We start from the raw sequence: 113,344 nt of genomic DNA on the forward strand, positions 1-113,344 counted from the left end.
AACCGGACCCGGCACCCCGATACCCGCCCCGCCCAAGCCCACCGCAGCGTTCGTCACTCGCGTGGCCCCCGCAACCGCGCCCCCGCCCCGGCCCCCGGCCAGGATGCCGTCATGGGTATACGCATGCTTCACCGCCGGGCGGGTCCCGGACGGACGCAGGCACAGGCGCACGCCGACAAGGCCCCGGCCGGGCGACGATCCCCGGTTCCGGCCCACGCGGCCGCCGCAAGCACCGCCCGCATCCCCTTCGACCTGGCGACACTCCTGCGCCGGACGCGAGGCAGGGTCCGCCTCACCACCCTGCGTCACGCCGCCACAGAACGGGACGCCGCCCAGTGGGCCGAGCTGGCCCTCAGTTACCTCGCTCTCGCCCTCACCCTGCTGCCCCGGTCCCGTCCGATGCCCACCATGACAGTGTTCATCGCGGCCGTGGACGCCGTCAGCGAGCGAGCGGGAGACCGGCCTCTTCCCGGGCGTCGGACGCCGGGGCCGGGCGCCACAGCCTGACCCCCGCGGCGTAGAGCACTATTCCGAGCACCAGGCCGGCGCCCGCGCCGAAGCAGAGAGTCGGGATCAGTTCCCAGGGCTTCGCGGTGGAGCCCCAGTACGCCCACCACTGCGAAACCCGCCGCAGCGCGCCCACCGTCACGCACCCGCCGATCACGGCCACGGCCCACCACCTGTCCCGCACCGACAGCACGGGGACACCGGGTGGCTCGGCCACCCAGGGCGCCCGGCGCAGCGCGTGCGCGCAGAACGCGGCGATCACCACCGCGGCCAGCGCCGAACCGCCGTACTGCAGATACCAGTACAGAGGGGACCCGGCCAGCTCCCGGCCGAGGACCGGGAACAGCCGCATCCCCCATCGGTCGTGATGCGTGAACGCGTCCCACACGACATGGGTCAGGGCCCCCAGAGCGGCGGAGACGTACCACCGTGCGACCAGACCCGTACTCACGCGCGCGCGTGGCACCCCGCAGCGCAGGAGCGTCGCCACGCTGCCCTGTCGCCTTCGGGGCAGCAGGGCCACCAGCGGCTCTCGCAGGAGCAGCCACAGGCCCACCAGTGCCCAGGCGACGAGCACATCGATCGTGAAGACGCCCGGGAAGGAGTGTGTGACGGTGCCGAAGCCCATCGCCCCCGGAACGACATTTGCCGCGTAATAGGTCATGTCGGGCGAGAAGGATCCGGCCACGAGCACGGCCGGAACCAGTCGGCCCCGGCCCGTTCCGTCGGTGCGCACCGCGGGCAGTACCGCCGCCGCATGGCTCAGGGTGAACGGCAACGGGGCTCCTCGCGGCGGCTGTTGGGCGGGCGGCGGCCCGGGTGGTCGGTCCCGTCCAGTATGAGCGACGCGGACCCGCAGCGATCGAACATGGCCAACCGGTGAATACCGGGCACGAACCGGTGTCCGCGAAAAGGAAGTTGTCGTAGGGTCACACGGGTCACCGCGCTGGGGAGCTCGGTCCGACGTGCGAATCAGGAATTGCCGTGCGTCACAGGGGCAACCTCCAGGGTGGCTCGACTGTCTCAACCGGACGAGAGCGACAGACGGACAAGGGCGCTCGGGCGTCCACAGGAGGGGTTCACTTTATGGCGGCGCAATTCGGCAGGAGGCTGCGCAAGGGAGCGGTGACCACCGCCGTGGCCGCGGCCGCGGTCGCGGCACTGTCCGCCTCCCAGGCCCCGGGGGCCACGGTCGACGACAACGGCAGATCGACCGCCGCCGACGCCCAGCCCTCGCCCGACGCGGCCACCGGTGACGGCGGCGCCACCGGCAACTCGCCGTACTACACGGACCTGCCACCGCTGAACACCCCGAGCCCCGCGCCGACCGACGGCACCGCCCCGACCATCTCTCCGGTGGAGTCAGAGGCGGGCATACCCGCGACCGTCCTCGCCGCCTACAAGCAGGCCGCGGCCGAACTCCAGGAGTCCAAGCCCGGCTGCAACCTGCCCTGGCAACTCCTCGCCGCCATCGGGCAGGTCGAGTCGGGCCAGGCCCGCGGCGGCCGCGTCGACGCCGACGGCACCACGACCTCCAAGATCCTCGGCCCGCAGCTCGACGGCAACGGCTTCGAACTCATCCGGGACACCGACAACGGTGCCTACGACGGTGACAGCGCCTACGACTCGGCCGTCGGGCCCATGCAGTTCATCCCGTCCACCTGGGCGTGGGCCGGTCGTGACGGCAACGGCGACGGGGTGAAGGACCCGAACAACATTTACGACGCCGCTCTCGCCACCGGTCACTACCTGTGCCGCAACGGCTGGGACCTGTCGGACAGCGGCGACCTGGACAGCGCGATCCTCAGCTACAACCCCTCGCGGCACTACGTGAACACGGTCCTGTCGTGGCTGGAGTACTACCGCAAGGGCACCTACGAGGTCCCCGACGGCACCGGCACGATCCCGGACAGCCGCAGCGACGGCAGCAACGGCAACGGCAGCAGCGGGGGTTCGTACTCCTCGCCGTCGCCGCCCTCGACGCCGCACCCGTCGAAGCCGGGCAGGCCCGGCTCGCCGAGCCCGACCCCGCCGTCGACCACCCCGCCGTCCACGACCCCGCCCCCGTCGGGGAACCCCACCACTCCGCCCCCGACGACCCCGGTCACTCCCACCCAGTCCGTGGACCACCTGGAGGACTCGGGCACCGCGAAGCTCACCGCCATGGCGGGCGACGCGTTCGCCGGGCAGATCAGCACCAAGGCGGAGAACGCCGCGGGCAAGGGCGTCGCCAAGGTCCGGATCCGCTTCACGATCGTCGGCGACACCGACGCCACCTTCACCGGCGGCGAGAAGGTCGCCACCGCGCTGACGGGCAGCTCCGGTGTGGCCACCGCGCCCGCGCTCCAGGCGGGCGAGACCACCGGCACCTTCACGGTCCGCGCCGCCCTCATCGGCCGTACCGTCACCGGCCCGGACTACACGGCCACCGTCACCCAGCGCGTCGCCGACACCCTCGTGCGCACCGGCGACACCGCCCTGACGTGCGTCCCCGGCGGCCAGTTCGCCGACGCGGTCCAGCTCAAGGCCACCTACAAGGACGCCGTCGCCGACAAGGTCACCGCTACCGCCACCCTGATCAAGTCGGCCGACGACGCGACCGCGAACGACAAGGGCCCCTACTTCAAGGACGCCGACGGCAAGACCGTCCGCACCCTGACGGGCCTCACCACGGACGCGGACGGCCTGCTGAAGCTGCCGCAGCTCTACGCCGACGACACCACCGGCACTTTCGTGCTCCGCATCACCACCGCGGGCGGCGCGACGCTCGACGTGACGCTGACGGTGGCGGCGGTCACGGAGACCTCCGCGAGCCCCTCGCCGAGCGCGAGCGCCAGTTCGTAGGGCGCGAGACCCACACCCCGGAGGGCGTCTTCTCCGCTACGGCGGACAAGGCGCCCTCCGTGCGTGTACGAGCTGTTCTCATCTCGCCCGGGCGTTGCTACGGTGCCGGACCTGACGATGTATCAGTTCCCGCCCGCCGGGAGGCAGACATGCGCGCCCTGATCGCCGCCGTGACCGGCCTCGCCCTCGCGTTCGCGCTGGTCCTCACGATCACCGCGCTGGGCACGCCGGCCGGCGGGACATCCCCCAAGCCGCTGCTGACCACGGTGCCCGCACACCCGTAACCGTCCGCTCGGGAGGCCGAGATGCGCCGCAAGACCAGCCTGGTCCTGCTCGCCCTCGCCGTGTTCTTCGCGGCGCTGTCCCCGCTGCTGCGCTGGTACGCCTTCCCGCGCCTGGCCAAGGTCCCCGCGAACCAGTACCAGGACATGGTCCTGGAGGCCAGGGACGCGACCCTCATCGACTACAACGACGGACTGAAGGCGAAGAAGGTCCCCAAGATCACCATCGTGCAGACCCTCAAGGGCAACGTGGAGGCCTCGGAGAAGATCGAGAAGACGGCCGGGAAGGACATCGTCGTCTGGGACGGCCTGTCCTACGTCGTCGGGCCCGACGGCAAGATGGTCTCCAAGGTCCCCGAGCGCTACATCTTCGACGCCCACACCCAGGATCCCGTCCACGCCACCGGCGAGTCGGTCGACGGCGACCCCGTCAAGCGCGAGGGCATCGAGTTCAAGTGGCCCTTCCTCACCGAGAAACGGGACTACCAGTACTTCGACGCCCAGGCCCGCACCACGGCCCCCATCCACTACAAGGGCACCCAGAACTTCCGCGGCGTCGACGTCTACTACTTCGAGCAGACCATCCCCTGGACCAAGGTGCCCTTCCCGAAAACCATGCCGGTCCAGGGCATCACCCCCCAGTCCCTCGCCAAGACCGGCACCACGCGCTGGTACACCACGGTCCGCAAGTTCTGGGTCGAACCCCTCACCGGCGCCCCCGTCTACGGCGAGGAACTCCACAAGGAGGAACTGCGCGGCGGCACCCTGCTCGGCGGCCGCGACAAGGTGACGGTCTTCGCCGGCGACGTGAAGATGCGCGAGGACTACATCAGGCACACGGTCGACCTGGTCAAGTCGAACCGCACCCTCGTCCTCCTCATGACCTCCTACCTGCCGTGGGGCTTCCTGATCCTGGGCGTCCTGCTGCTGGCGCTCGCGCTGCTGCTCGAAGCCCGCGGCCGCCGCCCGGTCCCCGCCGAGGTCGACGAACCCGAACCGGTCACCGCCTGAGCCGCGCGCTGGTGTACCGGGTCGGCTCGGCGCCCGCCGGATCCTCCGGCCACGGATGCTTCGGATACCGGCCGCGCAGCTCCGCCCGCACGCCCTTGTAGCCGTCCTTCCAGAAGGAGGCGAGGTCGGCGGTGACCGCGGCGGGGCGCCCGGCGGGGGACAGGAGATGGACCAGAAGCGGCACCCCGGCGATCCGGGGCGACTCCTGCAGCCCGAACATCTCCTGCAACTTCACCGCCAGGACGGGCTGTTCGGGCGTGCCGTAGTCGATCCGGATTCTGGACCCGCTCGGTACGGCGATCCGTTCGGGCGCCAGCTCGTCCAGACGCGTGGCCTCGCCGGAGGCCCAGGGCAGGAGCCTTTGCAGTGCCTGGCCGGCGTCGATGCGCGCCAGGTCGGCCCGTCGGCGGGCACGGCTCAGCTCGGGCTCCAGCCATTCGTCCACGCGCGCGTGGAGCGCGTCAGCGGAGACGTCGGGCCACGGGTCGCCGAGGTGATGGCGCAAAAACGCCAGCCGCTGCCGCAGGACGTCCGCGTCGGGTGTCCACCGCAGCAGCCGTAGCCCTTCCTGGCGGAGCCCTTCGAGCAGGGCCTCGCGTACGAGGGCGGGGTCCGCGTCCTTCAGCGGCCGTACCGCGAGCTCGATCGCGCCGAGCCGCTCCACCCGGCGGGCCACGACGTCCCCGTCCGCCCAGTGCACCTCCTGTCGCTCGGAGTACAGGGACGCGGCGGCCGTCCGGGCCGTGTCCTCGTCGATCACGGCGGCGAGCCGCACACGCGCGTGTCCCTTTCCCAGGGGCCGGTCCGCCACGGCCACCGCGATCCAGGGCGAGCCCCGGAGCGGGGAGCCTTCGGAGAGTTCGGCGCGGGTGCCGGAGGCCATGAGGTAGGAGCCCGAGTCGGCCCTGGCGACCCGCTCGGGGAAGGCGAGCGCGGCGACGAGACCCTCGCCGCCGGTGTCCGCCCCGGTGAACCGCGTCGAGGCGGACCGCAGCCGCCGCACCTCCGCCCGCCACCGTCCCGCGTAGGCGCCGCCGCCCCGCCGAGCGGTCCGTACGGCGGCCGCCAGGTCGTCGCCGTACTCCCTGGGCGGCTCCTCCGACAGCAGTGCGACTGCCTCGGCGCCCGCGCCGGAGGTGTCCAGCAGCGCCCGTCCCAGCCGGGGATGCAGGCCCAGGCGGGCCAGCCGCGCCCCCCGCTCGGTCGCCCGGCCGTCCGCGTCCACCGCTCCCACGGCCGTGAGCACGGCCCGCGCGGCCGCCATCGCCCCGCCCGGTGGCGGATCCAGCAGGGCGAGCCCGGACGCGTCCGGATCGCCCCAGCAGGCCACCTGCAGGGCGAACGCCGTCAGGTCGGCGACCTTGATCTCCGGCGACGGGAAACGCGGCAACCGGGCGTCCTCGGCCTCCGCCCAGCACCGGTACACCGCACCCGGCGCCTCCCGCCCGGCCCGTCCCGCCCGCTGCCGCCCGGCAGCCTGCGAGGCCCGCACGGTCGCGAGCGCGCTCAACCCGCGCGCATGGTCGACCCGCGGCTCCCGCGCGAGCCCCGAGTCGACGACCACCCGCACCCCGGGCACGGTCAGGGACGACTCGGCCACGGCGGTCGCCAGCACCACCCGGCGCCGCTCCCCGCCCGCCAGCACCGCGTCCTGTACGGCCGCCGGCGCCCGCCCGTGCACCTGGAGCACCTCCACGTCACCGAGAGCGCCCAGCTGCCCGGCCACGCGCGCGATCTCGCCCACGCCCGGCAGGAAGCACAGCACATCTCCCGCCCGCTCCGAGAGCGCCCGTCGTACCACCGACGCCACATGCGTGAGCAGCGCGGGATCGACCCGCATGCCGTGCGGCGGGCGTACGGGACGCGTCGGGGGCACCCACACGACCTCCACCGGATGCGCGACACCCGCCGCCTCGACCACGGGCGCGTCGCCCAGCAACCGCGCCCACCCCTGTGCGTCGGTCGTCGCGGACGCGGCCACCAGCCGCAGCTCCGGCCGCAGAGCCTGCCGTACGTCCCACAGGAAGGCCGCCGTCGTGTCCGCGTCCAGGTGCCGCTCGTGGCACTCGTCGAGCACCACCACGTCGACACCCGTCAGCTCCTGGTCGCGCTGGAGCCGCTGGAGCAGCACACCCGTCGTGACGACCTCCACGCGCGCGTGCGGCCCGACCACCCGCTCGCCGCGCACGGTGTAGCCGACGCTCGCGCCGACCTTCTCGCCCAGCAGCCACGCCATCCGCCGGGCGGCCGCGCGGGCGGCGATACGGCGGGGTTCGGCGACGACGACCGTCCGCGCGGGTGCGCCGGAGTCCAGCAGGCCCGCGAGGACCAGCGGGACGAGGGTCGTCTTGCCGGTGCCGGGTGGGGCGACGAGGACGGCCGTGCCGTGTCCTTCCAGGGCGTCGTCCAGCGCCGGCAGGGCGCCGCGTACGGGAAGGGAGTCCAGGGCGTCGTAACGGATCACGCCCCCAGTGTCGTACGACCGCCGGAGTGCCTCAGTCGCGCTCGCACACGAAGATCGCGGTCCCGGGGATCAGGTTCCCGCGCAACGGGGACCAGCCGCCCCACTCCGAGGTGTTCCAGACCTGCCACTCCGGCTCCACCAGGTCGACCAGGCGGAAGCCGCCGGCCACCACGTCACGGACCCGGTCGCCGATCGTGCGGTGGTGCTCGACGTAGACCGCGCGGCCCTCCTCGTCCTGTTCGACGTAGGGCGTGCGGTCGAAGTAGGAGGCGGAGACGGACAGGCCCTCGGGGCCGGGCTCGTCCGGGAAGGCCCAGCGGATGGGGTGGGTCACCGAGAAGACGAGGCGGCCGCCCGGGCGCAGGACGCGGCGCACCTCCTTCAGGACCAGTACCGGGTCGGCGACGAAGGGCAGCGCGCCGTACGCCGAGCACGCCAGGTCGAAGGAGCCGTCCGCGAAGGGGAGCGCGCCGGCGTCGGCGCACACCAGGGGGAAGGACGTACCGATGCGCAGGGCGTGCTGGAGCTGGCGGTGGGAGATGTCGAGGGCGACCGGGCGAGCACCCTGCTCGGCCAGCCAGCGCGCGCACTGGGCGGCGCCGGCGCCGATCTCCAGGACGTCCCTGCCCTTGAGGTCCTCGGGCGGGCCCAGCAGCTCGGCCTCCACCTCGTCGAGGCCCTCGGGGCCCCACACGAAACGGTCGTCGCCGAGGAACGTGCCGTGCTCGACCTGGTAGTCGTCGGCGTTGCGGTCCCACCAGCCCCGGTTGGCCCGGACACTCTCGGTGATGTTCGCGTCGCGGCGGGTGGCCTGCGACTTGGCGTCCGGGCCGGACTCCTGCGGGTGTGATGCGGGCTCTTGGATGATCGGCTCCCTCGTATTAGTCTGCGGCTCTTCCGGCCGACCCGTCGTGACGGCCGTCATAAATGGGGCGCCGTCACGCGTGCGTGGCCTCGTGAGACAGGTTTTGTGCCGGGTATGCGGCGATCCGCCCCGGGTGTGCGCCTTCGCGCATTGACCCTGCCTGGCTGCCCCCGTATGCTACAAGTTGCGCTGCGGGCCTGCGCTCCTCAGACGTAGCAGGCTGCGCTCGCATCTGTTGTATGTCCCCTCGGTTTTCGAGGCGCCACCAGTAAGTTTGTGTGGCGCTTCCTTGGCTGTCCGGCTTCTTCAGAGCGAAACAGGCTCCCGGCGTAAGCAGTACCTACGACTCACTGTCCGTACCGGAGCCCTTTCCCACATGACGAGCAGCACCGAGACCACCTCTACCACTCCGCAGGTAGCGGTCAACGACATCGGTAACGAGGAAGCCTTCCTCGCCGCGATCGACGAGACGATCAAGTACTTCAACGACGGCGACATCGTCGACGGCGTCATCGTGAAGGTCGACCGGGACGAGGTCCTGCTCGACATCGGTTACAAGACCGAAGGCGTTATCCCGAGCCGCGAGCTCTCCATCAAGCACGACGTCGACCCCAACGAGGTCGTCGCCGTGGGCGATGAGATCGAGGCCCTTGTTCTCCAGAAGGAGGACAAGGAAGGCCGCCTGATCCTCTCGAAGAAGCGCGCCCAGTACGAGCGTGCCTGGGGCACCATCGAGAAGATCAAGGAAGAAGACGGCATCGTCACCGGTACCGTCATCGAGGTCGTCAAGGGTGGTCTCATCCTCGACATCGGCCTCCGTGGCTTCCTGCCGGCCTCCCTCGTCGAGATGCGCCGCGTTCGCGACCTCCAGCCTTACGTGGGCAAGGAGCTCGAGGCCAAGATCATCGAGCTGGACAAGAACCGCAACAACGTGGTCCTGTCCCGCCGTGCCTGGCTCGAGCAGACCCAGTCCGAGGTTCGCCAGACGTTCCTCACGACCCTGCAGAAGGGCCAGGTCCGCTCCGGCGTCGTCTCCTCGATCGTCAACTTCGGTGCGTTCGTGGACCTCGGTGGCGTCGACGGTCTGGTTCACGTCTCCGAGCTCTCCTGGAAGCACATCGACCACCCCTCCGAGGTTGTCGAGGTCGGCCAGGAAGTCACCGTCGAGGTTCTCGACGTCGACATGGACCGCGAGCGTGTCTCCCTGTCGCTGAAGGCGACCCAGGAAGACCCGTGGCAGCAGTTCGCCCGCACGCACCAGATCGGCCAGGTCGTGCCCGGCAAGGTCACGAAGCTGGTTCCGTTCGGTGCGTTCGTCCGCGTGGACGAGGGCATCGAGGGTCTGGTCCACATCTCCGAGCTGGCCGAGCGCCACGTGGAGATCCCGGAGCAGGTCGTCCAGGTCAACGACGAGATCTTCGTCAAGGTCATCGACATCGACCTCGAGCGCCGTCGCATCAGCCTCTCGCTGAAGCAGGCCAACGAGGCCTTTGGTTCGGACCCGGCGTCGGTCGAGTTCGACCCGACCCTGTACGGCATGGCCGCGTCGTACGACGACCAGGGCAACTACATCTACCCCGAGGGCTTCGACCCCGAGACCAACGACTGGCTCGAGGGCTACGAGTCCCAGCGTGAGGTGTGGGAGAACCAGTACGCCGAGGCGCAGACCCGCTTCGAGCAGCACCAGCAGCAGGTCATCAAGTCCCGCGAGGCCGACGCGGCTGCTGCCGCCGAGGGCGGGGACGCCGCTGGTGCGGCTCCGGCCGCGAGCAGCGGTGGCGGTGGCAGTTCGTACTCCTCCGAGGGTGCGGACACCTCCGGCGCGCTGGCTTCGGACGAGGCGCTCGCCGCGCTCCGCGAGAAGCTGGCGGGTGGACAGAGCTGAACGCCCACTGAGCAGTAGCTCTTGACTGAGGGGCCGTACCTTTCGGGGTACGGTCCCTCAGTGTTTGTCCGACGGCCGGTCATGAAAAGGGCGTAAGAGATGGCCTGATCAAGCGCTCGGGTGGGAATGCCGCTGTTCCAGGGCGCGTTGAAGCGTATGAACACGAGGAGGAGCGGTCACAGTGCTTGATCCGCAGGGTTTGTACGCATGGGAGCCCAAGGGCCTCGCCGTCGTAGACATGGCGCTCGCCCAGGAGTCGGCCGGCTTGGTCATGCTCTACCACTTCGACGGATACATCGACGCGGGCGAGACCGGCGACCAGATCGTCGACCGGCTGCTCGACACGCTGCCGAACCAGGTCGTGGCCCGGTTCGACCACGACCGGCTCGTGGACTACCGCGCCCGCCGTCCGCTGCTCACCTTCAAGCGCGACCGCTGGACGGACTACGAGGAGCCCACGATCGACGTGCGGCTCGTCCAGGACGCCACCGGAGCGCCCTTCCTGCTGCTGTCGGGCCCGGAGCCGGACGTGGAGTGGGAGCGTTTCGCCGCGGCCGTCCAGCAGATCGTGGAACGGCTCGGCGTCCGGCTGTCGGTGAACTTCCACGGCATCCCCATGGGCGTCCCGCACACCCGACCCGTGGGCCTCACCCCGCACGGCAACCGTCACGACCTCGTCCCCGGTCACCGCAGCCCCTTCGAGGAGGCCCAGGTGCCCGGCAGCGCCGAGGCCCTGGTCGAGTACCGGCTCATGGAGGCCGGCCACGACGTCCTGGGCGTCGCGGCACACGTCCCGCACTACATCGCGCGCTCGACCTACCCGGACGCGGCCCTGACCGTCCTGGAGGCCATCACGGCCGCCACCGGCATGGTCCTGCCCGGCATCGCCCACGCCCTGCGCACCGACGCCCACCGCACCCAGACCGAGATCGAGCGCCAGATCCAGGAGGGCGACGAGGACCTCGTGGCCCTCGTCCAGGGACTGGAGCACCAGTACGACGCGGCGGCCGGCGCGGAGACCAGGGGCAACATGCTCGCAGAGCCCGTGGACATTCCGTCGGCGGACGAGATCGGGCTCGAGTTCGAGCGCTTCCTGGCGGAACGCGAAGGCGACAACTGACGCGCGGGGAACGTCTAGGCTTCCGGTCATGCTGAAGGTGGGCCTGACCGGCGGTATCGGCGCCGGCAAGAGCGAGGTGTCGAAGCTGCTCGTGGAGCACGGCGCCGTCCTGATCGACGCGGACCGCATCGCGCGCGAGGTCGTCGCGCCGGGCACGCCCGGCCTCGCCGCGGTCGTGCAGGCCTTCGGCGAGGACGTACTCGCCGAGGACGGCAGCCTCGACCGTCCCAGGCTGGGCTCCATCGTCTTCGCCGACTCGGACCGGCTCGCCGTGCTGAACTCGATCGTGCATCCCCTGGTGGGCGCCCGCTCCCGCGAGCTCGAATCAGCCGCCGCCGAGGACGCCGTCGTCGTCCACGACGTCCCGCTCCTCACGGAGAACGCCCTCGCGCCCCTCTACGACCTCGTCGTCGTCGTCGACGCGAGCCCCGAGACCCAGCTCCACCGGCTCGTCGGGCTGCGCGGCATGACCGAACAGGACGCACGCGCGCGTATGGCCGCCCAGGCGACCCGCGAGAAGCGCCTGGAGATCGCGGACATCGTGATCGACAACGACGTACCCCTGGAAGAGCTGCGCCGACGCGTGCAGGAGGTGTGGGGTGATCTCCTGCGCCGGACTCGCGCCTCCCGGACGTCTCAGGAATAGCGTCCCCCACTGCGGGCGTTGAACCCTTCCAGTGAGGGAAGGACTGTGCCGTGCCCGAGACCAGCGGATCGACCGGACGTACTCCGGAGACGCATGTCATCGACTACCGCGCAGCCGAGCAGTTGCTCTCCGCGCGGGACCCGCGGGGCGCGGTGAAGCTGCTCGACTCCGTCATCGCCGCCCACCCGGAGAACACCGCGGCCCGGCTGCTGCGCGCGCGGGCCTTCTTCGCCGCCGCGCAACTGCGCCCCGCCGAGCTGGAGTTCGCCATCGTCCTGGAGCGCGAGCCGGACAACGCCTTCGCCCACTTCGCGCTCGCCCGCACCTATGAGCGGCAAGGTCGGCCCGACCAGGCCAGGCGGCACTTCCGGCTGGCGGCCGCCCTGGACCCGAAGCCGGAGTTCCTGAAGGCGGCAGGCTTCGACTCCTGACCGGTTGCCGTGACGTGGCGGCTCGGCCGCTGTCCGCAGCGACCAGGGCCCTTCTGGAAGACGGAGCGGCGTTCGGTGCGCGCGACAGGCGTGCGGCGTGCGCGCATGCCGGGCGTCGCGACGCCGCGCAGATCCGTCAGAAGGCCCTAGTGGCGGCGGCTCTCCGGCGGCCGGTACGGCGGGATGTCGGGGCCCGGCTGGTAGTGCGGGCCCTGACGGATGTGCCGGAGGATCATCGTCGTGTCGACGGTGATCACCAGCCAGAGCACTCCGCAGGCGACGGCCCACCCGGGGCGGCCCGCCAGCGCGAACGCGACGGTGCCGAAGACCGCCCAGACCAGCCCCCACACGCTCAGCCAGAACCGCGCCCGCAGTGCACTGCGCGCGGTCGTCGGCTCACTGCCCGTACGCATCGAGATCACCACTCCTCCTTTGCAACGTACTCTTCGGAACGGACGTTGACCAAAGGGCCGAAGAGGGGTCACCGCATGCTTCCGGACGCCGACGAACTCGCCGAGGTGCTGGTGGAACTCGCCGTGCCGCATGAGGACGTCAACGAACTCGTACGGATGGGCCGACGGGTCATGGACGACCCGGAGCTACGGCGATTTCTCGAACACTCCGTCGACGAACTGGTCCGGGACATGGGCAGGGCCGACGACCCGGTCGTCCTGCCCGAGCTCGACTGGCCGGCCGGCGCCCTCCAACGCTGCTTCCCCGTCTACGTGTTCGTGGCGGCGCTGCCCCACACGCGCGCGTACCACCGCTCACGCGGCATCCCGGCCGAGGTGTCCTGGCACACCCTCGCCGACCTCGGCCGGAACATGGCCGTGCACCGCAGGCGGTACGGCAGGGCGGGCGTGCAGTCACCGCGCTGGCTGACCCGGCACTCGCGGGGCGAGCTGTACCAACTGGGCCGACTCCAGTACGAGCGGACGCGGTACGGGCCGTGGAACAACCGGACGTTCGGGGCGGCCGGACTCGACCTCGCTCCCGGCACGCCCTGTCTGAGCCTGCACATTCCGGACTTCCTCGGCCCGCTGTCACCGCAGGCCTGCGATCGCTCGCTGGCCCTGGCCGCCGAGTTCTTCGCCCGGCACTTCCCGGAAGAGCCCTATGGCGCTGCGCTGTGCCATTCCTGGCTGCTCGACCCCCAGTTGAAGGAGTACCTGCCCGCCGACTCCAACATCGTCCGCTTCCAGAAGCGTTTCCGGCTGGCCCCCCAGGACCCGGAGCCGGAGGACAAGGAGCCCGTGCAGTTCGTGTTCGGGGATCCGGAACTGGCGGTCGAGAGCCTGCCGCGGCGGACCGCGCTGGAGCGGGCCGTCGGCGACCACCTGCGGGCCGGGCGGCACTGGTACATCGGGCACGGCTGGTTTCCCTTGTAGCTCGGACGGGTGAACCTGTGCGATGGGGGAACGGCCGTGCGGATACGGGCCGTTGGACGGGCATGGAGCTGAAGATGCGAGCGGGACACCAAGGGACGGGACCGGGGCCGATCACCCCGGACGGATGCGCGGTCCAGCTGTACAAGCGACTGCCCCTGGGAGACGAACCGGAGATCATCGCCGGGGTGGTGCCGGCGGGAGCCAGCATCCTGGAGCTGGGCTGTGGCGTGGGACGCATGACAGGCCCGCTGCTGGAGCGGGGGTTCACGGTGACCGCGGTCGACGAGTCCGCCGAGATGCTCGAGCACGTGCGGGGGGCGCGCACGATATGCGGTCCCGTCGAGGACCTCGACCTGGGCCAGACGTTCGACGTGGTGCTGCTCGCGTCGTTCCTCGTGCACAACGCCGACCTGGACGTGCGGCGCCGGATGCTGCGCGCCTGCGCCCGGCATGTGGCGGCGGGCGGCTGTGTGCTGATCCAGCGGGAGGGCGAGGACTACCACACCCGTGTGCCGCGCGAGCGGATCGACCCCAGCGGGTTGACCGTGCGGATCGTGTCGTCGGAACCGGTGGCGGAGGGCGTCCACTCGGTGCATGTGGAGTACGACTTCCCGGACGCCAGCTGGACCCAGACGTTCAGGGCCCGTCCCCTGACGCGGGAACAGTTCGAGGAGGCGCTGGAGGAGGCGGGGCTGAGAGTGGACCGGTATCTGACGGAGGACCGGATATGGGCGCGGGCAGTGCCGGTGTCGGTGCCGCCGTCGGTGACGGACTGAGGCCCGGCGTCGGCGGGAAAAATTCGGTCGCGTGGCGGCGATGAGTTCGGGTGCGGGCGCGGGTCTACCTCTGTGACAGCAACACGGACCGCTTCCCACAGGAGACCCCGATGTCCGAGACCACCGTCCCCGTCACCCACACCGCCGCTTCCGCCGCTGCCTCCCCGGTCATCGCCGAGTCCCCGACCGCCCGCGGCCGCCGGGCCCGGATCGCCCTGCGCACCCTGCAGGTCGTGCTCGCCCTGTTCTACGTGATCGCCAGCGCGCTCCCCAAGCTGATCGCGCACCCCTCGGCGGCCGAGGGCTTCGACAAGATGGGCTGGGGCAGCGCGGGGATGTACACCATCGGCGTGCTCGAACTGGCCGGCGGGATCGCCCTGTTGATCCCGGTGCTGCAGTCGGTGGCGGCCGTGGCGCTCAGCGGGCTGATGGTCGGCGCGTTCGTCGTCCAGCTGACCTACTTCGACGGGGAGAACGCGGCGACTCCGCTCATCCTGATCGTCCCGCTGGTCCTGATCGCCTGGGTCCGGCGTCGGCACAATGCGGACCTGCTGCGGCTGGTGCGACGAGGGGCATGAGGAGAGCGGACTCCACGGTCACCGCACTGAGGTCGGCGCCCTGTCCTTCGGGGAGGGGGCCGGCCTCAGTGCGGTGACCGTGGCGGGGTGCCGGGTGCCGTCAGGGCGCTCGGTCTTCGTGTTCAGCGGGAGCGCCCGCCTCTGCCTGAGTTCCCGCCCCTGCCCGAACGGTGTGCCTTGTCCGAGGCCCCTGCCGGGTCCGAGCCGCCTGCGCCTTCCGGACCGTCGGATCCGCTCAGGTCGCTCGGGCTGCTCGGGCCGCCCGGGCCGCCCGGTCCGGCGAAGCGGCTCCGGCGGCTGCCTTCCGCGAGGCCGCGCAGGCGTTCCAGCTCGCGGCGATCGCGCTTGGTCGGGCGGCCCGCGCCGCGGTCGCGGATGCCGGCGGGGGCGACGGCCACGCGGGGCGGGGGCGGGGGAGAGTTGTCGACGTAGCACTGGGCGGCCACAGGGGCGCCCACCCGCTTGCGGATCAGGCGCTTGACGATGACGACCCGTTCCCAGCCCTCCTGCCGGACCCGGACCTCGTCGCCGACGCGCAGGGAGTGGGCGGGCTTCACGCGCTCGCCGTTCACGCGCACATGCCCGCCCCGGCAGGCGGTGGCTCCCGCGGAACGGGTCTTGGCCAGGCGTACGGACCAGATCCAGCTGTCGATCCGCACGGCCTCGCCGTTCTGCGGCCCGGCGGCCTCCGCGGCGGCGACGGCGGCGGCGATCTTGGGGTCCGGGTCGACGGCGTTCGCTCCGGGACCGTCGGCCGTCGTGCCGGCCTGGCCCGTCCCACCGGTCTCGTTGTCGTCCGTAGGTTCCACAGCCATGGCTCCGACCTTAGTACCCGGGGCCGTGTGCGCCGGGTGGGTTTTCCGGGGCGGTGTCCGTCGTACGGCCCGACCAGCACTGCCCCGGCCACCATTGCCCCGGCCACCCCTGCCACCGCCCCGGCGACCTGCCCGTACCGTAGGGCCATGGACGCGCTGGCCGATCTCGACCGTCGGATCTCGGGCTGCCGTGCCTGCCCGCGGTTGGTCGAGTGGCGGGAGGAGGTGGCCCGGACCAAGCGGGCCGCGTTCGCCGACTGGACGTACTGGGGGCGGCCGGTGCCCGGCTTCGGCCCGGCGGACGCGCGGATGCTGATCGTCGGGCTCGCTCCGGCCGCGCACGGCGGGAACCGTACCGGGCGGATGTTCACCGGAGACCGTTCCGGGGACGTGCTGTACCAGGCGCTGTACGACATCGGGCTCGCCTCGCAGCCGACCGCCCTGACCGCGGACGACGGACTGGAGCTGTACGGCGTGCGGGTCACCTCGCCCGTGCACTGCGCCCCGCCCGCCAACAAGCCCACCCCCGGCGAGCGCGACACCTGCCGGCCCTGGCTCGTCCAGGAGCTGAACCTGCTGCGGCCCACGCTCCGTACCGTGGTCGTGCTCGGCGCCTTCGGCTGGCAGGCCGCGCTGCCCGCATTCGCGGAGGCCGGCTGGAGCGTGCCCCGGCCGCGGCCCGTCTTCGGACACGGGGCGCGCCTCCCGCTCGACGGCCTGGAACTCTTCGGCTGCTTCCATGTCAGCCAGCGCAACACCTTCACCGGCAAGCTCACGCCCCAGATGCTGCGGGAGGTGCTGGGCACGGCGGCAAAAGCCGCCGGACTGCGGGGCCGTACCGCCGAAAACGAGGCGACGGGCCTCCCGCACCACGGTTAGGGTCGCCGGATGCCTCTTCACCCGGAGATCGAACCGTACGACCACGGCATGCTCGACGTCGGCGACGGCAACCGCGTGTACTGGGAGACCTGCGGGAATCCGGACGGCAAGCCCGCGGTGGTGCTGCACGGTGGGCCGGGGTCCGGCTGCACGCCGTGGATGCGTCGGCTGTTCGACCCCGCCGCCTACCGGATCGTGCTCCTCGACCAGCGGGGCGCCGGGCGGTCGACGCCGCACGCGAGCGCGTACGACACCGACATGAGCGTCAACACGACCCCGCATCTCATCCGGGACCTGGAACTGCTGCGCCGGCATCTGGGGATCGAGCGGTGGCTGGTGTGGGGCATCTCCTTCGGTTCGGTGCTCGGGCTGCGGTACGCGCAGACGCATCCGGACGCCGTGACGGAGCTGGTGCTGACCGGGGTCGCGACCGGCGCGAACCCCGAAGTGGCCTTGATGACCAGGGGACTTGGGAAGATCTTCCCGGCGGCGTTCGAGCGGTTCGTCGGCGAGCTGCCGGCCGGGGAACGGGCCGGGAACGTGGCCGCCGCGTACAACCGGTTGCTGGAGTCGCCCGACGCCGAGGTGCGTGAGCGCGCGGCACAGGCGTGGACCGACTGGGAGACCGCGATCGAGTCCGCGCCGCCGCGGTCGGTGCCGCGCTACGAGGACCCGGTCTTCCGCCAGGGCTTCGCCCGTACCGTCACCCACTACTGGGGCAACGACCACTTCCTGGGCGAGGGCAACGACGAGGGCGTCGTCCTGCGCGACGCACCCCTCCTCAAGGACATCCCCGGCACCCTCGTCCAGGGCAGCCTCGACTTCGGCAACCTCCTCGGCATCGTCTGGCGGCTCCATCACGCCTGGACCGGCAGCGAGTTGACGGTGATCGACGACGGCGGACACTTCGCGGGGGACCGGGGTGTGGACGCGATGGTGGCGGCGACGGACAGATACGCGCGCGGCTGGACCCGTTAGATCATCTCTGCCGAGTCCCCGAACAGCTGCCGTACCGTCGACTCGTAGTTGGTGCGCACGTGTGCCAGGGCGTGCGCGCGGGCCCGGTCCGGGTCGCCGGAGGCGATCGCCTCGTACAGGTCGCGGTGTTCGACGAGGAGTTGGGGCCACTCCTCGTTGCGCCGGGTCATCCAGCGCAGCCGTCCCGCAACCGGTTCCAGGGCCTCGACCAGCAGGCTGTTGCGGGCCATCGCCACGATGCTGTCGTGCAGGCGGCTGTTGACGTCCGTGATGGTCTCGGCGTCGCCCGCCTCGGTCGCGGTCGCCGCGAGGTCGAGGAGCCGCTCCACCTCGGCGAGATCCTCCGGGGTCGCTCGGGCCGCGGCGAGACCGGCGGCGTACACCTCCAACGCCTCGCGCAGTTCGAAGAGTTCCTTGACGTCGTTCGGGGTCAGGCGCCGTACGACCGTGCGGCGGGGCGTCTCGAAGTGGACGAAGCCCTCGGCGACCAGCGCGCGGATCGCCTCGCGGACCGGTACCCGGGAGACCCCGAAACGGTCGGCGAGCTCCCGCTCGACCAGCCGGTCACCCGGGCGCAGTCCGCCCGCGATGATCTCCTGGCGCAGGGTGACCAGGACGCGTTCGCGGACGGCGCCGAGAGGCTCGATGTTCGTCGTGGAGCTCATGGAGCCATCTTCTCCGACGCCCAAGCCGTCGTCGGCGCCGGAGCTGTTTTACGGAGCCTTAACGAACGCGACATCGGTCGGATCTCTTGACGGGGAGACCATGTGCGCAGTTTGGTATACCAAAACCGGATGCCAGGCGGCCGCCATCCTCCTGTCCCCCGTCCTTGGAGGCCCTGTGTCCCTCGCCGACAGTGTCGAAGCCACCGGCACACCAGCGTTCGTCCCCGATCCCCGGCTCACCAACGAAGACCTGGCGCCCGCCGGCAAGCGGAACTGGAAGGTCTTCGACCTCTTCGCCATGTGGATGTCCGACGTCCACAACCTGGGCAACTACACCTTCGCGGCCGGTCTGCTGGTCCTCGGCATGAACGTGTGGCAGGTCTTCACGTCGCTGCTCGTCGGCTTCGTGATCATCTACATCGGCATGAACTGGATGGGGAAGATCGGCCAGCGCCACGGCGTGCCGTTCCCCGTCGTCAGCCGCATCAGCTTCGGTGTGTGGGGCGCCAACATCCCGGCCCTGATCCGGGCCGTGATCGCCATCATGTGGTACGGCATCCAGACCTACCTCGCCTCCGTCGCGGTCAACGTGATGCTGCTGGCCGCCTGGCCGGGCCTGGAGTCCTGGACGCACAGCTCCTTCCTCGGCCTCGACGCGCTCGGCTGGGTCTCCTTCCTCTCCCTGTGGCTGATCCAGGCGCTGATCATCAGCCAGGGCATGGAGTCGGTCAGGAAGTTCCAGGACTTCTGCGGACCGGCGATCTGGCTCGTCATGATCGCGCTGGCGATCTGGGTGCTGGCCAAGGCCGGCTGGAGCATCTCGCTCACCAGCACACCGCACCCGGTCTCCGTCGGCGAGCAGTGGCGGCAGTGGTTCGGCGCGATCGGACTGATCCTCGCCACGTACGGCACGCTGATGCTCAACTTCTGCGACTTCTCCCGCTTCGCCCCGGACTACAGGACTGTTCGCCGCGGCAACTTCTGGGGCCTGCCCATCAACTCCACGGCCTTCGTGGTCGTCTCCGTGATCGTCACCGCCGGCTCGCTGGAGGTCTGGGGCCAGGCCATCACCGACCCGGCGGAACTCGTCGCCAAGGTCGGCAACACCTGGGTGATGGTGCTGGGCGCGCTCACCTTCGCCGTCGCCACCATGGGCGTCAACATCGTCGCCAACTTCGTCTCACCGGCGTACGACCTCGCCAACGTCTGGCCGCAGAAGATCACCTTCAAGGTCGGCGGCATGATCAGCACGGTCGCGGCCCTGGTCGTGACCCCGTGGAACCTCTTCTCCAACCCCACGGTCGTCAACTACTTCCTCGGCGGCCTCGGCGCCTTCCTCGGCCCGCTGTTCGGCGTGATCATGCTCGACTACTACTGGGTCAAGAAGGGCCGCGTGGACGTCGACGAGCTGTTCAAGGCCGAGCCCGGCTCCCGCTACTACTACCGCAAGGGCGTCAACCCCAAGGCCCTGTGGGCGTTCCTGCCGGCGGCCGCGGTCGCGGGTGTCCTCGCCCTGGTGAAGACGTTCAGCGACGTGGCCCCGTACTCCTGGTTCATCGGGACGGCACTCGCGGCCGGCCTGTACGCGCTGCTGTGCCGGAGCGAGCGAGCCGCTCCTGAGGTCCCCGAGGCTGTGGAGGTCCGATAAACGTGCGGATCGCCGTCACCAACTGCAACACCACGCAGGAGATGACCGAGGAGATCGTACGAGGTGCCCGGGCCGCGGCAGGCCCGGGCACCACCGTGCTCGGGCTCACCCCCGCCTGGGGACCCGAGTCCGCGGAGGGCTGGCTCGACAGCTACCTCTCCGCGGCGGCGGTCATCGACCTGCTGCGCACCTACGAGGGGCCTTCCTACGACGCCGTCGTCATGGCCGGCTTCGGCGAGCACGGACGCGAGGGTGTCCGGGAGTTGGTGGACGTCCCGGTCGTCGACATCACCGAGGCCGCCGCTCATCTGGCCTGTCTGCTCGGCCGGCGTTACGGCGTGGTGACCACGCTGGAGCGGTCCTGCGGGCAGATCGAGGACAGCCTGGAGCTGGCGGGGGTGGGGCGCAACTGCGCCGCCGTCGTCGCCACCGGACTGGGCGTTCTCGACCTGGGCGACGCCGACCGCACGGAGGCCGCCTTCGTGGCAGCGGCCGAGCGGGCACGGGAGGCCGGCGCCGAGGTCCTGGTACTGGGGTGTGCGGGGATGACCGGGCTGCAGCGGACGGTGGGGGAGAAGCTGGGGCTTCCCGTCGTCGACGGGGTGGGGGCGGCGGTGAAGCTGGCGGAGTCGCTGGTGGGGCTGGGGCTGAACACCAGCCGGGCGGGCGGCTATGCGAAGCCGGTGCCGAAGAGGCGGGTGTGGGGACCGCGGTCGCGCTGACCGCGTGCTCAGGGCTGCCAGACGTACCGCACGTCCGGCTCCCGCTCCTCGTTGCCGCTGCCGTCGGTGCGTTCGGCCTCGACGAAGCCGTGCCGCTCGTAGAAGCGGTGGGCCGGCTTGTTGACCTGGAACGTCCACAGGCTCAGCCCCTGCGGGCTGCGTTCCTTGGCGAGCGCGAGGAACCGGTCGCCGATGCCGCGTCCCCGCCAGTCGGGGTCGAGATACAGCTGGGACAGCAGATCGCCGGCGATCACCATGAGTCCCACGACCTGTTGCTCCGCCACAGCCACCCACGTCTCCCGCGACGGCACCACGACATCCCGGATGTAGGCGCGCACCTCGTCGTCGGACCGGGGCCGTATCACCGTCGGCAACGCGGCGGCGAAGGAACGCAGATAGACGTCGGCCGTGGCGGAGGCGTCGGACGCGGTGGCCCGGCGGATGACGACCGTGCTCATCGCGAGGTCTTCTCCGGCACCACGGCCGTCGCCGTGATCTCCACCAACTGGCCGGTGTAACCGAGGCAGGCGACCCCGATCAGCGTCGACGCATGCGGACCGGTGCTCAGGCCGGACGCCTCGACGACCTCCCACACGGTGGACAGCACCGCGGGCTCGCTGCTCACCACGTGCACGTCGGTGGACAACACGTGCTCCAAGTCGCTGCCCACCGCGTGCAGTTGCTCCCGCAGATTCGCGATCACCTGCTTGGCCTGCCGCGCGGGATCCCCTTCACCCACGAGATTCCCCCTGGCGTCCAGCGGAACGGACCCGGCGAGGAACGCGAGCTTCGTGCCGGCCTCGACGACGGAGGCGTGGGAGTAGGTCGGCGGCGGAAAGAGGGCCGGGACGGTGACGCGCTGGATCACGTGGACTCCTGTGGCGAGCGGCGGACGACTTCCGATCATCGGTGCCCGGGGGACGGGACCGCACCTGAATTTCCGGGACCCCACGTCACCGGTCCGGGAGGCCGCACCGGCGCTCGCACTCCTGGGCGAGGTCGGGGTACGCCTGGGAGAGGCCGCGTAGACCCTGCGCCGCAGCAGGTGTTCCGCGGCCGCGCGTCCGGTGCGGCCGGACAGCTCGTCGAGGACGTCGTCGTAGCGGGCCGGCCGATGACGGAGGTGGTCGACCTTCCAGCGGTCGAGGTCCGCGCAGCCGGGCGGGGACTGTGGTGGCCCTTCCCGGCGATCGCGGTACCCGACGGTCGGCGCCGCCAACCGGTCCGGGGCGAGCACCGGCACCTCCCGCCGCCTGAGCGACGCGGCCTCCTTCACGGCGGCGGACCGCCGGGCGGCAACCGCCGAAGCGGCCCTGACTCCTGGCACGGAAAAACGGGTTGGGCCGGCGCAGATCCGGCTCGCCGAGCAACCGGCGGATCATCCCGGTCGTCCGGCCGCGCGCCCGGAGACCGGCAGCGGAGAGGTGCGTGCGGTGTGCCCCCGGGTCCGGATCCTTCTCGTGCGCCGCCATCGCAGGTTCCCCCGTCGTCGTAACACTGAGTGACGACTTCATTGATAACGCGTACCACTGACAATGGGCCCTCGCGCGACACCTTCGTACGCTGTGCCCATGTCCTCCACGCTCTCCGACGACGTCTTCCTCGACACCGCCGCCGACCGCCTCGCCGCGCTCCCCGCCGTCCGGGCCGTGGCCCTCGGTGGGTCCCGCGCCCAGGGAACCGCACGGCCGGACAGCGACTGGGACCTGGCGGTCTATTACCGGGGCGCCTTCGACCCGGCCGATCTCCGCGCCGTCGGCTGGGAGGGCGAGGTGTCCGAGGTCGGCGGCTGGGGCGGCGGCGTGTTCAACGGCGGCGCGTGGCTGACGATCGGCGGCCGCCGGGTGGACGTCCACTACCGGGACCTCGACGTGGTGGAACGCGAACTGACGGAGGCGGAGGCGGGACGGTTCCGGGTGGAGCCGCTGCTGTTCCACCTCGCGGGAATCCCCACCTACCTGATCGTGGCCGAACTCGCGATCAACCGGGTCCTCAGGGGTGACCTGCCACGCCCGGCGGCCTACCCGGCGAAGCTCCGCAGCTCCGCCGCCGCCCGCTGGCGGGACACCGCCCACCTCACGCTCGCCTACACCGAGGCCAACCACGCGCCGGCCGGCCGCCTCACCGAGACCGCCGGCGCGCTTGCCGTGGCCGCCGTCCAGATGGGGCACTCGGTGCTGGCGGCCCGGGGGGAATGGGTGACCAATGAGAAGCGGCTGCTGGAGCGGGCGGGGCTGCGGGACGTCGACCGGATCGTCCAGTCCCTGACCGCATCACCCGGATCGGCCGTCCGCGCGGTCACGGAGGTGCGGGAGCTGTTCGACCGAGCGGGCTGAACGGCCGCAAAGCCCCCGCCGACTCACGGCCCCGGGTTGCGTTCATAAAGAACGTGGCTTTTGCGTGCATCTTCACACGCGGGTAACACAAGTGCCCCGGACCGTCCGGGTACCCGATCTACCGTAGGAACACAGCCCAACGCCCGGTCGCCGTCGCCCGGAGGCACACCCCGGCCTCGCCCCGACGACAGGAGCCCCGTGTCCCGCCCCGCCCTACGGATGCACCTACCGCCCTGGCTCGCGCACGCTCTCCGTGCTCAGCGGGGGCCGATTCCCTGGAGCGCCGTGGTGCGGGGGGCCTTGTCCGCCGGGCCTCTCCTTCTCGCCGCCGTCCTCGTCGAGCAGACCTCCCTCGGTGTCGTCGCCGCCATCGCCGCCATGCTGGCCGGGATCAACGACCGGCCCGGGAGCCGGCGGGTCTCCGTGAAGAGGATCGGAGTGCCCGCGCTCGCCGGTGCGGTCGGCATGGTCGTCGGGACGTACGCGGGGGAGTACGTGGGGGCCGTGCCCCTCACCGTCGTCCTCACCCTCGTCGGGCTGGTCGCCGGCGGTATCAGCGCCGTCGGGCCCGTCGCCTCCGGGGCCGGTACGCAGGTGCTCGTCGCCTCGGCGATCGGGGCGGGCATGCCGTTGCCGGAGGAGGGGTGGCTGCGGGCCCTCGCCTATCTCGGCGGGGCCTGCTGGCTGCTCGGGCTGCGGCTCGTGCTGCCCACCCCCGGTGCCCTCGTCGGGGACTTCCGGTTCGACGGCGAGCGGGAGGCCGTCGCCGAGGTGTACGACGCCGTGGCCGACCTGCTCGCCGCCGCGGGCACCGAGCACGCCATCGCCCGCCGCGTCGCGCTCACCGCCGCTCTCGATCACGCCCAGGACGCGCTCGCCGGGCCCCGGCTGCGGCGGTACGCCAGCTCGTCCGCCGAGCGGCGGCTGCACGCGCAGTACGCGGCCGCGCTGCCGCTCGCCGAGGCCGCCACCGCGCTTGCCTGGGCGGAGGAAGCGGTGCCCGGACGGGCCGCCACGGGGCCCCGGCGGCTCGCCGCCGCCGTACGGGAGAACACGCACACCGGGCCGTTGCCCGCGCCGGGCCGCTCCGGGCCCGCGCTGCGGGCGCTCGACGACGCGTTGCTGCGGGCCGCCGAGGCCTTCGACCGCGGGCGGGGCGGGGATCTGCACACGCGCCGGCTCACCGTGCGGGGCCTGCTGCGGTCCGTCTTCGGGGCCGGCGGGCGGGAGTACGGGCTGCGGGTCGCCCTCTGCTTCGGGGCCAGCGTCGCCGTGGCCCAGGCCCTGCACCACTCCCACTGGTACGGGGAGCACCAGCACTGGTACTGGCTGCCCGCCACCGCCGTCTTCCTCGTCAAGCCCGACCTCGGACCGCTCGTCTCCCGGGTGCTGTGCCGGGCCGCCGGGACCGTCCTGGGCGCACTGGTCTTCGCCGGGTTCGCGCTCGTGCTGCCGCGGCCCGAAGGGCTCATCGCGCTGGTCGCCGTCAGCGGGGCCCTCATCCCCGTGGCCACCCGGCACTTCGCCGCGCAGACCGCCGTCGTCACGGTCCTCGTCCTGGCGCTCGTGATGGTCGGCGGCGAGCCGCAGGCCTCCGTCGGCCGGATCACCGAGACCCTGCTCGCCTGCGCCATCGTGCTGCTCGTGGGGCATCTGCCGATGCCGGGACAGCGGGGCGGGGGAGTACGGTCCCGGCTGGCCGCGGCGGGCGGGGCGGCGCAGGCGTACCTCGCGCACGTTCTGCGGGAGACCGAGCGGCCTGTCCCCCGGGGCGCCGGGTCCGCCGTACGCGACACCCGCACCGAGGACGCGCCGACCGAAGACACCCGCGCCCTGCGCTGGACCCTTCGGCGCGAGGCCTACCGCGCGCTCGCCGAGGCCCGTACCGCCATCGCCCTCGCCGCCGCCGAACTCCCCGCGCTCGCCCGGCATTCCGAGGGCGCCGACGAGATCGTCGCCGTGCTCGAACGGATCGTCGACACGACCACCGCGTGCGCGGTCCACCTCGACGACTCCGGGCGGCTCACCCGCGAACAGGTCCACCGGCTCACCGAACTGCTCGACGAACTCGGCCGGCTCGACGGGGGGCGGGGGCGCGTGGAGATCCGGCTGCCCGAAGTCCCCCTCGCCGGCTAGGAGTTACACCCGTACCCACACCGGGGCGTGGTCCGAGCCGGGCGTCCCCACCCGCTTGCGCGGATCCTCGTCCACCGACGGCAGTACGAGGGTGTCGTCCCGGTGCTCGGGCAGACCCGTCCCCGCCTCCAGGATGCGGCGGGCCAGACGGTGGCTCACCAGGACGTGGTCGATCAGTTCGGCGCGTCCGAAGTTGACCCGGGAGAAGCGCCGTTCCTCGGGTATGCAGGGGGCGATGTCCCACAGCCGGAACGGATCACCCGCGTCGGGCTGGTGGAACGCGCGCGGTCTGTCGAGCTCGGAGCCGGGCGGGCCGAGCAGGATCTGTGTGGTGGCGGCGTTCGCCACGTCGTTCATGTCACCGAGGACGATCACGTCCCGTTCGGTCCCGGCGCCTTCGAGCAGGAAGTCCGCGAGGGCGCGCAGGGTCGTCGCCTCGGCCGCCCGCCGGTAGAGGGCGTACGCTCCGTAGCGGGCCCGTTCGGCCTCGTCCTTCGGCTGGAAGCGGCTCCTGCCCTCGGGGCCCGGATACGACAGCAGCTTCGACTTGAGATGGGCGACCGCGACCTGGAGCAACCCGTCGCCGGCGTCGGTCTCCACGGCGAGGAAGCCGCGGCTGGTCTCCTTCACCTGCACGTCATGCTCGTTCTGCTCGTCGGGGTCGTTGACCTGCACGGGGCGCAGCCCGTCCGCGAACGCATGGGTGTCCCGCCGTATCCGCAGCGGGGTACGGCTGAGGAAGCCGACGCGGATGCCCCGGTGGTCGGCGTGCCGGGACAGCGCGGTGTGCCACTGCCCGCCGATCGCTTTGACGAGGTCGGCGAGTGTCTCCTCCTGCCCGACCTCCTGGACGCCCAGCAGCGCCGGGTCGAGCGCGGTGATCACGGAGGCGAGGGCCTCCACTTTCGCGTCGTACTCGGCCTCGCTCCCGGGGGCGCCGTCGCCGCTGCGCGGCAGCATCAGATTCTCCAGATTCCAGGTGCCGACGAGCATGCCGGACCCCTTCCAAGAGGCGTACGACGGGCGGTGGTGAGGCCAGGGTGCACGCGCCGACGCCGCCGCGACAGGGTGGCGACGGGATGCGCGCTTCACCCACTGCGAGGGCACGACCGCGTCGTACGGTGCCTGTATGACGCCTTCTCCCGCAGGTCTCATCATCTCCCCGTGCACGGTGCTCACGCACGACGATCAAGAGCGGGTCGAGTTCGCGCACGAGGCCGCGATCGTCGTACGGGACGGTGTCATCGCGTCGGTGACCAGCAGTGCGGAGGCCGAGGAACTGCCCGCGGTGGAGCGCATCGACGCGGGGCAGATCGCCCTTCCCGGGCTCGTCAACTGCCACACCCACGCGCCCATGGTCGCCCTGCGCGGGATCGTCGAAGACCTGCCGACCGAGGAGTGGTTCAACGACGTCGTCTGGCCGATCGAGTCCAACCTCACCGAGAAGGATGTGGAGTTGGGGGCCCGGCTGGCCTGCGCGGAGATGATCCGGGGCGGGGTCACCTGCTTCGCCGACCACTACTTCGGGCAGCCCGTGATCGCGCCGGCACCGGGCAGATCCGCACGGGCCCTGCTGAGGACCGCCCCGACCAGCCGTAGGACGTGGACGCCCGCCTGGATGGTCACTCTCGCTGCCGCCCGTGCTCGACGCCGACCAGCCATGGACGCGGCCGGCCACACCCGGATGGTCGGCCGGTCGGACGACCCCATCCCGCGCCGGGCCGAGCGGTCGGGTGCGGGATGGGGTCCATCGCCGGCCGCTCCCCGGCGCGCTCGGCGACCATGGATGACTGACCTCATCGTGCGTGGGGCGTCGGGGAAGCGGTCGTGGGGATGCTCGGTTTCCGCACTCTGTCGCTCGGAAGAAATCTCCCCGACAGCGATGAGTTCCGCTCCTCCCCACGGTCACCATCCCTGACGGACCGTTGCGCAGGAGGGACCCCATGGCGTTTCCGGAGATCGTCTCGCGGGACGAGTGGCGCGCGGCGCGCGAGGAGCTGCTGGTCAGGGAGAAGGCGGCCACGCGTGCGCGGGACGCACTCAATGCCGAGCGGCGCAGACTGCCCATGGTCGAGGTGGAGGAGGAGTACGTCTTCGAGGGCGGCGACGGCAAGGCCACCCTGCTCGACCTGTTCGAGGGACGCGGCCAGCTTGTCGTCTACCACTTCATGTTCGCGCCGGAGTAGGACGCGGGCTGCCGCAGCTGCTCCGCCTTCCTGGACCAGATCGGGCATTTGGCCCATCTCAAGGCACGGGGGACGACGTTCGCGGCCGTGTCGAGAGCGCCGTACACGAAGATCCTGCCGTTCAAGGCGCGGATGGGATGGACCGTGCCCTGGTACTCGTCCTGCGGCAGCGACTTCAACCGCGACTTCGAGGCCACCGTGGACATCGAGGGGGAGCCGGCCGAGCGGCCCGGCATCAGCTGCTTCCTGCGCGACCGCGACCGGGTCTTCCACACCTACTCGACCCATGACCGCGGCCTGGACGGTCTCGGCTCGACCACCAGCTTCCTCGATCTCACCGCGCTGGGACGGCAGGAGGAGTGGGAGGAACCCAAGGGGCGTGCGTCCGCTCTGGGGGCGCCCGCGGGGAGCGCACGCATCCGTTATCACGATGAGTACGAGGACTGACGCATTGAGTAAGCAATGTGACCGTTGAGTAATCAAACTCTCACGCTTCGCGCTGAACTCGTGTCAACTACGTCTCAGTACGGCAACTCACCGAGGCTTTTCGGCCCCGGAAGGCGTTAACTCCTACAAGCGCTCCTACGGGGAGCGCAACGCTTTCTGGAGGTGCAGGGTGGTGAACGGGCGAACAGTGCTCGAACGCTTTCCCGCTGGCGGGCCGCGTGGATCGTGGCCGGCGGAGGAGTTCGCGCAGGCGAGGCGTCTCGAAGGGCTGCCGGCCGAGGTTGTCATGGACCTCGCGACCGACACGTTCCTGGTGATCGTCCGCAGCGGAGAGGCAGCGATCGACGCTGTCGCATGAGGTCAGCCCGCCTCCTCGGCGGGCACCTTTGCCGCGAACTGCTCGGCCTGAAGCGTATACAGCTCCGCGTAGACACCACCGGAGGCCAGGAGCTCGTCGGGCGTGCCCGACTCCACGAGCCGCCCCTGCTCCAGGACGTGCACCAGATCGGCGTGGCGTACGGACGCCAGCCGGTGGGTGATCAGGACGACCGTCTGACCGGTGCCGGCCAGGGCGCGGATCTTGTCGAAGACCTCCAGCTCGGCCCGGGCGTCCAGGGCGGCCGTCGGCTCGTCCACGATCAGGATGCGGCCGCGCCGGTACGCGGCCCGGGCGATCCCGAGCCGCTGCCACTGCCCGCCCGACAGCTCGTGGCCGCCGCTGAAGTTGCGGGCCAGCAGCGTGTCCAGGCCGCGCGGCAGATCGGCCAGCACCTCCCCGGCCCCGGCCTCCACGACCGCGCCGGACACCCGTTCGTCGGTCAGCGGCACCGACGAACGGCCCACCGCCACATTGACGCGGGCGGTGAACGGCCACCGCTTGAAGTCCTGGGCGACCATCGCCACCCGCTCGGCGAGCAGCTGCCGGTCCGCGTGCGCCGCGTCCACGTCGTCCCACAGGACGCGGCCCCGGTCCGGGGTGTACAGCCCCGCGAGCAGCTTCACCAGGGTGGTCTTGCCGGAGCCGTTCTCACCGACCAGTGCGACGATCTTGCCGAGTGGCAGGGTGAGCGTCACGTCGTCGAGCGCGGGGCGGGTCGTGTCACCCGGGTAGCCGAAGGTGACGTTCTCGAAGCGGATCTCGCGCGGATCGTCCGGGAGCGCGGCCCCGCCCGCCGGGATCGCCCACTTGGCCCCCTCCTCGTGGAGCCGCTGGAGGTCGCCCACGAACAGGGCCTCCTCGTGCAGCGTGTTCATCTCGATGACCAGGGTGTTCAGACTCTGTGAGCCGGTGCGCACGGCGATCACCGCCGTTCCGGCCACCGACAGGGCCATCGCACCCCCCAGCAGCAGTCCGCCCAGGGTCGCGTACGTCGCCACCGTCGCCAGGCCCGTCCAGGCCGCCGCGATCAGCCCGGTGCGGGCCGCGAGCCGGGCCAGCCGGGCCTGCTCCGCCTCCGCCGTCTCCGCCATCGCGCGGTAGTGCCTGAGCAGGAACGGGCCGACGCCGTGGACCCGGATCTCCGGCGCCGACTCCGGCTCGATCAGCAGGGCGCCGAGCAGTCGGCCCGCCCGCACGTGCTGCACCCAGGTGTGGAAGGACTCGTACTGGCGGCGCGCGATCGTCAGCGCGCCCCACCCGCTCGGGATCGTCATCGTGACCAGCAGCGGCAGCAGCGCGGGGTGCAGCACGGTCAGCACGCCCGCCGCCGCGATCAGCGAGATCATCCCGTTCACCACACGTGTCGCGAACGAGATCATCCGGCGGGCCGACGTGGCGCCGTACTGCGCGGTGTCCAGCAGCTTGTGAAACGCGTGGTCCTCGATCGCGGCCAGCTCCACGGTGGCCGCCCGCTCCAGATACCGCTCGGTCGCCACCCGCTCGACCTTGGGCTCAAGGCGTCCCGTGGCGTACGTGGACGCCGCCCGCAGCAGCGCCCCCACGAGCAGGACGGCGGCCATCGTCACCAGCGCGGGCACGGCACCCCGCAGCCGGTCCTCCAGCGCACCCGTGCCGATCAGCCGCCCCAGCACACTGTTGACGGCGAGCAGACTCACGGCCTGCGTCAGTCCCCGGCCCACCTCGGCGACCAGCACGATCCGCGCGGCCTGCCGGTCGGCCTGCCAGGCCAGCCGGAGACTCCCCGACAGCAGGGACGGCAACCGCCCCACCATGGCCCGGAACCCCAGCTCCAGAAAGGCGTCGGAGTGCGAGTTCCACCCCGCGTCGTACCGCAACGGCCCTCCGAAGAGCAGCCGCTCCGACTCGGAGACCCCGGGCTGCTCGGTGCCACGCCGTTTCCCCACCGCGGACCTCCCCGATCGTGGACGGGGCAACTATGGCGGGGTGGGCGGTGGGGAGGGAGGGCGCAGAGGAAGGTTTCGCAGCACGCGCGGGCGCACACTTTCGAGCGCCGGGTGCGGTGACCCACTCAGGGGCGCGGGGAACTGCGCGACAAGCCCCCACTCGGCCGTACTCGAAAGGCGACCTAACCGGCAGAACTGACCGGCCGGGACCAGACAGGAGTGGTCCCCGTCAGCCGGCACAACGCCAAGTACAACGGTATCGGCGACGTGTACGGCAGCGTCCCCTCGCCCCGACGCACGAGAGAGGGCACCACCGGGGCGTCCGGAACAACCGCCCCGGTGGCGTACTGGGCAGGCGCGGGCCACTCGAGCGCGTAGTCGGAGTCGGCGGGGACGAGCCACCACCAGTGCGTGGCATCGGCGTACACGCACCCGACCCGCGGCAAGCGGGACGCCAGCTGTTCGCCCAGCAGTACGGGCACTCCCACGGCGTCGCAGCCCAGCGGCACCGTCATTCCTTCCGGCACGGCCAGCTTGTGAGGCGTCCCCGGCGTCCCCGGCGTCCCCGCCGTCCGCAGTCTGCATCCGAGGCGGACCAGCGTGTCCAGGGTCAGCACCTGGCCGCCGGAGCCGCTCCTCACGCCCATCCGCCCGCGCCCCCGGCTCCGTGCTCGCGAGCTTCTCCCTCGGGCACGGCTCTGTGATGCTCCTCGGCCTCGTCCCCCTGGCCCGGCTCCCCGGAGGGAACCGGCTTGGGGCGGGCCCCCCAGCCCAGGTCGTTGCGCGGGCCGGGGTCCTCGCGGGGCATGTCCGCCTTGCGCGGCAGCTCCGCCCAGACCAGCAGACCCGGGCCGTGCTCATGGGCGCCCCACGCGTGACAGAGGGAGTCGACGAGGAGCAGTCCCCTCCCGTGCTCCTCTTCGCCGCGCTGCGGGGACGGATGCGGTTGACCCGGCGCGCAGCCCTCGTCACGTACGGCTATCCGCACCAGGTCGTCGTTGTCGTGCAGCTCGCACACCACACGGCTGCTCGCGGTGTGCACGATGGCGTTGGTCACCAGCTCGGAGACCACCAGGGCGGCCGAGTCACAGGTGTCCTCACAGACCGACCAATGGGTCAGCCGCGCCCTCGTCAGGCGTCTGGCCTGCGCGGGAGAACCCGGATGCGCGGCCAGCTCGAAACGGAACCGGCGCCGGGCGGCGGCCCTGTCGGGCCCCGGTCCCGCGACACCGAGACCCTGGGGGTGGCCTTCGGTAGCGTCTGTTCCTAAGGGCGGGGACGGAATCACGCTTGCCACTATCGCCCCGTCGTGAACACTTGGCAAGTGTCACTCTGAAAAATGCAGAGTGCTGTGTGACGCGGTGAGGGGCCGTGGCACACTGCTCGCAACAGCATGTTGAGCGGCGCCAGTTGGGATCACCGGAGATCCGTACGCAGCGGTATTTCGCACCCGTACAAATCTTCGAATCAGGTCTTCGAATGGCGCCGCTGGGCTGTCAGCATGCTGGTGGCCGTGATGCCCGTACATGACGTCGACGCCCGTACATGACTCAGTGGAGGTGGAGCGTGAGCGAACCGCGGTCCGCGCCGACGGTCGGCCAGGTCGTCCTCGGTCGGCGCCTGCTGGACCTGCGGGAACGCGCCGGGCTCAAGCGCGAGGAGGCCGCCCGCATCCTCCGCGTCGCCCCCGCCACCGTCCGCCGTATGGAGATGGCCGAGGTGGGGCTCAAGATCCCCTACCTCCAGTTGCTGCTGAAGGCCTATGGGGTCTCCGACCAGGAGGCCGAGGACTTCGTCCAGCTCGCCGAGGACGCCAACCGTCCCGGCTGGTGGCAGCGCTTCCACGACGTGCTGCCCGGCTGGTTCTCGATGCACGTCAGCCTGGAGGGAGCGGCCGCGCTCATCCGCGAGTACGAGCCGCACTTCGTGCCCGGTCTGCTCCAGACCGAGGACTACGCGCGTGGCGTCCTGCGCTCGGGCGCCATCGGCCAGACCAGCCCCGAGGACATCGAACGCCATGTGGCCCTGCGCATGGAACGGCAGGGACTGCTCACCCGTCAGAACGCGCCCAGGTTGTGGGTGGTCATGGACGAGACCGTGCTGCGCCGCCCCGTCGGCGGCCCGGAGGTGATGCGTGCGCAGATCGACAAACTGCTCGAGGCAACGAAGCTGCCCAATGTGACGCTCCAGGTCGCCCCGTTCGCCAACGGGCCGCACCCCGGCACGTACGGGCCCTTCGTGCTCTTCCGATTCGCCGTGCCCGAACTTCCGGACATGGTCTACAGCGAGTACCTGACCGGCGCGGTCTATCTGGACGCGCGCGTCGAGGTGGCTACCCACCTCGAGGTCATGGACCGCATGGCGGCACAGGCCGCTACGGCACATCGCACGAAGGAGATCCTCCGGGATCTCCGCAAGGAGCTGTGAATGAACCGCATCAAGCCACGCCTCGCCGTCTACAACGGCATGCCCGCCCGGGAGCTGGGGAGCGAGGGCTGGCACAAGCCGTGGAGCGGCGGCAACGGCGGCAACTGCCTGGAGGCGATGAAGCTCGCCGACGGCCGGATCGCCGTGCGCCAGTCCACCGACCCGGACGGACCGGCGCTGATCTACACCACCGACGAGATGACCGCGTTCATCGAGGGCGCGAAGGCGGGGGTGGCCGACTTCCTGCTCTCCTGACCGCAGTGCTGAATTGCTCGGTAGTCACTTAAAGATTGAGATGGACACCATGAAGCCGCATCCCGCGCGGATGTACGACTCGTAGCTCGGAGGCACACTCACACCCTTGACGGCCCACCCGGCGCCAGTGCCCCGCACAGCGCCTCCAGCGCCGCTCCGTAGGCATGCTCGGAAGGTGTCGCGTACCCCACGACCAGACCGTCGTGTGCCGGCATGTCCGTGTCCGGGTGGCGGAACTCCGCGAGCCCGTCGAGGGCGACCCCTTGGCGGACCGCGGCCTCGACGGCGGACCGTTCGCTGCCCGGCGGCAGCCGCAGCACCGCGTGCAGCCCCGCCGCGACCCCGCTGACCTCGATGTGCGGCGCGCGCTCGGCCAGCGCGGCGACGAGCCGGTCCCGGCGGCTCCGGTAGCGCTGTCGCATCCGCCGTACGTGACGGTCGTAGGACCCGGAGACGATCAGGTCGGCGAGGGCCAGCTGGTCGAGCACGCTTGCCCAGGCCTCGCGCTCGCCCTTGGCCGCGAGTACGTCGCCGACGTACCGCTCGGGCAGCACCATCCACCCCAGCCGCACCGCGGGCGACAGGCTCTTGCTGACCGAGCCGAGCAGGATGACCCCCTCGGGATCGAGGCTCTGCAGGGCGCCGACGGGCTTGCGGTCGTAGCGGAACTCGCCGTCGTAGTCGTCCTCCAGCACCACCGCGCCACGCGCGCGTGCCCAGTCGACCACCGCCGCCCGGCGCTCCGCGTGCAGCGGACCTCCGGTGGGGAACTGGTGGGCCGGCGTGAGCAGGACGGCCCGCTCGCGGGCCAACCGGTCGACCCGTGCACCGTGTTCGTCGAGGGGGAGCGGCACGGTTCGAACGCCCTCGGCCGCGAGCAGCTCCCGGTGGAAGGGCAGTCCGTACGCCTCCACGGCGAGCGGGCCGCGCAGCACCCCGGAGAGCAGCCGCAGGGCGTGGGCGAATCCGGAGCAGATGACGATCCGGTTCGGTTCCGTCCGCACGCCACGCGCGCGTGCGAGGTATGCCGCGAGAGCCGCCCTCAACTCCGGCCGTCCTGCGGGGTCGCCGGGACCGAAGACCTCGTTGGGTGCCCGGTTGAGGGCCCGGCGGTAGGAGGCGAGCCAGGCGGACCGGGGGAAGCCGGAGACGTCGGGGGTGCCTTGCCGGAGGTCGTGGCGGACGGAACGCGAAGCCCGGTGCACGGGCTCCCTCGCGCGTACGGCCGGCTGGAGCGGCCCGGTCCGTTCGGCGACGCGGGTGCCGGAGCCCTGGCGGGCAGTGAGCCAGCCCTCGGCGACGAGTTCGGCGTAGGCGTCGGCCACCGTGTTGCGGGCGACACCGAGATCGGCGGCGAGCGAGCGGTAGGGCGGCAACCGGGTCCCCGGGGCGAGCCGCCCGCTGCGTACGGCGTCGCGCAGCGCCCCGATGAGCGCGGCCCGTCTGCTCCCCGGACCGGAGAGCTCCAGGTGCAGGTCGGAGCCGATCCGCTCCGCGTAATTGACCCATGATTCCGCCACGGAAATGCACCCTACAGCCGGTCTTTCCGCCCCGTAGGTTGAGTGCATGACCACGACGAACACGCACGTGACAGGTACGGCTCGACTGAACCTCGCCAAGGCCGCCCCGAAGGTGTTCCGGGCTCTGGTCGGCTTCGACACGGCGGCCCGTGAGGGCCTCGATCCCGCTCTCGTCGAGCTGATCCAGATCCGCGCCTCCCACCTCAACCACTGCGCGTACTGCCTCCACATGCACACCAACGACGCCCGCAAGGCCGGCGAGACGGAGGACCGCCTCCACATGGTCGCGGTCTGGCGCGAGGCCCGCCATTTCTTCACGGAGAAGGAACAGGCGGCCCTCGCTCTCGCGGAGGCGGTGACGCTGGTGGCCGACGGGGGAGTCCCCGACACGGTCTACGCGCAGGCCGCGGCCGTTTTCGACGAACAGGAACTGGCCCACGTACTGTCCCTGATCCTCACGATCAACACGTGGAACCGGGTGGCCCTGGCGACGGCGAAGGTGGCGGGGGCGGACGAGCGGGGGTGAGTGGGCGGGGGGCCCGGTGGGTGGGGGGCGGCATATGGAGCTTCCCCGCCCGGGATCCTCCCGTGCCGCCCTACACCGTCATCGGCCGGTCGTACGGCCCGATCGGCGCCGGCAGTCGTGAATTCCCCGTCAGGTAACGGTCGACCGCCGCCGCGACCGCCCGCCCCTCCGCGATCGCCCACACGATCAGCGACTGTCCCCGAGCGGCGTCCCCCGCGGCGAACACCCCCGGCACGTTCGTGGCGAACCCCACATCCCGCGCGACCGTCCCCCGAGGCTCCATCGCCAGGCCCAGCTGCTCCACGAGCCCGTCGCCCCGATCCGGCCCGGAGAACCCGAGCGCCAGCAGGACGAGGTCGGCGGGAAGCGTCCGCTCCGAGCCCTGCACCGGGCGCCGCGCCGCGTCCACCTCGACGAGATGCAGCGACCGCACATGCCCGTCCTCGTCCCCGGTGAAGCGCAGCGTGGACGCCGCGAACAACCGCGCGTCCGCATCGGCCGAGGGCGACGTCTCCAGATCACGGGCTTCCTCGTGCGCCGCCGACAAGCGGTAGATCTTCGGGTAGGTGGGCCACGGCTCGACATCCTCGTCCCGCTCGCTCCCCGGTTGGGCGTAGATGTCCAACTGGGTCACGGAGGCGGCCCCTTCACGCACCGCGGTCCCCAGACAGTCGGCTCCCGTGTCACCCCCACCCACGATCACGACATGCTTCCCGGCGGCGGACATGGGGGACACCGCCAGTTCCCCCTCGCACACCCGGTTGGCCAACGGCAGATACTCCATGGCCTGCTGGACCCCGGCCAACTCCCGCCCAGGCACGTCCAGTTCGCGCCACGCCGTGGCCCCCGTGGCGATCACCACCGCGTCGTACCGCGTCCGCAACTCCGCCGCCCCGACATCCCGCCCGACCGCCGTGGACGTACGGAACTTCGTCCCCTCGGCCCGCATCTGCTCGATCCGCCGCTCCAGATGGCGCTTCTCCATCTTGAACTCGGGGATGCCGTACCGCATCAGCCCGCCGATCCGGTCGTCCTTCTCGTAGACGGCGACGGTGTGCCCCGCCCGCGTCAACTGCTGTGCCGCGGCGAGCCCGGTCGGCCCCGACCCGATCACCGCGACGGTCCGCCCCGAGAGCCGGTCAGGCGGTCGCGGTGGTGTGAACCCGAGCTCCCAGGCCCGGTCCGCGACGGCCGCCTCGACGTTCTTGATGGTGACCGCCGGCTGGTTGATGGCGAGCACACACCCCGCCTCGCAGGGCGCCGGACACAACCGCCCCGTGAACTCGGGGAAGTTGTTCGTCGCGTGCAGCCGGTCGGCGGCCTGCCGCCAGTCCTCCCGCGACACCAGGTCGTTCCACTCGGGGATGAGATTCCCCAGCGGACAGGCCTCGTGGCAGAACGGGATCCCGCAGTCCATGCAGCGGTCCGCCTGCTTGGTGATGATGGGCAGCAGCGCCCCGGGGACGTACACCTCGTCCCAGTCCCGGACCCGCTCCTCGACCGGCCGACGGGGCCAGTCCTGGCGCGGGGTGGTCATGAATCCCTTGGGATCGGCCATGGCCGTCTTCCTCGCTCACGCTGGTGACGCTGACGCGTCCGACATGGCCGAGCGTCATCGGGCGGCACTCCTGCGGAACTTCTTTCGGCCACGATACGACTCCTCGGCCACTCGCGCAGAGTGCCTGGTGATCCGCCGGGACAGCCTTTTCACCAGTTTTCCGCGCTCATTTCCCGCGCTCATTTCCCCTGTTCACGTGAGGGCCAGTACGTACGCCAGGGCCGCCGCGCCCGAGGCGAGCGCGCGGACGTGGTTCCACACCGTCCACTCGCGCACGTACGCCGGCCAGTACGCCGTCGCCTCCGGGGTGCCCGGGTCCAGTCTGAGCAGGGCGTCGTTGCGGGGCACGTTCGCCACCGTCGTCAGCCCGAACGTGCCGAACAGATACAGCGCGCTGCCCACCAGGAGCTCCACGGTCCCCTCGTCCGGCCACAGCACGAACGTCACCACCGCGATCACCGCGGACAGCACCGCGGAGCCCGCGAACAAGGCCATGAACGGCGGCCGCACCGCGCTCACGTTGATCGCGTTCATGGCGGCGACGCCCTGCGCGGGCGGCAACGCGGCGAGCGCCCTCATCACGAACGTCGAGAACGCGCAGAACACCCCGGCCACCAGCCCGGTCCCGAGCACCCCGAGCACGACCAGCACGAAGTAAGGCCCATCGATCATCTCAACACCAGCTCCCGCCTCCGGCCCAGCACCACCCGTCCCCACCAGTGAATCCCGCCCCCACCCCTCCGACCATGGCCATTGCGCGCACCCCCATAAGCGACCGTCCATCCTGTGAGGGGGGTGGGTGTCGAGTTTCAGGTCGCCGGGGCGCAGCGGATGGGAGAGGGAGTTTCCGTCGGGCGATGTCGAAAGGGTCGGGGTCGGGAGCGTCAGCCCGCCTCCTCCCGCACCACCGTCCCCAGCCCCCGCCACCTCCTCAGTACCGACTCCACCCGCCCCGAGATCCGCCGCCGCGCCTCGTGCCGTGCGACCCCGTCCATCAGCAACGCGTCATACGGCGTGTCCACATGCCGTACGGACGCCACCACCGCCGACACCACCGCCCCCTCCGACAGGGCCCGCCCCGCCGCACTCCGCCCCACCCGCCCACTGCCTCGCAGGGACGCATGCGAGGCGATGGCCCGCGCCCGCTCCTCCGGACACCCCGGAAACAGCCGCGCTATCTCCGCGGCTAACGCCTCCGCGAACCGCACATCCTCCACGGCCCGCCGCCGCGCGTCCCGTACCCGCTGTCTCCGTCGTGCCTCCGCGTCGGCAAGGCATCGCTCCTCGGCCCGTGCCAGCCCCGCCTCCTCGACGAGGACACCCTGCCGCTCGTAACGCCCCTTGCGCCGGTTGAACCGCACGACGACCGCCGACAGCGCGCTCTCCTCCCGCGACCGACGTGTGAGCGCCGTGTCCCCACGCGGCAGGAACACCAGGTGCCCGAGGTCGGCGCAGTCGAGACACCGCGGCGCCCCGCCCTCCACGACGAGCAGTGGCAACGGCCCGCCTCGGCACTCCGCACAGTGCCGCCTCCGCAACGGCTGGACGACGACAAGTCCGCCACGGTTCGGGGGAGTCGCGAGGCCTGTCATGAGGGGTTCATTCCCCGACCACACCCCTCTCCGCCACCCGCGCGCACCGCGTCCTCGACGTCGGCTGACGCATCATGGCCGTGTGCGACTCGAAGCGATCACCTGGGACCGGCTCGGTGAGCGGCTGGCCGACCGACTCCTCGACCTGAAGCCGGCCGACGGCAGCCCCTGGCCCCGCGTCGCCCTCGACGGTGCCCCGGCAGCCCGCCCGGGCGAACTCGCCCAACGGATCGGTGAGGCCCTGCGGATACGTGGCCGGCCTTCGCTCGTCGTCGGCATGGAGGGCTTCCTGCGCCCCGCCTCCCTCCGCCTGGAATACGGCCACCACGACCTGGAGGCCTACTACGACGGCTGGTTCGACACCGGCGCCCTGTGGCGCGAGGTCTTCGGCCCCCTCGAACCCGGCGGCGACGGCCGAGTCCTGCCCGACCTGTGGGACCCGGTCACCGACCGCGCCACGCGCAGTCCCTACGTCCATCTCCCGCCCGGTGGCGTCCTGTTGCTCCACGGCCCCCTGCTGCTGCGCCACTGGTTCCCCTTCGACCTGACCGTCCACGTCCTCCTCTCCGAGGGCGCCCTCCGTCGCCGTACTCCCGAGCCCGACCACTGGACCCTTCCCGCCTACGAGCGCTACGCCGACGAGACCGACCCGGCCGGCACGGCCGACGTCCTGGTCCGCGCCGACGACCCCCGCCACCCGGCGTGGAACGGCTGACCCGGCCGATCGGGGCACGGTGGCGTCGCTGCCCGGGCCCGGCCGCCGGCACCGCGGGTTCCGGGTGCGGGCCCCCGGTGGCGCGGCGAGAATGTAGGGCGCCGGGACTTGCGGTGCCGTCCGCGCCGCGCCGGCCGTCCGGCACCGGGAGGTACTCCATGACCACCGCCGGAGACATCATGCACCGGGGGGCCCAGTGGATCCCCGCCCACGAGACCCTCGACCGCGCCGCCCAGCTGATGCGTGAACTCGGCGTCGGAGCCCTGCCCATCAGCGACGCGAACGAACGCCTCTGCGGCATCCTCACCGACCGCGACATCGTCATCGGCTGTGTGGCCGTGGGCCGCGACCCGGCCGAGGTCACCGCCGGTGAGATGGCCCAGGGCACGCCCCGCTGGATCGACGCGGGCGCCGACGTCACCGACGTTCTGCACGAGATGCAGGCGCACCGGATCCGCAGGCTCCCCGTCATCGAGAACAAGCGCCTGGTGGGCATGATCAGCGAGTCCGACCTGGCCCGGCACCTGACGGACGAGCAGATCGCCGGCTGGGCCGAGAGCGTCTACGCGCGCTCCTCCACCCCCCACTGACCCTTCCCGCGGACGGGCCCGGTCACAGCCAGCCGTTGCGCCGGAAGCCGCGGTACAGCACACCGCAGGCGACAACTATCACGCCCATGACCAACGGGTAGCCGAACGTCCAGTGCAGCTCGGGCATGTGGTCGAAGTTCATGCCGTACACGCCGCAGACCATCGTCGGCACGGCGATCACCGCGGCCCAGGCCGTGATCTTCCGCATGTCCTCGTTCTGCGCGACCGTCACCTGCGCGAGGTGGGCCTGAAGGATCGAGTTGAGCAGTTCGTCGAAGGCGGCGATCTGCTCCTTGGCGCGCAGCAGATGGTCGGAGACATCGCGGAAGTACGCCTGTATCTCCGGGGCGACGACCTGGATCGGCCGGGTGGAGAGCTCCTCCAGCGGGCGGCTGAGCGGTGCCACTGCCCGCTTCAGCTCCAGGAGTTCACGCTTGAGCTGGTAGATGTGGCCCGGGTCGACCCGCGCGCCGTTGTCCGCGAAGACCGCCGTCTCGACCAGGTCGATGTCCGACTGTATGGAATCGGTGACGTCCAGGTAGTCGTCGACCACATGGTCCGCGATCGCGTGCAGCACCGCGGCCGGCCCCTTGGCGAGCTGTCCCGGGTCGGACTCCAGCTCCTCGCGCAGCGGGCCCAGCGACCCGTGGCTGCCGTGCCGCACCGTGATCACGAAGTCCTCGCCGACGAACACCATGATCTCGCCGGTGTTGACCACCTCGCTCGTCGCCGTGAGTTCTTCGTGCTCGACGTAGCAGACCGTCTTGAACACCGCGAACAGCGTCTCGCCGTAGCGCTCCACCTTCGGGCGCTGATGGGCCTCGACCGCGTCCTCGACGGCCAGCGGGTGCAGGTCGAAGAGGTCCGCGATGCCCTCGAACTCATGGTCCGACGGTTCGTGCAGGCCGAGCCAGACGAAACCGTCGCGGCTGCTGCGCACCCGCTCCACGGTGTCGACCAGATCACCGTCGACCGGGACGCGGGCCCCCTCCTTGTAGGTCACGCAGTTGACGACCGAGGTGCCCAGCGGGGAGCGGGCGTGGTGGCTCAGGTCGACGCGCGGGCGCCGCCGGGCCAGCCGGGCCACCTTGCGCAGGCCGCCGACCCTGCCGAGGCTCGTGACCTTTCGCAGATTCCCTGCCATGGACATCTGGATCTCCTCGCGTGGATCTCCGTGCGACGCGTTTCTGCGTCCTGGCGCGCCAGTTTGCCAGGTCGGCGCAAGCGCCGGGTGAGCCTGTGGACAGGGGAGGTTCCGCTTGGTTCCCGCCTGTGGAAAACCGGTCCGCACCGGCTTCGGTGCCGGTCGCCCGACCGACGGACAGCATCTCTGTCTTCGTATCTGTCTTCGTAGGAATCGCGTCGTCCGCTTCGGACCGCCCGACGACTGGGATCATCGCGCCATGACACGACCCGACGGGTATCTCCTCGACAACCAGCAGGCGGAGGCGAGGGAGCGCTTCGACGCCTTCGCCACCCTCTTCGACCCCACCACCTTCCGGCACATCGAAGGATTCGGCATCGGATCCGGCTGGCGCTGCTGGGAGGTCGGCGCGGGCGGCACGTCCGTGGTGTCCTGGCTTGCGAAGAAGGTCGGCCCGACCGGAAAGGTCGTCGCGACGGACATCGACGCCACGCTTCTCACAGCGGTCGCCCGCCCGCCGGTGGACGTGCTGGTCCACGACGTGAGCGCCGAGGAGCCCCCCGGGGAGGGCTTCGACCTGGTGCACGCCCGGCTCGTCCTGGTCCATGTGCCGGACCGGGAACGGGCCCTGCAGTCGATGATCAACTCCCTCCGTCCCGGCGGCCGGCTCCTGCTGGAGGACGGCGACCCCGCCCTGCAACCTCTGGCCTGCCCCGACGAGTACGGCCCCGAACAGCAACTGGCGAACCGGCTGCGCCAGGGCTTTCGCCGGCTGCTCGCCGACCGCGGTGCCGACCTCTCCTACGGCCGCACCCTCCCGCGCCTGCTCCGCGAGGCCGGTCTGCGTCAGGTCGCCGCCGACGCCTACTTCCCGCTCGCCTCGACGGCCTGCGCCGCCCTCGAGTCCGCCACGATCCGCCAGATCCGCGGCCGGCTGGTCACGGCGGGCCTCGCCACGGACGAGGACATCGACCGCCACCTCGCCAACGTCGCCACCGGCACCATGGACCTGGCCACGGCCCCGCTGATCTCGGCATGGGGGCGCAAGGCGTAGCAGTGGCAGGGGAGCGGAAGCCGGGGCGCCGGTGGCCGGTCGGGAGCCCGGAGAAGCGCCCGCCGTCCACGGCCGCCCCGGGTGTGCGTGACGCGTGTGCGTGACGGCCGGCGATCTCGTCCGGTCGGAGCGCTTGCGACCGTCCAGTCGGAGTGCTTGCGACCGGCCGTCAGTCCGGCACCGGCGGCCTTCCGCCCACCCGCTCGACCGCCAGCGCGCCCGCCCGGCATCCTTCCGTCGCCGCGTCCTCGGGTGCCGCGCCCGCCAGCAGGGCCGTGAGAAACGCGCCGGTGAAGGCGTCACCCGCCCCGGTGGTGTCCCGGGGCGTCGCGGCTACGGCGGGCACGCGGGCGTACACGGTGCCCGAGCGGGCGATCAGGGCTCCCCGCGCCCCCTGCTTGGCCACCACCAGCGGTACGTGGCGGCTCAACTTGGCCGCCGCGTCCGCCACATCGGGCAACCCGGTGAGCAGGCACGCCTCGTCCCGGCTCGGCAGCAGAACGTCCACCCCCTCGACCAGCGAGAGGAAACGATTCACGCCCAGCTCCCGGAGGAAGCCCGCCGACGCCGGGTCGACGCTCACCGGAACACCACGCGCGTGTGCCGACTCCAGGGCCACCGCCACCAGCGCCCGGCTCGGCTCCGAGAACAGGAGATAGCCCGACAGATGCAGCCTCGCCACGCCGTCGAGCAAGGTGTCCGACCAGTCGTCCGGCTCCAGCCGCAGTGACGCGCCGCTGTCGGTGAGGAACGTCCGCTCGCCGGCCTCCCCCGTGTCCACGAGGCAGATCACCGTCCCGGTCGGCGCCTGCGGATCGACGACCAGCTGCGGCCGTACTCCGCAGGCGGCCAGCTCCCGCTCGTGCCACGCGGCCGCGTCCGCGCCCACCCGCCCCAGCAGCCGTACCTCCGCACCGCCCCCTCGGGCGGCCCAGCAGGCCACGTTCGCCCCCGCTCCGCCCGGCACCGTACGGATCGCGGCAGCGGTGTCCGTACCGGCGGCGAGGGGTCCCCGATGCCGGGCGACGACGTCCGTGATGACGTCCCCGACGACCAGGAGGGCACCGCCCCGGACGGCCGCGGCGGCACCGTGCCCGTCCGTCGTCACGCCCCGGCCCGGGCAGCCGCGATCCGGGCCGCCAGCCGCACATTGCCCCGCACCGCCGCCAGGTTGGCGCTCAGGGAGGCGCCGTCGGTGTGCCGCACCAGGTAGCCCAGCAGGAACGGCGTGACCCCCTGGCCGGTGACTCCCGCCTCCTCGCAGGCCTGGAGCGCTTCCGCGAGCACACGCGCGTGCAACCCGGGATCCAGTTGCTCCTCCTCGGGCACGGGATTGGCCACGATCAGCGCGGAGCCGGGCGCGCCCAGCGCCTGCCGCGCCCGCATGACCCCCGCCACCTGCTCGGGGGAGTCCAGCCGCCACTCCACGGGGTGGCCGGAGTCGGACAGATAGAAGCCGGGGAAGCGGTCCGTGCCATACCCGGCGACCGCGACTCCCAGCGTCTCCAGTCGCTGGAGCGTCGCGGGCACGTCCAGGATGGACTTCACGCCCGCGCACACCACGGTGATCGCGGTGCGCGCCAGCAGGCCGAGGTCGGCCGACTCGTCCTGGGTCGTCGTCCACTCCCGGTGCACCCCGCCGAGTCCGCCCGTCGCGAACACCTCCACGCCGGCCAGGGCCGCCAGCTGCGCCGTCGCCGACACGGTGGTCGCCCCGCTCACCCCCGCGGCCACCGCGAGCGGCAGATCCCGGTGGCCCAGCTTGCGGATCCCGTCCTCGTTGGCGACCCGCTCCACCTGCTCCTTGTCCAGGCCGACCCGGGGGCGCCCGTCCAGTACGGCGATCGTCGCCGGTACGGCCCCCTCCTGCCGAACGACGTCCTCCAGCTCCAGCGCCACCTGCAGATTGCGCGGACGCGGCAGCCCGTGCGCGATGATCGTGGACTCCAGGGCCACCACGGGTCGACGCGCGTCGATCGCCTCGCGCACCTCTTCGGACACCACCAGCACCACGGGCCCTGCCTCCTGTCGATCGGTCTTCCCTCATGTCTGGCGGGCGGCGCGTCCGGTCAAACCCTTGCGGGCTGTGGAGGACGACACCAGCCTGGGGTGCATGACGGACAACTCGACACGTCTTGACCATGTCGTCCTCTGGGTGCGCGACCCGGTGGCATCGGCCGACTTCTACGAGAAGACCCTGGGCATGGAGCCCGTGAGGCTCACCGACTTCGCTGCGGGGCGGTGTCCTTCCCCTCCGTACGGCTCACGACGAGACCGTCTTCGACCTCATGCCGCTCACCCTGGCGGACGGCATGAAAATGGTCCCCGGCGCCGCGGAGAGCGCGGGACACCCCGTCAATCATGTCTGCCTGGCCCTGCCCGCCGACGATTTCGAGACTCTCCGCGCCCGCCTCGAGGAACAGTCCGTGCCCGTCTCGGACTTCTCCCACGACTCCTTCGGCGCCCGCGGAATGGCCCGGCGCAGCTTCTACTTCCGCGACCCGGACGGAAACGTGTTCGAGGCACGCCACTACGACTGACCTCGCGCGCGATGCTTCAGACGGCCGTACGCCGTTCAGCGCCCGTGCGGGTCGAGCACGTACTCGCGGCTGGCGCCCTGGTCGAACTCGGCGTCGTAGCCGCGCGGTTCGTCCTCCAGTGGGATGACCGCCGCGTTGACCGCCTTGGTGATGTGCGCAAGGCCGTGCGGGATCGCCATCATCTCTGGTTGTCCGATCGCCGTCCCTTCGGCTCCCAGCCCCCAGATGCCGGTGACTGGGCGCACGGCGGAGCCCGCTACCGCGTGGGCCTTCCGGCCGGGCCGTCGCGCCCGGCCCTTCACCAAGGGCAGCCGGTCACGTCAGAACAGAGGCTCCGGCAGTACGCCCTCCAGCGCGAGCAGCTTCCGCTTGGTCTCCAGACCGCCGCCGAACCCGCCGATGCCGCCGTGGCTCTCGACGACCCGGTGGCAGGGCACGACGACCGGCAGCGGGTTGGAGCCCATGGCCACCCCCACGGCCTGCGCGGCACCCGGCTGGCCGACCCGCCCGGCCAGATCGCCGTACCCGACGACCTGGCCGAACCGCACGCCGGACGCCAGCTCGCGCAGCACCTGCCGGTTGAATCCCGAGATCAGCGACCAGTCCAGGGGCAGCTCGAAGTCGTGCCGCTCGCCCGCGAAGTACGCCTCGACCTGGCGTATCGCCTCGGCCAGCAGCGGAGAGCCGGGCGCCTCGACGGGCTCGGTGCCCAGCCGGGACGCGAGCCGCTCCAGCGCCTTGACGCGGACCGCGTCGGTGGCGTGGAAGACCACGTTGACCAGACCCTCGCCGGTCGCGGCCAGCAGCAGCGGGCCGATGTCCGTGCCGACGACGGTCCACACGATCCGCTGCGCGTCCTGCCCATCGCTGTTCATGCGACCACCGTACGATGCGCCACTGACAACACCCGGCGACCTGCGCGAACAGCCCGCTACTCGCGCAGTGCGTCCCGCACCACGTCCGGCTTGTCGGTGATGATGCCGTCGACGCCGTACCCGGCGACCCTGCGTGCGGCGTCCGCGGTGTCGACGGTCCAGGTGAACACCTCCAGAGGCTTGTCGTGCGGACCGGTGAAGGCATGCACCGCGGCGACATAGGCCCTGGAGACGGAGGTGTACGACGGGTTGATCTGGTCGGCGAAGGCCGCGTACGCGGGCAGGTCCCTCACGGAAGGCGTTCCGAGGAAGCCGGTCTTCACGGCGGGCTCGAGATCGTGGACGGTCCGCAGACTGTCCGCGCTGAAGCTCTGCACGATCAGCCGGCTGCGGTGCTCCCGGTCGAGCCACCCCTCGTTCCCGAGGAGCTTGAGGGTCTCCCGCTCGATGCCCGGGTACAGCTCCGGGTTCTTGAGTTCGAGAAGCAGCTTCTGATGGTGAAGATCGACGCGGCGCACATACTGCTCCAGCGTCGGCACGCGCGCGCCCGCGTAGGCGGCGCCGAACCAGCCGCCCGCGTCCAGGCGCGCGATCTCCGCAGCGGTGAAGTCCTTCACCTTCCAGGGCGCCCGGCCGGGGAAGACCTGTTCCACGTCGGTGGTGCGTCGGAGGTTGTCGTCGTGCAGGACGACGAGTTCGCCGTCCCTGGTCTGCTGGACATCGTTCTCGAGCCAGAGGGCGCCGAGCCGGGCGGCCTTGTCGACGGCGGCCAGGGTGTTCTCGGGGGCGTAGGCGGAGCCGGCCCGGTGGGCGATGACCACCGGTGGCGTGCCGTCCTCGACGGCCCGGACGTCGGTTGCGGGAAGCAGGAGGGCGACGGTCCCCAGGAGCGCGGTGGTCAGGGCGGTCACGGCGCGCGCGTGCATACGTACTCCTCGCGTCGAGCGATCACGTACAGCACAACTGTGACAGCACCGCGTCAACGGCACCGGGGTGCAGAATGGACACATCCTGAATGGGTGTGTTCCAAGTCCGCTCACCGGTGCCGCACAACTGGGGCAAGGGCGTGTTTCTTTGCCGGAAAAGCGTTCGACCATTCCGGTGGCGGTCATACTCTCTGCCTCGACCCTGACCGCTCGCGCGGTGCCGGGGAGGGGCACATTTCAGGGAATTCCAGGACGTAAGAGGGCGGAAGGGCAACCGCGCATGCAAGGCACGGTCGACGGATTCAGCTACGGACTCGTCACACCGCTGGTGGCCTACCTCATGGCCTGCCTCGGCGGTGCCCTCGGCCTGCGCTGCACCACCAGATCCATGCTGGTCAGCCGGTCCTGGCGACCCGGCTGGCTGGCCCTCGGCTCGGCGGCGATCGGCTCCGGCATCTGGACCATGCACTTCGTCGCGATGATGGGGTTCCAGGTCCGGGAGGCGCCGATCCACTACGACAGGGCCATCACCTTCGCGAGCCTGGGCGTCGCCATCGTCATGGTGGGCATCGGGGTCTTCATCGTCGGCTACCGGGGCGCGACCGGAACGCCCCTGATGACCGGCGGTGCCGTCACCGGCCTGGGCATCGCCTCGATGCACTACCTGGGCATGGCCGGCATGCGCCTGAACGGGCAGCTGGAGTACAACACGGTCACCGTCGCGATCTCCGTGGTCATAGCCGTCGTCGCCGCCACCGCCGCCCTGTGGGCCGCCGGCCAGGTCAGAGGGTTCCTGTGGAGCGTGGGCGCGAGCCTGATCATGGGCCTGGCCGTCACGGGCATGCACTACACCGGCATGGCCGCCCTCAGCGTCCATCTGCACGGCACGTCCGCCCCCGTCTCCGGTGACTCGCCCGCCTCCCTGCTCGCGCCGATGATGGTCGGCCCGCTGTCCTTCCTGCTGCTCGCGGGCGTCGTCGTGCTGTTCGATCCGCTGATGGTCATGGGCAAGCCCGTCTGGTCGCCCGCCGAGCACAAGCCCGGCGTCCCGGCCCGCGAACTCGTCGACCACCCGCCCGCCCGGCGCCCCTCGCTCCGCCCCGACCGGGACGTGACCCACCACGACGTCCGCACCCCGCAGAACCGCTGACCGACCATGGCCGCGGGCGCCCGGAACCCCTGATCGGGCCGCGTTGTCAGTGGGGAGTCGTACGGTGGACACCATGCGGCCCGTTTCCCACATCGAACGTACGGTGGCGCCTTTCGAGGTCGTCAGCTCCTACCAGCCCAGCGGCGACCAGCCGGCGGCGATCGCCGAGCTGGCCAAGCGCATCGAGGCAGGTGAGAAGGACGTCGTCCTGCTCGGCGCGACCGGCACCGGAAAGTCCGCCACCACCGCCTGGATGATCGAGAAGCTCCAGCGGCCCACCCTGGTGATGGCCCCGAACAAGACGCTGGCCGCCCAGCTGGCGAACGAGTTCCGCGAGCTCCTGCCGAACAACGCCGTCGAGTACTTCGTCTCGTACTACGACTACTACCAGCCCGAGGCCTACGTCCCGCAGTCGGACACCTACATCGAGAAGGACTCCTCGATCAACGAGGAGGTCGAGCGCCTGCGCCACTCGGCGACCAACTCGCTGCTCACCCGCCGCGACGTCATCGTGGTCGCCTCGGTCTCCTGCATCTACGGCCTCGGTACCCCGCAGGAGTACGTGGACCGCATGGTGGCGCTCAAGGTCGGCGACGAGATCGACCGCGACCAGCTGCTGCGCCGCTTCGTCGACATCCAGTACACGCGCAACGACCTGGCCTTCACCCGGGGCACCTTCCGGGTCCGCGGCGACACCATCGAGATCTTCCCGGTCTACGAGGAACTCGCCGTCCGCATCGAGATGTTCGGCGACGAGATCGAGGCACTGTCCACGCTCCACCCGCTCACCGGCGAGATCATCAGCGACGACGACCATCTGTACGTCTTCCCTGCCTCGCACTACGTCGCGGGACCCGAGCGCATGGAGCGGGCCGTCAACGACATCGAGAAGGAGCTCGGGGAGCGCCTGTCCGAGCTCGAGAAGCAGGGCAAGCTCCTGGAGGCCCAGCGCCTGAGGATGCGCACGACGTACGACCTGGAGATGCTCCGCCAGATCGGCTCCTGCTCGGGCGTCGAGAACTACTCGATGCACTTCGACGGCCGCTCGCCCGGTTCCCCGCCGCACACCCTGATCGACTACTTCCCGGACGACTTCCTCCTCGTCATCGACGAGTCGCACGTGACCGTGCCCCAGATCGGCGCGATGTACGAGGGCGACGCCTCCCGCAAGCGCACCCTCGTCGACCACGGCTTCCGCCTCCCGTCGGCCCTGGACAACCGCCCCCTGAAGTGGGAGGAGTTCACGGAGCGCATCGGCCAGACCGTCTACCTGTCGGCGACCCCCGGCAAGTACGAGCTCTCGCGCGGGGACGGCGTCGTCGAGCAGATCATCCGCCCCACCGGCCTGATCGACCCCGAGGTCGTCGTCAAGCCCACCGAGGGCCAGATCGACGACCTGGTGCACGAGATCCGCACCCGCACCGAGAAGGACGAGCGTGTCCTGGTCACCACGCTCACCAAGAAGATGGCCGAGGACCTCACCGACTACTTCCTGGAGCTCGGCATCCAGGTCCGCTATCTGCACAGTGACGTCGACACCCTGCGCCGCGTGGAGCTGCTGCGCGAGCTGCGCTCCGGGGAGTTCGACGTCCTGGTCGGCATCAACCTCCTGAGGGAGGGCCTCGACCTGCCCGAGGTGTCCCTGGTGGCCATCCTCGACGCCGACAAGGAGGGCTTCCTGCGCTCCGGCACCTCCCTGATCCAGACCATCGGCCGCGCCGCGCGCAACGTCTCCGGTCAGGTCCACATGTACGCCGACAAGATCACCCCGGCGATGGAGAAGGCCATCGACGAGACCAACCGCCGCCGGGAGAAGCAGGTCGCGTACAACAAGGAGCGGGGCATCGACCCCCAGCCGCTGCGCAAGAAGATCAACGACATCGTCGCGCAGATCGCCCGCGAGGACGTGGACACCGAGCAGCTGCTCGGTTCCGGCTACCGCAAGGGCAAGGACGGCAAGGCGGCCAAGGCGCCCGTGCCCGCCCTCGGTGGCAAGGCGGCCGGTACCAAGGCCGCCAAGGGCAAGGGCAAGGAGACCGTCCCGACCGACCGTCCCGCGGCCGAACTCGCCGGGCAGATCGAGGAGATGACGGCACGCATGCGTGCCGCCGCCGCCGACCTCCAGTTCGAGATCGCGGCCCGGCTGCGCGACGAGGTCTCCGAGATGAAGAAGGAGCTCCGCCAGATGAAGGAGGCGGGCCTGGCCTGACCGCATCGCGCTGTGTTGCAAGACCGACACAAAGTGCGCTTCAGGGTGCGTCACCGTCAGCGGCCCTGCGTAGGGTTCTGGACAACCGCGGGGGCCGCGGCAACAGGGGACAGCAGCGAGAGGGGTTCGGCGCGTGACCGTCAACATGACCAAGGGTCAGGCCATCAGTCTGCAGAAGAGCGACGGAGGCAGCCTGACCGCGGTGCGCATGGGCCTCGGCTGGCAGGCGGCTCCCCGGCGCGGCCTGTTCGGCTCGCGCACGCGGGAGATCGACCTCGACGCCTCCGCTGTCCTGTTCGCGGACAAGCAGCCCGTCGACGTCGTCTTCTTCCGCCACCTGGTGAGCGACGACGGCTCGGTCAAGCACACCGGTGACAACCTCGTCGGCGGCGTCGGGCAGGGCGGGGACGACGAGGCGATCCTCGTCGACCTGGCCCGCGTCCCGGTCCACGTCGACCAGATCGTCTTCACCGTGAACTCCTTCACGGGCCAGACCTTCCAGGAGGTCCAGGACGCCTTCTGCCGCCTGGTCGACGAGACCAACGGCCAGGAGCTGGCCCGCTACACCCTCGCCGGCGGCGGCGCCTACACCGCCCAGATCATGGCGAAGGTGCACCGGACGGGCGCGGGCTGGACGATGACGGCCCTCGGCACCCCGGCCAACGGCCGGACCTTCCAGGACCTGATGCCGGCGATCCTGCCGCACCTGTAGCCGGCCCGCCGAGCGGCACCGACCGACACCACGTCACAGGGGGAGAAGGCGATGACGGCCGAGCTGGTGCGGGGGCAGAACCATCCGCTCTCCCAGGCCCGACTCGAGATCCGGATCGCGGCCGGTACGCCGGTCGTGGCCGGGGCCACGCTCGGCGACGAGCACGGCACAGTGCACGGCGTGGAGTGGGTCGTCCATCCGGGCGCGCCCACTCTGCCGGGTCTGGAGGTCTCCCGGCAGGCGGCCGCCGACCACCGCCTCGCGGTCGATCTGGGCGCGGTGCCCGAGTCCGTCCACCGGGTCCATGTGCTGCTCGCGCTGCCCGCGGCGGGCGGCCCCGTGCGCTTCGGCGCCGTCGCCGCCCCCTTCGTCGCGGTCACGGGCCTGGACGGCACCGAACTCGCCGGCTACACCATCACCGGACTGGACGCCGAGTCCGCGGTCGTCGCGCTGGAGCTCTACCGCCGCCAGGGCGCCTGGAAGGTGCGCGCCGTGGGGCAGGGCTATGCGGGCGGCCTCTCCGAACTCCTCGCCGACCAGGGCCTGTCCCAGGCCCGGCAGCTCGCCCAGGACATCCACGAGGCGGTGGCCCGGGGCCTGTCCCGCGCGGTGCCGATGCCACCGCCGCTCACGGCGGACGGCGACCGCCCCCGGCAGACGGCCACGCCGACGCCGGGCCCGGACCAGGGCTCGCCCGCGGCCCAGGGCGCCCCCGGTGCCGTACCGCAGCAGCAGCCGCCGTCGCCGTACGGCACCCAGTCACCCGGCACCCCACCGCAGCCGATGTCCCCGCAGGGCGGCCCGGCCGCCGGCACACCGCAGCCCGCCTCTCCCTACGGCACGCAGGGCACCCCCGTGACCGGCGCCTCGCAGCCCGGGTATGTCCAGGGACCCGCGGACACCACCGCCCAGCCGCCCACCGTGGGCGGTCCCATCGACTACAGCCACCCCCGACGGCAGAACACCGCCCCGCCGCCCCCTCCGCCTGCCGCGCCCCCCGCCCAGCCGGGGCAGCCCTCGCGGCCCGTCGCCGGGGACGCGACCGGCTGGTCCATGGAGGAGCGGCTCTACAACCAGGTGTGGGGCATGTTCGAGGACCTGGCCCGCTCCACGGCCGCGTACCGCAGTGCCGTCGACTTCGCCGACTCCCGCATGGAGAAGGAGCTGGACGCCGCCCTCGCCGACCCGCGCAACCGGATCGGCGGACAGGGCGAGGCCGCACGTGAGGCCGCCCGCGCCAAGTACACCCAGCTCGTCGAACTGGCCCGCGCGGCCTACGACCGCGATCTCGGCCAGCTCACGGCCGAGTCCGAGGTCGTCGAACCCGCCCTGCCGCCGGCGTACGCCCGCTGGGACAACCCCGTCTGGCACGGCTACCGGGTGCCGTTCGAGGTGCCCATGGCCGTGCGCCTGGGCGACCTGCATCTGCCCGAGTGCGCCGAGCTGCGCATCCCGATGCTGGTCCGACTGCCGCTGGAACGCGGTCTGTGGATCGACAGCGGAGCCGCCGGATCGCTCGACGGCTCGTTCCTCGACGCCCACGAACTGCACCGCCTCGCCATGGACACGGCCGTGGCGCTCGCGGCCCGGCTCCTCGCCGTCCATCCCGCCGGGGACTACACCCTGCACGTCATCGACCCGGCCGGCTCGGGGGCGCAGGCGCTCGCCCCGCTGGTGGGGACCGGCGTGCTCGCGGCCCCGCCCGCCGTCGGCGCCGCGGGCGTGGCGGACGTCCTGGCCCGTCTCACCGAGCGCGTCGACCTCGTGCAGATGGCGGTGCGCGGCGGCGCGGCCGATTCCCTCCCGCCCGGCCTCGACACCTCCGAACAGCTCCTGATCGTCAACGACTTCCCGCACGGCTTCGACGACCGGGCCGTCACCCAGCTGCGTTACCTCGCGGACGAGGGGCCGTCCGTCGGCGTCCACCTGATGATGGTCGCGGACCGTGAGGAGGCCTCCGCCTACGGCCCCCTCCTCGACCCTCTGTGGCGCTCGCTCATGCGGCTGACTCCCGTGCCCGACGACCACCTCGCCGACCCGTGGGTCGGGCATGCCTGGACCTACGAGCCCGCGCTCCTCCCACCCGGCAGCCAGGTGCTCCAGCAGGTCCTGAACCAGGTCGCCCAGGCGCGCACCAAGTGCACGTAAAGGACGCCCATCAGGGATTTTGACCTTTCTTTTGCCAATCGCTTTACCTTTCCTTGGTGGTTGGGTACGGTTGATGGCACGGAGGGGAGTACTCCCTGTCGACTGCGGCGTACCCGTCAATACGGATCAGGCCTGATCCCGGGGCGCCGGCCCACCGTGGGTGGAAGAGACCTCCGGCAGCGCGACGACGCTGGTTACTTGCCGTTACGTATTGCCGGAGGAACTGTGGACGTTTCCATGACCCTGTGGGTCCTGACGATCGTGGGCCTCGCCGCCCTCATCGCGGTCGATTTCTTCATCGGCCGCAAGCCGCACGACGTGTCCCTCAAGGAAGCGGGCATCTGGACGGTTGTCTGGATCGCCCTGGCCGGCCTCTTCGGGCTCGGTCTGCTCGTCTTCGGCGGGGGCCAGGCCGGCGGAGAGTTCTTCGCGGGCTTCATCACCGAGAAGTCCCTGAGCGTGGACAACCTCTTCGTCTTCGTCCTGATCATGGCGAAGTTCGCGGTGCCCTCGCAGTACCAGCAGCGGGTGCTTCTCGTCGGGGTCCTCATAGCCCTGGTGCTGCGCGCGATCTTCATCGCCGCCGGCGCTGCGATCATCGCCAGCTTCGCCTGGGTGTTCTACATCTTCGGTGCCTTCCTCATCTGGACCGCCTGGAAGCTCATCCAGGAGGCCCGGGCGGACGAGGAGGAAGAGGAGTTCGAGGAGAACAAGCTGCTCAAGGCCGTCGAGCGCAGGTTCGGTGTGGCGGACCGCTATCACGGCACCAAGCTGTGGATCGTGGAGAACGGCAAGCGGGTCATGACCCCGATGCTGGTCGTGATGCTTGCCATCGGCTCTACCGACGTGCTCTTCGCGCTCGACTCGATCCCCGCGATCTTCGGCCTGACCCAGGACCCGTACATCGTCTTCACCGCCAACGCCTTCGCCCTGATGGGTCTGCGCCAGCTGTACTTCCTCATCGGCGGCCTGCTGAAGAAGCTGGTCCACCTCAGCTACGGCCTGTCGATCATCCTGGGCTTCATCGGCGTCAAGCTGGTGCTGCACGCCCTGCACGAGTCGGGGGTCCATGTCCCCGAGATCAGCATCCCGGTCTCGCTCGGGGTGATCTGCTCGGTCCTGATCGTCACCACGATCACCAGTCTGATGGCCACCAGGAAGCAGGCGGCGGCCGAGGCGGCGCAGGCGGAGGACGAAGGCGCTCCGAAGGACAGCATCGAGGCCTGACCACGGCCGACATAGGAAATATCACCACCGGGAGCGATGTGCGGCGAATTGCCGGGTACCGCTCCCGGTGCTTGTTTGGTTCCAGTGCGCGTCCCCCGGCTCGGGGGCGCCGTGGCCGGCTGGAGACACCCATGACGTTCGTGCAGATCATCGGCTTCGAGACCGAGCGCCTGGAGGAGATGCGGCAGGTGCTGCAGGAGGCGGGGCAGCGCAGCGCCGGCCGGACGGGCGGCCCGACCCACAGCATGCTCCTGAAGGACCGGGACAAGCCCAACCACTATCTGGCGGTGCTCGAGTTCGACTCGTACGACGAGGCCATGCGCAACAGCGAGGACCCGGAGACGACCAAACTCGCGGAGCAGGTGGGAGCGCTGAGCATCGGCGAGCGCGTCTACACCAACTGCGACGTCCTGGAGTCGGGTGAAATCAAGTAGCCCCGGCGCGGTGCGGTGCCGGGCGGCCTCTGCGACGATCGCAGCATGATCGCTCGGCTCAGGTCGCTCACCGCGAGCTGGACGTCCGTCGTGCCGGTGCTCGCGGTCGTCCTGCTGGCGTTCACCTGGGGCCGCGATCTGCCCGCAGCGGTCGTCGCGCTCGTGACCCTGGTGCTCGCCGGGGCCGTGCTGGCCGCCGTGCACCACGCCGAGGTGGTCGCCCACCGGGTCGGCGAACCGTTCGGCTCGCTCGTCCTAGCCGTCGCCGTCACGATCATCGAGGTGGCCCTGATCGTCACCCTGATGGCGGACGGCGGTGACAAGAGTTCGACCCTGGCCAGGGACACGGTCTTCGCGGCCGTGATGATCACCTGCAACGGCATCGTCGGTATCAGCCTCCTCGTGGCCTCACTGCGCCACGGCACCGCGGTCTTCAACCCCGAGGGCACCGGAGCCGCCCTCGCCACGGTCGCGACCCTGGCCACGCTGAGCCTGGTGCTGCCGACGTTCACGACGAGCAAGCCCGGCCCGGAGTTCTCCACCACCCAGCTGACCTTCGCCGCGCTGTCCTCGCTGATCCTGTACGGCCTGTTCGTGGCGACCCAGACCGTCCGGCACCGCGACTACTTCCTCCCGATCACCCGCCAGGGCGAGGTGATCACCTCCGAGGACCACGCCGACGCGCCCACCGCCCGCGCCGCACTCATCAGTCTGGGCCTGCTGGGCCTAGCCCTGATCGGGGTGGTCGGTCTGGCCAAGGGCGTCTCGCCGACCATCGAGTCCGGGGTGGCCAGGGCAGGTCTCCCGCATGCCGCCGTCGGCGTGATCATCGCTCTGCTGGTACTACTCCCCGAAACCATCGCCGCCCTGCGCTCCGCGCGCCGCGACCGCGTGCAGACCAGCCTCAACCTCGCCCTCGGCTCCGCCATGGCCAGCATCGGCCTGACCATCCCCGCGGTCGCCCTCGCGTCCGTCTGGCTCTCCGGCCCGCTCGTCCTCGGCCTCGGCTCCACCCACATGGTGCTGCTGGCCCTGACGGTGGTGGTGAGCTCCCTGACGGTGGTTCCGGGGCGGGCCACACCGCTCCAGGGCGGCGTCCACCTGGTCATTTTCGCGGCCTACCTCGAACTGGCGGTCAACCCGTAGCGGGTCGGTCCGGAGCAGGCTCGGCCTGATCAGTACGTGACGGTGATGCGCCGGGCGGGACCGTCGACGCGCACGAGACCGCCGTAGGGGATGACGAGTTGGGGATCGGTGTGGCCGTAGTCCACATCGAAGACGACGGTGGTGTGCGGGGCATAGCTGCGCATGGCCCTCAGTACGGCCTCGCGCTGGTCGGCGGCGTAACGCTCCGCCTCCTCCGGGCTGTTGGGGCGCTCGAAGGACCACGTCTTGGGGCGGCCCCACAGCAGTGCGGAGAACCGCTGGAGGAGCCCGCGCTCGCCCATGTTGCGCAGGGTGCGGAAGACCTCGACGTCGCTCGGCATCTCCTCCGAGGTCTCCAGGAGCAGCACTCCGCCGTCGTACCGACTCAGGTCACGCGCGATCTCGCGGTCGGCCATCAGCAGCCAGCCCAGGATCTCCAGGCAACCGCCCCAGGCCCGGCCCTCCACCACCCGGTCGGGGTTCACCCAGGTCCAGCCGTTGCCAGGACGGGTCTCCGGTTCGGAGCCGAAGGTGGCGGGGTCCGCCCAGTCACGGTCGACGTCCCGCCAGTGGGCGGCGGGAGTCAGTTCGTACGCGCCCGAAGTGAACAGGGCCGCACGCAGGGAGTCGGCGGTCAGCGCGCTCATGGCGACCGGCCGTCCGAGCGCGGTCATCACGGTCGCGCCGTGGTAGCCGACGATGCCGGTGTTGTACAGATAGGCGAGCAGGTTGGTGTTGTCGCTCATCCCGAAGAACGGCTTCGGGTTCGCCCGGATCAACTCCCGGTCCAGGTACGGCAGTACGGTGATCTGGTCGTCACCGCCGATGGACGCCATGACCGCCTTGACGCTCGGGTCGGCGAACGCGGCATGGATGTCGGCGGCACGCTCCTGGGGCGTCGAGCCCATCCTGCGGGTCGACGGATACTCGACCGGCTCCAACCCGTACTCCTTGCGCAGCCGCTCGAGCCCGAGCTCGTAGGGGCGCGGGAAGAGCCCCGGCAGGCCTGCGCCGGGGGAGATGACGGCTATCCGGTCGCCGGGTACGGGCTTGGGCGGGTACGAGATCGTCGTCATGCCCGGAGGCTACGGGCCGCACCGCGCGCGGCGCACCGTGATAAACCGGGTCCGAGCAGCCCGCTGTCACCGACCGGAGGAACCGTGCCCCGCACCCTGGCCAACGCCCCGATCATGGTCCTCAACGGCCCCAACCTGAACCTGCTGGGCCAGCGGCAGCCGGAGATCTACGGCAAGGACACCCTCGCCGACGTCGAGGCCCTGTGCGCCAAGGCGGCGGCCGCGCACGGCGGCACCGTGGACTTCCGGCAGTCCAACCACGAAGGCGAACTGGTCGACTGGATCCACGAGGCGCGGCTGAACCACTGCGGGATCGTCATCAACCCCGGCGCCTACTCGCACACGTCGGTCGCGATCCTGGACGCGCTCAACACCTGTGACGGGCTGCCGGTGCTGGAGGTGCACATCTCCAACATCCACCGGCGCGAGTCCTTCCGGCACCACTCCTACGTCTCGCTGCGGGCGGACGGGGTCATCGCAGGATGCGGGGTGCAGGGATACGTGTTCGGCGTGGAGCGGGTCGCGGCACTGGTGGGACCGGCACGGGCCGAGGCGTAGGGGGCTGTAAGACCCGCTCGCAATGACGAGCACCCCTTACAACCGCCCCGCCTCCACGATCCGCCGCAGGAAGCGCTGGGTGCGCTCCTGCTGCGGGTCGCCGAAGATCTGCGCGGCGGTCCCGCGCTCCAACACCACACCCGAGCCCAGAAAACACACCTGGTCGGCGACCTCGCGCGCGAAGCCCATCTCGTGCGTGGCCAGCATCATGGTCATCCCGTCGCCCTTCAGGTCGCGCACGACGTTCAGGACCTCGCCCACCAACTCCGGGTCGAGGGCCGCGGTGATCTCGTCGAGCAGCAACAGACGCGGACGTACGGCGAGGGCGCGCACGATCGCCACCCGCTGCTGCTGACCACCGCTGAGCCGGTCCGGGTACTCGCCGGCCCTGCCGGCCAGCCCGAGCCGCTCCAGGAGCTCACGGGCGTGCTCCTCGGCCTCCGCGCGGGCCACCCCGTGCACCCGGCGCGGGGCCAGCGTGATGTTCTCCAGCACCGTCATGTGCGGAAAGAGGTTGTACGCCTGGAAGACCACGCCGATACGGCGCCGCACCGCGTCCTGGTCGGCGCGCGGATCGGTGATCTCCTCGCCGTCCAGCCAGATGGCGCCGTCGTCGATCTCCTCCAGGAGGTTGGCGCAGCGCAGCAGGGTCGACTTGCCGGAGCCGGAGGCACCGATCAGCGCGGTCACCGTGTGCGGGGCGACCTCCAGGTCGACGTCCCGCAGCACGACCGTGTCGCCGAAGGTCTTGCGGACGGACTCCATCCGCAGCACCGGTGCGTCGCTCATGTGGTACCTCCCTGGGCCCGCTGACGGTCCATCCGTGCCGTCACCCAGTCCGTGAAGCGGGTCATCGGGATGGTCAGCGCCACGAACACCAGGCCCGCGACGATGTACGGCGTGTAGTTGAGGCTCCGGCCGACGATGATGTCGGCGGCCCGTACGGCGTCGATCGCGCCCCCGATCGACACGAGACCGGTGTCCTTCTGGAGGGACACCAGGTCGTTCAGCAGGGGCGGCACCTGGCGGCGCACCGCCTGTGGCAGCACCACGTACCGCAGGGCCTGCCGGTTGGAGAGCCCGAGCGAACGGGCCGCGGCGCGCTGCGAGGGGTGCACCGACTCGATGCCGGCGCGGAACACCTCGGCCACGTACGCCGAATACGTCAACGTGAGGGCCGTACCGCCCAGCAGCACCGGGTCGACCGTGACCCCCTGGAGCCGCAGCGCCGGGACCCCCAGGACGACGATCATGAGGTTGATGATGAGCGGAAGCCCGCGGAAGAAGTCCGTGTAGGCGGCGGCCAGGAAGCGCAGCGGGAAGAAGACCGGGCCGCGCAGTGTGCGCGCGATGGCGATCAGCATGCCGAGCACCAGCACGGCGACACCGCAGATCAGCAGCAGCCGGACGTTCAGCCACAGCCCTTCGAGGACCTTGGGGAACGCCTCGCGCGCGTACTGCCCGCTGAAGAACGTCTCCTTGGTGCGCGGCCAGCCCGGCGCGTTGACGACGACCAGGTAGAGGACGACGGCGGTGACCAGCGTCGAGACCGCGGCGATCGCCGTCGCGCGGCGGGCGCGGGTGCGCTTGAGACGCTCCCGCTCGATCCGCCGCTGCGACGGCGCGTAGGAGCCACCGGCGGCGCCTTCCTGGCCGGCCTCGTCCTTCGTGAGCGTCACTTGAGCACCGGTGCGTCGACGGCGTCCGACAGCCACTCCTGCTCCAGCTCGGCGAGCGTGCCGTTCTTGCGCAGGGCGTCCACGGCGCCGGTCACGCAGGAGGTGAGGGCACTGCCCTTGTCGAGCACGAGGCCGAACTGCTCCGGCGTGCCGCCCTGGTTCTCGAACTGCCCGACGATCGTGCCGTCCGTCACCTCGGCCGCAGTGATGTAGAAGGCGGTCGGAAGGTCGACGACGATGGCGTCCACCTGCTTGTTCTCCAGCGCGGACTTGGCCTGGTCGTTCTTGGCGTACGCGGCGGCCTGCTGCGTCGGCTGCACCACGTCCTCGATGTAGTCGAGGCTCGTGGTGCCGACCTGGGCGCCCAGCTTGAGGCCCTTCAGGTCCGCGATGCTCGTCGCCTTGGCGGCCTTGGTGCCCTTGAGCGCGATGACGGCCTGGCGCACGTCGTAATAGCCGGAGGAGAAGTCCACGGCCTTCCTGCGCTCGGCGCTGATCGACACCTGGTTGATGTCGAAGTCGAAGGTCTTCTCCCCGGGCGCGAAGGCCTTGTTGAAGGGGACGCTCTGCCAGACGACGGCGCTCTTGTCGTAGCCGAGCTGCTTCGCCACCGCGTACGCGACCGCCGACTCGAAGCCCTTGCCGTTCGCGGGCTTGTCGTCCTTGAACCATGGCTCGTACGCCGGCTCGTCGGTCGCGATCGTCAGCTTGCCGGAGGTCTGGGTGGCCAGCTTGCCCGGGGCGCAGGTGGTTCCGGTCGACCCCGAGGCCTGGGCGGTCGCGTCGTCGTCAGGCTGCGGAGCACAGCCGACGGCGGTGGCGAGCAGGGCAATGGATGCCGCGGCGACGGCGCTGCGCAGTGCGCGGGGGGCAGGGTGCATGGCGGGAGAGTGACAGTCCACTGTCCCGTTTGTCGAGGTCACGACGGCAATAGTCCGCATATTGGGAACGGGTGTTGCATTTTTGTGAACTGTTTCCAGACAGGGTGCCGGGCCGCCGGTCGAGGGCGGGGATGAAAGACCGGCGGCCCATACCGCGCAGGAGCCGTCATCCTGTGCGGGGCTGCTTCCAGTTGACTGCGCAACCATGTGCGCCGGGAGCGCGTGTGTGACACCGGCGTGTGTGAAGAGTTCACACGGGGCGCGTGCGAAGGGGCATGCGCGGGGCGCATGTCCAGGAGTTCACCACCCCCGTGCGCGCCACTCCGGCAACTGCGGCCGCTCCGCCCCCAGCGTGGTGTCGTTCCCGTGTCCCGGGTACACCCAGGTCTCGTCCGGCAGCACGTCGAAGAGCTTCGTCTCGACGTCGTGGATCAGGCTGGCGAACGCCTCGGGATCCTTGCGGGTGTTGCCCACGCCTCCCGGGAACAGGCAGTCCCCGGTGAACACATGGGGATGTCCGTGCGGGTCGTCGTAGACGAGGGCGATCGAGCCTGGCGTGTGGCCGACCAGGTGGCGCGCGGTCAACTCGACGTGCCCCACGCGGATGACGTCGCCGTCGTCGACCAGCACGTCGGTGGGGACGGGGATGCCGTCGGCGTCGTCCCGGCCCGCGTACGTACGCGCGTGGGTGGCCGCGACGACCGCCGCGAGCGCCTGCCAGTGGTCGCCGTGCTGGTGGGTGGTGACGACGGACGCGATGCCGTCGTCACCGATCGTGCCCAGCAGGGTGTCCGCGTCGTTGGCGGCGTCGATCAGCAGTTGCTCGTCGGTGGCCCGGCAGCGCAGCAGATAGGCGTTGTTGTCCATCGGGCCGACCGCGATCTTGGTGATCATCAGGTCCTTGAGCTCGTGCACGTCGGCGGGCCCGCCGACCGTCACCTGTCCGCTGTACGTCATGGCGGCAGCCTATAGCGGGGGCAGCGAGGGGAGGGTGCCGCCGTGAACGGTCAGTGCCGAGCCGTCGCGGCGGCCGGCGAGCCAGCCGAGCAGGTCGGCCTGGCGGCCGGTGACGACGAGCGCGGGATCACCGGCGCCGCCCGTCGGGATCCTGCGGCCGTCGTCCTCCTGGATGAAGAGCGCGGGTACCTCGGGATGACCCCGGAACCGCTCCGTCAGGAAGTTGATCTCGCGTTGCGTGAACTCCTCCGAGAGGTCCTCCAGCTCGTACCCGATCCCGAGGTCCACGTGATGCAGCTCCACCTCGACCCACCGCCGGAACGGCACCCGCGACGCCGAGTCGGTGACCCCGTTGCGCAGCTCCACCGTCCGCGACCAGTCCGCAGGTGCTGCCGCGACCTCGTCGAAGCGGGCGGCGCTCGCGCGGAGGTCGGTGAGCTGGGCGTCGAGGAGGCGCGGGGCGTCGCGCTCGATGTCGGCGTCGCGCGCTTCCGCGGAGGGGTACATGGGCTGCCCGCGCAGAACGTTCACCAGGGCGTCGGCATTGCGGGAGAGGTGCGCGAGGACATGGCCGCGGCTCCAGCCCGGCAGCCGTGACGACTGCGTCACGGCCGCGTTGTCCATGGTGGCGGCTGCGGTCAGCAGCCGGTCGGTCGCACCACGTACAGACTCCAGGTCATGAGCGTGATCAATCATGCTGCTGACCCTAGCTCCGCCACACCTTTGGGTGAAGGTGGTGAAGCTGTGCCGTAAATCGAATGCACGTGCTATATGGTCGGATGCGGCGTCGGGCATGCTGGAAGGCCGGGGATTGTTATGCAACCGGGAATCCGACCGGCGTTGTCAGTGGCTCCCCCTAGTCTGAAGAAGCACGGGGGCCCCGCCCCTGTCACTTCTCTCAAAGAAAGGTGCGGACCGGCGTGGCCGACCGTCTCATCGTCCGTGGCGCGCGCGAGCACAACCTGAAGAACGTCTCGCTCGATCTGCCTCGCGACTCGCTCATCGTCTTCACGGGCCTGTCCGGGTCGGGCAAGTCCTCCCTGGCCTTCGACACCATCTTCGCCGAGGGCCAGCGGCGCTACGTGGAGTCGCTCTCCTCGTACGCCCGCCAGTTCCTCGGGCAGATGGACAAGCCCGACGTCGACTTCATCGAGGGCCTCTCGCCCGCGGTCTCCATCGACCAGAAGTCGACCTCGCGCAATCCGCGCTCGACGGTCGGCACCATCACCGAGGTCTACGACTACCTACGTCTGCTCTTCGCGCGCATCGGCAAGCCGCACTGCCCCGAGTGCGGCCGCCCGATCTCGCGCCAGTCGCCGCAGGCCATCGTGGACCGGGTCCTGGAGCTGCCGGAGGGCAGCCGCTTCCAGGTGCTCTCGCCGCTGGTGCGGGAGCGCAAGGGAGAGTTCGTCGACCTCTTCGCCGATCTCCAGACCAAGGGTTACAGCCGCGCGCGGGTGGACGGCGAGACCGTCCAGCTCTCCAACCCGCCCACGCTGAAGAAGCAGGAGAAGCACACCATCGAGGTGGTCATCGACCGCCTCACGGTGAAGGAGTCCGCCAAGCGCCGTCTCACCGACTCGGTGGAGACCGCCCTCGGGCTGTCCGGCGGCATGGTCGTGCTCGACTTCGTCGACCTCCCCGAGGACGACCCCGAGCGCGAGCGCATGTTCTCGGAGCACCTGTACTGCACGTACGACGACCTGTCCTTCGAGGAGCTGGAGCCCCGTTCCTTCTCCTTCAACTCGCCCTTCGGCGCCTGCCCCGACTGCTCCGGCATCGGCACGCGCATGGAAGTCGACCCCGAGCTGATCATCCCTGACGAGGACAAGTCCCTCGACGAGGGCGCCATCCACCCCTGGTCGCACGGGCACACCAAGGACTACTTCGGCCGTCTGATCGGCGCCCTCGCGGACGCGCTGGGCTTCCGGACGGACATCCCCTTCGCCGGGCTGCCCCAGCGCGCCAAGAAGGCCCTGCTCCACGGTCACAAGACGCAGATCGAGGTCCGCTACCGCAACCGGTACGGCCGCGAGCGGGTCTACACGACCCCCTTCGAAGGGGCCGTCCCCTTCGTCAAGCGCCGGCACAGCGAGTCCGAGAGCGACGCCAGCCGCGAGCGCTTCGAGGGCTACATGCGCGAGGTGCCCTGTCCCACCTGTGAGGGCACGCGTCTGAAGCCGCTCGTCCTCGCGGTCACCGTCATGGGCAAGTCGATCGCCGAGGTCTCCGGCATGTCCATCAGCGACTGCGCGGACTTCCTGGGTGAGCTGAAGCTCAGCGCCCGTGACAAGAAGATCGCCGAGCGGGTGCTGAAGGAGGTCAACGAGCGGCTGAAGTTCCTGGTCGACGTCGGCCTGGACTACCTCTCGCTGAACCGCGCGGCCGGCACCCTCTCCGGCGGCGAGGCCCAGCGCATCCGCCTGGCCACCCAGATCGGCTCAGGACTCGTCGGCGTCCTGTACGTCCTCGACGAGCCGTCCATCGGTCTGCACCAGCGCGACAACCACCGCCTCATCGAGACCCTGGTCCGGCTGCGCGACATGGGCAACACCCTCATCGTCGTCGAGCACGACGAGGACACCATCAAGGTCGCCGACTGGATCGTCGACATCGGCCCCGGCGCGGGCGAGCACGGCGGCAAGGTCGTGCACAGCGGCTCCCTGAAGGAGCTGCTCGCCAACGCCGAGTCGGAGACGGGGCAGTACCTGTCGGGCAAGAAGGCCATCCCGCTGCCGCACATCCGGCGGCCCCTGGACCCGTCCCGGCAGCTCACCGTGCACGGGGCCCGCGAGAACAACCTGCAGGACATCGACGTGTCCTTCCCGCTGGGCGTGTTCACCGCGGTCACCGGCGTCTCGGGCTCCGGAAAGTCGACCCTGGTCAACGACATCCTGTACACGCACCTGGCGCGCGAGCTCAACGGCGCGAGGAGCGTCCCGGGCCGGCACACGCGCGTGGACGGCGACGACCTCGTCGACAAGGTCGTGCACGTGGACCAGTCGCCCATCGGCCGCACCCCGCGATCGAACCCGGCGACGTACACCGGCGTCTTCGACCACGTCCGCAAGCTGTTCGCCGAGACCACCGAGGCGAAGGTCCGCGGCTACATGCCCGGCCGCTTCTCCTTCAACGTCAAGGGCGGCCGCTGCGAGAACTGCGCGGGCGACGGCACCATCAAGATCGAGATGAACTTCCTCCCGGACGTCTACGTCCCGTGCGAGGTCTGCCACGGTGCCCGGTACAACCGGGAGACCCTGGAGGTCCACTACAAGGGCAAGTCCATCGCCGACGTCCTGAACATGCCGATCGAGGAGGCCACGGAGTTCTTCGAGGCCGTCCCCGCGATCGCCCGCCACCTCAACACCCTCAAGGACGTCGGCCTCGGCTACGTCCGGCTCGGCCAGGCCGCGACCACCCTGTCCGGTGGCGAGGCCCAGCGCGTGAAGCTCGCCAGCGAGCTCCAGAAGCGGTCCACCGGCCGTACCGTCTACGTCCTGGACGAGCCGACCACAGGTCTGCACTTCGAGGACATCAGCAAGCTGCTGAAGGTCCTGTCCGGCCTGGTCGACAAGGGCAACACCGTCATCGTCATCGAGCACAACCTCGATGTGATCAAGACAGCCGACTGGGTCGTCGACATGGGCCCCGAGGGCGGCGCGGGCGGCGGTCTCGTCGTCGCCGAGGGCACGCCGGAGGAGGTCGCCGGAGTCCCGGCCAGCCACACCGGCAAATTCCTCAGGGAGATCCTCGGCGCCGACCGGATCAGCGACGGGACCTCGGTGAAGGCCCCGCGCAAGGCACCGGCCAGGAAGACGGCCGCGGCGAAGAAGACGGTCGCCGCCAAGTCCACAGCGAAGAAGACGGCGACGGCCAGGACGACGGCGACCAAGAAGGCCGCCGAAGCCACCAAGAAGGCCACGCCGGCCAAGAAGACGACCCGGGCCCGCAAGGCCTGAGCCGCCCGGGCGGCGAGCCCGAGCACATCTGGAACACACAGGAGCGGTGCCCCGCAGGAACTCCCCGCGAGGCACCGCTCGCTCCGTCATCAGCCCTGGGTCAACGCACGGCCCCGCCCACGGGACCGATACCCCTCTCGGGCCCTACAACTCGCCCAGCTCGGACGCGTACGGCGGCTGCGCCCCGGCTCGTGAGCAGGTGATCGCCGCCGCGCGTGCCGCGAACCGCAGCAGCCGGGCCCAGTCCTCGACCCCCAGGCCGGCGACCGCCTCCGGGGACAGTGCGTCGAGGCCGGCCAGGCCGTGCAGCAGGGCGGCGTTCACCGTGTCGCCCGCGCCGATCGTGTCCACGACGTCGACCTTCTCGCCCGGCACCGGCAGCACCGCCCCGTCCCGGGTGAACACGGTCAGCCCCTCCCCGCCCTGGGTGACGACGACGGCCGAGGGCCCCGCGGCCAGCCACTCGCGCGGGGTGCCGCCCAGCCACCGCGCGTCCTCCTCGGAGAGCTTGAGCAGCGACACCGACGGCAGCCAGCTCTTGAACCGGGCCCGGTAGGCGTCCGCGTCGGGGATCAGCCCGTCCCGGATGTTCGGGTCGAGCGCGGTGAACACACCCTGCGCGGCCGCGGTCCGCAGCAGCTCCTCGTAGGCGCTCGCCCCCGGCTCCAGGACGAGCGAGCAGGTGCCGAAGGACACCGCGCGTGTACCGGCGGGAAGTTCGGCGGGGGCGGCGAACAGACGGTCGGCGGTGCCGTCGACGTAGAACGAGTAGGCGGCCGAGCCGTTGGTGTCGACCGTGGCGACGGCGAGCGTGGTCGGCTCCGTACCGCGCTGCACGGCGGACACGTCCACCCCCGCCTCCCGGAGCCCGTCGAGCAGGGCCTCGCCGAAGGCGTCGTACGAGATGCGCGAACAGAAGGCGGTGGGGGAGCCGAGCCGGCCGAGGGCCACGGCGGTGTTGTAGGGGCCACCGCCGAGCGCCGGCTTGAGACCTGCCAGGGCACCCGTGCCCTGCGGGACCAGATCGATGAGGGCCTCACCAGCGACGACGATCACGAAACCGTTCCTTTCTGAGAATGCGAGGGCTGCGAGGGCCGCGCCCGCTGTCCGGAGTCGGAGCAGCCGCACGACGTGCGATGCACGAACGTGCAGTCGAGGCGCACGGTCCGGGCAGGCCGGTCCGGCCTGTCGAGCCGTTCCAGCAGCACACGGACCGCCTGCGCGCCGATCTCCCTGCTGGGCTGGGCGATGGCGGTGAGCCGGGGCGAGAACAGGTCCGCCCAGGCGAAGTCGTCGAAGCAGCACAGGGCCAGGTCGTCCGGCACCGAAAGGCCGTGTTCGCGCAGGGCGCGCAGGGTGCCGATGGTCATCGCGTTGTTGGCGGTGACGAGGGCGGTGGGCGGCGAAGCCAGGGCGAGCAGGGCGCCGGTGGCCCGTTCGGCTCCGGCCGCCTCGGAGTCGCCGTGGACGATCAGGTGATCGTCGTGGGGGAGGCGGGCGGCGGTCAGGCCCTGCCGGTATCCGGCGATGCGCTCGGCGGTGGTGCTCAGGCCGGGCAGGCCGGCCACCAGGCCGATGCGCCGGTGACCGAGTCCGGCGAGGTGGGTGACCAGCCCGGCCGTCGGCTCGCTGTTCTCGGCGCAGACCTGGTCGAAGCGCTGCGGGCCGCTCCCGCCCACATCGTCGATCACCCGGTCCAGGAACACCGTCGGGACCTGGTGGCGCCCGAGGTAGGACACGAGCTCGCGCGGGTCGGCGGAGGGCGCGACGATCATGCCGTCCACGCGCCGTTCGTGGAGCAGCTGGGCGACCTTGCGCTCGTGCACGGGGTCGTCGTGCGGATCGGCGATGAGCAGGCTGTACCCGTGTTCCAGCGCGCCCGCCTCGACGCCCTGGAGGATCTCCGTGAAGTACGGATTGCTGATCGCCGACACCGCGAGCCCGATGGAGCGGGTCCGGGAGGTCACCAGGGACCGGGCGAGGGTGTTGGGGGTGTAGCCGAGCTCGTCGACGGCGTCCAGCACGGCCTGGCGGGTGTGGGGCAGGACCGGCCGGGTGCCGTTGAGGACGTGCGAGACGGTCGCCACGGAGACTCCGGCGGTGCGTGCCACGTCGGCCATGGTCGGCATCGGGTTCCCCTCCCGGAACGGCGCCCTTGTGGGCACCGGAACAGTGGCCCACGGCCGGGAAGGTATCCCATTCAGCGGTGCACGTAAACGCTTGCGCAAACGTTTACGTCATGTCACCGGTCCGACGGCACCGCCCCCTGCTCCCAGTCCCACCCGATCCCCACGGCCCCCGACCGCACCCGTGGCTCGATCAGGTGGACCGAGTGGTGGCGGCCGGTGAGGGACAGTTCCTGGCGGCCGCTTCGGGGCGCGGCGGGGGAGTGCTGGGCGAAGCGGTGGCAGCGCACCGGCAGGGCGTTCTCGTCGAACCGGACCTGGAGCGCGTACTGCCCGCCGGGCGAGCCGAAGCCGCGCGTGTACTCGCGGGACACCCCGGCCGTGCCGTCCTCGACGCCGTAGCGGAACAGGAAGGTGTCCCCGGCCCGCAGCCGGGCGTCGAGAAGCAGCTCGGCCACGAGCACCCCGGTGTCGTGGTGCGAACGCACGCGTCCCGTACGGCAGTTCTCCAGGGCGTGCACGGTCATGCGCTTCGGCACGCACCCCGGGTCGCCGTGGTGGACGGCGATGAAACGGTCGACGCCCTCGCGGTGGGCGCGCACGATGTGGTGCGACTCGCGGCTGCGCAGCTCGCGGCGCGCCCCGATGCCTATGCGTTCGTGATGGCCGAGGGTGTGCAGCCCGCCGTCGGGCGGCGCGTCCAGTTCGCCCAGCAGTTGTCCGAGAATGTCCGAGGCCGCGAGGAGGGAGCGGTAGGAGCGGGTCGCGGGCCGCTCGGCGGCCGACCGGTCGTCGTCCTCGGCGAGCAGCCGGATCAGCGACTCCTCCGGCAGCTGAAGGATCTCCTCCAGCGCCCGTACGGCCCGCAGCGACTCGGGACGCTGCGGGCGCCGGGCGCCCTGCTGCCAGTAACTGAGGCTGGTGACACCGACCTTGACCCCGTAGCGCGACAGATGGTGCTGGACACGCTGGAGCGGCAGCCCCCGCGCGGCGATCGCCGCGCGCAGCGCGACATGGAAGGGGCCGCCGCGCAGGGCCGAGTCCAGTTCCGCGTCGGCGACGCTCACGTCGTCCGCGTGCTGTGTGGCGTGCGGCATGCAGGGGCCTTTCTGTGCAGGTCCGGGCGGCTGGTCAGGCCGTTCGCGAGGGTATGCCGGGGCCGTCCGTGGCAGTGCCGGGGAGGCTTCACATCCGTACGCCGTCGTTCCCGGCCCCGAGTTCCTCCGCATTGAAGCGTGTTGACCAAGTCCCGACAACACCTGTCGCCGAACGGTGGTGCACTCCCGGCCGCCTGCAGGCCGGTTCCACGAAGCCGCCGAGGGCCGCTCCAACGCCGGCACAGGCCGCCGCCTGTGGGAGTCAGGGGCCGTCCGGCGGAGGCGGGCGTCAGAACGCCGTGATCGGAGCGGTGGCGCGTTCCCGGCGGGCGAGGGCGCGCAGCACCGGAAGGAAGCCGTGACGGGCCACGGCGATACGGGTGAGGCAGTCGGTGACCGCGGCGGAGGCCTCGGCGGGCACCGACGGCGTGGGGACCGCCAGACTGACGGCCAGGTCGTCGAGGTGGACCACGAGTTCCACGAGACGGGTGAGCAGGCACTGGTCGAGCGGCAGGACGTGGGCGAACACACCGACGGGCCGGTCGGACGGCATGGCCGGCAACTGCGCCGCGAGTCGGGCACGAGCGGTGTCGAACGCCTCGGCCAGGGCGTCGGGCCCACCGGCCGCCTCCTGCTCGCCCAGCTCACGGATCCGCAGCGGCACCGCGTCGTCCGGATCCGGCGCCGGGCCGACACCGGCCAGGAAGTACGTGACCGCGTCAACGGGAGTCCGGTCCGAGGGGGGTGGCGAGGCGAGCCAGTGCTCGACGTTGAGAACGGCTCGGGCCAGATGGCCGGCCAGGCCGCTGATCCGGAAACGGTCCAGTGCACTCGGCCGCTCCCAGCGTTCGGCCAGTACCGGCGAACGCAGCAGCCCGGACGCGACCTCGGCGGTGTCGAGAAAGGCGGAGATCATCCCGGGAGGCCAGCGGCCGGCCCGATGCGTGGCCACCGGCCGTTGTCCACAGGCTCACCGGACTGTCAGCCCTCGCCAGTAGGGTGTGAGACATGGCCGACCCCTCCAGCTACCGCCCCAAACCCGGGGAGATCCCGGACACTCCCGGGGTGTACAGGTTCCGCGACGAGCACCGCCGGGTGATCTACGTCGGAAAGGCGAAGAGCCTGCGCCAGCGCCTGGCGAACTACTTCCAGGACCTGGCGAGCCTGCACCCCCGCACTCGCACCATGGTGACCACGGCCGCGTCCGTGGAGTGGACGGTGGTGTCCACGGAGGTCGAGGCCCTCCAGCTGGAGTACTCCTGGATCAAGGAGTTCGACCCCCGGTTCAACGTCAAGTACCGCGACGACAAGAGCTACCCGTACCTCGCGGTGACGATGAACGAGGAGTTCCCGCGCGTGCAGGTGATGCGCGGCCACAAACGCAAGGGCGTGAGGTACTTCGGGCCCTACGGGCACGCGTGGGCGATCCGCGACACCGTCGACCTCCTGCTGCGCGTCTTCCCCGTCCGCACCTGCTCCGCCGGCGTCTTCAAGAACGCCACCCGCACCGGCCGCCCCTGCCTCCTCGGCTACATCGGCAAGTGTTCGGCACCCTGCGTCGACCGCGTCTCCGCCGACGAACACCGCGACCTCGCCGAGGAGTTCTGCGACTTCATGGCCGGCCGCACCGGCACCTACATCCGCCGTCTGGAGAAGCAGATGACGGACGCCGCCGAGGAGATGGAGTACGAGCGGGCGGCCCGGCTGCGCGACGACATCGGGGCCCTGAAGAAGGCCATGGAGAAGAGCGCCGTCGTGCTCGCCGACGCGACCGACGCCGACCTGATCGCGGTCGCCGAGGACGAGCTGGAGGCCGCCGTCCAGATCTTCCACGTGCGCGGCGGACGCGTGCGCGGACAGCGCGGCTGGGTCACCGACAAGGTCGAGGAGATCACCACCGGCGCCCTCGTCGAGCACGCCCTCCAGCAGCTCTACGGCGAGGAGAAGGGCGACTCGGTCCCCAAGGAGGTCCTCGTCCCGGCCCTGCCCGAGCCGGTCGAGCCGGTCCAGGAGTGGCTGACCGAGCGCCGCGGCTCGGGGGTCTCCCTGCGCATCCCGCAGCGCGGCGACAAGAAGGCCCTCATGGAGACCGTGCAGCGCAACGCGCAGCAGGCCCTCGTGCTCCACAAGACCAAGCGCGCCTCCGACCTGACCACGCGCTCGCGTGCGCTGGAGGAGATCGCCGAGGCCCTCGACCTGGACAGCGCACCGCTCAGGATCGAGTGCTACGACATCTCCCACCTCCAGGGCGACGACGTGGTCGCTTCCATGGTCGTCTTCGAGGACGGACTCCAGCGCAAGAGCGAGTACCGCCGCTTCCAGATCAAGGGGTTCGCCGGACAGGACGACGTCCGGTCCATGCACGAGGTGATCTCCCGTCGCTTCCGGCGCTACCTCGCCGAGAAGGAGAAGACGGGCGAGTGGGTGGACGACCTCCCCGAGGAAGGCACCACCGAGAACGGCCTCAAGGACGACGACGGCCGCCCCAAGAAGTTCGCCTACCCGCCCCAGCTCGTCGTCGTCGACGGCGGACAGCCCCAGGTCGCCGCCGCGAAGAAGGCCCTGGACGAGCTCGGCATCGACGACATCGCCGTCTGCGGCCTCGCCAAGCGCCTGGAGGAGGTCTGGCTGCCGGGCGACGACGACCCGGTCGTGCTGCCCCGCACCAGCGAAGGCCTGTACCTTCTCCAGCGGGTCCGTGACGAGGCCCACCGCTTCGCGATCACCTACCAGCGCACCAAGCGGGCCCAGCGCTTCCGGTCGAGCCGGCTCGACGACGTCCCCGGTCTCGGGGACACACGCAAGCAGGCCCTGCTGAAACATTTCGGGTCCTTGAAGAAACTACGATCCGCCACCATCGACCAGATCTGCGAGGTCCCCGGCATAGGCCGCAAGACGGCCGAGACGATCGCCGTGGCCCTCGCCCAGGCGGCCCCGGCCGCGCCCGCCGTGAACACGGCGACTGGAGAGATCATGGATGAGGAGGAACCCGGCACCACGGGTTCCGGCGGGGACCCCGTGACGGCGGGTGCCCCGGACGAACGACGGGGGCAGGAGACATGAATGTGAACGAGCACGAAGAACAACAGGGCCAGAGCGGAGACGACGCACAGGTGAACCCGGGTGCGCCCCTCGACGCGGCCGGAGTCCCGGAGGCGGCCATCCCCGAGCTGGTGATCATCTCGGGCATGTCCGGTGCCGGCCGCTCCACCGCCGCGAAGTGTCTCGAGGACCTCGGCTGGTTCGTCGTCGACAACCTCCCGCCCGCGCTGATCCCCACCATGGTGGAGCTCGGCGCCCGCTCCCAGGGCAATGTCGCCCGGATCGCGGTGGTCGTCGACGTCCGCGGCCGGCGCTTCTTCGACAACCTCCGCGAGTCCCTCGCCGACCTGGAGGCCAAGCACGTCACCCGGCGGATCGTCTTCCTGGAGTCCTCCGACGAGGCCCTGGTGCGCCGCTTCGAGTCCGTGCGCCGCCCGCACCCCCTGCAGGGCGACGGCCGCATCGTCGACGGCATCGACGCCGAGCGCGAGCTCCTGCGCGAGCTGCGCGGCGACGCCGACCTGGTCATCGACACCTCCAGCCTCAACGTGCACCAGCTGCGCGCCAAGATGGACGCCCAGTTCGCCGGCGAGGAGGAGCCCGAGCTCCGCGCCACCGTCATGTCCTTCGGCTTCAAGTACGGCCTCCCGGTCGACGCCGACCTGGTCGCGGACATGCGGTTCCTGCCCAACCCGCACTGGGTCCCGGAGCTGCGCCCCTTCACCGGCCTCAACGAGGAGGTCTCGGCGTACGTCTTCAACCAGCCCGGCGCCAAGGAGTTCCTCGACCGCTACGCCGAGCTGCTGCGCCTCATCGCGGCCGGCTACCGCCGCGAGGGCAAGCGGTACGTGACCATCGCCATCGGCTGCACCGGCGGCAAGCACCGCTCGGTCGCCACGTCGGAGAAGCTCGCCGCGCGCCTCGCGGCCGAGGGTGTGGAGACGGTGGTCGTACACCGGGACATGGGACGGGAATGACCGCACGTAGTCCGCGGCTGAGCAGGCTGCGCCGGGTCGTTCCCGAAGGGCGGGCGACCCGGACCGTCGAGACCCGCGGCGCCCGGCCCCGCCGGCGGGGTGCCCAGCCCAAGGTGGTGGCGCTCGGCGGCGGCATGGGCCTGTCCGCCTCGCTGGCCGCCCTGCGCCGGATCACCGGCGACCTCACCGCCGTCGTCACCGTGGCCGACGACGGCGGCTCCAGCGGGCGCCTGCGGGACGAGCTGGGCGTGCTGCCGCCCGGCGACCTGCGCAAGGCGCTGGCCGCGCTGTGCGGTGACGACGAGTGGGGCCAGACCTGGGCCCGGGTCATCCAGCACCGCTTCCAGTCCAAGGGCGACCTGCACGAACACGCGGTCGGCAATCTGCTGATCGTCGCCCTGTGGGAGCAGCTCGGCGACCACGTCCAGGCCCTCGACCTGGTCGGCAGACTCCTGGGCGCGCAAGGGCGCGTGCTGCCCATGTCCGCCGTACCCCTGGAGCTCCAGGCCCTGGTCAAGGGGCACGACCCGGACCGGCCCGAGGACGTGGAGACCGTACGGGGACAGGCGACGGTGGCCCTGACCCCGGGCGAGGTGCAGTCGGTGCACGTGGTGCCGCACGACCCGCCGGCTGTCCCCGAGGTGCTGGAGGCGGTCCGGGACGCGGACTGGGTGGTCCTCGGCCCCGGCTCCTGGTTCTCCTCGGTCATCCCGCACCTGCTGGTGCCCGAACTCCTGGACGCCCTCACCCAGACGAAGGCGCGCCGGGTACTCTCCCTGAACCTCGCACCGCAGCCGGGAGAAACCGATGGCTTCTCCCCGCAGCGTCATTTGGAGGTTTTGGGACGACACGCCCCTAAACTCGCCCTGGACGTGGTGCTGGCCGACCAGGCCGCCGTGCCCGACCGCGATTCCCTGACCGATGCCGCCAAGCGGTTCGGCGCCGCGGTCGAGCTGGCGCCGGTGGCCCGGCCCGACGGGACCCCGAGGCACGACCCGGAGCTGTTGGCCGCCGCGTACGACCGTATTTTTCGGATGCATGGAAGGATCGGCCCATGGCGATGACGGCAGCGGTGAAGGACGAGATCTCCCGGCTCCCCGTCACCCGGACCTGCTGCAGAAAGGCGGAGGTCTCCGCCATCCTGCGGTTCGCCGGCGGCCTCCACCTGGTGAGCGGGCGCATTGTGATCGAGGCGGAGCTGGACACCGCGATGGCGGCCCGCAGACTCAAGCGGGACATCCTGGAGATCTTCGGTCACAGCTCCGAACTGATCGTGATGGCACCGGGCGGACTGCGCCGCGGTTCGCGCTACGTCGTCCGGGTCGTGGCCGGCGGTGACCAGCTGGCCCGCCAGACCGGCCTGGTCGACGGCCGGGGCCGCCCGATCCGGGGGCTGCCCCCGCAGGTCGTCTCCGGTGCCACCTGTGACGCCGAGGCCGCCTGGCGCGGAGCCTTCCTGGCGCACGGCTCGCTCACCGAGCCCGGCCGCTCCTCGTCCCTGGAGGTGACCTGCCCGGGACCGGAGGCCGCGCTCGCCCTGGTCGGTGCCGCCCGCCGCCTCCAGATTCCCGCGAAGGCCCGAGAGGTCCGCGGCGTGGACCGCGTGGTCGTCCGGGACGGCGACGCGATCGGTGCGCTGCTCACCCGGCTGGGCGCCCACGAGTCGGTGCTCGCCTGGGAGGAGCGCCGGATGCGCCGCGAGGTGCGGGCCACGGCGAACCGTCTTGCCAACTTCGACGACGCCAACCTGCGCCGCTCCGCGCGGGCTGCCGTCGCCGCCGGCGCCCGCGTCCAGCGCGCCCTGGAGATCCTCGGCGACGACGTGCCCGAGCATCTCGCGGCCGCGGGCCGACTGCGCATGGACCACAAGCAGGCATCCCTCGAGGAGCTGGGCGCGCTCGCCGACCCGCCGCTGACCAAGGACGCCGTCGCCGGCCGGATCCGCCGGCTGCTGGCCATGGCCGACAAGCGCGCCTCCGACCTCGGCATCCCAGGCACGGAATCCAGCATCACCGAGGAGATGGCCGACAACCTGGTCGGCTGACCCTTCCTCACCTCGCCGGTGCCGACGCCCACTTGGTTGGTCGGCACCGGCGTTCGCGTGTCCCGCGCCGGCGTTTACGCATCCGTGAGGCACCCTTGACTGGATCATGAACTGTCATGAGCCTGGCATCTGTTCGCTGCTGTGGCGGACCACCGCAAGGGGGGCTCATGAGACGAAGAGCGAGACCGATCCTCGCCGTTGGCGCGCTCCTGCTCGGCGGCGCGGGCCTCGCGCCCGTCGCCCAGGCCGCGCAGAGCGCCAGTTCTCCTGATCCGAACGAAGTCAAGGTCTTCCGCGCCGAGGTCACCAGCGGGCAGGTACCCCTGCTGCTGGCGGCCGGGCAGGACGGCCACGAACTGAGCGAGCAGGTGCCCGCGAAGGGCACCGCGACCGTCGAGGTCTACCTGACCGACCAGGAGGCCCACAAGCTCGAAGGGCAGGGTGTCGAGCTCACCGAGCACACCCTGACCGCCAAGGCCGAGGCGCGCGTGGACAAGGCCGCCGAGGGCGTGTTCCGGCCGTACAGCGGAAGCGGCGGGCTCCGGGAGGAGATCCTCGCGACGGCCCGCGCCAACCCCGGCCTCACCAAGGTCGTCTCCATCGGCAAGACCGTCAACGGCCAGGACATCCTCGCGCTCAAACTGACCAAGAACGCGAAGAAGTCCAAGGACGGCGCCAAGCCCGCCGTCCTCTACATGTCCAACCAGCACGCGCGCGAGTGGATCACGCCGGAGATGACCAGGCGGCTGCTCCACCACTACGTGGACGGTTACCGGACCGACAAGCGCCTCAAGAAGATCGTCGACTCCACCGAGCTGTGGTTCGTCCTGTCGGCCAACCCCGACGGCTACGACTACACCTTCCGACACGACGACAACCGCCTGTGGCGCAAGAACCTGCACGACAACAACGGCGACGGCACCATCGCCGTCGGCGACGGCGTCGACCTCAACCGCAACTTCTCCTACAAGTGGGGCTACGACAACGAGGGTTCGTCCCCCAACCCCACCAGCGAGACCTACCGCGGCACGGCCCCGTCCTCGGAGCCCGAGACCAAGGCGCTGGACGCCTTCGAGAAGCGGATCGGCTTCACGTACGGCATCAACTACCACTCCGCCGCCGAACTCCTCCTCTACGGCGTCGGCTGGCAGGTGGCCACCGACACGCCCGACGACGTCATGTACAAGGCGCTCGCCGGCACCCCGGACAACTCCGCGATCCCCGGCTACCGTCCACAGGTCTCCTCGGAGCTGTACACCACCAACGGCGAGGCGGACGGCCACGCGTCGAACGTCAACGGCCTGGCGATGTACACCCCCGAGATGTCGACCTGCCAGACCGCCTCGGACCTCGACCCGAACGACCAGTGGAACGCGGCGGACTGCCAGTCGGTCTTCAACTTCCCGGACGACGAGAAGCTGATCCAGCAGGAGTTCGAGAAGAACGTCCCCTTCGCGCTCTCCGTCGCCGAGTCCGCGGCGAGGCCCGACCAGCCGAAATCCTCGCTCGGCCTGAAGGCCGCCGACTTCACCCCGAAGACGTTCACCACGTCCTACTCGCGCGGCGCCGACCAGGAGGTCTCCGTCGTCGTCCGCAAGTCGGTGGGCGACAAGGAGCTCAAGTACCGCGTCAACGGCGGCCGTACCAAGGACAGGACACTCAGGGCCTGGAAGGGCGGCGAGACGTACGGCGGTGAGGACAACCTGTACTTCGACGAGTACCGGGCCAAGGTCCCCGACGGCGATCCCGGCGACAAGGTCGAGGTCTGGTTCACCGGCCGGACGAAGGGCAAAAAGCCCACCTCCAGCGCGCACTTCACCTACACCGTGGCCGAGCGGCCCCGCGCGGACGTGCTCGTGGTCGCCGAGGAGGGCGCGACCGCCGCACAGGCGCAGACGTACGTGGACGCGCTGAAGGCGGCCGGACGCAAGGCGATCGTCTGGAACGTCGCCACGCAGGGCGCGCCCGACGCACTCGGCGTGCTGGACCACTTCAAAACCGTCGTCCACTACACGGGCGCGAGCGTCCCGGGCAACCCCACCCAGCTCCAGCTGCGCGCCTTCCTGAACGAGGGCGGCAAGCTGATCGAGGCGGGCGAGCGGGCAGGCGGCAGCGTCGACCTGGGCGGCGGCACCCTGTCGAACGACTTCAGCCAGTACTACCTGGGCGCCTACACCCGTACGACTCTGCCGGGCGCCACCGCCTTCCAGGGCACCGGCAAGCTCTCCGGAGCCGGCGCGAGCCTCGGCGCCGCCCCCGGCAACCCGCTGGACGCCGCCGGATCCTTCAGCGTCACCTCGGACAACCTGCCCGCGGCGACCTTCCCGCAGTTCACCAGCGCGGGAGCCGGCACCTACCCCGGCACGCCCAACCCGTACGGACCGTACGAGGGTGCCTCCATGGCGGCCGTCACGCACAGCGACTACGCCTGGAACCGCCTCACCCGCACCGTCGACCTCACCCAGGTCACCGCCGCGCAGGCACCCACCCTGCGCACCCGGTTGCTGTGGGACACCGAGGAGGGCTACGACCACGCCGTCCTGGAGGCGCACACCGCCGGTGCCGACGACTGGACCACGCTCCCGGAGAAGAACGGCGCCACCAGCAACGCCGTACCCGCCGAGTGCGAGGCCGGGTTCTTCATCGCCGCCCACCCCGCGCTCAAGCGGTATCTGACGCAGGGCGCCGACGGCTGCACGGCCTCCGGCACCAGCGGCCGGTGGAACAGCCTGACCGGAGCGTCGGCCGGCTGGCAGGAGGTCTCCTTCGACCTCTCCGCGTACGCGGGCAAGAAGGTCGAGGTCTCCCTCAGCTACATCACCGACCCGGGCTCCGGCGGACGCGGTGTCCTCGCCGACAACGCGTCCGTGGTCATCGGCGGCCAGGCCGTGGAGACCGAGGGCTTCGAGACCTCGCTCGGCGCGTGGAGCGTGCCCGGACCGCCCGCGGGCAGCCCCGCGGTCGTGAAGGACTGGGGGCGCGTCGGAGAGCTGTTCAAGACGTACGGCGCGGTCACCACGGACGACACCGTGCTGCTGGGCTTCGGCCTGGAGCACGTCACCGCGGCGGCCGACCGCACGGCACTTCTCACCAAGGCGCTCGCGGCCATCGGCGGGTGAACCCGGGATGACCCGACGCGGTCGTTCCGGGTGACCGGAGCTTGCGGTCCGGGGCGGTCCGTACCCCTACTGGCGGGTACGGACCGCCCTGCCGTGTATGGGGCATCTCGATGTCACTCCGCCGGGCTCAGGGAGGTAGGGTCGGGGGTGGTCGGGGACATCCCATACAGCTCGCCGGATTCGAACCCGGCGTACCAACGAGGAGATCGGTTTCGTGACGATCCGCGTAGGCATCAACGGCTTTGGCCGCATCGGTCGTAACTACTTCCGCGCGCTGCTGGAGCAGGGTGCTGACATCGAGATCGTGGCTGTCAACGACCTGGGTGACACCGCGACCACCGCTCACCTGCTCAAGTACGACACCATCCTGGGCCGCCTGAAGGCCGAGGTGTCGCACACCGCCGACACGATCACCGTCGACGGTCACACCATCAAGGTGCTCTCCGAGCGCAACCCCGCCGACATCCCGTGGGGCGACCTCGGCGTCGACATCGTCATCGAGTCGACCGGCATCTTCACGAAGAAGGCCGACGCCGAGAAGCACATCGCCGGCGGCGCCAAGAAGGTCCTCATCTCGGCTCCGGCCAAGGACGAGGACATCACCATCGTGATGGGCGTCAACCAGGACAAGTACGACGCGGCCAACCACCACGTCATCTCCAACGCCTCCTGCACCACCAACTGTGTGGCGCCGATGGCCAAGGTTCTGGACGAGAACTTCGGCATCGTCAAGGGCCTGATGACGACGGTGCACGCCTACACGAACGACCAGCGGATCCTGGACTTCCCGCACTCGGACCTGCGCCGCGCCCGCGCCGCCGCCGAGAACATCATCCCGACCACGACGGGTGCCGCCAAGGCCACCGCGCTGGTGCTCCCGCAGCTCAAGGGCAAGCTGGACGGCATCGCGATGCGCGTCCCGGTCCCGACCGGCTCGGCCACCGACCTGGTCGTGACGCTGCAGCGCGAGGTCACCAAGGACGAGGTCAACGCCGCGTTCAAGAAGGCCTCCGACGACGGCGACCTCAAGGGCTTCCTGACCTACACCGAGGACCCGATCGTCTCCTCGGACATCGTCGGCGACCCGTCGTCCTGCACCTTCGACTCCTCCCTGACCATGGTCCAGGAGGGCAACACGGTGAAGATCCTCGGCTGGTACGACAACGAGTGGGGCTACTCCAACCGCCTCGTCGACCTCACGGTCTTCGTCGGCAACCAGCTCTGATCGACCGATCAGGCACCTAGGTGTGTGAGCAGGGCTCGGGCAGCGCGAGGACGCGTTGCCCGAGCCCTGACTCACGTGATCAGCTTTCCTTCGATCCAGAGCCCTCCTCAGGAGTCCCCTTCATGAAGACGATCGACGAACTGCTCGCCGAAGGCGTGGCCGGCAAGCGGGTCTTCGTCCGCGCCGACCTCAACGTGCCGCTGGACGGCACCACCATCACCGACGACGGCCGGATCCGCGCCGTTCTGCCGACCGTGAAGGCCCTCGCCGAGGCGGGCGCCCGCGTGGTCGTCGCCTCCCACCTGGGCCGCCCCAAGGGCGCCCCGGACCCGGCCTTCTCCCTCGCCCCGGCCGCCGCCCGTCTCGGTGAACTCCTGGGCGCCTCCGTGGCCTTCGCGACCGACACGGTGGGCGAGTCGGCCACCGCCACGGTCGCGGACCTCGCCGACGGCCAGGTCGCGGTCGTCGAGAACCTCCGCTTCAACGCCGGCGAGACCGCCAAGGACGACGCCGAGCGCGGTGCCTTCGCGGACCAGCTGGCCGCCCTCGCCGACGTCTACGTCGGTGACGGCTTCGGCGCGGTGCACCGCAAGCACGCCTCCGTCTTCGACCTGCCGGCCCGGTTGCCGCACTACGCCGGCCACCTGATCGCCACCGAGGTCGGCGTCCTGAAGAAGCTCACCGACGAGGTCCAGCGGCCCTACGTGGTCGTGCTCGGCGGCGCCAAGGTCTCCGACAAGCTCGCCGTCATCGACCAGCTGCTCGGCAAGGCCGACCGCATCCTCATCGGCGGCGGCATGGCCTTCACCTTCCTCAAGGCCAAGGGCCACGAGGTGGGCGCCTCCCTCCTCCAGGAGGACCAGATCCCGGCGGTCCTGGAGTACATCGAGCGCGCCGAGAAGACCGGTGTCGAGCTGGTCCTGCCGGTCGACGCCGTGGTCGCCCCCGCGTTCCCGGACCTGAAGACCAAGGCCCCGGCCGACGCCACCACCGTCGCCGCGGACGCCATCCCGGCCGACCGGATGGGCCTGGACATCGGCCCGGCGTCCGGCAAGCTGTACGCCTCGAAGATCACCGACGCCGCCACCGTCTTCTGGAACGGCCCGATGGGCGTCTTCGAGCACCCCGAATTCGCCGAGGGCACCAAGGCGGTCGCCCAGTCTCTCCTCGACTCCTCGGCCTTCACGGTCGTCGGCGGTGGCGACTCCGCCGCGGCCGTCCGCATCCTGGGCTTCGACGAGAACGCATTCGGCCACATCTCGACCGGTGGCGGCGCCTCCCTGGAATACCTCGAGGGCAAGACGCTCCCCGGCCTCGCCGCACTGGAGGACTGACCCCGCATGACCACTCGCACGCCGATCATGGCGGGCAACTGGAAGATGAACCTCAACCACCTCGAGGCCATCGCGCACGTCCAGAAGCTCGCTTTCGCCCTCGCGGACAAGGACTACGAGGCCGTCGAGGTCGCCGTCCTGCCGCCCTTCACCGACCTGCGCTCCGTGCAGACCCTGGTCGACGGCGACAAGCTCAAGATCAAGTACGGTGCCCAGGACCTCTCGGCGCACGACTCGGGCGCCTACACCGGCGAGATCTCCGGTTCGATGCTGGCCAAGCTGAAGTGCACCTACGTGGCGGTCGGCCACTCCGAGCGCCGCCAGTACCACGCCGAGACCGACGAGATCGTCAACGCCAAGGTCAAGGCCGCCTACAAGCACGGCCTCACCCCGATCCTGTGCGTCGGCGAGGAGCTGGACGTCCGCGAGGCGGGCAACCACGTCTCCCACACCCTCGCCCAGGTCGAGGGCGGCCTCAAGGACCTCCCGGCCGAGCAGGCCGAGTCCGTCGTCATCGCCTACGAGCCCGTCTGGGCCATCGGCACCGGCAAGGTCTGCGGCGCCGAGGACGCCCAGGAGGTCTGCGCCGCCATCCGCGGCAAGCTCGCCGAGCTGTACTCGCAGGAGCTGGCCGACCAGGTCCGCATCCAGTACGGCGGCTCCGTCAAGTCCGGCAACGTCGCCGAGATCATGGCGCAGGCCGACATCGACGGCGCCCTGGTCGGCGGTGCCTCGCTGGACGCCGAAGAGTTCGTCAAGATCGTGCGCTTCCGGGACCAGTGAGTAGGCCCTAGCGGCGATCCGTCGTACCCTTGCGGGGGCATGGCCCTGAAGGCCGTGCCCCCGTCGTTCACCCGAATCCGAGAGAGTTGGTCCAGCCGTGGTTATGGGGTTCTCGATCGCCCTGATCATCTTCAGCGGCCTGATGATGCTGCTGGTGCTCATGCACAAGGGCAAGGGCGGCGGCCTCTCCGACATGTTCGGTGGCGGCATGCAGTCGTCCGTCGGTGGTTCCTCGGTCGCCGAGCGCAACCTCGACCGGATCACCATCGTGGTCGGTCTGCTCTGGTTCGCGTGCATTATCGTGCTCGGTCTCCTCATGAAGACGAACAGCTGAGCGGTCACGCCACACACAGCACGTCCATTCCGCACGTAAGGCCCCATGTTCGGTACGCGCACCTGAGCGCGGCCTATCATGGGGCTTGCGTCTAGGTGTGGGAGCTGTAACTCCAATCACTGGACGCGCGTTGGGCCTTACGTAGACTGAGGCGCTCGCAACGAAGCGACACGTCGACTCGCTTCGCGGCACCATCACGCAGGGAGTTACGACCGTGGCAAGTGGCAACGCGATCCGAGGTAGCCGGGTCGGGGCGGGGCCGATGGGCGAAGCCGAGCGGGGCGAGTCCGCGCCCCGTCTGCGCATCTCCTTCTGGTGCTCCAACGGGCACGAGACGCAGCCCAGCTTCGCCAGCGACGCGCAGGTCCCCGATACCTGGGACTGCCCGCGCTGCGGCTTTCCCGCCGGGCAGGACCGGGACAACCCGCCGGCCCCGCCGCGCACCGAGCCGTACAAGACGCACCTCGCGTACGTACGGGAGCGGCGCAGCGACGCGGACGGCGAGGCGATCCTCGCCGAGGCGCTCGCCAAACTGCGGGGCGAGATCTAGGAGTCGAGAACCGGCCGGGCACCGAGGGGTGCCTGGACGGAGCGGTTTCACAGCCGCGGCCCGGCCGATGGTCAGGGGCTTCGGACGGCTGTGGAGTGCCGCCGTGCTCTCGGCTTTCGCTGACGTGCTGCCGTGGCCTTCTGATGGATGCCCTGATCGCGGGCGCGGCGCTGCCGGCCACCGGCCGGGCGCGGGCACCGCGGGGGACGCGACCGCGATGAGCGCCCGCACAACTGTCGGCCGCGGCCGGGGAAGTGGCGAGCGGCCGGTTCGGTGCCCGCGTGCGACAGGTGCGCGCGGTCCACGGCCCGTTCGCCCAGGCGACGGCCGTCTTCGGTTCACCGGCAGGGTGGAGGACGTACCGGCCGGGATTCTGACGCGGGGCCCGGCCGGGCCCATGGGCGCGGGGGCCCCGATCTGTGCTGCCGCCGCGAGGTTCACCGCGCGCGCCGCCCGGGGGGCTTTGCTCGAGTCCGGTCCGTTCCCTCGCTGATACCCGCGCTCCGCGCGCACGTACCTGTGGTTGCGCCGGGCGCCGACGCCGGCACGGCTCGCGCCCCGCGATGATCAACTAGGTTGGAACAGCTGGGACAGGCACGAAAGAAGGCTGAAGTCGGACATGAACGCAGACGGCCGTACCAGGCTCAACCGGACACCCGAATGGACCGCGCTGGCCGAGCACCGCGAGGAGCTCGGCGAGGTGCGGCTGAGGGAGCTGTTCGCCGCCGACCCCGGGCGCGGCACCGGGTACACACTGCGGGTCGGTGACCTGTACGTCGACTACTCCAAGCACCTGGTCACCGACGAGACGCTGCGGCTGCTGCGTGAACTCGCCGCCGCGACCGACGTTTTCGGCCTGCGGGACGCCATGTTCCGCGGCGAGAAGATCAACCCGACCGAGGACAGGGCCGTACTGCACACCGCTCTGCGCGCCCCGCGTGACGCGGTGATCGAGGTCGACGGGGCGAACGTCGTCCCGGGCGTGCACGCCGTGCTCGACAGGATGAGCGACTTCGCGAACCGGGTCCGCTCCGGCGAGTGGACCGGCCACACCGGCAAGCGGATCAAGAACGTCGTCAACATCGGTATCGGCGGCTCCGACCTGGGCCCCGCCATGGCGTACGAGGTGCTGCGCGGCTTCACCGACCGCGACCTCACCGTCCGCTTCGTGTCGAACGTCGACGGTGCCGACCTGCACGAGGCCACCCGCGACCTGGACGCCGCCGAGACGCTGTTCGTCATCGCCTCCAAGACCTTCACCACGATCGAGACGATCACCAACGCCACCTCGGCCCGCGAGTGGCTGCTCGGTGAGCTGAAGACCGGTCAGGAAGCCGTCGCCCGGCACTTCGTGGCGCTGTCGACCAACGCCGAGAAGGTGTCGGACTTCGGCATCGACACAGCCAACATGTTCGAGTTCTGGGACTGGGTGGGCGGCCGCTACTCCTACGACTCGGCGATCGGCCTCTCCCTGATGATCGCCATCGGCCCGGACCGCTTCCGCGAGATGCTCGACGGCTTCCACCTCGTCGACGAGCACTTCCGCACCGCCCCGGCGGAGGCCAACGTGCCTTTGCTGCTCGGCCTGTTGGGCATCTGGTACGGCAACTTCCACGACGCGCAGTCGCACGCCGTTCTGCCCTACTCCCACTACCTGTCCAAGTTCACCGCCTACCTGCAGCAACTGGACATGGAGTCCAACGGCAAGTCGGTGGACCGGGACGGCAACCCGGTTCAGTGGCAGACCGGACCAGTGGTGTGGGGCACGCCCGGCACCAACGGGCAGCACGCCTACTACCAGCTCATCCACCAGGGCACCAAGCTGATCCCGGCGGACTTCATCGGCTTCGCCGAGCCGGTCGCCGAGCTCTCCGACGTGCTCAAGGCCCAGCACGACCTGCTCATGGCGAACTTCTTCGCCCAGACCCAGGCGCTGGCCTTCGGCAAGACGCCGGACGAGGTGCGGGCGGAGGGGGCGGCCGAGGAGCTGGTTCCGCACAAGACGTTCCGGGGCAACCACCCGACGACCACGATCCTCGCGAAGGAACTCACCCCGTCCGTCCTCGGCCAGCTCATCGCCCTCTACGAACACAAGGTGTTCGTCCAGGGCGCGGTCTGGAACATCGACTCCTTCGACCAGTGGGGCGTCGAACTCGGCAAGGTCCTCGCCAAGCGCGTCGAACCGGCACTCACCGAGGGCGCCGAGGTACCGGGCCTGGACGCTTCGACCAAGGCGCTGGTGGCGACCTACCGCGAGCTGCGCGGACGGCAGTAGAACACCCTCTGTCAGAACTCCTGTGCGTTTTCTGTGCCCATGCCCTAGGGTCACGGTGATTCCGGGGAGACGAGAGGTACGGATGAAGCAGGGGGGACGGGTCGCCGTGGCACTCACGGCGACCCTTGTGGGGGCGGTGCTCGCGGGTTGCGGGCAGCGGGGCACGCCTCCCGAAGACGCTTACCGCAGTCTGGAGAGTGTTCCGGAGAAGCTCGGCCCGGACGGTACGACGATCGCCGTCGGCAACCCGCACGCCCCGGTGACGGTGCACCTCTACGAGGACCCACGGTGTCCGGTCTGCGAGGAGTTCGAGTCCACCGGCGCCGGCCCGGAGCTGCGCGAGGCGACCGTGCGGGGCGAGGCGCGGACCGAGTACACCCTGGCGTCCTTCCTGGACGACAGGCTCGGCGGCAGCGGCTCGAAGAAGGCGGTCAACGCGCTGCGGGCGGCGCTGGCGCAGGGCAGGTTCGCGGAGTACCACCAGGTGCTCTACCGCCACCAGCCCGAGGAGGCCGAGGACGGCTTCACCGACGCCCGCCTGCTCGAACTGGCCGAGCAGGTCGACGGCTTGCGTGGACCGGCCTTCGACTCGGCGGTGAAGGACATGAAGTACCAGGCCTTCGTGAAAGCTTCCGAGAAGGCATACGAGAGCGCCGGCGGCAGTGCGGAACCCAAAGGCCCGGGCACACCGACCGCAGTGATCAACTACAAACGCGTCCCGGACGACTACAACGGCCTGCTCTTCGACGCGCCGCTGTTCTCCGACCTGCTCCGGCAGATTCGCAAGGCGCCGGGGGAGTGGGGAGCGTACGACTTCCCGGACGTCACAGGAGCGCCGGGCCTCTCCTGAGAGAGACCCGGCGTCGACTGCCGTACGCGGGGCTGGTGTTACGACGAAGCCGGCGGATACAGCGACCTCGGCAGCTGGGAGGCCGCCGCCGAGTCCAGCAGCCACAGGGTGCGGGCCCGGCCGCGTGCGCCCGCCGCCGGGGCCTGGATCTCGCCCGCGCCGGACAGGGCGATCGCCGCGGCCTGCGCCTTGTCCTCGCCGGCGGCGAGCAGCCACACCTCGCGCGCGGAGCGGATCGCGGGCAGGGTCAAGGAGATCCGGGTCGGCGGGGGCTTCGGGGCCCCGTGGACACCGACGACCGTGCGTTCCGTCTCCCGGACCGCCGGGAGCTCGGGGAACAGGGACGCCACATGGGTGTCCGGGCCGACGCCGAGCATCAGCACGTCGAAAGTCGGGACCGCGCCATGGTTCTCGGGGCCGGCCGCGCGGGCCAGCTCCTCGGCGTAGGCCGCCGCGGCCGCCTCGACGTCGTCCCCGTGCGGACCGTCCGACGCGGGCATGGCGTGCACGCGCTTCGGGTCCAGCGGTACGGCGTCGAGCAGGGCCTCGCGGGCCTGTGTGTCATTGCGCTCCGGGTCGCCCTCGGGCAGGAAGCGCTCGTCGCCCCACCACAGGTCCAGGCGGCCCCAGTCCACGGCGTCCCGGGCGGGGGCCGTGGCGAGGGCGGTGAGCAGGCCGTTGCCGTTGCGGCCGCCTGTGAGGACCACCGACGCCGAGCCCCGGGAGGCCTGCGCGTCGACGATCTTCGTGATCAGACGGGCCGCGGCGGCCTGCGCCATCAGCTCCTTGTCGTGGTGCACGACCAGCTGCGGAGTGCTCACTTCGCCGCCTTCCCGGACAGGCCGGAAGGGACCGGCTTCAGCGATGCCGACGGCGCCGCTTCCCGCCCGGAAGCTTTCGCAGGGCCCTCGACAGGGGCTTTGACGGCGACTTCCGCGGAGGCTCCGGCTGCGGCCGGCTCCGCGGAGACGGAATCTCCGGAGCCGGGTCCGCCGGCACCGGAGCCGGGTTCTCCTTTGGGAGCAGGTTCCGGAAAGGGCACCGACGGGTTCAGCCGTTCCACCCCGAACCGCAGCGCGGAGGCGTACGTGTCGTCCGGGTCCAGCCTGCGCAGCTCCTCCGCGATCAGCTCGGCCGTGTCCCGGCGCTTGAGCGCCACCGCACGGTCCGGCTGCCCCTGGATGGAGAGCGTGGCCAGCGAGCCGTCGGCACGGTCCAGGACGATCGGACCGCTGTCCGTGTGCATGCGGACCGCCGTGAGGCCGGGACCGTTCGACAGCGACCGCTTCACCGGCACGTCCAGCCGGTCCGCCAGCCACATCGCCAGCAGCTCGCAGCTCGGGTTGAACTCCTCGCCCTCCACCTCGACGGCCTCCACCTTGCAGGTGACCTGGTCGAGTGCGGCGGCCAGCATCGAGCGCCACGGCGTGATCCGGGTCCAGGAGAGGTCGGTGTCGCCCGGCGTGTAGGCGTCGGCGCGTGCCGTCAGCTCACGCACCGGCTGCTCCGAGGCGTACGTGTCGGTGACCCGCCGCTGGGCGAGCGCCCCGAGCGGGTCCCCGGCCGGGTCGAGCGGTGCGTCCGACGGCCACCAGACGACGACCGGCGCGTCCGGCAGCAGCAGCGGAAGGACGACCGACTGGGCGTGGTCGACGACCTCGCCGTACAGCCGTAGCACCACTGTCTCGCCGGTGCCCGCGTCCGCGCCCACCCGTACCTCGGCGTCGAGGCGGGACTGGGTGCGGTCGCGAGGACTGCGCGACACCCGCTTGATGACCACCAGCGTCCGCGAGGGGTGCTCGCGGGACGCGTCGTTGGCGGCCTTGAGGGCGTCGTAGGCGTTCTCCTCGTCCGTGACGATGACGAGGGTGAGCACCATGCCGACGGCCGGTGTGCCGATGGCGCGGCGGGCCTTGACCAGGGCCTTGTTGATCTTGCTGGCCGTGGTGTCCGTGAGGTCTGTCTTCATGGCCGGCGCCAGCTCCGTCCCTCTCGTGCGAGCATTTCGTCCGCCTCGACCGGGCCCCAGGTACCGGAGGGGTACTGGGCGGGCTTGCCGTGCGTGTCCCAGTACTCCTCGATCGGGTCGAGGATCTTCCAGGACAGCTCGACCTCCTCCGTACGGGGGAAGAGGTTCGAGTCGCCGAGCAGGACGTCGAGGATCAGACGCTCGTACGCCTCGGGAGAGGACTCCGTGAACGACTCGCCGTAGGCGAAGTCCATGGACACGTCCCGGATCTCCATCGAGGTGCCCGGCACCTTGGAGCCGAAGCGGACGGTGACGCCCTCGTCGGGCTGGACGCGGATGACGATCGCGTTGGAGCCGAGCTCCTCGGTGGCCGTCGTGTCGAAGGGGGAGTGCGGTGCCCGCTGGAAGACCACCGCGATCTCGGTGACCCGGCGGCCGAGCCGCTTGCCGGTGCGCAGGTAGAAGGGGACGCCCGCCCAGCGGCGGTTGTCGATCTCCACCTTGATGGCCGCGTACGTGTCGGTCTTGGACTGCGGGTCGATGCCGTCCTCTTCGAGGTAGCCGACCGCCTTCGCGCCGCCCTGCCAGCCCGCCGCGTACTGTCCGCGCACGGTGTTGAGTCCCAGGTCCTTCGGCAGCTTCACCGCGCCGAGCACCTTGGTCTTCTCCGCGGCCAGCGCGTCCGCGTCGAAGGAGGCGGGCTCCTCCATCGCGGTGAGGGCCATCAGCTGGAGCAGGTGGTTCTGGATGACGTCACGGGCAGCACCGATGCCGTCGTAGTAGCCGGCCCGGCCGCCGATGCCGATGTCCTCGGCCATGGTGATCTGCACGTGGTCCACGAAGGACCGGTTCCAGATCGGCTCGAACATCGTGTTGGCGAAGCGCAGCGCCAGGATGTTCTGGACGGTCTCCTTGCCCAGGTAGTGGTCGATGCGGAAGACCTGGTCCGGGGCGAAGACCTCCTCGACGGTCGCGTTGAGCTCCTCGGCCGACTTCAGGTCGTGGCCGAAGGGCTTCTCGATGACCGCGCGCCGCCAGGAGCCGCTCGACTGGTCGGCCAGCCGGTGCTTCTTCAGCTGCTGGATGACCACGGGGAAGGCCGACGGCGGCACGGACAGGTAGAAGGCGAAGTTGCCGCCGGTGCCCTGCGCCTTGTCGAGTTCGTCGATGGTGTCGCGCAGCCGCTCGAACGAGTCGTCGTCGTCGAAGGTGCCCTGGACGAAGCGCATCCCCTGGATGAGCTGCTGCCAGACCTCCTCGCGGAACGGCGTCCGGGCGTGTTCCTTGACGGCGTCGTGGACGACTTCCGCGAAGTCCTCGTTCTCCCAGTCCCGCCGGGCGAAGCCGACCAGTGAGAAGCCCGGCGGCAGCAGACCCCGGTTCGCGAGGTCGTACACGGCGGGCATGAGCTTCTTTCGTGACAAATCGCCCGTGACGCCGAAGATGACCAGGCCCGACGGCCCCGCGATACGCGGGAGCCGTCGGTCGGCGGGGTCACGCAGCGGGTTGCTGCTCGACAAGATGTCAGCCCTCCGAGGGGGCGAGGCGCTGAAGCTCCGCCTCGGTCGACTTGAGCAGGTCGTTCCAGGCCGCCTCGAACTTCTCGACGCCCTCGTCCTCCAGGAGCTGAACCACCTCGTCGTACGAGATGCCGAGCTTCTCCAGCGCGTCGAGGTCGGCGCGCGCCTGCTCGTAGGTGCCCGAGACGGCGTCGCCGCGGATCTCACCCTGCTCCTCGGTGGCGAACAGCGTCGCCTCCGGCATGGTGTTCACCGTGTTCGGCGCGACCAGTTCCTCGACGTACATGGTCTTCTTGTACGCGGGGTCCTTGACGCCGGTTGAGGCCCACAGCGGACGCTGCTTGTTCGCGCCGGCGTTCTCCAGCTTCGCCCAGCGCTCGCCCGAGAAGACCTCCTCGTACGCCTGGTACGCCAGGCGCGCGTTGGCCAGACCGGCCTTGCCGCGGGCGGCCTTGGCCTCGTCGGTGCCGAGCGCGTCGAGGCGCTTGTCGATCTCGGTGTCCACGCGGGACACGAAGAAGGACGCCACGGAGTGGATCTTCGACAGGTCCAGACCCCGCTCCTTGGCCTTCTCCAGACCGGCCAGGAAGGCGTCCATGACCAGGCGGTAGCGCTCCAGCGAGAAGATCAGCGTGACGTTGACGCTGATCCCGAGGCCGATGACCTCGGTGATCGCGGGGATGCCGGCCTGGGTGGCCGGGATCTTGATGAGGGTGTTGGGGCGGTCGACGAGCCAGGCGAGCTGCTTGGCCTCGGCGACGGTCGCCTTGAGGTTGTGCGCCAGGCGCGGGTCGACCTCGATGGACACGCGGCCGTCCTGGCCGCCCGTCGCGTCGAAGACCGGGCGCAGGATGTCGGCGGCGTCGCGGACGTCCGCCGTCGTGATCATGCGGATGGCCTCTTCGACGGACACCTTGCGGAAGGCCAGGTCGGAGAGCTGCTGGTCGTAACCGTCGCCCTCGGAGATCGCCTTCTGGAAGATCGACGGGTTGGTGGTGACGCCCACGACGTGCTGCTGGTCGATCAGCTCGGCGAGGTTGCCGGACGTGATCCGCTTGCGCGACAGGTCGTCCAGCCAGATCGCCACGCCTTCCTCGGAGAGGCGCTTGAGTGCGTCTGTCATGGAATTACATCTCCTAAGTCGTATGTGAGCGTCAGCGCTGGGCGGCGGCGAGAGATTCCCGTGCCTGTGCGGCCACGTTCTCGCCGGTGAAGCCGAACTCCCGGAAGAGGACCTTGGCGTCCGCGGAAGCACCGAAGTGCTCCAGGGAAACGATGCGGCCGGCGTCCCCGACGTACTTGTGCCAGGTCAGACCGATACCCGCCTCGACCGCGACACGGGCCCTCACGGACGGAAGCAGGACGCTGTCCCGGTACCCCTGGTCCTGCTCCTCGAACCACTCCACGCACGGCATGGAGACGACACGCGTCGGCACACCGTCGGCCTGGAGCTGCTCACGCGCCTCGACGGCCACGTGCACCTCGGAACCGGTGGCGATCAGGATGACCTGCGGCTCGGTGTCCTGCCCGGAGGGCCCTTCGGCCTCGAACAGGACGTAACCGCCCTTGGCGGCGTCCTCGTTGGGCTCGTACGCCGGCACGCCCTGACGGGTCAGCGCCAGGCCGTGCGGGGCACCCTTGCCGAACTCCTTGGTCCAGCGGCCCAGGATCTCGCGCCAGGCGATCGCGGTCTCGTTGGCGTCCGCGGGGCGGACCACGTTCAGACCGGGGATCGCGCGCAGCGAGGCCAGGTGCTCGACCGGCTGGTGCGTCGGGCCGTCCTCGCCCAGACCGATCGAGTCGTGCGTCCACACGTACGTCACCGGCAGGTGCATCAACGCCGAGAGCCGGACGGAGTTGCGCATGTAGTCGGAAAAGACGAGGAACGTACCGCCGTAGATACGGGTGTTGCCGTGCAGCGCGATGCCGTTCATCTCCGCGGCCATGGAGTGCTCGCGGATGCCGAAGTGGATCGTGCGGCCGTACGGGTCCGCCTCAGGCAGCGGGTTGTCCGCCGGGAGGAACGAACTGTTCTTGTCGATCGTCGTGTTGTTGGAGCCCGCGAGGTCGGCGGAGCCGCCCCACAGCTCGGGGATCACGGCGCCGAGGGCCTGCAGGACCTTGCCGGACGCGGCACGGGTCGCGACGCCCTTGCCGGGCTCGAAGACCGGGATCGCCGACTCCCAGTCCTTGGGCAGCTCACCCGCGGCGACGCGCTCGAACTCGGCCGCGCGCTCGGGGTTGTTGTTCCGCCACTCCTGGAAGGACTTCTCCCACTCGGCCTTCGCCTGGCGGCCGCGCTCCAGCGCCTGCCGGGTGTGGTTGATGACCTCGTCGGACACCTCGAAGGACTGCTCGGGGTCGAAGCCCAGCACCCGCTTGGTCGCCGCGACCTCGTCGTCGCCGAGCGCCGAGCCGTGGGCGGCCTCGGTGTTCTGGGCGTTCGGGGCGGGCCAGGCGATGATCGAGCGCATCGCGATGAAGGACGGCCGGTCGGTGACCGCCTTGGCCTTCTCGATCGCCTCGAAGATCGCGACCGGGTCCAGGTCGCCGTTGGCCTGCGGCTCGACACGCTGGACGTGCCAGCCGTACGCCTCGTAGCGCAGAGCCGTGTCCTCGGAGACGGCCGTCTCGGTGTCGCCCTCGATCGAGATGTGGTTGTCGTCCCACAGCAGGATCAGGTTGCCGAGCTTCTGGTGGCCTGCCATCGAGGACGCCTCGGCGGAGATGCCCTCCTGGAGGCAGCCGTCACCGGCGATGGCGAAGACGAAGTGGTCGAAGGGGGAGGTGCCCTCGGGCGCCTCCGGGTCGAACAGACCGCGCTCGTAGCGGGCGGCCATCGCCATGCCGACCGCGTTGGCGACACCCTGGCCGAGGGGACCGGTGGTGGTCTCCACGCCCTTGGTGTGGCCGTACTCCGGGTGGCCCGGGGTCTTCGAGCCCCAGGTGCGGAAGGCCTTGAGGTCGTCCAGCTCCAGGCCGAAACCGGCCAGGTACAGCTGGGTGTAGAGGGTCAGGGACGAATGGCCGGCGGACAGCACGAAGCGGTCGCGCCCGACCCAGTCGGGGTCGGCCGGGTCGTGCCGCATCACCTTCTGGAAGAGGGTGTAGGCGGCGGGAGCCAGGCTCATCGCCGTACCGGGATGGCCGTTACCGACCTTCTGTACGGCGTCGGCGGCCAGGACGCGGGCGGTGTCGACGGCCCGCTGGTCCAACTCGGTCCACTCGAGGTCTGTGGTGGTCGGCTTGGTGCTCACCCTGGGTCAGGGCTCCTCTCCACATGTCACGCATGTCGAAATGCCGGTGCACGGGACGCCCGGCCGTTGTCGAGCCTACCCCCGCAAGTACGTGCGTCTTTTCGAGTCATTCCAGACTGCCGGGCCGGGCGGGGATCCGCTTGCCGACTGGCCCGTACCGGCATTCGGCAAGTGAATACGCAGCCGCTCGTACGAGTGCTCAACCGAGTGGCGCCGAGCTCTTCCGGGGCCGTCCCCGGACACGATCCGACCCCCGCGAATGCCCGGGTATGGGCAACGTCTACAGTGGCGTGGTACGCGCGAGCCTTTACCGGTACTTCACACGGGTGAGGCTCGCTGGGATGTCTCTGTAGGGGTGTGCGTGACGGCCGTCGAATCCCGTCCAGCCGGAGTGCTGGGGGAGAGCAAGAGCTCGAGTCACCGGCCGTTCGGGGCCCGTGTCAAGGCATTCGTGGCGCTGACCAAGCCCCGGATCATCGAGCTGCTGCTGATCACCACCGTTCCGGTGATGTTCCTGGCGCAGCAGGGTGTGCCGGATCTGAAGCTGGTCCTGCTGACCTGTGTCGGCGGCTATCTCTCGGCCGGCGGCGCCAACGCGCTCAACATGTACATCGACCGTGACATCGACGCGCTCATGGACCGCACCTCGCAGCGTCCACTGGTGACCGGCATGGTGTCGCCGCGCGAGTGCCTGGCCTTCGGCATCACGCTGGCGGTCGTCTCGACGCTGCTGTTCGGCCTCACCGTCAACTGGCTGTCCGCCTGGCTGTCGCTCGGAGCGCTGCTCTTCTACGTCATCGTCTACACGATGATCCTCAAGCGTCGTACCTCGCAGAACATCGTGTGGGGCGGCATCGCCGGCTGCCTGCCGGTCCTCATCGGCTGGTCCTCTGTCACGAACTCCATGGCGTGGGCGCCGATCATCCTCTTCCTGGTCATGTTCTTCTGGACGCCGCCGCACTACTGGCCGCTGTCCATGAAGGTGCGCGAGGACTACGCGCGCGTGGGCGTGCCGATGCTTCCGGTGGTCGCCTCCAACAAGGTCGTCGCGAGGCAGATCGTCCTCTACAGCTGGGTGATGGTCGGGGTGTCGCTGCTGCTGCAGCCGCTCGGCTACACCGGCTGGTTCTACACGGCGGTCGCGCTGCTCGCGGGCGGCTTCTGGCTGTGGGAGGCGCACGGCCTGCAGAACCGGGCCAAGGCCGAGGTGACGGGCGCGAAGCTCAAGGAGATGCGGCTGTTCCACTGGTCGATCACCTATGTGTCGATCCTCTTCGTCGCCGTGGCGGTCGACCCCTTCCTGAGGTGAGGGTCACGTCGCCGTCCCCTCTACCCGTCGGTAGCATCCTGGTCATGGCAGACACGCAGCAGGTTGACGCGAAGGCCGAGCGCAAGGTCGCCCGGCTCGCCAAGCAGATCAGCGCCTTCTCCAAGGAGCACGGCGGCGCCGAGGGCCAGCTGGCCTACATCGGCGAGCGCGGCACCCGGATCGTCCTCGTCGGTGAGGACGGCGGCTGGGGCGACCTGGTGGCCCCCTCGTACGAGATCGCCGAGAAGGCCGTCGAGAAGTCCGGCATCACTGTTCACGAGGAGTTCGACGGCGAGTTCGCCGCGAAGGTGAAGACCGGGCCGTACGAGTGGAGCCGGATGGCGGGCATCCAGGTCGGCGGCCCCTCGAACGACTGAGCAACGCGCTTCGAAAGGGCGCGGGGCTGTAGCACTGTCCGGGGTGTCGGGGTGAGCCGGGTCAGCGCTCCGGAGCGCACGTCGGCGACCCAGACTGGGCCTGACCGGCCACGACGGACCCGCAGTCGCGCGAAGGCCGGCAGGGTCCCTCAGCGTGGGCGAAACGGCTCAACCCGCGGCGCGCTTCGCACGGGGTGTGTGACAGCAACACCTGACGCCCGGTTCACCCGTTAGGACCTGTAGCAAGCGCACAGTCCTGCCACGGGGAGCCCGGATGATCGAAACGCCGTCCCTCGTGGACCAGTACTGCCACGGCGTACTGAGGACGGAGCTGGGTCTCGGCACCTTCGAGGCCCAGCTGGCCCGCACCGAGGGCCCGCCCGCCCCGGGGACCACCCTGTTCGACACCCAGACGGGGTTCGCCGTACGGCGGTGGTGCCCGCCCCTGCTCGACCTGGAACCGCACTGTCCGCCCGCCCGCTACCTGGCCCGGCGCCGTGAACTGGGCGTCCTGGAAGCGGGCCGCCGGCTGCTCCGCGGCAGCGGCATCACGACCTATCTGGTCGACACCGGACTGCCCGGCGACCTCACGGGACCCACCGAACTGGCCTCCGCCGCGGCCGCCGAGGCCCGCGAGATCGTGCGCCTGGAACTCCTCGCCGAACAGGTCGCCGACACCTCCGGCACGGTCGAGTCCTTCCTCGCCAACCTCGCCGAGTCGGTGCACGGGGCCGCCGCGAGCGCGGTCGCCTTCACCTCGGTGGCGGGCGTACGGCACGGACTGGCGCTCGCGCCCGAGCCGCCGGGGCCCGGAGAGGTGCGGGGCGCGGCCGGCCGGTGGCTGGCGGGCCGCCGGGTGGGCGGCGAGCTGTCCGACCCCGTCCTGCTACGGCACCTGCTGTGGATCGCGGCCGCCTCCGGCCTGCCCCTCCAACTCCACGCCGGGCTCGGCGAACCGGGCCTGCGCATCGACCGCACGGACCCCGTCCTGCTCACCGACTTCGTCCGGGCCACCGCGGGCCTCGGCACCGACCTCGTCCTGCTGCACAGCTACCCCTATCACCGGCACGCCGCCCATCTCGCCGGGGTCTTCCCGCACGTCTACGCCGACTCCGGCGCCGCCCTCGCGCGCACCGGCGCCCGCGCGGCGACCGTCCTCGCGGAGATCCTGGAACTGGCCCCCTTCGGCAAGATCGTCTTCTCCAGCGGGGCCCACAGCCTGCCGGAACTGCATGTGGTGGGCGCCCGCCTGTTCCGTGAGGCGCTGGCCCGGGTGCTGGGCGGCTGGGTCACGGAGGGGGCCTGGTCGCTGGCCGACGCGCAGCGGGTGGCGGGGCTCATCGCGGCGGGGAACGCGCGCAGGGTTTACGGGCTGGAGTGAGCTGTACAGGATGGGATGCATGCAGACCGAGGTGTTACTCGACCGCTTCCTGACCGGGCTCGCCCCGCTCGAGCCCGTCGCCGTCTGGGCCCACGGCTCGCTGGCCGGCGGCGACTACCAGGAGGGCCGCAGTGCCTGGATCTGATCGCCGTACTCGACCGGCTGGGGCCGCGGACGGTCTGGCGGCTGGCGACGCTGCACGCGCGGCTGCGGGCCGAGCCGCTGTCCGGGCAGCTGCACTGCACCTACCTGACACCGTCGGCCGATCCGGGCCGCCGCCACCTCACCTGGGCGCACGAGGAGCTGTTCAAGCGGCCGGTCACCGCGGTGACCCAGCGCGAACTGCACAGCTTCGGGCGGGTGCTGCTGGGGAAACCGCCCGCGGAACTGCTGCCGCCGGTGTCGGACCGCGAGCTCGCCGACTTCGTCGTCCGTGACCAGCGCGACTTCTGGCGCCCGGCCCTCGACAACGCCCCGCTGTGGACGCGGGACGTGTGGGTCGACGGGGGGCTGCTGACCTTCGCCCGCGCGAGCGTCACCCTGCGGGAAGGGCGACTGATCAGCAAGCGCGAGGCGCTGGAACTGCTGCCGGGGCTCGGGGCGCCCGTGGAGCTCGTCGAGGACATCCGGCGGCGCCGCTACGGCGAGCCCGGACCCGCCGTCGAGAACAGGGCGGCGCTGACCCGCGGCTACCTGGGCCCGGCGATCGACGAACTGGTGGCGGCGTACGACTGAGCCGGTACCTCGGACGGCTCCCCCTCGGACCGCTCCCGCAGGGCCAGCAGGACGCGCAGGACACCGATCCACACCAGGGCCGAGCCGAGCATGTGCAGACCGACCAGGAACTCGGGCAGGTCCGTGAAGTACTGGACGTAGCCGATGACGCCCTGGGACAGCAGGACCAGGAAGAGGTCGCGGGTGCGGTGCAGGGGGCCCTTGGGGGCGTCGACCGCCTTGAGGATGAACCACAGGGCGAAGGTCAGCGACACCACGATCCAGGCCAGGACGGCGTGCACCTTGGCCACCGTCTCCCAGTCCAGCGGCATCCGGTCGACCTCGCTGGAGTCACCGGCGTGCGGTCCGGCGCCGGTCACGACCGTGCCGACCAGGATCAGCAGGGCGGCGGCCGCGACCATGAACCACACCAGCTGCTGCACGGGCCTGCCGACCAGCGGGCGGGGTGCCGTGTCGCCCTCACGGGTGCGCTGCCACATCACCGCGGCGACCGTGATCAGGGCCGTCGTCGCCACGAAGTGCGCCGCGACGGTGTACGGGTTGAGACCCACGAGCACGACGATGCCGCCGAGGATCGCGTTGCTCATCACGATCCAGAACTGCGCCCAGCCCAGCCGGGTCAGGCTGCGCCGGTACGGCTTCTCGGAGCGCGCGGCGATGATCGCCCACCCGACGGCGGCGCACAGCACGTACGTCAGCATCCGGTTGCCGAACTCGATGGCCCCGTGGAAGCCCATCGCGCTGGTCGCGGTCAGCGAGTCGTCGGTGCACTTGGGCCAGGTCGGGCACCCGAGCCCCGACCCGGTCAGCCGCACCGCCCCGCCGGTGACCACGATGACCACCGCCATGACGAGCGCGGAGAGAGCCGCCCGCTGAACCGTCCGGGGGGTCGGGGTCCAGCGTGCGGCGATGAAGGCGAGCGGGTTGCGGACGGCCGCTACGGCGTCGGCACGGGTCAGGTTCGGCACGCTTTCCATCGTAGGGGGCAGCTTGTGCACGCTTTCACGAGGGCCCCCTACTCCCAGTGGCCCCCTACTCCCAGCGGAAGAAGCGTCCCGCCAAGGCCAGGCCCGCCACCGCCCACACCGCCAGAATCCCCAGATCTCCCCATGGCATCCCGGTCCCGTGCTGGAGCACGTCCCGCAGGCCGTCGGACAGGGCCGTGATGGGGAGCAGGCTCAGTACGTCCTGGGTGCTCGAAGGGAACTTGGACAGGGGGACCATCACTCCGCCGCCCACCAGCAGCAGGAGGAAGACCAGGTTCGCCGCCGCCAGGGTCGCCTCCGCCTTCAGGGTGCCGGCCATCAGGAGGCCGAGGCCCGAGAAGGCCGCCGTGCCGAGGATCAGGAGCAGCAGAACGGCGAAGGGGTTGCCGTGCGGGGACCAGCCCAGCGCGAAGGCGATCGCCGTCAGGAGGATCACCTGGAGGATCTCCGTCACCAGGACCGACGCCGTCTTCGCCGTCATCAGGCCCCAGCGGGGGAGCGGGGAGGAGGCCAGGCGCTTCAGGACGCCGTAGCGGCGCTCGAAGCCGGTCGCGATCGCCTGCCCGGTGAACGCCGTGGACATGACCGCGAGGGCGAGGACACCGGGGGTGAGGAAGTCCACGGCCTTGCCTTGGCCCGTGTCGATGATGTCCACCGAGCTGAACAGGACCAGCACCAGGGCCGGGATCACCACCGTCAGCAGGAGCTGCTCACCGTTGCGCAGGAGCATCTTGGTCTCCAGGACCGCCTGGGTCGCGATCATGCGTCCCAGGGGCGCCGCGCCCGGCTTCGGGGTGTACATACCGGTGGCTGTCACGCGCGCAGCTCCTTGCCGGTCAGTTCGAGAAAGACGTCTTCCAGGGTGTGCCGTTCCACCGAGATCTTCTCCGGCATCACGCCGTGCTGGGCGCACCAGGACGTCACCGTCGCCAGCAGCTGGGGGTTGACCTTGCCCACGACCCGGTAGGAGCCGGGGGTCAGTTCGGCCGCCGAGCAGTCCGCCGGGAGGGCCTTGAGCAGGGAGCCCACGTCGAGCCCGGGGCGGCCCGTGAAGCGCAGGGTGTTCTCCGCGCCGCCCCGGCACAGCTCCTCCGGGGTGCCCTGGGCGATGACCCGGCCGCCGTCGATGATCGCCACGTCGTCGGCGAGCTGCTCGGCCTCGTCCATGTAGTGCGTGGTCAGGACCACCGAGACACCGTCCGCGCGCAGGTCGCGGATCAGGTCCCAGGTCGCGCGGCGGGCCTGCGGGTCGAGCCCCGCGGTCGGCTCGTCCAGGAACACCAGTTCCGGCCGGCCCACGACGGCCATGGCCAGAGCCAGGCGCTGCTGCTGGCCGCCCGACAGCCTGCGGTACGTCGTCCTGCCGCAGCCGTCCAGGCCGAGGCGCTCGATCAGCGCGTCCACGTCGAGCGGGTGCGCGTGCAGTCTCGCCATGTGCCGCAGCATCTCGTCGGCCCGGGCGCCCGAGTACACGCCCCCGGACTGGAGCATCACGCCGATCCTCGGGTGCAGTTCACGGGCCTGTCGCACCGGGTCGAGGCCCAGGACCCGTACCGTGCCGGAGTCCGGCTTCCGGTATCCCTCGCAGGTCTCCACCGTCGTCGTCTTGCCGGCCCCGTTGGGCCCGAGAACGGCGGTCACGCCCGCCCGGGTCACCAGGTCGAGGCCGTCCACGGCGGTCTTCGTGCCGTACCGCTTCACCAGGGCGTGGACCTGGACCACGGGCTCACTTCGCATGCGCCCGAGTCTAGGTTCGCGGCCCGCGCCGCAGTCGGGCGGGTGCAGGATCTCCACCCAGCGCATTTCCGGGAACGTCCTCCCGTGAGCGGTGCAGCGTCAGCCACCGCTGCGCGTACCGCACCGCGTCCGCCACCGGGAACAGCCGTACGTCGGCCGCGCCCGCCTTTCCCCGTACGACGACGCCGCTGTCCCGCTCGAAGTCGTACCCGAGCTCGTCGAAGCGGTCCGAGGTGATCGAGACCTCGGTGACCACCTCCCAGCCGTCCGGTCCAGGGCGGCCGACCCGCACCCGGGGGGCCGGGACGCGGTACTCGGCGAGATGGAAGCCGGTGCAGGTGTCGTAGCCCGCGCCGAGGAGCAGCACACGCGCGTGGAGGGCCTCGAGGCGGGCCAGGGGGCTCTGCTCGCCGAGACGGCAGTCGGGGGCGTGGCCGTCGAGCACGTCACGCGCGCGGGGGCCTGTCGCCGCGAAGGAGGTCTGCGGGTGCGCGCTGCGCAGGGCGCCGGGCCAGGTGCGTACGGTCTCCGGAATCACGCCGACTCCGCGTGAGGGCGTGACGAGGGGGTCGTAGGCGGGCATGGTCGCCCGGATGGTGTCCCACCACTCCTCGGGCACCGGGGGGTTGCTCCACACCGCCGGGTCCGAGAGGTCGCCGGTCTGGGTGGGGACCACCAGGGTGCCGTCCGGGCCCAGGACGTCCAGGAGGGCCTGGACCACCGCGACCGGGCCGCCGCAGACCCAGCCGAGGGAGCTCAGGGAGGAGTGCACGAGCAGGATCTCGCCGCTTGTGACCCCCAGCTCGCGCAGGTGTCCGGCGAGGGTCTCGCGAGTGACAAGTGGGCCGGTGGGAGGTGGTATCGGCATCCTCGCGAGTGTTCCCGACAGGACGGCCGGACGCCACCCGTTTGATCGATCAAAGATCGTTTCCCCAGGTCAGGTTAGGAGTACCTAAGTGATGTAGGGCACCGTCCCTCGCGGTGGACGCGGGTTGCCCGGTCCTGAGGAATTACGCAACAATGGCGTTGTGAAAAACGTCGGCGAGGCTCGGGAGACCCCCACGGGGGCCCCTCAGGAGGAGCTCGCGACCGGTGAGCGGTCCACCCGCAACCGCGTCGCGCGATCCATCCTGGACCACGGCCCGTCGACCGTCGCCGAGCTGGCCGGACGGCTGGGGCTCACCCAGGCGGCCGTACGACGTCATCTGGACGCGCTGGTGGCCGACGACGTCGTCGAGGCGCGGGAGCAGCGGGTCTACGGCGCGCGCACGCGTGGCCGACCCGCCAAGGTCTTCGCGCTCACCGACTGCGGCCGGGACGCCTTCGACCAGTCGTACGACAAGCTCGCCGCGGACGCCCTGAGCTGGATCCAGGAGCGCTTCGGCGGGGACGAGGCGGTCGTCGCCTTCGCACGCGCGAGGATCGCCGCGCAGGCCGAGGAGTACCGCAAGGTCGTCGAGGCCGCCGCCCCCGAGGAGCGCACCGAAGCCCTGGCCAAGGCCCTGAGCGCGGACGGGTACGCTGCTACGGCGCGCAGCGCACCGGTCGGCGAGCAGCTCTGCCAGCACCACTGCCCGGTGGCCCATGTCGCGGAGAAGTTCCCCCAGCTCTGTGAGGCGGAGACCGAGATCTTCTCCCAGCTGCTCGGAACGCACGTCCAGCGACTGGCCACCATCGCGCACGGCGACGGCGTCTGCACGACGTTCATCCCCAAGATTTCCCACATGTCTGATCACGCATCTGCAAGCACGGCCGGGAGGAACCCCGCATGACTCTCCCCACGGAGACTGCCCACCCCGAGCTCGAGGGCCTGGGCAAGTACGAATACGGCTGGGCCGACTCCGACACGGCCGGCGCTTCCGCGCGGCGCGGTATCAACGACGACGTCGTCCGCGACATCTCCGCGAAGAAGAACGAGCCGGAGTGGATGACCAAGCTCCGCCTCAAGGGTCTGCGCCTGTTCGGCAAGAAGCCCATGCCCAACTGGGGCTCGGACCTCTCCGGCATCGACTTCGACAACATCAAGTACTTCGTGCGGTCCACGGAGAAGCAGGCGGAGTCCTGGGAGGACCTGCCCGAGGACATCAAGAACACGTACGACAAGCTCGGCATCCCCGAGGCGGAGAAGCAGCGCCTCGTCGCCGGTGTCGCGGCCCAGTACGAGTCCGAGGTCGTCTACCACCAGATCCGCGAGGACCTGGAGGAGCAGGGCGTCATCTTCCTGGACACCGACACCGCTCTCAAGGAGCACCCGGAGCTCTTCAAGGAGTACTTCGGCACCGTCATCCCGGTCGGCGACAACAAGTTCGCGTCGCTGAACACCGCGGTGTGGTCCGGCGGCTCCTTCATCTACGTGCCGAAGGGCGTGCACGTGGAGATCCCGCTCCAGGCCTACTTCCGTATCAACACGGAGAACATGGGCCAGTTCGAGCGGACCCTGATCATCGTCGACGAGGGTGCCTACGTGCACTACGTCGAGGGTTGTACGGCCCCGATCTACAAGTCGGACTCGCTGCACTCCGCGGTCGTCGAGATCATCGTCAAGAAGAACGCCCGCTGCCGTTACACGACCATCCAGAACTGGTCGAACAACGTCTACAACCTGGTCACCAAGCGCGCCGTGGCGTACGAGGGCGCGACCATGGAGTGGATCGACGGCAACATCGGCTCCAAGGTGACGATGAAGTACCCGGCCGTCTACCTGATGGGCGAGCACGCCAAGGGCGAGACCCTGTCCATCGCCTTCGCGGGCGAGGGCCAGCACCAGGACGCTGGCTCCAAGATGGTCCACATGGCGCCGAACACCTCCTCCAACATCGTCTCCAAGTCGGTGGCGCGCGGTGGCGGTCGTACCTCCTACCGCGGTCTGGTGGAGATCGGCGAGGGCGCGCACGGCTCCAAGTCCAACGTGCTGTGCGACGCGCTGCTCGTCGACACCATCTCCCGCTCCGACACGTACCCCTACGTGGACGTCCGCGAGGACGACGTGTCCATGGGCCACGAGGCGACCGTCTCCAAGGTCTCCGAGGACCAGCTCTTCTACCTGATGAGCCGTGGTCTGAGCGAGTTCGAGGCGATGGCGATGATCGTGCGCGGCTTCGTCGAGCCCATCGCGAAGGAGCTGCCGATGGAGTACGCGCTGGAGCTCAACCGGCTGATCGAGCTGCAGATGGAAGGCGCGGTCGGCTGACGCCCGCCCCCTTTCGGACACAGCTAGCGAAACTGACGTAGGAAGAGAGCAGACCGACAGCCATGGCTGAGGCTCAGAACATCCCGGTGGGCAGCACGACCGCCGGCCAGATCGCGGTGGCCGCCGAGTCGACCGTCGCCACGCGCATGAGCGCGCCCCCGTCCTTCGACGTGGCGGACTTCCCGGTCCCCCACGGACGCGAGGAGGAGTGGCGGTTCACCCCGCTGGAGCGCCTGCGCGGGCTGCACGACGGCACCGCGGTCGCCACCGGCGGCGGCGTGAAGGTCGACATCACGGCGCCCGAGGGCGTGGTGATCGAGACCGTCGGCCGCGACGACGCCCGGCTCGGCAGGGCCGGCACCCCGGTGGACCGCATCGCCGCCCAGGCGTACTCGGCGTTCGAGAAGGCCGGCGTGGTCACCGTCCCCAAGGAGACGGTGCTCACCGAGCCGATCCGCATCGCCGTGCACGGCGAGGGCGGGGTCCGCTACGGCCACCAGGTCGTCGAGCTGGGAGCCTTCGCCGAGGCCGTCGTCGTCATCGACCACACCGGTGACGCCGTACTCGCCTCCAACGTCGACTACATCCTGGGCGACGGCGCCAAGCTGACCGTCGTCTCCGTCCAGGACTGGGACGACAAGGCCGTGCACGTGGCCCAGCACAACGCGCTCATCGGCCGGGACGCCACCTTCAAGTCGTTCGTGGTCACCTTCGGCGGCGACCTCGTCCGGCTGCACCCGCGCGTCTCCTACGCCGGCCCCGGCGGCGAGGCCGAGCTGTTCGGCCTGTACTTCACGGACGCCGGCCAGCACCAGGAGCACCGCCTCCTGGTCGACCACAACACCCCGCACTGCAAGTCGAACGTCGCCTACAAGGGCGCGCTCCAGGGCGAGGGCGCCCATGCGGTGTGGATCGGTGACGTGCTCATCGAGGCCAAGGCCGAGGGCACCGACACCTACGAGATGAACCGCAACCTCGTCCTCACCGACGGCGCCCGGGTCGACTCCGTGCCGAACCTGGAGATCGAGACCGGCGAGATCGTCGGCGCGGGACACGCCTCGGCGACCGGCCGCTTCGACGACGAGCAGCTCTTCTACCTGATGGCCCGTGGCATCCCGGCCGACGAGGCCCGGCGTCTGGTCGTCCGCGGCTTCTTCGCGGAGCTGGTCCAGCAGATCGGTGTCGACGACATCGAGGAGCGCCTTCTCGTGAAGATCGACGAGGAGCTGGAGGCCACCGTCTGATGGCCTTCCTACGCGCCTGTGGGCTGAGTGAGCTGGAGGAGGACACCCCGAAGCGGGTGGAACTCGACGGCACGCCGGTCTCGGTCGTCCGTACCGAGGGGGAGGTGTTCGCCATCCACGACATCTGCTCCCACGCGAACGTCTCGCTCTCCGAGGGCGAGGTGGAGGACTGCCAGATCGAGTGCTGGCTGCACGGCTCCAGCTTCGACCTGCGCACCGGTAAACCGTCCGGCCTTCCCGCGACGCGCCCCGTCCCCGTATATCCCGTAAAGATCGAAGGGGACGATGTGCTCGTCTCCCTTTCCCAGGAGTCCTGAGGCACCCATGGCAACGCTTGAAATCCGAGACCTGCACGTCACCGTCGAGGCCGACAACGCCACGAAGGAGATCCTCAAGGGTGTCGACCTGACCGTGAAGCAGGGCGAGACGCACGCCATCATGGGCCCCAACGGCTCCGGCAAGTCGACGCTCGCCTACTCGCTCGCGGGTCACCCGAAGTACACCATCACCGGCGGCACCGTCACCCTCGACGGCGAGGACGTCCTGGAGATGTCCGTCGACGAGCGCGCCCGCGCGGGCCTGTTCCTGGCGATGCAGTACCCGGTCGAGATCCCCGGCGTCTCGGTCTCCAACTTCCTCCGTACGTCCGCCACCGCCATCCGCGGCGAGGCCCCCAAGCTGCGGACGTGGGTGAAGGAGGTCAGGGAGACCATGGAGCGCCTCCACATGGACCCGGCCTTCGCCGAGCGCAACGTCAACGAGGGCTTCTCCGGCGGTGAGAAGAAGCGCCACGAGATCCTCCAGCTCGAACTGCTCAAGCCGAAGATCGCGGTCCTCGACGAGACGGACTCCGGCCTCGACGTCGACGCCCTGCGGGTCGTCTCCGAGGGCGTCAACCGCGTCCGCGAGACCGGCGAGGTCGGCACCCTGCTGATCACGCACTACACGCGCATCCTGCGCTACATCAAGCCCGACTTCGTCCACGTCTTCTCCGGCGGTCGCATCGTCGAGTCCGGCGGCGCCGAGCTCGCCGACAAGCTGGAGAACGAGGGCTACGAGGCATACACGAAGGGTGGCGTATCAGCGTGACGCAGTTGCCGGGCCTCCTCGACACCGAGGCGATCCGCAAGGACTTCCCGATCCTGGACCGCCTGGTCCACGACGACCGGAAGCTCGTGTACCTGGACAACGCGGCGACCTCGCAGAAGCCGCGCCAGGTGCTGGACGCCCTGAGCGAGTACTACGAGCGGTACAACGCCAACGTCCACCGCGGTGTGCATGTGCTCGCCGAGGAGGCCACGGCGCTGTACGAGGGCGCGCGCGACAAGGTCGCCGAGTTCATCAACGCGCCCTCGCGCAACGAGGTGATCTTCACCAAGAACGCCTCCGAGTCGCTCAACCTCGTGGCGAACATGCTGGGCTGGGCGGACGAGCCCTACCGCGTGGACTCCGAGACCGAGATCGTCATCACGGAGATGGAGCACCACTCCAACATCGTGCCGTGGCAGCTGCTGGCGCAGCGCACGGGCGCGAAGCTGAAGTGGTTCGGGCTGACCGACGACGGCCGCCTCGACCTGTCCAACATCGACGAGATCATCACCGAGAAGACGAAGATCGTCTCCTTCGTGCTGGTCTCCAACATCCTGGGCACGGTCAACCCGGTCGAGGCGATAGTGCGCCGGGCACAGCAGGTCGGTGCCCTGGTCTGCATCGACGCCTCGCAGGCCGCGCCGCACATGCCGCTGGACGTACAGGCCCTCCAGGCCGACTTCGTGGCCTTCACCGGTCACAAGATGTGCGGACCGACGGGTATCGGCGTGCTGTGGGGCCGGCAGGAACTCCTCGAGGACCTGCCCCCGTTCCTCGGCGGCGGCGAGATGATCGAGACCGTGTCGATGCACTCGTCGACGTACGCTCCCGCGCCGCACAAGTTCGAGGCGGGCACCCCCCCGATCGCGCAGGCGGTCGGTCTGGGCGCGGCGATCGACTATCTCCAGGCCATCGGCATGGACAAGATCCTCGCCCACGAGCACGCGCTGACCGAGTACGCGGTCCAGCGCCTGGCGGAGGTCCCCGGCCTCAGGATCATCGGCCCCACCACGGCCGAGGACCGGGGCGCGGCGATCTCCTTCACACTCGGCGACATCCACCCGCACGACGTGGGCCAGGTCCTCGACGAGCAGGGCATCGCGGTCCGGGTCGGCCACCACTGCGCGCGGCCGGTCTGCCTGAGGTACGGAATTCCCGCGACCACGCGAGCGTCGTTCTATCTGTACTCCACTCCGGCCGAGATCGACGCACTGGTCGAGGGGCTGGAGCACGTACGGAACTTCTTCGGCTGACGGGAACGGGCTATCGCATGAAGCTGGACTCGATGTACCAGGAAGTCATCCTGGACCACTACAAGCACCCGCACGGGCGTGGTCTCAGGGATGGCGACGCCGAGGTGCACCACGTGAACCCGACGTGCGGCGACGAGATCACCCTCCGAGTGAAGTACGACGGCACGACGATCGAGGACGTCTCCTACGAGGGCCAGGGCTGCTCGATCAGCCAGGCCAGCGCCTCCGTACTGAACGATCTGCTGGTCGGCAAGGACCTGGCGGACGCGCAGCGGATCCAGGAGACCTTCCTCGAGCTGATGCAGTCCAAGGGCAGGATCGAGCCCGACGACGCGATGGAGGAGGTGCTGGAGGACGCGGTCGCGTTCGCCGGTGTCTCCAAGTACCCGGCCCGGGTCAAGTGCGCCCTCCTCAGCTGGATGGCATGGAAGGACGCGACGGCCCAGGCGCTGGACGCCGGAGCCGACGCCGAAAGGAAGACGGCATGAGCGAGACCGTTGAGATGAAGCCGGCCTCGGAGGAAGAGGTCCGCGAGGCGCTGTACGACGTCGTCGACCCCGAGCTGGGCATCGATGTCGTCAACCTCGGCCTGATCTACGGCATCCACATCGACGACGCGAACATCGCGACCCTCGACATGACCCTGACCTCGGCGGCCTGTCCGCTGACGGACGTCATCGAGGACCAGGCCAAGTCCGCCACGGACGGCCTCGTCAGCGAACTCCGCATCAACTGGGTGTGGATGCCGCCGTGGGGCCCGGACAAGATCACGGACGACGGACGCGAGCAGCTTCGGGCGCTCGGGTTCAACGTCTGAGCAGCCGATCGACCCCGTCGAGGCCCCCGGAGATGTTCCGGGGGCCTCGCTCCGTTCAGCGGCGCATTGCACGGACGAACGTCCGAAAGGCGCTGAGCCGCTGATTCCCGTGCAGCCCGCGGAGCGCGGCGAGGAAGGCCACGAGCAGGGAGAGCACGCAGATCAGCGGGACGAGCAACAGGAGGAGCACCTCGGGCAGGGACACGGTGTGCCTTTCGACGGAACCGGATGTGCGGACCGGGTGATCGAATCTCCACGAGGTGCCGTCCCGCCTGTGACGACCGCGCTCGGAGCACGGTCCTCGCAGGTCACGAAGGGTGGACGGGATATCCGGACCGGTCCGGTTCAGTACCGGAAATCCCGGTCGGGATCGCGGGCGTCCTCACTCCGGAACGGTTTGAACCAGTCATCGGGATGGAGGTTCGCCATGTCCATGTGCTGGTTCACGCTGTTCCCGGGGTCCTCGATCCCCTCCATCCACGGCTCGTACAGCATCAGCACGTCGTGGTCCTCGAACAGAAGATCCTTGCAGGTGAACCAGTCGTAGTCGTCGGGTTGTTCGGGAAGCCCTTCGGTGAACTCCTCGGCCAGATCGGGGTTGTCCTCCGTGATCGCCGCGGCGTGTTCCAGCGCGAGATGCAGTGCCATTTCCTCACCTGTGCTGCGAGGGCGGGGCGAATGCCCCTCCTTGATGTCCTTGGCGAGGTCATGGAAAGTCTGGATCATCTGTTGCCGCCAGACCAGGCTCTGGTTCCAAGTCTGCGATGGCAGAACGTCGAAGCAGCCGATGGCCCAGTCCGAGGTCGTGATCGGTCGGTCCTGGAGCTCCTTCAATCCCTCGGCGGCCATGTCCGCCTCGATTTCCAAGGCCGCCTCAAGAACGCGAAGCGTGCGTGGACTCGGCCGCCAAGGGGTGTCGTCCCACTTGTCCTCTTCGTCGAAGGGGACGTCGTGCGCCCGGACGTAGGCGAGAACGGGCTTGTTGAAGTAGGCGGCGGACGCAGGGTCACCCAGCTTGGCGGCACGTCGGTAGCACTTGTGAGCCTTCCCGTACTTGGCACGCCGTTGATAGAGATTTCCGAGGAGCCGCAAGGACGTCAGGTCACCACTGTCGAAGGCACGCTGGTACCACTCTCTGGCACTCCTGGCCGCCCCGTTCCACTTCCCTTCCCGTTCGGCCTCGTGGAAGAGATTCTGCAGAGACTCATCGATCCGCCGACTGCGCTCCTCCGGGTCCTCGTCCACAGGATGGATTCGACCGCGCCACTCATTGAGGAGCCCGAGGGCACGCATGGCCACGCAGTCCCCTGCCTCTGCGGCAATGAGGTAGAGCTTCTCTGCCTCCTCGTAGTCTTCCCGTGCGAGGAACACCTGGGCCAGGTTCGTGGTGCACTCGCGGTGGCCTCTTTGTGCCCCCTCCAGATAGAGCCGTTCCGCTTCCTCGTACTCGTTTCGCCGATAGGCGAGGAGACCGAAGCGGAAGTAGGCCTCCGGGACCTCCGCGTCGAGCGCGATGCGCCACAGCCTTTCGGCTTCCTCATGCTCGCCGCGGTCCTCATGAACGTTGGCCAGCCTGGCCGCGGCGTCGGGCAACCCTGCGTCGAAGGCCCGGCGCCACCACTTTTCCGCCTTCTTCCGCTTCCCTTTGCGGTGGGACCGAACTCCCAGGTTGAGCATGCCTCGGGCGTTGCCCGCCTTCGCCAGCCGACGCCACCAGGTTTCTGCTTCCACCTCCCTGTTCTGGTCCAGGAAGATGGAGCCGACGTACAGCATGGAGTCCACGTGACCCGTTTCGGCGGACGGCAGGAAGGCACGCAACGCCAGATCGATCCGCTCGGCCCGGTAGCAGGAGACACCCACGCTGTAGCGCTCCTGAACAGACCTCGCGTGCTCCACGGCGGCCTCACGGACGGCATCGGGAACAGGAGGTGCGTCGGGCAACTGGGACAGGGTGTCGACCAGGTAGTCGAAGGGACGCCACAGATCCTGTCCGGCGGGCATCAGGAGTCGGCTCGCCCCGAGAGGGTCCTGGCAGGCCCATGCCATGGCCTCTTCCAGAGGCTCCGGCGAGAGCATCGCGCTCTCCTCATCTGCGAGGTAGCGGGAGTGCAGCGAGGCGATCAGCTCGGTGGACACCGGGACGAGCCCGCAGCGGGCCAGGTCGACGGCCGTTGACACCAGGGCGTGTCCGCGCGGATTTCCACCCAGATAGCGGGCGTTGTGCCAGCGGTCCCACAGAGGTGGGCCCGCGGAGACGTATTCGGCGATGCCGTATCGCTTGTGGTGGCGCAGCGCTTCGAGGAGCCGCGGATCGGTCTGAGTCTCGGTGCGAGCGAGTTCGCCGTCGCTCCATCTGCGTCGCAGGTCGATGATGTGGGCAGCCTTGAGTACGGGGTCGCTGAGATCGATCCGGGAATAGGCGTCGTCCCCCTTCGCTGTTCCTGTCTGCCGAGGCGCGCGACGGTCGTACTCCGACAGCCGCATGGTGGCGAGGAGGACGGCTCGCAGACGGACCAGCTCACGCAGGACGACCTGATCGAGCAGGGACGGACCCAGGTAGTGCTCAAGGTCGTCCAACCACACCACGCACTGATGACCTCGGCGGGACAGGGCGCGGGCCTCTTCGACGCAGGAGTCCAGCGACATGCCGCGCCCGGGGATCAGCAACCCCCGGTCGGACAGCGCACGGGACATCGCTTCGAACGCCGCACGGGACTTGCCGGCGGTGGAATCCCCTCTGATCAGGACCAGACCGCCGCCGACCGCTGCCGCTTCGAGGGCCGTATCGATCTCGTGGTCGGCGTCTCTTTCGACGTAGGGCGGCACCGGACCGTGCTCTGCCGACTTACGTGCCTGGCGTACGCCCAGCAGGACGGGGTCGGCATCACACACGAGGGTGTGTGAGGAGTTGGGCTCGGCCGATGACGAGGGCATGGACGGCTCTGCCGTTGTGCCCCTGTAGAGACCCTGCCATCTCTTTTGGTTCCAAGAGAGGCCGGACAGCTGACTGACGGTGGTGAGGAGGCTTTCCAGCGCCGCCCAACTCTGCGGCCGACTCTGCCCGGTCTGCCAACTGCTCAGCGTCGTCCGAGTCAGGCGTATGCGCCGAGACTTCCGCGACGCTTCGTCGATACGGTCGAGCGTGAGTCCGGAGTCAGAAATGTGGCTCCGCACTGCCGCACCGAACTCTGGGTACTTCGCTTCCTTCGCCATACGCCCCCCGACAGCTTCAGCCCAATCCTGCCACCAACTGGAACGACGAGTCCGACAGATACTGCGAGCTGTACTCGAAGCGTTCCAGGCGGATCACGAAGTTGCTGTGGCGCAGGAAGTAGCCGGGGTAGTTCACCGACTCCAGCATCGTCGCGCTGGTGTAGGCGGCGTCCCGGGGGCAGAACGTGGCGTCCTGCCGGAAGAGGGACGAGCCGTCGTCGCGGTCGGCCCGCAGGACGAAGCTGCGGTGGCGCAGGTACTTGCCGTCATGGGTGGTGAACGAGTAACACGAGGCGTTCGCCAGGCCCTTGACCTGCTTGAAGGTGGAATCCTCGCGGGATTCCGCACCGCGGACCGGGTCCAGGCCCACATAGCCGTCGTCCACGTGCCAGAAGCGGTCGGGGTAGTTGACCGAGCGGACCGAGCGGTAGGTCACCGAGGGCTTCGGCTTGGCCGGACTGCCCTTGGAAGCCGTGGGCTTGGGCGGCTTCGGGGTGGGCGTGACCGCGACGGTCGGGCCGGTGCCCTGCTGCCGGGGGCCCCGGGGAGTGGGGGACACCGACGAAAGGCCGCTGTCGCCCTGTGGCGCCGTGGTCGTCACGGGCTGCGAGGAGAAGGAGATCAGGCCTCCTTCGTCCCGTGCGGTTTTTGACGAATCGTCACCTCTGTTGTCGGTGGCGGCTATCGCCGCGACGCAGGCAATGATCGTGGCCACCGCCAGCGCCCCGGCGAGATAGAGCCGTCGGGTGCCGGGTGTGCGGGAGGTGTCCAACGTCCAGCCGTTCTCCCAGGGGCGGTTCTGGGGCGGCCGGGACTTCTCTTCGGGCATGCGCTGTTCCTCCGGCGCGACGCGAGGCGACGTGCCGCTGCTGTGGTGGCGCGGTATGTGAATGGTGAAACACAAGTGGTTCGGAGGAACACTAGTGGTTGCCGGCGGTCCCGAGCAGCCCTTTGAACCGGCCGGTTTCCACATTCCCCGCTCAGCGGACTCTCGGCCCGCTCATATGCGGCGACGGCGACCCGCCGTTATGTACGCTCGTACACATGGGATACCTGCTGCTCGCCGGAGCCATCGCTGCCGAGGTCGGAGCGACCACGGCCATGAAGTACACCGAGGGCTTCAGCCGGCTCGGGCCCTCCCTGCTGACCGTGCTCGGGTACGTCCTCTCCTTCGCGCTGCTCGCCCAGACACTGAAGACGGTGTCGGTCGGCACCGCCTACGCGATCTGGGCCGGAGCGGGCACCGCGGCCATCGCCGCGATCGGGATGGTCTTCCTCGGGGAGGGGATGACGGTCACCAAGGCCGCCGGGATCGCGCTGATCATCGTGGGCGTCGTGGTCCTGAACCTGGGCGGGGCGCACTGATGGCCCGGCGATACGACCCCGAGCGCCGGCAGCGGATCATCGACGCCGCCATCCGGGTCGTGGGGGAGAAGGGGCTCGCGGGGCTCAGCCACCGCAGCGCCGCCGCGGCAGCCGATGTGCCGCTCGGATCGACGACGTACCACTTCAAGAGTCTCGACGAGCTGATGGTCGCCGCGCTGCGCCAGGCCAGCGAGGGCTTCGCCAAGGCGGTTGCCGCGCACGGCGCCCTGGACGACCCCGGCGGTGACCTGGCCGCCGGGCTCGCCCGGGTCCTCGGCGACTGGCTCGGCGGCGACCGCACCGGCGTCGAGCTGGAGTACGAGCTCTACCTCGCCGCCCTGCGCCGCCCCGCCCTGCGCCCTGTCGCCGCGGAGTGGGCCGACGACCTCGCCGAACGCCTCGCCCGCCGCACGGACCGGGTCACGGCACGGGCGCTGGTCGCGCTGATGGACGGGATCTGTCTCCAGGTACTGCTGACCGGGGCGCCGTACGACGAGGAGTATGCGCGGGAGGTGCTGGCGCGGGTGATCCCGGACGGGACCCGGGTGATGCGCTGAGATTCCCGCGCCGGCCGTGAACTCTTCGCGGCCCATCGGGCAACAGGGGGTGTCACGCACACCGACGAACCAGGGGGAGCCTTGTGAGTGGGCCACCGTCGTCCACGGCACGGACGGAGGGCGACGCGGAGGTCGTCGCCCGGTCGCTGGCGCAGCCGGAGCTGTTCGCGCGGCTCTACGACCGCTACGCGCCGGACATCCACCGGTACGCGGCCCGCCGCCTCGGTGACGGTGCGGCCGACGACATCACGTCGGACACCTTCCTCGTCGCGTTCCGGATCCGCTCCCGCTACGACCTGGCACGCCCCAACGCCCGTCCCTGGCTGTACGGCATAGCGGGCAACCTCATCGGCAAGCAGCGCCGCTCCGAGGTCCGGGCACTGAAGGCGCTGGCCCGCAGCGGGCAGGACCCCCTCGCCGCGTCCTGGAGCGAGTCCTGGGTCGAGGACACGGACAGCAGGATCGCCGCCCAGGGACCGCTCGCCGGCGCCCTCGCCGCCCTGTCGGCCGCGGACCGGCATGTCCTGCTGCTCGTCGCCTGGGCCGACCTCACCTACCAGGAGGTCGCCGAGGCCCTGGACATCCCGGTCGGCACCGTGCGCTCCCGGCTCAACCGGGCGCGCCGCAAGGTGCGTACGACGCTGGGCGCCGATCCCGCATTCGTGAGCGACGCGGCGGAGGTGGCGTAGCGATGGACGAGATGACGAAGGTGCGTGAACTGCGCGCCCAGGCGCAGGTGCCCGACCGCGCGCGGCTCGCGCCGGGACGGGCACGGCTGCTGGAGGCGGCGCGGGCCGGAGAACGGCGGCGGGCGCTGTGGCGGCGCCGGGAGTTCGTGATCGTCGCCGTCGTGGCCGCGGTGACCGCCGTCGCCGTGACCGCGGCCCTGCTGGCGGGCGGGGGCGGCGGACGGAAGGTACAGCCCGCCGTCACCCCCACGGTGTCCCTGAAGGGCGTGAGCGCGGCCGACCTCCTGCGGCGGGCCGCCGACGTGGTCGCCGCGGAGCCGGACGGCCCGGTGCCGGCCGCCGGGCAGTGGATCTACACCAAGGCGGCGCAGGAACCGCTCGACGAGCAGGCACTGCACGCGGAGGGTGCGGTGAAGCTGCTGGCGGGTCCGCAGGAGAACTGGATCCGCTACGACGGCACCGCGATGGCCACGATGGAGCTCGACCGCACGGGCTCCGAGCTCCACCTCACCACCAGGGCGATGCATCTGGAGAACGGCGGTGAGGGGGACGACCGGTCGGCGCGCGAGATGTACCGGGTCCTGGCCGCGCTGCCCGCCGACGGTGAGCAGACCCTGCGGGCGCTGCGCGAGAAGAACGCCATCGCCGATCCCAAGGGGGTGTCCCAGGCGGAGAACGACTACACCGAGATCAGTGTCCTCCTCGGCGCCGATGTGCTGCCGTCCAAGGGGCTGGCCTCGCTCTACCGGGCGCTGGCGACCCTGCCGGGCGGGACGGTCGTCGACCACCTGGTCGAGACCGCTTCCGGACGCCGGGTGATCGCCCTGGAACACCACGCGCGGTCCGCCGACGCCGAGAGCGGGGCGACGATGCGGGACCAGTGGCTGATCGATCCGCAGACCTACCGGATCGTCGGCATGCGCCTGGTCCTCGGCGAGAAGGTGGTCGGCGGCAACTCGCTCCTCGCGAGGGCGGTGGTCGACAAGGCGGGGGAACGCGGCTGACCCGCCCCCGGACCGGGCGGCCCGCACCACCGGGGAGTGCGGGCCGCCCATCACCCGAGACGCCCCGTGTACGGGTTCGCGTACCGTGCCCCGTGCCGGTTAGGTTTCCCTCATGACCGACACGACTGCTCCGCGCACCACCGGCGCCATCGCCGCAGGCCTCGCCACCGTCGCCGCCGACGGCACCGTCCTCGACACCTGGTTCCCCGCTCCCGAGCTCTCCGCCGAACCCGGCCCGGCCGGCACCGAGCGGCTCTCGGCCGACCGGGCCGTGGAACTGCTCGGCGAAGGCGCCGCCAAGGCGATCGGACCGGACGCCCGCCGTGGCGTCGAGGTGATCGCGGTCCGCACGGTCATCGCCTCCCTCGACGACAAGCCGCTCGACACGCACGACGCCTACCTGCGTCTGCACCTGCTCTCGCACCGTCTGGTCCAGCCGCACGGCCAGAGCCTGGACGGCATCTTCGGTCTCCTGCCCAACGTCGCTTGGACCTCGCTCGGCCCGGTCGCCGTCGACGAGATCGAGAAGGTGCGCCTCAACGCCCGCGCCGAGGGCCTGCACCTCGCGGTGACGAGCGTCGACAAGTTCCCGCGCATGACGGACTACGTGGCTCCCAAGGGCGTCCGCATCGCCGACGCCGACCGGGTCCGTCTCGGCGCGCACCTCGCCGCGGGCACCACCGTCATGCACGAGGGCTTCGTCAACTTCAACGCGGGCACGCTCGGCACGTCGATGGTCGAGGGCCGCATCTCGGCCGGTGTCGTGGTCGGCGACGGCTCGGACATCGGCGGCGGCGCCTCCACCATGGGCACGCTCTCCGGCGGCGGCAACGTCCGCATCACCATCGGCGAGCGCTGCCTGATCGGCGCCGAGGCGGGCGTCGGCATCGCGCTCGGCGACGAGTGCGTCGTCGAGGCCGGTCTCTACGTCACCGCGGGCACCCGGGTCACCATGCCCGACGGCCAGATCGTCAAGGCCCGCGAGCTCAGCGGCGCCTCGAACATCCTCTTCCGCCGCAACTCCGTCACCGGCACGGTCGAGGCCCGCCCGAACAACGCGGTCTGGGGCGGCCTCAACGACGTCCTGCACAGCCACAACTGAGCCCGCGAAACTGATCCGCGCCACCGAAAGTCGCCGCAGAGGACGGAGTTCCTCCGCGGCGACTTTTTTTCGTGGGGGTGGCATAGCGGCGGCGACCCGCACGCGTCACAAGGGTCGGAGGGGCGGCGCACAGGTGTCGCCGGGGAAGAGAAGGTGACGATGAATGCCGAAGGGCTGGAGAGTTTCCGGGACTTCGTGGACAGCAGGTCGTCCGCTCTGCTGAAGACCGCCGTGCTGCTGTGCGGCGGAGACCGGCACGCCGGTGAGGACCTGCTGCAGAACGCTCTGGTGAAGGCGGCCGGGCGGTGGCAGAAGATCGACGAACCGGAGGCCTACGTACGGCAGGTCCTCTACCGCCAGCAGGTCAGCCGCTGGCGGCTGAAGTGGCCCCGCCGGGAGGTCAGTGTCGCCGAGCCGCCCGAACCGCCGGGCACCGGCGAGCCCGGCCCCGACACCGCCGCCGCGGCCGAACTGCGCCTGGTGATACGCGAGGCCCTCGCCCGGCTCACCGCACGCCAGCGCACCGTGCTGGTGCTGCGCTACTTCGAGGACCTGCCCGAGGCCGACGTGGCCCGGCTGCTCGGCTGCTCGGTCGGCACCGTGCGGTCCACCACCCACCGTTCGCTGGCCCGGCTGCGTCAGCTAGCCCCCGAACTGGCCGCCCTCGGGCCCGCGGCGGCTGAGCGGTTCGACTCCCGTGACCACTCGCCCGTGGAGGTGCGTTCGTGAACGTCGACGACATCGTGCGCGACGCACTGCGCGAGCAGGCCGCCGAACAGTCCCCGGCGGCAGTGGGATTCGCCGACCGGGTGTTCGCCGTCCGGCGCCGCCGCCGCAACCGCAGGATCGTGGCCGCCGCCGTGACCGCGGTCGCCGTGGTCGCCGTCGGGGTGGCGGTGCCGCTGCTGGACTCCGGCAAGGAGGACGTGCGGCCCTCGGGCGGCGGCGGGGTCGTGGTGGAGAAGAAGACCAAGGCCCACCCCGACCAGTCCCCGCCGCGAGAGGAGATCTCCGTCGGGGGCAC

General features: G+C 70.5%; 106 protein-coding genes and 4 pseudogenes (1 of these 110 running past the window's edge). 66 read left to right on the forward strand and 44 right to left on the reverse strand.

What is annotated here, in order from left to right; translation table 11 throughout:
• Positions 1-439: 439 nt before the first annotated feature.
• Positions 440-1,285 carry a DUF4184 family protein gene (locus ACZ39I_RS05060; RefSeq protein ID WP_467242872.1) on the reverse strand — a complete coding sequence of 282 codons (846 nt, stop codon included), beginning with the start codon at positions 1,283-1,285 and terminating at the stop codon, positions 440-442.
• Positions 1,286-1,593: 308 nt separating this feature from the next.
• On the opposite strand from ACZ39I_RS05060, the gene ACZ39I_RS05065 reads away from it, so the two are divergent.
• The 3 genes from ACZ39I_RS05065 (at position 1,594) to pgfA (ending at position 4,643) form a co-directional block, all read left to right on the forward strand.
• Positions 1,594-3,351, forward strand: a complete 1,758-nt coding sequence (locus tag ACZ39I_RS05065) for a lytic transglycosylase domain-containing protein (protein WP_467242873.1) — start codon at positions 1,594-1,596, stop codon at positions 3,349-3,351.
• Positions 3,352-3,500: 149 nt separating this feature from the next.
• A complete protein-coding gene (locus tag ACZ39I_RS05070) occupies positions 3,501-3,635 on the forward strand; it encodes an SPW_0924 family protein (protein WP_352382709.1) in 135 nt (44 codons plus the stop codon).
• Positions 3,636-3,656: 21 nt separating this feature from the next.
• Positions 3,657-4,643, forward strand: coding sequence for a cell envelope lipid trafficking protein PgfA (pgfA, locus tag ACZ39I_RS05075; protein ID WP_467242874.1), 987 nt, complete (start codon positions 3,657-3,659; stop codon positions 4,641-4,643).
• Here pgfA and hrpB read toward each other — a convergent pair.
• Positions 4,633-7,107, reverse strand: coding sequence for an ATP-dependent helicase HrpB (gene hrpB, locus ACZ39I_RS05080; RefSeq protein ID WP_467242875.1), 2,475 nt, complete (start codon positions 7,105-7,107; stop codon positions 4,633-4,635). The two genes, pgfA and hrpB, sit on opposite strands and share 11 nt — an antisense overlap.
• 31 nt (positions 7,108-7,138) lie before the next feature.
• Positions 7,139-8,032, reverse strand: coding sequence for a class I SAM-dependent methyltransferase (locus ACZ39I_RS05085; protein ID WP_467242876.1), 894 nt, complete (start codon positions 8,030-8,032; stop codon positions 7,139-7,141).
• A 316-nt stretch (positions 8,033-8,348) separates the two neighbouring features.
• On the opposite strand from ACZ39I_RS05085, the gene rpsA reads away from it, so the two are divergent.
• From rpsA to ACZ39I_RS05105, 4 genes are all read left to right on the forward strand, one after another.
• A complete protein-coding gene (rpsA, locus tag ACZ39I_RS05090; RefSeq protein WP_467242877.1) occupies positions 8,349-9,857 on the forward strand; it encodes a 30S ribosomal protein S1 in 1,509 nt (502 codons plus the stop codon).
• Between the two features lie 181 nt (positions 9,858-10,038).
• A complete protein-coding gene (locus ACZ39I_RS05095; protein WP_352382700.1) occupies positions 10,039-10,977 on the forward strand; it encodes a PAC2 family protein in 939 nt (312 codons plus the stop codon).
• A 28-nt stretch (positions 10,978-11,005) separates the two neighbouring features.
• Entirely contained in the window at positions 11,006-11,623 is a 618-nt protein-coding gene (coaE, locus tag ACZ39I_RS05100; RefSeq protein ID WP_467242878.1) for a dephospho-CoA kinase, read from the forward strand.
• A 50-nt stretch (positions 11,624-11,673) separates the two neighbouring features.
• Positions 11,674-12,054 carry a tetratricopeptide repeat protein gene (locus tag ACZ39I_RS05105; RefSeq protein WP_467242879.1) on the forward strand — a complete coding sequence of 127 codons (381 nt, stop codon included), beginning with the start codon at positions 11,674-11,676 and terminating at the stop codon, positions 12,052-12,054.
• A gap of 146 nt (positions 12,055-12,200) precedes the next feature.
• Here ACZ39I_RS05105 and ACZ39I_RS05110 read toward each other — a convergent pair whose 3' ends face one another.
• Positions 12,201-12,467 carry a DUF6343 family protein gene (locus tag ACZ39I_RS05110; protein ID WP_467243322.1) on the reverse strand — a complete coding sequence of 89 codons (267 nt, stop codon included), beginning with the start codon at positions 12,465-12,467 and terminating at the stop codon, positions 12,201-12,203.
• Positions 12,468-12,542: 75 nt separating this feature from the next.
• Between ACZ39I_RS05110 and ACZ39I_RS05115 the strand changes: the two genes are divergently transcribed.
• The 3 genes from ACZ39I_RS05115 to ACZ39I_RS05125 all read left to right on the forward strand — a co-directional run bounded on the left by ACZ39I_RS05115 (position 12,543) and on the right by ACZ39I_RS05125 (position 14,796).
• Positions 12,543-13,442, forward strand: a complete 900-nt coding sequence (locus ACZ39I_RS05115; RefSeq protein WP_467242880.1) for an acyltransferase domain-containing protein — start codon at positions 12,543-12,545, stop codon at positions 13,440-13,442.
• Between the two features lie 62 nt (positions 13,443-13,504).
• Positions 13,505-14,218: a class I SAM-dependent methyltransferase gene (locus ACZ39I_RS05120; protein WP_467242881.1), complete on the forward strand. Its 714-nt coding sequence runs from the start codon at positions 13,505-13,507 to the stop codon at positions 14,216-14,218.
• A 110-nt stretch (positions 14,219-14,328) separates the two neighbouring features.
• A complete protein-coding gene (locus ACZ39I_RS05125) occupies positions 14,329-14,796 on the forward strand; it encodes a DoxX family protein (RefSeq protein ID WP_467242882.1) in 468 nt (155 codons plus the stop codon).
• A 122-nt stretch (positions 14,797-14,918) separates the two neighbouring features.
• Here the strand turns inward: ACZ39I_RS05125 and ACZ39I_RS05130 are convergent, their stop codons facing one another.
• Entirely contained in the window at positions 14,919-15,611 is a 693-nt protein-coding gene (locus ACZ39I_RS05130; RefSeq protein WP_467242883.1) for an RNA-binding S4 domain-containing protein, read from the reverse strand.
• Between the two features lie 147 nt (positions 15,612-15,758).
• Here ACZ39I_RS05130 and ACZ39I_RS05135 point away from each other — a divergent pair, with 147 nt between their 5' ends.
• Positions 15,759-16,490, forward strand: coding sequence for a uracil-DNA glycosylase (locus ACZ39I_RS05135; protein ID WP_467242884.1), 732 nt, complete (start codon positions 15,759-15,761; stop codon positions 16,488-16,490).
• Between the two features lie 9 nt (positions 16,491-16,499).
• On the forward strand, positions 16,500-17,468 hold the full coding sequence (gene pip / locus ACZ39I_RS05140; protein WP_467242885.1) for a prolyl aminopeptidase: 969 nt from the start codon (positions 16,500-16,502) through the stop codon (positions 17,466-17,468).
• Here the strand turns inward: pip and ACZ39I_RS05145 are convergent.
• Positions 17,465-18,133: a GntR family transcriptional regulator gene (locus ACZ39I_RS05145; protein WP_467242886.1), complete on the reverse strand. Its 669-nt coding sequence runs from the start codon at positions 18,131-18,133 to the stop codon at positions 17,465-17,467. The genes pip and ACZ39I_RS05145 overlap by 4 nt on opposite strands.
• Positions 18,134-18,308: 175 nt before the next feature.
• On the opposite strand from ACZ39I_RS05145, the gene ACZ39I_RS05150 reads away from it, so the two are divergent.
• Positions 18,309-19,781, forward strand: coding sequence for an NCS1 family nucleobase:cation symporter-1 (locus ACZ39I_RS05150; RefSeq protein ID WP_467242887.1), 1,473 nt, complete (start codon positions 18,309-18,311; stop codon positions 19,779-19,781).
• 2 nt (positions 19,782-19,783) lie between these two features.
• The gene (locus ACZ39I_RS05155) at positions 19,784-20,503 is read left to right on the forward strand and encodes an aspartate/glutamate racemase family protein (RefSeq protein WP_467242888.1); all 720 of its coding nucleotides are present in this window, start codon (positions 19,784-19,786) and stop codon (positions 20,501-20,503) included.
• Positions 20,504-20,511: 8 nt separating this feature from the next.
• Here ACZ39I_RS05155 and ACZ39I_RS05160 read toward each other — a convergent pair whose 3' ends face one another.
• Positions 20,512-20,961: a GNAT family N-acetyltransferase gene (locus ACZ39I_RS05160; protein ID WP_467242889.1), complete on the reverse strand. Its 450-nt coding sequence runs from the start codon at positions 20,959-20,961 to the stop codon at positions 20,512-20,514.
• Positions 20,958-21,371, reverse strand: a complete 414-nt coding sequence (locus tag ACZ39I_RS05165) for a RidA family protein (RefSeq protein WP_467243323.1) — start codon at positions 21,369-21,371, stop codon at positions 20,958-20,960. Before ACZ39I_RS05165 ends, ACZ39I_RS05160 begins: the two co-directional genes overlap by 4 nt.
• Positions 21,372-22,074: 703 nt before the next feature.
• On the opposite strand from ACZ39I_RS05165, the gene ACZ39I_RS05170 reads away from it, so the two are divergent.
• Together ACZ39I_RS05170 and ACZ39I_RS05175 are read left to right on the forward strand one after the other, a co-directional pair.
• Positions 22,075-22,839, forward strand: a complete 765-nt coding sequence (locus ACZ39I_RS05170) for a nucleotidyltransferase domain-containing protein (RefSeq protein WP_467242890.1) — start codon at positions 22,075-22,077, stop codon at positions 22,837-22,839.
• Between the two features lie 219 nt (positions 22,840-23,058).
• Entirely contained in the window at positions 23,059-24,975 is a 1,917-nt protein-coding gene (locus ACZ39I_RS05175; protein WP_467243324.1) for an FUSC family protein, read from the forward strand.
• A 3-nt stretch (positions 24,976-24,978) separates the two neighbouring features.
• On the opposite strand, the gene ACZ39I_RS05180 is transcribed toward ACZ39I_RS05175, so the two are convergent.
• Entirely contained in the window at positions 24,979-25,968 is a 990-nt protein-coding gene (locus ACZ39I_RS05180; RefSeq protein ID WP_467242891.1) for an endonuclease/exonuclease/phosphatase family protein, read from the reverse strand.
• Positions 25,969-26,104: 136 nt separating this feature from the next.
• Here ACZ39I_RS05180 and ACZ39I_RS05185 point away from each other — a divergent pair.
• The 3 genes and pseudogenes from ACZ39I_RS05185 to ACZ39I_RS05195 form a co-directional block, all read left to right on the forward strand.
• Positions 26,105-26,530: pseudogene (locus tag ACZ39I_RS05185) on the forward strand (amidohydrolase family protein); the annotation flags it as partial.
• Between the two features lie 388 nt (positions 26,531-26,918).
• Positions 26,919-27,608: pseudogene (locus tag ACZ39I_RS05190) on the forward strand (DUF899 domain-containing protein).
• 172 nt (positions 27,609-27,780) lie between these two features.
• Positions 27,781-27,966 (forward strand): hypothetical protein, encoded by a 186-nt coding sequence (locus ACZ39I_RS05195; RefSeq protein ID WP_079141074.1) that lies wholly within the window; start codon positions 27,781-27,783, stop codon positions 27,964-27,966.
• Between the two features lie 2 nt (positions 27,967-27,968).
• Here ACZ39I_RS05195 and ACZ39I_RS05200 read toward each other — a convergent pair whose 3' ends face one another.
• From ACZ39I_RS05200 to ACZ39I_RS05210, 3 genes are all read right to left on the reverse strand, one after another.
• Positions 27,969-29,912 (reverse strand): ABC transporter ATP-binding protein, encoded by a 1,944-nt coding sequence (locus ACZ39I_RS05200; protein ID WP_467242892.1) that lies wholly within the window; start codon positions 29,910-29,912, stop codon positions 27,969-27,971.
• 182 nt (positions 29,913-30,094) lie between these two features.
• Positions 30,095-30,559 (reverse strand): hypothetical protein, encoded by a 465-nt coding sequence (locus ACZ39I_RS05205; protein WP_467242893.1) that lies wholly within the window; start codon positions 30,557-30,559, stop codon positions 30,095-30,097.
• Positions 30,550-31,209 (reverse strand): ATP-binding protein, encoded by a 660-nt coding sequence (locus ACZ39I_RS05210; RefSeq protein WP_467242894.1) that lies wholly within the window; start codon positions 31,207-31,209, stop codon positions 30,550-30,552. The genes ACZ39I_RS05205 and ACZ39I_RS05210 overlap by 10 nt, the downstream gene beginning before the upstream one ends.
• 269 nt (positions 31,210-31,478) lie before the next feature.
• On the opposite strand from ACZ39I_RS05210, the gene ACZ39I_RS05215 reads away from it, so the two are divergent.
• Both ACZ39I_RS05215 and ACZ39I_RS05220 read left to right on the forward strand, forming a co-directional pair.
• Positions 31,479-32,339: a helix-turn-helix domain-containing protein gene (locus tag ACZ39I_RS05215; RefSeq protein WP_467242895.1), complete on the forward strand. Its 861-nt coding sequence runs from the start codon at positions 31,479-31,481 to the stop codon at positions 32,337-32,339.
• Positions 32,340-32,594 carry a DUF397 domain-containing protein gene (locus ACZ39I_RS05220; RefSeq protein WP_352382659.1) on the forward strand — a complete coding sequence of 85 codons (255 nt, stop codon included), beginning with the start codon at positions 32,340-32,342 and terminating at the stop codon, positions 32,592-32,594. It begins immediately after the preceding gene.
• Between the two features lie 98 nt (positions 32,595-32,692).
• Here the strand turns inward: ACZ39I_RS05220 and pdxR are convergent, their stop codons facing one another.
• Complete coding sequence (gene pdxR / locus ACZ39I_RS05225; protein WP_467242896.1) at positions 32,693-34,114, reverse strand: MocR-like pyridoxine biosynthesis transcription factor PdxR; 1,422 nt, start codon at positions 34,112-34,114, stop codon at positions 32,693-32,695.
• 46 nt (positions 34,115-34,160) lie between these two features.
• Between pdxR and ACZ39I_RS05230 the strand changes: the two genes are divergently transcribed.
• Positions 34,161-34,640, forward strand: coding sequence for a carboxymuconolactone decarboxylase family protein (locus ACZ39I_RS05230; protein WP_467242897.1), 480 nt, complete (start codon positions 34,161-34,163; stop codon positions 34,638-34,640).
• Positions 34,641-34,710: 70 nt separating this feature from the next.
• On the opposite strand, the gene ACZ39I_RS05235 is transcribed toward ACZ39I_RS05230, so the two are convergent.
• The 3 genes from ACZ39I_RS05235 to ACZ39I_RS05245 form a co-directional block, all read right to left on the reverse strand.
• Positions 34,711-36,198, reverse strand: coding sequence for a glutamate synthase subunit beta (locus tag ACZ39I_RS05235; RefSeq protein WP_467242898.1), 1,488 nt, complete (start codon positions 36,196-36,198; stop codon positions 34,711-34,713).
• A 192-nt stretch (positions 36,199-36,390) separates the two neighbouring features.
• Positions 36,391-36,870 carry an anthrone oxygenase family protein gene (locus ACZ39I_RS05240; protein WP_467242899.1) on the reverse strand — a complete coding sequence of 160 codons (480 nt, stop codon included), beginning with the start codon at positions 36,868-36,870 and terminating at the stop codon, positions 36,391-36,393.
• 212 nt (positions 36,871-37,082) lie between these two features.
• On the reverse strand, positions 37,083-37,790 hold the full coding sequence (locus ACZ39I_RS05245; protein ID WP_467242900.1) for a DUF2293 domain-containing protein: 708 nt from the start codon (positions 37,788-37,790) through the stop codon (positions 37,083-37,085).
• 82 nt (positions 37,791-37,872) lie between these two features.
• Between ACZ39I_RS05245 and ACZ39I_RS05250 the strand changes: the two genes are divergently transcribed.
• Together ACZ39I_RS05250 and ACZ39I_RS05255 are read left to right on the forward strand one after the other, a co-directional pair.
• Positions 37,873-38,505 (forward strand): nucleoside/nucleotide kinase family protein, encoded by a 633-nt coding sequence (locus tag ACZ39I_RS05250; RefSeq protein WP_467242901.1) that lies wholly within the window; start codon positions 37,873-37,875, stop codon positions 38,503-38,505.
• 158 nt (positions 38,506-38,663) lie between these two features.
• Positions 38,664-39,095, forward strand: a complete 432-nt coding sequence (locus ACZ39I_RS05255) for a CBS domain-containing protein (RefSeq protein ID WP_467242902.1) — start codon at positions 38,664-38,666, stop codon at positions 39,093-39,095.
• A 22-nt stretch (positions 39,096-39,117) separates the two neighbouring features.
• Here ACZ39I_RS05255 and ACZ39I_RS05260 read toward each other — a convergent pair whose 3' ends face one another.
• A complete protein-coding gene (locus ACZ39I_RS05260; protein WP_467242903.1) occupies positions 39,118-40,245 on the reverse strand; it encodes a magnesium and cobalt transport protein CorA in 1,128 nt (375 codons plus the stop codon).
• 253 nt (positions 40,246-40,498) lie between these two features.
• On the opposite strand from ACZ39I_RS05260, the gene ACZ39I_RS05265 reads away from it, so the two are divergent.
• Positions 40,499-41,293 (forward strand): methyltransferase domain-containing protein, encoded by a 795-nt coding sequence (locus ACZ39I_RS05265; protein WP_467242904.1) that lies wholly within the window; start codon positions 40,499-40,501, stop codon positions 41,291-41,293.
• Between the two features lie 169 nt (positions 41,294-41,462).
• Here ACZ39I_RS05265 and ACZ39I_RS05270 read toward each other — a convergent pair whose 3' ends face one another.
• Both ACZ39I_RS05270 and ACZ39I_RS05275 read right to left on the reverse strand, forming a co-directional pair.
• Positions 41,463-42,401, reverse strand: a complete 939-nt coding sequence (locus tag ACZ39I_RS05270) for a carbohydrate kinase family protein (protein WP_467242905.1) — start codon at positions 42,399-42,401, stop codon at positions 41,463-41,465.
• Entirely contained in the window at positions 42,398-43,306 is a 909-nt protein-coding gene (locus tag ACZ39I_RS05275) for a pseudouridine-5'-phosphate glycosidase (RefSeq protein WP_467242906.1), read from the reverse strand. The genes ACZ39I_RS05270 and ACZ39I_RS05275 overlap by 4 nt, the downstream gene beginning before the upstream one ends.
• Positions 43,307-43,406: 100 nt before the next feature.
• On the opposite strand from ACZ39I_RS05275, the pseudogene ACZ39I_RS05280 reads away from it, so the two are divergent.
• A pseudogene (locus tag ACZ39I_RS05280) lies at positions 43,407-43,833 on the forward strand (VOC family protein).
• Positions 43,834-43,868: 35 nt separating this feature from the next.
• Here the strand turns inward: ACZ39I_RS05280 and ACZ39I_RS05285 are convergent.
• The 3 genes from ACZ39I_RS05285 to ACZ39I_RS05295 all read right to left on the reverse strand — a co-directional run bounded on the left by ACZ39I_RS05285 (position 43,869) and on the right by ACZ39I_RS05295 (position 45,634).
• Positions 43,869-44,078 carry a hypothetical protein gene (locus ACZ39I_RS05285; protein WP_467242907.1) on the reverse strand — a complete coding sequence of 70 codons (210 nt, stop codon included), beginning with the start codon at positions 44,076-44,078 and terminating at the stop codon, positions 43,869-43,871.
• A 75-nt stretch (positions 44,079-44,153) separates the two neighbouring features.
• A complete protein-coding gene (locus ACZ39I_RS05290; RefSeq protein ID WP_467242908.1) occupies positions 44,154-44,708 on the reverse strand; it encodes a methylated-DNA--[protein]-cysteine S-methyltransferase in 555 nt (184 codons plus the stop codon).
• A gap of 56 nt (positions 44,709-44,764) precedes the next feature.
• Positions 44,765-45,634, reverse strand: coding sequence for a glycerophosphodiester phosphodiesterase (locus tag ACZ39I_RS05295; RefSeq protein ID WP_467242909.1), 870 nt, complete (start codon positions 45,632-45,634; stop codon positions 44,765-44,767).
• A 280-nt stretch (positions 45,635-45,914) separates the two neighbouring features.
• Between ACZ39I_RS05295 and ACZ39I_RS05300 the strand changes: the two genes are divergently transcribed.
• The 7 genes from ACZ39I_RS05300 to ACZ39I_RS05330 all read left to right on the forward strand — a co-directional run bounded on the left by ACZ39I_RS05300 (position 45,915) and on the right by ACZ39I_RS05330 (position 54,660).
• Positions 45,915-46,784, forward strand: a complete 870-nt coding sequence (locus ACZ39I_RS05300; RefSeq protein ID WP_467242910.1) for an MHYT domain-containing protein — start codon at positions 45,915-45,917, stop codon at positions 46,782-46,784.
• A gap of 73 nt (positions 46,785-46,857) precedes the next feature.
• Positions 46,858-48,993 (forward strand): excinuclease ABC subunit UvrB, encoded by a 2,136-nt coding sequence (gene uvrB, locus ACZ39I_RS05305; protein ID WP_467242911.1) that lies wholly within the window; start codon positions 46,858-46,860, stop codon positions 48,991-48,993.
• Between the two features lie 133 nt (positions 48,994-49,126).
• A complete protein-coding gene (locus ACZ39I_RS05310; protein ID WP_403657651.1) occupies positions 49,127-49,705 on the forward strand; it encodes a TerD family protein in 579 nt (192 codons plus the stop codon).
• 51 nt (positions 49,706-49,756) lie between these two features.
• Entirely contained in the window at positions 49,757-51,853 is a 2,097-nt protein-coding gene (locus ACZ39I_RS05315) for a TerD family protein (protein WP_467242912.1), read from the forward strand.
• Positions 51,854-52,078: 225 nt separating this feature from the next.
• Entirely contained in the window at positions 52,079-53,080 is a 1,002-nt protein-coding gene (locus tag ACZ39I_RS05320; protein WP_467242913.1) for a TerC/Alx family metal homeostasis membrane protein, read from the forward strand.
• A 131-nt stretch (positions 53,081-53,211) separates the two neighbouring features.
• The gene (locus ACZ39I_RS05325) at positions 53,212-53,514 is read left to right on the forward strand and encodes a hypothetical protein (protein WP_467242914.1); all 303 of its coding nucleotides are present in this window, start codon (positions 53,212-53,214) and stop codon (positions 53,512-53,514) included.
• Positions 53,515-53,559: 45 nt separating this feature from the next.
• Complete coding sequence (locus tag ACZ39I_RS05330) at positions 53,560-54,660, forward strand: calcium:cation antiporter (RefSeq protein WP_467242915.1); 1,101 nt, start codon at positions 53,560-53,562, stop codon at positions 54,658-54,660.
• A 29-nt stretch (positions 54,661-54,689) separates the two neighbouring features.
• On the opposite strand, the gene ACZ39I_RS05335 is transcribed toward ACZ39I_RS05330, so the two are convergent.
• Entirely contained in the window at positions 54,690-55,736 is a 1,047-nt protein-coding gene (locus tag ACZ39I_RS05335; RefSeq protein WP_467242916.1) for a S66 family peptidase, read from the reverse strand.
• Positions 55,737-55,820: 84 nt separating this feature from the next.
• Here ACZ39I_RS05335 and aroQ point away from each other — a divergent pair, with 84 nt between their 5' ends.
• On the forward strand, positions 55,821-56,294 hold the full coding sequence (gene aroQ / locus ACZ39I_RS05340) for a type II 3-dehydroquinate dehydratase (protein ID WP_467242917.1): 474 nt from the start codon (positions 55,821-55,823) through the stop codon (positions 56,292-56,294).
• Between the two features lie 36 nt (positions 56,295-56,330).
• Here aroQ and ACZ39I_RS05345 read toward each other — a convergent pair whose 3' ends face one another.
• From ACZ39I_RS05345 to ACZ39I_RS05365, 5 genes are all read right to left on the reverse strand, one after another.
• A complete protein-coding gene (locus tag ACZ39I_RS05345; protein WP_467242918.1) occupies positions 56,331-57,083 on the reverse strand; it encodes an amino acid ABC transporter ATP-binding protein in 753 nt (250 codons plus the stop codon).
• Complete coding sequence (locus tag ACZ39I_RS05350) at positions 57,080-57,973, reverse strand: amino acid ABC transporter permease (RefSeq protein WP_467242919.1); 894 nt, start codon at positions 57,971-57,973, stop codon at positions 57,080-57,082. The genes ACZ39I_RS05345 and ACZ39I_RS05350 overlap by 4 nt, the downstream gene beginning before the upstream one ends.
• Positions 57,970-58,854: an ABC transporter substrate-binding protein gene (locus ACZ39I_RS05355; RefSeq protein WP_467242920.1), complete on the reverse strand. Its 885-nt coding sequence runs from the start codon at positions 58,852-58,854 to the stop codon at positions 57,970-57,972. Before ACZ39I_RS05355 ends, ACZ39I_RS05350 begins: the two co-directional genes overlap by 4 nt.
• A gap of 300 nt (positions 58,855-59,154) precedes the next feature.
• Positions 59,155-59,811 carry an MBL fold metallo-hydrolase gene (locus ACZ39I_RS05360; protein ID WP_467242921.1) on the reverse strand — a complete coding sequence of 219 codons (657 nt, stop codon included), beginning with the start codon at positions 59,809-59,811 and terminating at the stop codon, positions 59,155-59,157.
• 9 nt (positions 59,812-59,820) lie between these two features.
• On the reverse strand, positions 59,821-60,507 hold the full coding sequence (locus ACZ39I_RS05365; protein ID WP_467242922.1) for a maleylpyruvate isomerase family mycothiol-dependent enzyme: 687 nt from the start codon (positions 60,505-60,507) through the stop codon (positions 59,821-59,823).
• Positions 60,508-60,731: 224 nt separating this feature from the next.
• Between ACZ39I_RS05365 and uvrA the strand changes: the two genes are divergently transcribed.
• Entirely contained in the window at positions 60,732-63,770 is a 3,039-nt protein-coding gene (gene uvrA / locus ACZ39I_RS05370; protein WP_467242923.1) for an excinuclease ABC subunit UvrA, read from the forward strand.
• A 144-nt stretch (positions 63,771-63,914) separates the two neighbouring features.
• Here uvrA and ACZ39I_RS05375 read toward each other — a convergent pair whose 3' ends face one another.
• From ACZ39I_RS05375 to ACZ39I_RS05390, 4 genes are all read right to left on the reverse strand, one after another.
• On the reverse strand, positions 63,915-64,826 hold the full coding sequence (locus tag ACZ39I_RS05375; RefSeq protein WP_467242924.1) for a carbohydrate kinase family protein: 912 nt from the start codon (positions 64,824-64,826) through the stop codon (positions 63,915-63,917).
• The gene (locus ACZ39I_RS05380) at positions 64,823-65,899 is read right to left on the reverse strand and encodes a LacI family DNA-binding transcriptional regulator (RefSeq protein WP_467242925.1); all 1,077 of its coding nucleotides are present in this window, start codon (positions 65,897-65,899) and stop codon (positions 64,823-64,825) included. Before ACZ39I_RS05380 ends, ACZ39I_RS05375 begins: the two co-directional genes overlap by 4 nt.
• A gap of 113 nt (positions 65,900-66,012) precedes the next feature.
• Positions 66,013-66,993 carry a hypothetical protein gene (locus tag ACZ39I_RS05385; protein ID WP_467242926.1) on the reverse strand — a complete coding sequence of 327 codons (981 nt, stop codon included), beginning with the start codon at positions 66,991-66,993 and terminating at the stop codon, positions 66,013-66,015.
• 289 nt (positions 66,994-67,282) lie between these two features.
• Positions 67,283-67,909, reverse strand: a complete 627-nt coding sequence (locus ACZ39I_RS05390; protein WP_467242927.1) for a maleylpyruvate isomerase N-terminal domain-containing protein — start codon at positions 67,907-67,909, stop codon at positions 67,283-67,285.
• 92 nt (positions 67,910-68,001) lie between these two features.
• On the opposite strand from ACZ39I_RS05390, the gene uvrC reads away from it, so the two are divergent.
• From uvrC to ACZ39I_RS05450, 12 genes are all read left to right on the forward strand, one after another.
• A complete protein-coding gene (uvrC, locus tag ACZ39I_RS05395) occupies positions 68,002-70,056 on the forward strand; it encodes an excinuclease ABC subunit UvrC (RefSeq protein WP_467242928.1) in 2,055 nt (684 codons plus the stop codon).
• Positions 70,053-71,012 (forward strand): RNase adapter RapZ, encoded by a 960-nt coding sequence (gene rapZ, locus ACZ39I_RS05400; RefSeq protein WP_467242929.1) that lies wholly within the window; start codon positions 70,053-70,055, stop codon positions 71,010-71,012. Before uvrC ends, rapZ begins: the two co-directional genes overlap by 4 nt.
• Positions 71,009-72,076: a gluconeogenesis factor YvcK family protein gene (locus ACZ39I_RS05405; RefSeq protein ID WP_403657893.1), complete on the forward strand. Its 1,068-nt coding sequence runs from the start codon at positions 71,009-71,011 to the stop codon at positions 72,074-72,076. Before rapZ ends, ACZ39I_RS05405 begins: the two co-directional genes overlap by 4 nt.
• Positions 72,067-73,056: a DNA-binding protein WhiA gene (gene whiA / locus ACZ39I_RS05410; protein ID WP_352390571.1), complete on the forward strand. Its 990-nt coding sequence runs from the start codon at positions 72,067-72,069 to the stop codon at positions 73,054-73,056. The genes ACZ39I_RS05405 and whiA overlap by 10 nt, the downstream gene beginning before the upstream one ends.
• A gap of 167 nt (positions 73,057-73,223) precedes the next feature.
• Positions 73,224-76,175, forward strand: coding sequence for a M14 family metallopeptidase (locus ACZ39I_RS05415; protein ID WP_467242930.1), 2,952 nt, complete (start codon positions 73,224-73,226; stop codon positions 76,173-76,175).
• A 214-nt stretch (positions 76,176-76,389) separates the two neighbouring features.
• Entirely contained in the window at positions 76,390-77,400 is a 1,011-nt protein-coding gene (gene gap, locus ACZ39I_RS05420; RefSeq protein WP_007381239.1) for a type I glyceraldehyde-3-phosphate dehydrogenase, read from the forward strand.
• A gap of 122 nt (positions 77,401-77,522) precedes the next feature.
• Positions 77,523-78,734 (forward strand): phosphoglycerate kinase, encoded by a 1,212-nt coding sequence (locus ACZ39I_RS05425; protein ID WP_467242931.1) that lies wholly within the window; start codon positions 77,523-77,525, stop codon positions 78,732-78,734.
• Between the two features lie 6 nt (positions 78,735-78,740).
• Entirely contained in the window at positions 78,741-79,517 is a 777-nt protein-coding gene (gene tpiA / locus ACZ39I_RS05430) for a triose-phosphate isomerase (protein ID WP_467242932.1), read from the forward strand.
• A gap of 103 nt (positions 79,518-79,620) precedes the next feature.
• Positions 79,621-79,851: a preprotein translocase subunit SecG gene (gene secG / locus ACZ39I_RS05435; protein WP_031057628.1), complete on the forward strand. Its 231-nt coding sequence runs from the start codon at positions 79,621-79,623 to the stop codon at positions 79,849-79,851.
• Between the two features lie 214 nt (positions 79,852-80,065).
• Positions 80,066-80,401, forward strand: coding sequence for an RNA polymerase-binding protein RbpA (locus ACZ39I_RS05440; RefSeq protein ID WP_010352468.1), 336 nt, complete (start codon positions 80,066-80,068; stop codon positions 80,399-80,401).
• A gap of 619 nt (positions 80,402-81,020) precedes the next feature.
• Positions 81,021-82,676, forward strand: coding sequence for a glucose-6-phosphate isomerase (pgi, locus tag ACZ39I_RS05445; protein WP_467242933.1), 1,656 nt, complete (start codon positions 81,021-81,023; stop codon positions 82,674-82,676).
• 82 nt (positions 82,677-82,758) lie between these two features.
• Positions 82,759-83,526 carry a DsbA family protein gene (locus ACZ39I_RS05450; RefSeq protein WP_467242934.1) on the forward strand — a complete coding sequence of 256 codons (768 nt, stop codon included), beginning with the start codon at positions 82,759-82,761 and terminating at the stop codon, positions 83,524-83,526.
• 38 nt (positions 83,527-83,564) lie between these two features.
• On the opposite strand, the gene pgl is transcribed toward ACZ39I_RS05450, so the two are convergent.
• The 5 genes from pgl to tkt are packed head-to-tail and all read right to left on the reverse strand — an operon-like array spanning position 83,565 to position 90,272.
• Entirely contained in the window at positions 83,565-84,347 is a 783-nt protein-coding gene (pgl, locus tag ACZ39I_RS05455; RefSeq protein WP_467242936.1) for a 6-phosphogluconolactonase, read from the reverse strand.
• Positions 84,344-85,495 (reverse strand): glucose-6-phosphate dehydrogenase assembly protein OpcA, encoded by a 1,152-nt coding sequence (gene opcA, locus ACZ39I_RS05460; protein ID WP_467242938.1) that lies wholly within the window; start codon positions 85,493-85,495, stop codon positions 84,344-84,346. The genes pgl and opcA overlap by 4 nt, the downstream gene beginning before the upstream one ends.
• Entirely contained in the window at positions 85,492-87,018 is a 1,527-nt protein-coding gene (gene zwf, locus ACZ39I_RS05465) for a glucose-6-phosphate dehydrogenase (protein WP_467243325.1), read from the reverse strand. The genes opcA and zwf overlap by 4 nt, the downstream gene beginning before the upstream one ends.
• 1 nt (position 87,019) lies before the next feature.
• Complete coding sequence (tal, locus tag ACZ39I_RS05470; RefSeq protein ID WP_467242941.1) at positions 87,020-88,138, reverse strand: transaldolase; 1,119 nt, start codon at positions 88,136-88,138, stop codon at positions 87,020-87,022.
• A 31-nt stretch (positions 88,139-88,169) separates the two neighbouring features.
• A complete protein-coding gene (tkt, locus tag ACZ39I_RS05475; RefSeq protein ID WP_467242943.1) occupies positions 88,170-90,272 on the reverse strand; it encodes a transketolase in 2,103 nt (700 codons plus the stop codon).
• Positions 90,273-90,627: 355 nt separating this feature from the next.
• Between tkt and ACZ39I_RS05480 the strand changes: the two genes are divergently transcribed.
• From ACZ39I_RS05480 to ACZ39I_RS05495, 4 genes and pseudogenes are all read left to right on the forward strand, one after another.
• Positions 90,628-91,581: a heme o synthase gene (locus ACZ39I_RS05480; protein WP_467242946.1), complete on the forward strand. Its 954-nt coding sequence runs from the start codon at positions 90,628-90,630 to the stop codon at positions 91,579-91,581.
• Positions 91,582-91,625: 44 nt separating this feature from the next.
• A complete protein-coding gene (locus ACZ39I_RS05485) occupies positions 91,626-91,958 on the forward strand; it encodes a hypothetical protein (RefSeq protein ID WP_352390560.1) in 333 nt (110 codons plus the stop codon).
• 274 nt (positions 91,959-92,232) lie between these two features.
• Entirely contained in the window at positions 92,233-93,339 is a 1,107-nt protein-coding gene (locus ACZ39I_RS05490) for an amidohydrolase family protein (protein ID WP_467242949.1), read from the forward strand.
• Positions 93,340-93,358: 19 nt separating this feature from the next.
• A pseudogene (locus ACZ39I_RS05495) lies at positions 93,359-94,074 on the forward strand (DUF4111 domain-containing protein).
• Here the strand turns inward: ACZ39I_RS05495 and ACZ39I_RS05500 are convergent.
• From ACZ39I_RS05500 to ACZ39I_RS05515, 4 genes are read right to left on the reverse strand one after another with little or no spacing between them, the layout of a single operon-like run.
• Complete coding sequence (locus ACZ39I_RS05500; RefSeq protein ID WP_451476624.1) at positions 94,029-95,051, reverse strand: COX15/CtaA family protein; 1,023 nt, start codon at positions 95,049-95,051, stop codon at positions 94,029-94,031. The pseudogene ACZ39I_RS05495 and the gene ACZ39I_RS05500 overlap by 46 nt on opposite strands.
• Before the next feature lie 55 nt (positions 95,052-95,106).
• On the reverse strand, positions 95,107-95,877 hold the full coding sequence (locus ACZ39I_RS05505) for an ABC transporter permease (protein WP_467242952.1): 771 nt from the start codon (positions 95,875-95,877) through the stop codon (positions 95,107-95,109).
• Positions 95,874-96,797: an ABC transporter ATP-binding protein gene (locus tag ACZ39I_RS05510; protein ID WP_403657950.1), complete on the reverse strand. Its 924-nt coding sequence runs from the start codon at positions 96,795-96,797 to the stop codon at positions 95,874-95,876. Before ACZ39I_RS05510 ends, ACZ39I_RS05505 begins: the two co-directional genes overlap by 4 nt.
• A gap of 10 nt (positions 96,798-96,807) precedes the next feature.
• On the reverse strand, positions 96,808-97,665 hold the full coding sequence (locus tag ACZ39I_RS05515; protein WP_467242956.1) for an AAC(3) family N-acetyltransferase: 858 nt from the start codon (positions 97,663-97,665) through the stop codon (positions 96,808-96,810).
• A gap of 160 nt (positions 97,666-97,825) precedes the next feature.
• On the opposite strand from ACZ39I_RS05515, the gene ACZ39I_RS05520 reads away from it, so the two are divergent.
• The 8 genes from ACZ39I_RS05520 (at position 97,826) to ACZ39I_RS05555 (ending at position 104,390) form a co-directional block, all read left to right on the forward strand.
• Entirely contained in the window at positions 97,826-98,569 is a 744-nt protein-coding gene (locus ACZ39I_RS05520) for a helix-turn-helix transcriptional regulator (protein WP_403657956.1), read from the forward strand.
• Positions 98,566-99,987, forward strand: a complete 1,422-nt coding sequence (gene sufB / locus ACZ39I_RS05525) for a Fe-S cluster assembly protein SufB (RefSeq protein WP_352390552.1) — start codon at positions 98,566-98,568, stop codon at positions 99,985-99,987. Before ACZ39I_RS05520 ends, sufB begins: the two co-directional genes overlap by 4 nt.
• Positions 99,988-100,049: 62 nt before the next feature.
• The gene (sufD, locus tag ACZ39I_RS05530; RefSeq protein ID WP_467242961.1) at positions 100,050-101,231 is read left to right on the forward strand and encodes a Fe-S cluster assembly protein SufD; all 1,182 of its coding nucleotides are present in this window, start codon (positions 100,050-100,052) and stop codon (positions 101,229-101,231) included.
• Positions 101,231-101,548 carry a non-heme iron oxygenase ferredoxin subunit gene (locus tag ACZ39I_RS05535; protein WP_356585869.1) on the forward strand — a complete coding sequence of 106 codons (318 nt, stop codon included), beginning with the start codon at positions 101,231-101,233 and terminating at the stop codon, positions 101,546-101,548. The genes sufD and ACZ39I_RS05535 overlap by 1 nt, the downstream gene beginning before the upstream one ends.
• 7 nt (positions 101,549-101,555) lie before the next feature.
• The gene (sufC, locus tag ACZ39I_RS05540; protein WP_467242964.1) at positions 101,556-102,320 is read left to right on the forward strand and encodes a Fe-S cluster assembly ATPase SufC; all 765 of its coding nucleotides are present in this window, start codon (positions 101,556-101,558) and stop codon (positions 102,318-102,320) included.
• Positions 102,317-103,573: a cysteine desulfurase gene (locus tag ACZ39I_RS05545; RefSeq protein WP_467242967.1), complete on the forward strand. Its 1,257-nt coding sequence runs from the start codon at positions 102,317-102,319 to the stop codon at positions 103,571-103,573. Before sufC ends, ACZ39I_RS05545 begins: the two co-directional genes overlap by 4 nt.
• A gap of 17 nt (positions 103,574-103,590) precedes the next feature.
• Positions 103,591-104,061, forward strand: coding sequence for a Fe-S cluster assembly sulfur transfer protein SufU (gene sufU, locus ACZ39I_RS05550; protein WP_352390547.1), 471 nt, complete (start codon positions 103,591-103,593; stop codon positions 104,059-104,061).
• Positions 104,058-104,390: a metal-sulfur cluster assembly factor gene (locus ACZ39I_RS05555; RefSeq protein WP_028809645.1), complete on the forward strand. Its 333-nt coding sequence runs from the start codon at positions 104,058-104,060 to the stop codon at positions 104,388-104,390. Before sufU ends, ACZ39I_RS05555 begins: the two co-directional genes overlap by 4 nt.
• 55 nt (positions 104,391-104,445) lie before the next feature.
• Here the strand turns inward: ACZ39I_RS05555 and ACZ39I_RS05560 are convergent, their stop codons facing one another.
• The 3 genes from ACZ39I_RS05560 to ACZ39I_RS05570 form a co-directional block, all read right to left on the reverse strand.
• On the reverse strand, positions 104,446-104,595 hold the full coding sequence (locus tag ACZ39I_RS05560; RefSeq protein WP_467242973.1) for a hypothetical protein: 150 nt from the start codon (positions 104,593-104,595) through the stop codon (positions 104,446-104,448).
• A gap of 140 nt (positions 104,596-104,735) precedes the next feature.
• Entirely contained in the window at positions 104,736-107,603 is a 2,868-nt protein-coding gene (locus ACZ39I_RS05565) for a tetratricopeptide repeat protein (RefSeq protein WP_467242976.1), read from the reverse strand.
• Between the two features lie 16 nt (positions 107,604-107,619).
• Positions 107,620-108,432 (reverse strand): AbfB domain-containing protein, encoded by an 813-nt coding sequence (locus tag ACZ39I_RS05570; protein ID WP_467242979.1) that lies wholly within the window; start codon positions 108,430-108,432, stop codon positions 107,620-107,622.
• Between the two features lie 215 nt (positions 108,433-108,647).
• On the opposite strand from ACZ39I_RS05570, the gene ACZ39I_RS05575 reads away from it, so the two are divergent.
• The 7 genes from ACZ39I_RS05575 to ACZ39I_RS05605 all read left to right on the forward strand — a co-directional run.
• Positions 108,648-108,968, forward strand: coding sequence for a DMT family transporter (locus ACZ39I_RS05575; protein WP_451476615.1), 321 nt, complete (start codon positions 108,648-108,650; stop codon positions 108,966-108,968).
• On the forward strand, positions 108,968-109,525 hold the full coding sequence (locus ACZ39I_RS05580) for a TetR/AcrR family transcriptional regulator (protein ID WP_467242983.1): 558 nt from the start codon (positions 108,968-108,970) through the stop codon (positions 109,523-109,525). The genes ACZ39I_RS05575 and ACZ39I_RS05580 overlap by 1 nt, the downstream gene beginning before the upstream one ends.
• Before the next feature lie 83 nt (positions 109,526-109,608).
• Complete coding sequence (locus ACZ39I_RS05585; RefSeq protein WP_467242986.1) at positions 109,609-110,214, forward strand: RNA polymerase sigma factor; 606 nt, start codon at positions 109,609-109,611, stop codon at positions 110,212-110,214.
• 2 nt (positions 110,215-110,216) lie between these two features.
• Entirely contained in the window at positions 110,217-111,218 is a 1,002-nt protein-coding gene (locus ACZ39I_RS05590; protein WP_467242988.1) for a CU044_5270 family protein, read from the forward strand.
• Positions 111,219-111,330: 112 nt separating this feature from the next.
• Positions 111,331-112,320 carry a 2,3,4,5-tetrahydropyridine-2,6-dicarboxylate N-succinyltransferase gene (dapD, locus tag ACZ39I_RS05595; protein ID WP_352390541.1) on the forward strand — a complete coding sequence of 330 codons (990 nt, stop codon included), beginning with the start codon at positions 111,331-111,333 and terminating at the stop codon, positions 112,318-112,320.
• Between the two features lie 159 nt (positions 112,321-112,479).
• The gene (locus tag ACZ39I_RS05600; protein ID WP_467242992.1) at positions 112,480-113,049 is read left to right on the forward strand and encodes a SigE family RNA polymerase sigma factor; all 570 of its coding nucleotides are present in this window, start codon (positions 112,480-112,482) and stop codon (positions 113,047-113,049) included.
• A protein-coding gene (locus tag ACZ39I_RS05605) for a WD40 repeat domain-containing protein (protein WP_467242995.1) crosses the window boundary here: on the forward strand, positions 113,046-113,344 show its beginning. It continues 928 nt past the right edge of the window; 299 of the gene's 1,227 nt are visible here — the first part of the coding sequence; its start codon is at positions 113,046-113,048; its stop codon lies beyond the right edge, outside the window. The genes ACZ39I_RS05600 and ACZ39I_RS05605 overlap by 4 nt, the downstream gene beginning before the upstream one ends.

Source organism: Streptomyces sp. NPDC024687, assembly GCF_055559055.1.

Coding starts and splice junctions, on each gene's coding strand:
- ACZ39I_RS05065 (WP_467242873.1), top strand. CDS start 1,594: ATGGCGGCGCAATTCGGCAGGAGGCTGCGCAAGGGAGCGGTGACCACC.
- ACZ39I_RS05070 (WP_352382709.1), top strand. CDS start 3,501: ATGCGCGCCCTGATCGCCGCCGTGACCGGCCTCGCCCTCGCGTTCGCG.
- pgfA (WP_467242874.1), top strand. CDS start 3,657: ATGCGCCGCAAGACCAGCCTGGTCCTGCTCGCCCTCGCCGTGTTCTTC.
- ACZ39I_RS05085 (WP_467242876.1), bottom strand. CDS start 8,032: ATGACGGCCGTCACGACGGGTCGGCCGGAAGAGCCGCAGACTAATACG.
- rpsA (WP_467242877.1), top strand. CDS start 8,349: ATGACGAGCAGCACCGAGACCACCTCTACCACTCCGCAGGTAGCGGTC.
- coaE (WP_467242878.1), top strand. CDS start 11,006: ATGCTGAAGGTGGGCCTGACCGGCGGTATCGGCGCCGGCAAGAGCGAG.
- ACZ39I_RS05110 (WP_467243322.1), bottom strand. CDS start 12,467: ATGCGTACGGGCAGTGAGCCGACGACCGCGCGCAGTGCACTGCGGGCG.
- ACZ39I_RS05115 (WP_467242880.1), top strand. CDS start 12,543: ATGCTTCCGGACGCCGACGAACTCGCCGAGGTGCTGGTGGAACTCGCC.
- ACZ39I_RS05120 (WP_467242881.1), top strand. CDS start 13,505: ATGGAGCTGAAGATGCGAGCGGGACACCAAGGGACGGGACCGGGGCCG.
- ACZ39I_RS05125 (WP_467242882.1), top strand. CDS start 14,329: ATGTCCGAGACCACCGTCCCCGTCACCCACACCGCCGCTTCCGCCGCT.
- ACZ39I_RS05130 (WP_467242883.1), bottom strand. CDS start 15,611: ATGGCTGTGGAACCTACGGACGACAACGAGACCGGTGGGACGGGCCAG.
- ACZ39I_RS05135 (WP_467242884.1), top strand. CDS start 15,759: ATGGACGCGCTGGCCGATCTCGACCGTCGGATCTCGGGCTGCCGTGCC.
- pip (WP_467242885.1), top strand. CDS start 16,500: ATGCCTCTTCACCCGGAGATCGAACCGTACGACCACGGCATGCTCGAC.
- ACZ39I_RS05145 (WP_467242886.1), bottom strand. CDS start 18,133: ATGAGCTCCACGACGAACATCGAGCCTCTCGGCGCCGTCCGCGAACGC.
- ACZ39I_RS05160 (WP_467242889.1), bottom strand. CDS start 20,961: ATGAGCACGGTCGTCATCCGCCGGGCCACCGCGTCCGACGCCTCCGCC.
- ACZ39I_RS05170 (WP_467242890.1), top strand. CDS start 22,075: ATGTCCTCCACGCTCTCCGACGACGTCTTCCTCGACACCGCCGCCGAC.
- ACZ39I_RS05175 (WP_467243324.1), top strand. CDS start 23,059: ATGCACCTACCGCCCTGGCTCGCGCACGCTCTCCGTGCTCAGCGGGGG.
- ACZ39I_RS05180 (WP_467242891.1), bottom strand. CDS start 25,968: ATGCTCGTCGGCACCTGGAATCTGGAGAATCTGATGCTGCCGCGCAGC.
- ACZ39I_RS05205 (WP_467242893.1), bottom strand. CDS start 30,559: ATGGGCGTGAGGAGCGGCTCCGGCGGCCAGGTGCTGACCCTGGACACG.
- ACZ39I_RS05220 (WP_352382659.1), top strand. CDS start 32,340: ATGAACCGCATCAAGCCACGCCTCGCCGTCTACAACGGCATGCCCGCC.
- ACZ39I_RS05230 (WP_467242897.1), top strand. CDS start 34,161: ATGACCACGACGAACACGCACGTGACAGGTACGGCTCGACTGAACCTC.
- ACZ39I_RS05235 (WP_467242898.1), bottom strand. CDS start 36,198: ATGGCCGATCCCAAGGGATTCATGACCACCCCGCGCCAGGACTGGCCC.
- ACZ39I_RS05240 (WP_467242899.1), bottom strand. CDS start 36,870: ATGATCGATGGGCCTTACTTCGTGCTGGTCGTGCTCGGGGTGCTCGGG.
- ACZ39I_RS05245 (WP_467242900.1), bottom strand. CDS start 37,790: ATGACAGGCCTCGCGACTCCCCCGAACCGTGGCGGACTTGTCGTCGTC.
- ACZ39I_RS05255 (WP_467242902.1), top strand. CDS start 38,664: ATGACCACCGCCGGAGACATCATGCACCGGGGGGCCCAGTGGATCCCC.
- ACZ39I_RS05260 (WP_467242903.1), bottom strand. CDS start 40,245: ATGTCCATGGCAGGGAATCTGCGAAAGGTCACGAGCCTCGGCAGGGTC.
- ACZ39I_RS05265 (WP_467242904.1), top strand. CDS start 40,499: ATGACACGACCCGACGGGTATCTCCTCGACAACCAGCAGGCGGAGGCG.
- ACZ39I_RS05290 (WP_467242908.1), bottom strand. CDS start 44,708: ATGAACAGCGATGGGCAGGACGCGCAGCGGATCGTGTGGACCGTCGTC.
- ACZ39I_RS05295 (WP_467242909.1), bottom strand. CDS start 45,634: ATGCACGCGCGCGCCGTGACCGCCCTGACCACCGCGCTCCTGGGGACC.
- ACZ39I_RS05300 (WP_467242910.1), top strand. CDS start 45,915: ATGCAAGGCACGGTCGACGGATTCAGCTACGGACTCGTCACACCGCTG.
- uvrB (WP_467242911.1), top strand. CDS start 46,858: ATGCGGCCCGTTTCCCACATCGAACGTACGGTGGCGCCTTTCGAGGTC.
- ACZ39I_RS05315 (WP_467242912.1), top strand. CDS start 49,757: ATGACGGCCGAGCTGGTGCGGGGGCAGAACCATCCGCTCTCCCAGGCC.
- ACZ39I_RS05325 (WP_467242914.1), top strand. CDS start 53,212: ATGACGTTCGTGCAGATCATCGGCTTCGAGACCGAGCGCCTGGAGGAG.
- ACZ39I_RS05330 (WP_467242915.1), top strand. CDS start 53,560: ATGATCGCTCGGCTCAGGTCGCTCACCGCGAGCTGGACGTCCGTCGTG.
- ACZ39I_RS05335 (WP_467242916.1), bottom strand. CDS start 55,736: ATGACGACGATCTCGTACCCGCCCAAGCCCGTACCCGGCGACCGGATA.
- ACZ39I_RS05345 (WP_467242918.1), bottom strand. CDS start 57,083: ATGAGCGACGCACCGGTGCTGCGGATGGAGTCCGTCCGCAAGACCTTC.
- ACZ39I_RS05355 (WP_467242920.1), bottom strand. CDS start 58,854: ATGCACCCTGCCCCCCGCGCACTGCGCAGCGCCGTCGCCGCGGCATCC.
- ACZ39I_RS05360 (WP_467242921.1), bottom strand. CDS start 59,811: ATGACGTACAGCGGACAGGTGACGGTCGGCGGGCCCGCCGACGTGCAC.
- ACZ39I_RS05365 (WP_467242922.1), bottom strand. CDS start 60,507: ATGATTGATCACGCTCATGACCTGGAGTCTGTACGTGGTGCGACCGAC.
- ACZ39I_RS05380 (WP_467242925.1), bottom strand. CDS start 65,899: ATGCCGACCATGGCCGACGTGGCACGCACCGCCGGAGTCTCCGTGGCG.
- ACZ39I_RS05385 (WP_467242926.1), bottom strand. CDS start 66,993: ATGCCGCACGCCACACAGCACGCGGACGACGTGAGCGTCGCCGACGCG.
- ACZ39I_RS05390 (WP_467242927.1), bottom strand. CDS start 67,909: ATGATCTCCGCCTTTCTCGACACCGCCGAGGTCGCGTCCGGGCTGCTG.
- uvrC (WP_467242928.1), top strand. CDS start 68,002: ATGGCCGACCCCTCCAGCTACCGCCCCAAACCCGGGGAGATCCCGGAC.
- rapZ (WP_467242929.1), top strand. CDS start 70,053: ATGAATGTGAACGAGCACGAAGAACAACAGGGCCAGAGCGGAGACGAC.
- ACZ39I_RS05405 (WP_403657893.1), top strand. CDS start 71,009: ATGACCGCACGTAGTCCGCGGCTGAGCAGGCTGCGCCGGGTCGTTCCC.
- whiA (WP_352390571.1), top strand. CDS start 72,067: ATGGCGATGACGGCAGCGGTGAAGGACGAGATCTCCCGGCTCCCCGTC.
- ACZ39I_RS05415 (WP_467242930.1), top strand. CDS start 73,224: ATGAGACGAAGAGCGAGACCGATCCTCGCCGTTGGCGCGCTCCTGCTC.
- ACZ39I_RS05425 (WP_467242931.1), top strand. CDS start 77,523: ATGAAGACGATCGACGAACTGCTCGCCGAAGGCGTGGCCGGCAAGCGG.
- tpiA (WP_467242932.1), top strand. CDS start 78,741: ATGACCACTCGCACGCCGATCATGGCGGGCAACTGGAAGATGAACCTC.
- secG (WP_031057628.1), top strand. CDS start 79,621: ATGGGGTTCTCGATCGCCCTGATCATCTTCAGCGGCCTGATGATGCTG.
- pgi (WP_467242933.1), top strand. CDS start 81,021: ATGAACGCAGACGGCCGTACCAGGCTCAACCGGACACCCGAATGGACC.
- ACZ39I_RS05450 (WP_467242934.1), top strand. CDS start 82,759: ATGAAGCAGGGGGGACGGGTCGCCGTGGCACTCACGGCGACCCTTGTG.
- opcA (WP_467242938.1), bottom strand. CDS start 85,495: ATGAAGACAGACCTCACGGACACCACGGCCAGCAAGATCAACAAGGCC.
- tal (WP_467242941.1), bottom strand. CDS start 88,138: ATGACAGACGCACTCAAGCGCCTCTCCGAGGAAGGCGTGGCGATCTGG.
- ACZ39I_RS05485 (WP_352390560.1), top strand. CDS start 91,626: ATGGCAGACACGCAGCAGGTTGACGCGAAGGCCGAGCGCAAGGTCGCC.
- ACZ39I_RS05490 (WP_467242949.1), top strand. CDS start 92,233: ATGATCGAAACGCCGTCCCTCGTGGACCAGTACTGCCACGGCGTACTG.
- ACZ39I_RS05500 (WP_451476624.1), bottom strand. CDS start 95,051: ATGGAAAGCGTGCCGAACCTGACCCGTGCCGACGCCGTAGCGGCCGTC.
- ACZ39I_RS05510 (WP_403657950.1), bottom strand. CDS start 96,797: ATGCGAAGTGAGCCCGTGGTCCAGGTCCACGCCCTGGTGAAGCGGTAC.
- ACZ39I_RS05515 (WP_467242956.1), bottom strand. CDS start 97,665: ATGCCGATACCACCTCCCACCGGCCCACTTGTCACTCGCGAGACCCTC.
- sufB (WP_352390552.1), top strand. CDS start 98,566: ATGACTCTCCCCACGGAGACTGCCCACCCCGAGCTCGAGGGCCTGGGC.
- sufD (WP_467242961.1), top strand. CDS start 100,050: ATGGCTGAGGCTCAGAACATCCCGGTGGGCAGCACGACCGCCGGCCAG.
- ACZ39I_RS05535 (WP_356585869.1), top strand. CDS start 101,231: ATGGCCTTCCTACGCGCCTGTGGGCTGAGTGAGCTGGAGGAGGACACC.
- sufC (WP_467242964.1), top strand. CDS start 101,556: ATGGCAACGCTTGAAATCCGAGACCTGCACGTCACCGTCGAGGCCGAC.
- sufU (WP_352390547.1), top strand. CDS start 103,591: ATGAAGCTGGACTCGATGTACCAGGAAGTCATCCTGGACCACTACAAG.
- ACZ39I_RS05555 (WP_028809645.1), top strand. CDS start 104,058: ATGAGCGAGACCGTTGAGATGAAGCCGGCCTCGGAGGAAGAGGTCCGC.
- ACZ39I_RS05565 (WP_467242976.1), bottom strand. CDS start 107,603: ATGGCGAAGGAAGCGAAGTACCCAGAGTTCGGTGCGGCAGTGCGGAGC.
- ACZ39I_RS05570 (WP_467242979.1), bottom strand. CDS start 108,432: ATGCCCGAAGAGAAGTCCCGGCCGCCCCAGAACCGCCCCTGGGAGAAC.
- ACZ39I_RS05575 (WP_451476615.1), top strand. CDS start 108,648: ATGGGATACCTGCTGCTCGCCGGAGCCATCGCTGCCGAGGTCGGAGCG.
- ACZ39I_RS05580 (WP_467242983.1), top strand. CDS start 108,968: ATGGCCCGGCGATACGACCCCGAGCGCCGGCAGCGGATCATCGACGCC.
- ACZ39I_RS05590 (WP_467242988.1), top strand. CDS start 110,217: ATGGACGAGATGACGAAGGTGCGTGAACTGCGCGCCCAGGCGCAGGTG.
- dapD (WP_352390541.1), top strand. CDS start 111,331: ATGACCGACACGACTGCTCCGCGCACCACCGGCGCCATCGCCGCAGGC.
- ACZ39I_RS05600 (WP_467242992.1), top strand. CDS start 112,480: ATGAATGCCGAAGGGCTGGAGAGTTTCCGGGACTTCGTGGACAGCAGG.